Genomic DNA, 112,976 nt, shown 5'->3' on the forward strand with positions numbered 1-112,976 from the left:
ATCATCTGGTTAATTAATGACTTATGAATTGACTCGCCAATCAATCAATTGGATGACTTAAATCCAGTAAAACTTTGCCTGGGTTCATTAGTTGTTGCGGATCGAGTGCTTGTTTGATACTTCGCATCATTAAAAGTTCGGTTGTCGTTCGATATTGACTCAGAGATTGTTTCTTTAATTGCCCAATCCCATGCTCAGCACTAATGCTGCCATTATATTGAGCGACTAAAACGATAAACGATGGTGTTGATGGCTAGCTCAAATTGATAAATCAACGCGGTTTTTTCATTTAAAAACAAGTTGTAATGCAAATTGCCATCACCTAAATGACCAAAAGCCACGATATTGGCATCGGGATATTGCTGAATTAATTCATTTTGGCATTCAGTTAAAAAACGCGGGATGTCGCCAACAGGAATGCTGATATCGTGTTTAATACTCACGCCTTCAATGCGCTGCGCTTCGGGAATGCGTTCACGTAAACGCCAAAAATCTTGAGCTTGCCGCTGATTTTGTGCCACATAGGCATTGCTAAAGCCCGAAGCAAATAAAATCTCGGCTAATTGCGAAATTAATTGCTCGCTATTGCCGCCATCAGACAGCTCAAGTAAGACACACCAAGCTGGTGATGAACTAAAGGGTTGTTGCAGCTGTGGAAAATGCCGCTGTAGTAAATCTAGGCAGGGGCGCGAAATCAACTCAAATGAGGTGACTCGATCGCCGACTTTAGGGCTTGTAGATCGCGCAGTAATTCAACGGCAACCGCTGGTGAATCGACGTCGATTAAGGCGGTAGCGTGCGCCGTAGGTAGCGGATATAGCCGCAATACCGCACGGCTAATTAAACCTAAGGTGCCTTCCGCGCCAACAAATAATTGCTTGAGATCATAGCCCGTATTGTCTTTGCGTAAACCGCGTAAGCCATGCCAAATCGTGCCATCAGCTAGGACGACTTCTAGCCCGAGGGTGAGTTCGCGCATATTGCCGTAGCGCAGAACATTGACGCCACCGGCATTGGTGGCCAGCGCACCGCCAATTTGGCAACTGGCTGCGGCCCCCCAATTGGCTGGAAATAAGCGATTGGCGGCTAAAGCGGCGGTTTGTACTTGTTGTAGCGTGACGCCGGCATCCACGGTAATGGTGTTGTTGTCGGCGTCGACTTCGATGAATTGATTCATCCGTTCAAAAGCGATAATCAGGCTATGGCCGCTGCTGTCTGGCGTAGCGGCACCACATAAACTGGTATTGCCGCCTTGTGGCACCATCGCGATGTGGTGCTGTGCGCAAAGTTTGACCAGTTCCACCAGTTGTTCCGTTGATTTCGGGCGGGCGACGGCCAGTGCTTGGCCTTGGTAGCGACGGCGTTGATCGAGACAATAGGGCGCAGTGTTTTCGCCGAACAATAGGCCGTGAGATTCAGTCATTGACTGAAGTTGTGTCAAAAAATTACTGGGCATGAGTTATGTGCGATCGTCTTTTTGAGCTTGGCTCGCGAGGCGTATTACCTTGAGTTGGTGTGAAAAATGAGTGCATTTTTTACACATGAATAAATGCAGGCGCAGCTGGAGGCCTTCGCTTAAAGATAGAGATCGATCTTGCGATTCAGAGAGTAAAAAAGCAATATCGCGGCATTTCATCATGATGTGGTCCCCGATATTTTTGCGTCAAACCAGTTTTTGTTCTAAACACAGCCGTAAGCTCATACGAGCGCGATACAGCATCACCGAGCAATTAGTCGCGGTGATCTCCAATTGCTGACAGATTTCGCTAATTTCTAACTCCATTACCTCACGCAAGGTAAACACCATGGCGGTGCGTTTGGGCATTTTGGTCGCGCACAGATGATACGTTTGCCAAAAATGCTGATCACTTAAATTGGCTTCGGGCTGGCCCCAGTTGCGTGGCGCTTCGCTGCCCCAGTGGCCGTGCGAATCAAACAGTGAATCAAAATCGCTTCTATCGTTTTCTTCGTCGATCAGCGGAGAAATCAGTTGCGGATCGCGGTAGCGACGACGTTGTACGTCAATAATTTTGTACTTCAAAATGGCGGTTAACCAAGTTTTTTACGCTGGATTGCCCGGTAAAAGACTCGGGCTTTTCGAGCGCTGCCAGCAAAGTTTCTTGCACCACATCTTCGGCCAAAGGCATATCACCAAGCTGAAACAGCGCGTAGCGTAATAAGGCCGAATGATGAGATTGCAACTCGTTTGCCGATATAGTCATATTAAATCCAGAAATTGCGACGTTGCGCGTGTCGGCTGATGACGCGCTGGAAGTGGCTTGGATCTTTTGCAAATGTCATTTCACCGGCCGCTGGCTGGTAAAAATCCAGTAAGCGCGACACCCAAAAACGCAGTGCCGCAGCCCGCAATAGCGTTGGCCAAGCTTGAATCTCTGCAAAGTTGAGTGGCCGCACGCTTTGGTAGGCATTGAGCATGGCCAGTGCGCGCTCATCATCGATTTCGCCGTCTTCAAGCACGCACCAATCATTGAGCGTGATCGCCAAGTCGTATAGCAAAACGTCGGTGCAGGCATAATAAAAATCAATAAAACCGCCAACGTGCTCGCCATTCATTAAGGCATTATCACGGAATAAATCCGCATGAATTACTCCAGTTGGCAGCGTGTCGTGTTGGTGTTGTGTTTGTAATGCTACTTCGGCGGCGAGTAAATCGGCGTCGGCTTGATCCATAAATGAATACAGCGTTGGCGCAATGGCTGTCCACCAGTGTGGGCCGCGTGGATTGGGCATTTTGGCTGGATAGCTCGCTGCAGCCAAATGCATTTGGGCCAACATTTCACCCACTTGGGCGCATTGTTCTACGGTGGGCGATTCGGCGACCGAGCCGGGCAAACACGGTACCAGCAGCGTTGGTTTGCCGTTGAGTTCATCAATATATTGGTGTTGCAAATTGGCGATCGGCGCGGCGACAGCAATGCCGTGCTGCGCCAAATGCACCATTAAATTGACATAAAAAGGCAGTTCATCAGCGCGCAGTGTTTCAAACAAAGTCAGTACATATTTACCATGCGTCGTTGTGACAAAATAATTGGTATTGGTCACACCGGCAGAAATGCCTTTAAGCTCGACCAATTGGCCTAATGAATAGCGGTGCAAAAATGGCGTAATTTCGTCGATGGCGACGGTAGTAAAAACAGACATGGAGCGCTCTCAGAATTCCAATATAACCCAGCTTGGGACGGCGATATTATCAATCATATTGCCTTGCGTCACAAAATTACCTTGGCCGTTGGGGTCAATTAAGAAATACGGTTGGCCAACTTTCGGCACGACTTTGATTTGATATAACCGACCATTGATGCGGTATTCAGTGAGCGTAGCATCGCCTTTTTCAACAATGCGGATATCAGGTTGCGGCTGCGGTTTAGTCGATTTGGCCTCTGCGGGCATCGCCGGCGGGGTATCGGCAACACCGTCGCCGATTGTGGCGGCAAAAGTCGGTAGCGCCAAGCAAAAGCTAAGGCCCAAAATAAGGTGACGCATGAGGCACTCCTTGGGAGTAAAAATAAGGTCGAGCGATGTTGAGCTGTCACCAAGCTGATCAATCAGTGCGGCTTCAATCCATCGCCAAAGGCATTGCGCAAGGGCGCGCAACGCATTGGGAATCTTTGGCCTGAGTACGGCGTATAATGTGGGCTGCAATCCCCATTCTTACAACAGTATAGAGAATTCTCGCATGGCAACGCTGCTTTTAATCGATGGATCATCTTATTTGTATCGCGCTTTCCATGCGATTCGAGATTTAACCGCCCCCGATGGTACACCTAGCAATGCGCTGTATGGCTTTGTGAATATGTTGAAAAAACTGCGTCAGCAAACCCCAGCTGATTATATCGCGCGTGTGTGTTCGATGCTAAAGGACCGACGTTTCGCGATGCACTTTATGATCAATATAAAGCGCAGCGCCCATCGATGCCCGATGAGCTACGCGTGCAAATCGCGCCGATTCATCAAGCCGTGGCCGCGTTTGGGATTCCGATTTTGATGGTCAGTGGTGTTGAAGCCGACGATGTGATCGGTACCTTAGCGCGCGAAGCCAGCCGCCAAGGCATTACGACCATTATGTCGACTGGCGATAAAGACATGGCGCAATTGGTGGATGAATACGCGCGAATCGAAAACAGCATGACCAGCGAAGTGCTACGCCGCGATGAAGTGTTTGCCAAATTTAATGTGTGGCCCGAGCAAATCGTTGACTATTTGGCATTGATTGGCGACACCGTGGACAACGTGCCGGGCGTGCCCAAATGCGGCCCAAAAACCGCCGCCAAATGGTTGGCTGAATATCAAACCCTCGACAATATCATCGCTCACGCTGATGAAATCAAAGGTGTGGTGGGGCAAAATCTGCGTGATACCTTGCCGTGGTTGCCGATGGCCAAAGCCTTGGTGACGATTAAATGTGATGTGGATTTAAGCGCCGAAATCCCGCAAGGCATGGCCGATTTAGTGCCAACAAATGAAGACAGCGCTACCTTATTGGCGTTGTTTAAGCAGTTTGGTTTTCGTAGCTGGGTGCGCGAATTAGAAAGTCGCACGCCTGCAGTCAGTAGTGGCAGTGACGATTTATTCGCAGAAAAAACCGCAGGTATTGCGACCCAAGTAATAACAGAAGAGGCGCAGGTTGAAATACCTGCGGCACCAGCGATTGAACGGCATTATGTAACCATTCAAACCGCAGCGCAGCTCAGCGATTGGCTAGCCAAAATCAATGCCGCAGCAATCACTGCTTTTGATACCGAAACCACGAGCCTAGACGCCATGCAGGCGCGCTTGGTGGGGATGTCGTTTTCGGTGACTGAGGGCGAGGCGGCGTATTTGCCATTGGCGCATTGCGGGCCAGATCATGCCGAACAACTGCCGTTTGATGAAACCTTGGCCTTATTAAAACCGTGGTTAGAATCAAGCCAGCACGGCAAAGTCGGGCAAAACCTGAAATACGATCAGCATGTTTTGGCCAATTACGGCATTGAGCTGGCGGGCATTTGTGATGACACTTTATTGATGTCTTACGTATTGGCCAGCCATGAAAAGCACAATATGGATGATCAAGCAGAACGAGAGCTCGGTGAAACCACGATTAAATACGCTGATATTTGCGGCAAAGGCGCTAAGCAAATTGGCTTTGCCGAGGTCGACGTTGATACCGCCACCCGGTATGCGGCCGAAGACGCCGATATTACTTTGCGTCTGGCGCATACCCTTAAGCCGCGCTTAACTGGCCGGATGCTGGAAGTCTACCGCGACATTGAAATGCCATCGCGCGATGTGCTGTACATTATGGAGCGCAACGGCATTTTGCTCGATTCAGCTTTATTGCAAAAGCAAAGCCACGAGATTGGCTTGCGCTTAATTGAATTAGAAAACCACGCTTACGAGCTGGCAGGCCAGCCGTTTAATTTGGCGTCGCCCAAGCAATTGGGTGAAATATTTTTTGAAAAACTGCAATTGCCAGTGATTAAAAAAACCCCGAAAGGCGCGCCATCCACCGACGAAGAAGTGTTGAGCGAATTGGCCAAAGATTATCCCTTGCCCAAAGTGCTGCTCGAACATCGTAGTTTGTCGAAATTAAAATCCACCTATACCGATAAACTGCCGTTAATGGTGAACCCAAAAACCGGCCGGATTCATACCAGTTTTAATCAAACCGTTGCAGTTACTGGGCGTTTGAGCTCGTCCGAGCCGAATTTGCAAAATATCCCGGTGCGAACTGCTGAAGGCCGCAAAATCCGCGAAGCGTTTATCGCGCCAGCGGGTAGCAAAATTGTTTCGGCCGATTACTCGCAAATCGAGCTGCGGATTATGGCGCATTTATCTAACGATGCCGCGATGCTCAAAGCGTTTGAACAAGGGCAAGACATTCACAAAGCCACTGCCGCCGAAGTATTTGGCATTGCGCTGGACGAAGTGAGCAGCGAGCAGCGCCGTTATGCCAAATCGATTAACTTTGGTTTGATTTACGGCATGGGCGTGTTTGGTTTGGCGCAGCAATTGGAAATCACCCGCGAAGCGGCAAAAACCTTTATCGAGCGCTATTTCAATCGCTTTTACAGCGTGGCCGATTATATGGAGCAAACGCGGCAATCGGTGCGCGAAAACGGTTATGTCGAAACCGTGTTTGGTCGCCGGTTATGGCTGCCCGAAATTAAATCGAGCAATGGCGCTAAACGCGCCGGTGCCGAGCGCGCCGCGATTAACGGCCCAATGCAAAGGCACTGCCGCCGATTTAATCAAATTGGCAATGATTGCGGTGGCCAAGTGGTTGGATGCCGAACAATTGCAAAGTAAGTTATTACTGCAGGTGCACGATGAATTGATCTTGGAAGTGCCTGAAGCCGAGTTGGAATTGGTGACGCGCAAACTACCCGAAATCATGGCCAGCGTGGCGCAACTCAAAGTGCCGTTATTGGCCGAAGTCGGCGTGGGCAATAATTGGGAAGAAGCGCATTGATTTTACTCGGCGTATTGCTCGCGCAGCGGTAAGACGCCGGATGCAGCGACGATCAATCACGCGTGGCGTAATGCATGTGGCGATTACGCCTTACGGTTCTGGCTTATGTTGAAATCGTATTTGGTCGTCGTTTATGGCTACCCGGAATTAAATCTAGCAATGATGCCAAATGCCCCGAGATTAGCGGCCCAATACAAGACACCATCGCTGATTTAATCGAATTGGTAAGGATTGCTGTTGTAGGTACACGACGAATTAATATTAAAATTACCTGAGGCAGAGCTGATAAAAGTAACATCTGAATTAGCAGTTATTATGGCGTGTGTTGCTCAGCTTAAAGTGCCATTATTAGCTGAAGTGGGGGCTAGGGAAAATTGGGAAGAAGCACATTGAACTTCCTCTATGCACTGCAGCTCAGATTACTAATTAAAGTCCAGAAAAATATCTAATTGACTGAGATACACAATGAACAGAACTCTAAAAAAAATCATCAAAGGGCTGCTTTTAAGTATAATCATTTCCTTGTTTTGCAGTAATGCTATAGCTCAAAGTGAATTATGCGTCAATAAGGCTTGCCTTGGTATGACTCTTGAGGAAGCCTCAAAACTTCCTCTTTCAAATGCTAGTGCCCTAAAATTAGAAGTATCAGAAAATCGAAGAGGAGTAGGTGACTTCGGGGTAGATTTCGATGGAAAGAGAGTTTATTTTGTTGGTGATGTAATTGATAAAAGCATAATCAATTTACTAAAGAATAATGTAAAAACGATATGTTCCCCAAATACTAGCTTTCAAGCAAAATTATTAGCTAGTGATGGAGAACCTATAACCCTTTTCTTTGGACCAACTGCTATTGATGGGGCAATTAAATGGACTGTACAAAGAATAAATAGAAAACTACCTGCAAAAATTAGCAAAAGTGAACTAGAGAAATTTAAGGAAGAAGCAAAAAACAGATATGGAGAATATTGGATTGACCGAAATGGCAAAGATTGGAACAAACAGTTAAATGGTCCAAGCGTATCAATTGGAGTAAGTTTAGGTATTGGACAATTGTTAATTTTAGAAACTCCATACAAAAGAATTAATACGATGGAGCAGAAAGGTTGTTCCGACAAGTTATCAATAGATTAACTATTCTCTCGTTCAGCACCGTAGGTTGGGCTCGCTTGCGAAGCCCAACGTTTACCGCGAGAAACCGCCAACCATGGCGGTTTTTCTTTCTGCAATGATTCATTCAACTCGTAAGCCGCAATCGATCGAATTCGATGCAACCGTAGGGGGCAATGAGCTTTAGCCAATTGCACCGGCTTTGGCGTAAATTGAACCGATCTTGGTGCCGATTGCTCAATGTTTGAATCTCATTGGCTTGGGTTATCCACCCACGGTGATTTGGCGCAATTCGCTACGCTCATTGTCGCCCTACTTGATTTTTCCTTTTCGCCAGCATGAGTTGCCATCGTTGTTTTTAAGATGCAGCTGGCTTTATATTGAATCAAATCTTCAATCAAAGACATTTTTTGAGGGTATCGACTGCTGAGTTAATTTGAATATTACTCAGCGATGCATACCCCAACAGCCAGCCGCTTTTTTTTCTTTCCCCCAAATAAAATTGCGACAGTGGCCGTAGCGCGAGGCCTTGCGCTTGGCCGGCTGCGGTCCATTGCGGTTCACGGTGATGGTCGACTTCAACTGCAAATTGCAAGCCGCCGTTCACATTAACGGTTTGAATCAGCGCAGAGAGTGGTTGCAAGGCCGTGAGCAAATAAATCTCGGCGGCTACGATAGAGCACGCGCATTTGCCGGATATGGCTGGCGAAATGCCCTTGGTGCATAAAATCGGCGGTAACAGCTTGCGCCAGTTGCTGCGTATGGCCGTCAAACGCGGCGCGCGCATTGACAAAGGCCGGTATTAAATCGGGCGGTAAAACGAGATAAGCAATGCGTAGCGATGGAAACAGCACTTTGCTAAAGGTGCCGATATAAATCACGCGGCCTTGCTGATCTAGCCCTTGCAGGGCGGGGAGCGGGCGCTGCTCGTAGCTAAATTCGCTGTCGTAATCGTCTTCAATAATCCAGGCATTGTGCTGGGCAGCTTGCTCGAGTAAGGCCATGCGGCGGGACAAACTCATTGTTACCCCAAGCGGGTATTGATGTGAGGGCGTTGTGTAGATTAGCTTGGGTGGCGATAGGGTGCTGGAAAGCTCGGTGTTGAGACCATCGTGATCGACCGGTGCTGGAATGATTTTTGCGCCAGCCGAGAGCAGCGCGTTGCGTGCGCCCAAATAGCCCGGTTCTTCGAGCCACACGCTGTCATTTGGATCAATCAGTAATTGGGCAATGAGTTGCAGTGCTTGCTGCGAGCTGGTCAGCACTAAAATTTGCGCCGCATCACAAACCACGCCACGCGATTGCGCTAAATAGCCGGCAATGGCTTCGCGTAGTTCGGGCAGACCTTGCGAATCGCCATAACGCATCAAGCGCTCGCCGTCTTTTTTTCCAGCGCTGTTGGGTCATTTTGCCCCACAACTCACGGGGAAACGCGGCGGGGTCAGGTTGGCCCGCAGTAAAAGCGGTGAATGGCGAAGTGGCATCGCGGCAGGTGCCGGCCTCAACCATCATTTTCCCGCGTTGTGATAAGCCTGCGGCGGTTTTGCGCGGACGCGCTGGCTTGGGCTGTGCGGCAATGGCGACAAAACTGCCAACACCCACTTGGCGATGTAGATAGCCTTCGGCCTCTAATTGCGAAAAAGCCAGCTCAACCGTGCTGCGTGAAATCGCCAAATCGGCTGCCAGCACGCGGCTGGCCGGCACTTTGCTTCCTAATGGCAAATGCCCCGCCAAAATCGCCTTGCGTAAAGTTCGCGATAATTGTGCATACAGTGCTAAATCAGGCTGCGACTCGGCAGCAAATAAAGTGGGCAATGCGGACATTGGTCTGGCCTCTATCGCTAAATTGGTTTGCAACATTAGGCCATTATGCCGTTACAGTAAGGCTTGTGAAAAGCTTGGGGTTGAAGTGATGATTATTCGGAAAGCAACTATGCAAGATGCCACGGCCATTGCGGCATTACATGCGAAAAACTGGCAGCAGGCGTATCACGAATCATTAAGTGCCGCATATCTGCGTGATCAGGTTCCACAGGAGCGCTTGGCGCTTTGGCAAATGCGTTTACAGCAGCCAGCGAATAATCAAAGTATTTGGTTGGCCGAAAACGACGGTGAACTATGCGGATTTGCTTGTGCTTATGGCGGGCAAGATCCGCGATGGGGAACGTATATCGACAATCTACATGTTGCAGTCACCTCGCGGCGCAGTGGCGTCGGTCGTGCTTTATTGGCAGCAGTCGCACTCTGGCATGATGAAGTGTATCCATCGCAAGGCCTTTATTTATGGACAATAGAGATCAATACCTATGCGATTCGCTTTTATCAAGCATGTTCTGCCGTCGCACATGACGTCGATGTTTGGCGCGCACCAGATGGCTCGCTCGTGCCGGTTATTCGAATGGCATGGCCAGGTGTTCAGCGTTTAATGCTAGATCCTGAGCAGTAATAATCAGCACGTGGCCAATGCGGACATTGGTCTGGCCTAGTTGGAGAAATTGGTCTGTAGCAAAAGACCATTATGCCGTTATAGTAAATTGCCTAGGGTCTGTTGATGTTTAGTTTGCCAACCGCGTTTGCGCGGATTTTGGCCTGAGGCAAGGCACGAAGCGCGTAGCGTAGTCATTCTACGCCAGCGCTTGGTAACGCAGCATCAGGCTGACTTTATTTAAAAAAGCCGCCGCCAAACCCTGCGGGCTGGGCGCTTTTCGCGGCGACTCTGTGTTGTAGCAAGCTCACATAGAATGACTATGCATCGCTTACTACGTCTTGATTCGCCGCGAAAAGCACTCCAGCGCGGCGGGAAACCAAACGTCAACAGACCCTGGGTAATTTGGTCAGCAGCGGTGTGGGTTTCTTGACTTGAATCTGAATGTTGACTGCTTTGATCGCAGTGCGCCTTGGCGCTTGCGAATGATTTGATGAAAGGAAATCAGCGTGCGAGATGTTTTATTGTTGGTGCATTTTTTGGGTTTGGTCATTGGGGCAGGCTCTGGCTTTGCCTTGTTTTTTATTGGCCATTTGGCGCAGCGTTGGCCAGCAGAGGCTAGGCGAGAAACGATGGTGCGTTTGTTTGCGCTGCGCTATGCCTCGTATGTTGGTTTATTGCTATTAGTGCTGTCGGGCGGCGCTTTATTGCGGCCTTACAGCACACAGTTAGCGCAGATGCCGTGGTTGTGGGTCAAAGCGCTTGCGGTCACGGTGATTGTGATTTGCGCCGTGCTCGGGGTATGGCGGATGCGACAAGTACCGCAGCAGCCGGCGGCGTTATTACGCTTGCCGATATTGGGTAAAGTCAGTTTGGCCGCCAGTGTGTTGGCGATTTTGGCGGCGGTAATGGCGTTTTCTTAAGGGCAGCGCTGCTGAGTGATTGGGTGCTTAATGATCAATGGGGAGAAAAAAATGAGTGCAGTGTTAGCCAGTGGTTTAGCAACGGCGAGTGAGTCAGCGCAGTTTTTTGCCGCGCAATTGCAGTTTCGTACTGATGCCGCGGATTTGGCGGCGGATTTAATCGCGGCAGAAGCGCGGATTGTGGTGATTGATACGCGCTCAACGGCGGCGTATCAGGCGGGGCATATTCCCGGCGCTGTGAGTGTGCCCCATCGCACGATGACTGCTGAATCCACCGCCAATTGGGATCGCCAGCAGGTGTATGTGTGTTATTGCGACGGCATTGGTTGCAATGGCTCGACATGGGGCGCGTATAAATTGGCCAAGCTGGGTTTTCAGGTCAAGGAGCTCATCGGCGGTCTGCGTTATTGGCAGCAAGATGGTTATGCCGTAGCGACGGGCGATGCTGCTGGGGTATTGATGGCTAACACAATTGATTGCGAGTGTTGATATGTATACCCCACCACATTTTGCAGTAACAGATCGTTCGCGCTTATTACATTTAATTGCGGCACATCCGCTGGCGAGCTTGGTGCAATCGACCAAGGCTGGGCTGAGCGCCAATGTGATTCCGCTGTATTGGGTGGATGATGGTTCTGAATTGGGCGTATTGCGTGGCCATGTGGCGCGAAAAAACCCGCTATGGCAAGAGGCCGATTCAGCTATATTGGCGCTGTTTCAAGCGGGGAATGGTTATGTGTCGCCGTCATTTTATCCAAGCAAAGCGAGTGATCCGCGCGTGGTGCCAACGTGGAATTACGCGCTGGTGCAAATCAAAGGGGCTTTACGCGCCATGGACGATGCGGCTGAAGTTCGCGCCATTGTGTCGCACATGACGGCGCAGCATGAAGCTGGGCGCGAACGGCCTTGGCATCTGGACGAAGCACCGGCGGATTTTATGCAAAAAATGCTGGCGGCGATTGTGGGGATTGAAATCAAGATTGAACAAATTAGCGGTAAATTTAAGCTCAGCCAAAATCAAAGCGCAGAAAATCAAGCGGGGATTGCCGCGCAATTGGCGGCGCCTTGGGCCGTGGCTCGCTGACGTTGGCTCTCCATGCGGGATCAATTTTCTCGGCGAAGGCGTATGGCACAACGCACAGTCGCCGCGTCAACGTGGCGGCAAAACTAACATCAATAGATCCTAGGAATCATCGATGCCAATCAATGAATTTAACCAGCCGGTGGGTGACATCGTTGCCAATTGGCAGGGAGCGCCTTTTCCGCCGTGGCGGGTGTTGCAAGGTTGGGGTTGCCGCGTCGAGCCACTGAATGCGGTGCAACATGCCGCCAGTTTATGGCAGGCATTTAGTGCCGATAGTGGCGCCTTATGGACGTATTTTAGTGCCGGCCCGTATGTTGATTTGGCGGCGTTTGAGCATGAATTAAGCCAGCGCGAACAGCTACAAGACCCGCAGTATTATGCGATTGTCGACGCGCAATCGGGTGCGGCGTTGGGCTTGGCGGCGTATTTACGCATTGCGCCAGCGGCGGGCTCGATTGAAGTCGGCTGGCTGCATTTTTCGCCAGCGCTACAAGGCACGCGCTTGGCCACTGCGGCGATGGTATTGCTGATGCAAAACGCTTTTGCACTGGGCTATCGGCGCTATGAATGGAAGTGCAATGCGCTCAATGCGCCATCAAGGCGGGCCGCGCAGCGTTTAGGCTTTAGTTTTGAAGGGATTTTTCGGCAAGCCGCCGTGAATAAAGGCCGCAATCGAGACACCGCATGGTTTTCGGTGATTGACGTCGAATGGCCGGCTTTATCGGCGGTGTTAACGGCTTGGTTAAATGACGACAATTTTGCCGCCAATGGCCAGCAAAAACAGTCCTTATCCACGTTAACTTTGCCCTTAGTGGCTCAGCGCGATCCAAGCAGCGCTGCGTAATATCAAGTTATTCGGTGATGGGTATTGCTGGCACTAGCGCAATCAGCAATGCAGCCAGCAAGATACCCACGCCACCTAGCCACTGCACTATGGATAAATGTTCGCCCAGTATCAATGCGGCGAGTAACACGCTCACGACGGGCTCTAAGGTAGACAGCGTTGCCGCTTCGCTGGCGGATAAATAATCTAAACCAGCCAAAAAGGCAAAAATCGCCACCACCGTTGAAATTAGCGCAATCGCCACCGTCGCCGACCAGCTCGCCGTCGTGGTTGGCCAAGTGGGCTCGCTCCAAAGTGTGCTGAGCCATAAGCTGCCCGCTGCTGATAGCATCACCACAGTGGCTGCCGGTAAAGCTCCGACACTGCGACTTAATCGGCTACCAGCAATGATATAGGCGGAATACACCACGGCGGCAGACAGACCAAAGACGATGCCTAGCCATTGTCCATTGGCAGGGCCAATGGTGAGCATCAGGCTAAAGCAAGCTAAACCTAAGGCGATCATCGTATATATGGATAGTTTTTCTTTCCACCACCATGCGCAGGCCAGTGTGACCAATACGGGATACACATAGAGTAGCAAAGCCGCTAAAGCGGCCGAGCCGTGACGGAGCGCGGAAAAATAACAAAAAGCTTGCCCGACATAAGCAACCCCACCCATGCCTATCAGGCCGAGCAAAGTGCGCCCACGTGGCCATGGCGCTCGGCGTATCAGCATAATCATCAGCATGACTAAACCGGCGAGCGTAAAGCGAATCAGCAGTAAGCCTTGGGTATTGATGCCGCTATCGAAGGCCCAACGACCAAAAATCGGCATCCAGCCAAAAGCCACGGCGGATAAAACAATCAAGAAAATACCGTTACGGCGCTCAATAGTCATTGAATGTGCAGCAAAAGTGAACAATCAACGAGTATGTCAAACAAGCATGCTAAATGACTAATTTGACGATGGCAGTTGTTGTAACGGCGTACGGCGTAATAAAAAAAATCCCGCCATAGTTGGCGGGATAAGTTTGAAACTAGACCGAGGGTATTACTATGCAGACCAAAATATTAAACAGCTACATCTCAATACTTATCATTAATAGCTATGTTTTGACTTTGAGTTGTTGCCGTACCGCAGGTAATTAAACCCAGCAACACGGCAGCTGAATAATGGCCAATTAAGCCGTCCAGTTCACCAAACCAAAATACCACGTGCCCAATACCACTAAGCCAAAGGCGATGCGATACCAAGCGAAGACGATAAAGGTATGTGTTGAGATGAATTTGATTAAGGCGCGGATGGCAATAAAGGCGAAAACAAATGACGCCAAAAAGCCCACGGCAAACACGCCAAAGTCGTCCATGCTCAGCTCATTACGGTGTTTGAGTAGGCTATAAATCGACGCAGCGCCGAGCGTAGGAATTCCCAAAAAGAATGAGAATTCGGTCGCCGCTTTGCGCGATAGGCCTAAAAACATGCCGCCAATAATGGTGGCGCCCGAACGGCTGGTGCCGGGAATCAAGGCCAAGCATTGGCACAGACCGACTTTGATGGCGTCTTTCAGGCTGATGTCGTCCACCGTGGCAACGCTGATTTTATGCTGGCGCTTTTCGGCCCATAAAATAATCAAACCGCCAATGATAAACATGCTGGCAACGGGAATCGGTTGAAATAAATGCGCTTTAATCGTTTTGCTAAATAACAAACCCATAATGGCGGCAGGAATAAAGGCAATGACGATGCCTAAAAATAAATTGCGCTCATTGCCCGGGCGCTGAATGCCCGATAGCGTGGTGCAGAGTTTGGCGCGGTATTCCCACATCACGGCCATCATCGCGCCAAGTTGAATAAAGATTTCATAAACGTCACGTTTCTCTTTGCTCAAAAAATTGAGCATATCGCCAGTTAAAATTAAATGACCGGTCGATGAAATGGGCAGGAATTCAGTAATCCCTTCAACCAAACCCATGATGAGGGAATGAAATAATAAAATCGGATCCATGCTGGTGCTCAGTGGGTTGATAGATGGGGTGGGATTATAAGCGGCTGCGGGGGTGATATTGTAATTTGTCGGTAAAAATATCGCAGCATCGATTTTCTGTTGTGATGGCTTGCCATCTGGCGTGAATGCGGAGCTGGTTTAGCTCGACGGGATGGGGGTCAAGGCCTGAAGGTTTCATTATCCTTTGTGAATATTTACACCAGGCTTGTTAAAGTCTATCCCTGTCCCCAGTTTTGATAGGGAGTGTGCAAGGCGTAAATGCATTTTGTTCATCTCCTCCCTGATTTGACCGGGCACCTTGGGTGCCCGTTTTTTTTGCCTGTTATCTATAGCATCGGCCAATCATCCGACATGGCCGTACAGGGCTACAGACACTTAACAATGAGCCCAGCAGATTTTAGCGACGATGATGTTTGAGCAGGCTCGCTAGCGCGGCTTTGAGTGCGGAATCATCGACTTTTTGACTTAGCTCATCAATCGCTGTTTGCGCTGCCTCAGGGATTTGTAAGTTCTTGGTTTGAATCGGGTTTCCATGTTGTAATGCAACTTGCACCTTGGGCTTAATTGCGGTAGCGTGCCAACCGGCCGCGTCCAATGCGCGCAAAATATCCGGCGCAGCTTGTCGTAGGCGCGTTCCGGCAGCGCTAAAGGGCACGGCGATCATTAGCTCAGTACCCGCCCAAGCGACGCCTTGGCAGACATTGGCCACTTCGGGCGGCAGCGCGCCGCGAACAATGTCCAAAATTTGATTGAGTGTGTCGACCTGTTGCACCAAACGTTTGAGTTGAAAATCACGATGGAGCAAGCGGTCAAATGAGGGGTTTTTATGATACATAAGCAGCGCATCGTATGAATATCATTGTGGTTTCCAGTCGTCTTGATAAAGCGATTTCACTGGGGCAGCGAGAACTCTTGGCTCTAGGTTTAATTTTAACGCTATTAGTCGGTGCTGCGGCATTTGGTTTAGGCATGCTGTTTGCGCCCAATCGCGTGGAACCTTTATTGCGTTTAATGCCGGGCCAACATGCGCGGCAGGGTGAAATCGACGCTTTGGCGGTACAAGTCGGTGAATTACAGGCCAAGTTAACGCGTTTGGATGGTTTGGCGGCGCGAGTAGGGGACAAAACTGGTATTGATGTACAACCGTTTTTAAGCCGCAATGCCGTGCCGCAAGGCGGTTTGGCTGCGCCAGGCTCGTCGTTTACTGTGCCGAGCTTAGCGCAAATATTAGAGCAAACTTCGGGCAAAATGTCGGCGCTGATTGATCAGCTGACATTGGCTGAGGCGGTGTTATTAACACCAAATTCTGAGCATTTACCACGGCATTCTCCAATGCTAGCGCCACCGCAATCATCGAGTTTTGGCTGGCGAGTTGACCCATTTAATGGCTCGCAAGTATTTCACGAAGGGGTGGATTTTCAGGGCAGTACCGGAACGCCTGTGAGTGCCGCCGCGACAGGCAAGGTGGTGTATGCGGCTTACCATCCCCAGTATGGTAATATGGTCGAGCTCGATCATGGCAATGACTTAACCAGTCGTTATGCTCATGGTAGCCGCTTGATGGTGAAAGTAGGGGATGCGGTAAAGGCCGGAGACCCCGTGATTTTATTGGGTAGTACAGGTCGATCAACCGGGCCCCATTTGCATTTTGAAATTCGCTATCGTGGCGTTGCACAAAATCCGCTGCGTTTTATCGATTCTAATTCGTCAGCATTGGCGCAAAAATAAAGCGAAGTCGAGCAGGTGCTGGTCTACTTAATGGTCTAACCGATCGTCATCATGCTGATGGTGGCTTTGCGGGGCTGATTTTTTGCCCGTGTATTTAAGAAATTGATTGTGGCTTGAAATTTTGTAAGCATGTAACCATATAGCTTTAATAGCTTGATAAAACGCCGATGTATTTATTTATAACTAAAGTCTGCAAAAGACCAAACGCTGGTAGCACAAGATGATCTCAACTCTGCTTAAAAAAGTTTTCGGAAGCCGTAACGACCGTTTGCTCAAACAATACGGTGTCATCGTAAAGCAGATTAATGCGCTTGAGCCGCAGATGGTGGCTTTGTCGGATGAGGCGCTGCGCGCAAAAACCGATGAATTTAAGGCACGTCTGGCGAAAGGCGAAACCTTAGATCAAATTTTGCCCGAAGCTTTTGCGGTGTGCCGAGAAGGTGCAAAACGCAGTTTAGGTTTACGTCATTTTGATGTTCAGCTGATTGGTGGCCTGGTTCAGCATCAAGGCAAGATTTCCGAAATGCGTACCGGTGAAGGTAAAACGCTGGTCGCCACTTTGGCGGCGTATTTAAATGCTTTGTCTGGCAAAGGCGTTCACGTGATTACCGTGAATGATTACTTGGCCAAGCGTGACCGCGACACAATGGCGACATTGTTCGAATTTTTGGGTATGACGTGTGGCGTTAACTTGGGCCAAATGGCGCATGAAGACAAAAAAGCCGCTTACGAATCCGACATCACTTACGGCACCAATAACGAATTTGGCTTTGATTATCTACGCGACAATATGGTGTTTACTCCGGCTGAGCGCGTACAGCGCGGCTTGAACTTTGCCATTGTCGATGAAGTGGATTCGATTTTGATCGACGAAGCACGTACGCCGTTGATTATCTCTGGCCCAGCGGACGACAATACCGAGTTGTATTTGGCAATGAATGGCATTCCAGCCCAATTGGTCGCGCAAACCGTTGAAGACGGCGAAGGCGATTATTGGGTTGATGAAAAAGCCCATTCAGTGATGTTGTCTGAGGATGGCCATGAAAAAGTCGAAGCCATCTTGGGTGAAATGGGCTTGTTGCCCGTTGGCGAAAGCTTGTATGGCGCTGCCAATATCAATTTAATCCATCATTTGAATGCCGCATTGCGCGCTCACACCTTGTTTGTCAAAGACCAGCACTATGTAGTGATGGATGGCGATGTGATTATCGTTGACGAACATACTGGCCGTTTGATGTCTGGTCGTCGTTGGTCAGAAGGCTTGCATCAAGCAGTTGAAGCCAAAGAAGGCGTGGAAATCCAGCAAGAAAACCAAACGCTGGCCACCATTACCTTACAAAATTACTTCCGTATGTACGCTAAATTATCGGGTATGACTGGTACCGCCGATACTGAAGCGTATGAATTCCAGCAAATTTATGGTTTGGAAACTGTCATTATTCCAACCAATAAACCCATGCTGCGCGATGATCGACAAGATCAAGTGTTTAAAACCGCCAATGAAAAATACAAAGCCATTATCGCCGATATCAAAGGTTGCGTAGAGCGCGGTCAGCCGACATTGGTGGGGACCACATCGATTGAGCAATCGGAATTACTCTCGGGTATTTTGACGGCCGATGGCATTGCTCATAATGTGTTGAATGCCAAACACCATGCCAAAGAAGCGCAAATTGTGGCGCAAGCCGGTAGCGCAGGCCAAGTCACGATTGCCACTAATATGGCCGGTCGTGGTACCGATATTGTGCTCGGCGGTAGTATTGAGCGTGAAATTAAAGAAATCGAGCACGATGAGTCACTCGATGCCGCAGCCAAAGCCGCGCAAATTGCTGCTTTGAAAGCTGAATGGCAAATTAAACACGACGCAGTACTGGCCGCAGGTGGTTTGCACATCATTGGTACTGAACGCCATGATTCACGTCGTATCGATAATCAATTGCGCGGTCGTTCAGGTCGTCAAGGTGATCCTGGCTCAAGCCGTTTCTACTTGTCGCTGGAAGACACGCTATTGCGTATTTTTGCCGGTGATCGCGTTGCCTACGTGATGGATAAGCTCAAAATGCCAGAAGGCGAGCCGATTGAAGCGGGCATGGTGTCACGCGCCATTGAATCCGCGCAACGTAAAGTCGAAGGCCGTAACTTCGATATGCGTAAACAATTGCTGGAATACGATGATGTATCTAATGAACAGCGTAAAGCCATTTATGGCCAACGGAATGAAATTCTAGAAAGCGAAGAAGTCTCAGCAACGATTAACGCGATGCGTGATAGCGCGATTGCCGATATGTTTGATCAATATATTCCACCTAATTCGATGGATGAGTTGTGGGATGCTGCTGGTTTGCAAGCGGCCTTGGCTGAAATGCAAATTGAAGTGGATATCACTGGCTGGGTTGTCAATGAAACTACTCTGACCATTGATGACATGAAAGCGCGTGTTTTGGCCGCAGCCAAAGCCGCTTATGACGGCAAAGTTGAACAAGCGGGCGAAACCAACTTCCGTCACTTTGAACGCTCAGTGTTGTTGCAGCACGTTGATCAGCAATGGCGTGATCATTTGTCAGCGCTGGATCATTTGCGTCAAGGGATTCATTTGCGCGGTTATGCACAAAAAAATCCGAAGCAAGAATACAAACGTGAAGCGTTTGAATTGTTCTCTAGCTTGCTCGATTCAATTAAGCGCAATGTGTTGAAAGTGATTATGACGGTGCAAATTCGTGGCCCAGAAGATGTGCCAGAAGTGCAACAGCATGAAGTGCCAGAATCAGCGATGCAGTTTTCGCACGAAGCATTAGAAGAAATTCTAGCCAGCGGCGACGAAGAACAAATTCGTCAAGCTTTGATGGCGGCGATGCAAGAAGATAGCGGGGGTAAAAATCCAATTCTCAGGCGTTGGCCGTAATGATCCTTGCCCATGTGGATCTGGTAAGAAATACAAACATTGTCATGGCCAATTAGCTTAAGCCATCGATTTAAAAAATCCCGCGTTTATCGCGGGATTTTTTTTGCGCTAAAAATCTGTATTTAAATTGGATTAAATATTCGTGATTAAAAATAAAAATTGACCTTGCTAAAGTGGTCGTTTTTAATAGCAGTGGTATTTATATTGCATGTTTTAGTATGGGTCTGGGTTTAGTGCGGAATCTTGTTCAATTTATCCACCCAAACTCATCGAACGTCGCCACCGAGCTTACCAATTTAGCCACAGCCAAACTTGGATTGCAGCCCACTTTGATTGACGGGTTTAAACTATGCGACAGGCCGCAGTCGGCCAAGAGCGGAAACTCAAACGTCGGGTGAGAGTAACTAAAACCTCGCACGTTCCATGTGCTTATAGCAATAAACATACAAGTAGAATTTGAGTATGCATTTAGAAATATACCGTTCATTTTCAAAATTTATTCTATTGGCTAGTGTTTTTCATTTGCCAATATGGATATTATCGTCAGCATTATTGCTTAACTACAATAACAACGCAAAAAAGGAAGAGCCTTGTGTGTAACCGGTTGTTTGGTTTTAATCCCACATCTATATTTATTTTTTTGTGTTCCGTTTTTTTGTTCATCTTTGCGTTTATTGCTTATGCAGCAACGTACAATGAAGCCTCAATTTATTTGAAGTTAAGCAACATTATTTTTCTATTTTTGTTGATTGTCTTGGTTGATATGTATTTGATGCTAGTGTTGTATTCAATTATTACATACAAAACAGATGGCCAGAATCATTCTTTAAGTGCAAAAGAAGTGACAGACCGAGTATTAGAAAAAAAATTTGGACGGATTAATAGTAAAAATTTGACTCAGCGGATAATGATTTTAGTTTTTGCCATGCTTTTTTTTGACCATTTTGTACTTAATAAATTTGGCTGGTTTTAATTTCAATCAAATTACAGTCCGCTCTGGGTCGGGTGCTGCCGCTCAACTCACTGGATAAATTCGTGAGCGTGGGTGGCGAAATCCAATAAGAATGGGTGGACAAATTGATAAGAATCTGCATTTAGAAATTGACAAAGGTAAGTGAATGTTTGGGATTCATGATTTAGGCTTATTTATGATTTCGGGTTTATTGCTCAATATGGCACCGGGCCCGGATTCATTATTAATCGTCACGCGTAGTGCGGCGCAAGGCTGGCGCGCGGGATCGGCTGCCGCATTGGGAATCGGTAGCGGTACATTGATTCATATTATTGCGGCGGCTTTAGGTTTATCCGCGATTTTAGCGACTTCGGCCACTGCATTTTCAGTTGTGAAATATATCGGCGCGATTTATTTATTGTATATCGGCGTTGGTTTATTACTGAGTAAAACTGCGGCGGTTACACCGGTTGCTGATGAAAATTTAGCGCCGTTATCATTACGGCGTATTTATGTGCAGGGATTTTTGACTAATTTATTTAACCCTAAAGTAGCGATTTTCTTTTTGGCTTTTGTGCCACAATTTATTAGCCCGCAAGCGGAAAATAAAGCCCTCGCCTTTATTCTTTTGGGTTGTATTTTTAATTTAAATGGCATGCTGTGGTGCCATTTACTTGCAGTGACTTCCGCCATGGCTAGCCAGCGTTTGCAAGCGAGTCGCGCAGTGAGTCAATGGTTAAATCGACTCATCGGTGCGCTATTTATTTCATTTGGGATTAAATTGGCCTTGGTTGACCGTTGAAGGGTTTTTGTTGGCGGCATCACTTAATAAAAACTCGCCTCGCCTTCAGGCCGCGTTTTAAAGCGCCGGTGTAGCCAATAATATTGGCTAGGGTGTTCGCGGGCGATGTCTTCGATAAATTGATTCATGCGCGTGGTGTCGGCGAGCATATCGCCGCTCGGGAAGTTCTCCCAAGCTGGGTAGTAGCGCGAAACCACATGGCCTTTGGCGATGGTGGTAATGACGGGCACGACAGCGGCATCGGTCATTTCGGCGAGTTTACCGAGCATCGGCAAGGTGGCGGTAGGGATGCCAAAGAATGGCGCAAAAATCGATTGCTGCGGCCCCATATCTTGGTCGGGCAGATAATAAAATGGCAGTTTTGATTTTAAAGTGCGAACAATCGAGCGGATGCCGGCGCTGCGTTTAATCAGTTGTGGATTGTTGTAGCGTGAGCGGATTTTCAGGCTGATTTCATGAAAGACACCGCGCTGTTCGGCGTACATGCTACTGCCTTGATGATCCATGATAAAACCCATGCCGCCAAAATCGAGCCCTAAAAAATGTGGGACTAACATAATGATCGGTCGATCTTGAACTGCCGTGAAGTTTTCAAAGCCCTCGATATGTATCAGTCTGCGTAGCCTATTTTTACTACCGTGTAGCAAGATACTGTAGCCCAGCAATGTACTGGTCATTTGAATAAAATGCTGGCGCAGCACGCTACGGCGCTGGTTTTCTGTCCATTCTGGAAAGCATAAGCGCAAATTGGTGAGCCCGACTTTGCGGCGACCACTGACGACGAAAAAGAGTAGCGATCCCAATGGAATCGCAATCCATTGCATCACACGAAATGGCAATAAATGCAGTAACCAAAGTAGGGCGATGGTGAGTTTAAGTTTCATGATGACTCCGAGCAGCGCGTAGACAAAATCGCGCTGAAAAATACGCGCCATCTCAAGTCGTCATTGACTGTGAGCGGCGATCGCGGCGGTACTAATGCGTTATTTGGGATGGATTTAGACAATTGCAAGTTACGCAGCATCCGGCGGCAAGGGGGCGCCCGCAGGGTGTTTGTAACGACTGTAGCTCCAGAAATATTGCGCTGGCACTTGGCGAATGAGGTCTTCCAGATTTTGGTTGAGCACTGTGGCGTCGTGCTCATTATCACCATTGAGTTCGCCGACAAACGGTTGCACATGAAAACGATAGCCTTTGCCAATGCCAAGGCGCTCGACATAACATGGCAAAATAATGGCATTGCTCGATTTTACTAATTTAGACAACAAGGTCATGGTGTAAGCAGGGCGACCAAAAAACGGCGCCCAAACACCTTCACCGCCACCTGGGGCTTGATCGGGTAATAAGTACGCCACACCCCCTTGCTTAAGGGTTTTAAGTAACACCCGCACGCCAGAGGCATTGGCCGGCGCAGGTTCGGCACCACTACGCGAGCGTGAGTAAATCATCAATGGTTCAAGATAGGCTTGCTTAGGTGGGCGGTATAACGGTGCAAGCTTTTTAGGAATTAAGCCGGCAACACATACCCCAACCATTTCTAGGGCGCCTAAATGTGGTGAAACAAAAATAATCGGTCGCTCGGTTTTGAGCGCCGCTTCGACGTGTTCCCAGCCGGTTTTTTCGTGCACCAGTGCGAGCAGCTCAGGAATCGGTCGCATCCAATGCGCCAACAGTTCGGTGGCCGCGATCCCGTGCTCAGGAATACTTGAGCGAAGTAATCGGGTATAATCCATACTATTTTTCGCAATCGCACTTTGCGTGAGGTTGCTACGTAGGACTTTGCGATGGTGGGCACTGCCCCACCAGACAAGCCAGCCGAGCAACCAACCGAGCGCTTGCAGTAAGGGCAGCGGCAATTTAGCCAATAATTTGCAGAACGTAAGCAGCATAATTCGATGAAAACTGTGATTTAAGGCCTGATTGTAGCTGCGATTGGCTCATTTGGGGTCATGTAACCGAGGGTAATACACGAATGAAAGACTTTTTATTTACTTCTGAATCTGTTTCAGAAGGCCATCCTGATAAAGTTGCCGATCAAATTTCGGATGCAATCTTGGATGCCATTTTCACCCAAGACAAATATGCCCGCGTTGCGGCAGAGACTTTAGTCAATACCGGTTTAGTGGTTTTGGCGGGTGAAATCACCACGCATGCCAATGTCGATTACATCCAAATTGCGCGCGATACCATTAAGCGTATTGGCTATGATCATTCGGACATCGGTTTTGACTACAAAACATGTGCAGTTTTGGTGGCCTACGATAAGCAATCTCCGGACATTGCCCAAGGTGTGAATGAAGGCGAAGGCATTGATTTGGACATGGGCGCAGGTGACCAAGGCTTGATGTTTGGTTATGCCTGCGATGAAACTGCACAATTAATGCCAGCGCCAATTTATTACGCGCATCGTTTGATGCAGCGCCAAGCTGAACTGCGTAAAGATGGTCGTTTGCCGTGGTTGCGCGCCGGATGCGAAATCGCAAGTGACGCTGCGTTACGATGGCGAAACCGGCAAAGTGAAAGAAATCGACACCATCGTGTTGTCGACGCAACACCATCCCGATGTATCACACGCGCAATTGACCGAAGCGGTGATTGAAGAAATCATCAAGCCAGTGATGCCAAAAGAATGGCTGACGGCCAATACCAAATTCTTGGTCAACCCAACTGGGCGTTTTGTGATTGGCGGCCCAATGGGTGATTGTGGTTTGACCGGTCGTAAGATTATTGTCGACACCTACGGTGGCGCTGCGCCGCACGGTGGTGGTGCTTTCTCGGGTAAAGATCCAAGTAAAGTGGATCGCTCGGCCGCTTATGCGATGCGCTATGTGGCAAAAAAATATCGTCGCTGCTGGTATTGCGAAGCAATGCTTGGTGCAAGTGTCATACGCCATTGGTGTGGCGCAACCGGTGTCGATCATGGTTGATACTTGGGATACCGGTGTGATTCCAAACGATAAAATCGTCGACATTATCAAAGAAAACTTTGATTTGCGTCCAAAAGGCATTATCAAAATGCTCGATTTGCTGCGCCCAATCTATAGCCGCACTGCGGCGTATGGCCATTTTGGCCGTGACGAACCTGATTTTTCTTGGGAACGTACTGATAAGGTCGAACAGCTCAAAGCGGCAGCTGGCTTAAAGTGATACAAAGAGGAATTCGCACTCTACCCATTGGGGCGAGTGCGGCTTCCTCTTTTTTTTGCTTGGAGTTTAGCGATGACCGTTATTGCGCGTTTAGTTCGTCCTGCTGAGTTAGCTGCTGTTAAAGCGTATGCCGATACCGCCCGACTGGGTGAGCCTAGTTTGGCTGATTTATTGGTGGTGGCTGAAAATGATGCTCGTTTTGTCGGATTAGTTCGCTTAAGCCACGAGCGTGGCGAGTTAATATTACATGGCTTACAAGCCGATCATCCCGAAGCACCCGCATTGTTAATGCAAGATGCATCTCGCTGGATTGCCCATCAAGCTTGCTGGGCACTGGCGCAAGCGGTGGATACCGCCCTCTTGGCTGAGCATGGTTTTATCGAGCCCAGCATCACCTGCCCTGAATTTCTGCTAGAACTAAAAGCAAGTCGCGAAACTGGCGATTGTGCATTGCAAATCTTACATAGAGCTGCAAAATAGTCTGGTATTTCTATTGCCATCTCGCCTTCATACCTGCTGTCATTGAGGTGTACTTATTCGCCTAAGCAGGTCGGTCGTCGGTTTTTCGGCTACTGCAGCTTTACATACTGTAATGGTATAGCAATGTAGACCTTTATTCATAAAGGCTGCGTAGCTATACCTTGGATTTGCTTTTATTTTTAAAAGGAAAACCAATGACTCAGTTTACCGATTTTAAAGTGGCCGATTTATCGTTAGCAGCATGGGGGCGTAAAGAGCTCACCATTGCTGAAACCGAAATGCCGGGTTTAATGGCGGTGCGAGATGAATATCGGGCTCAGCAACCGCTCAAAGGGGCGCGAATTGCGGGCTCTTTGCATATGACAATCCAAACTGGCGTACTGATTGAAGCCTTGCAAGCATTGGGGGCCAAGGTACGCTGGGCCTCTTGTAATATTTTTTCCACCCAAGACCATGCTGCAGCCGCTATTGCGGCGACCGATACGCCGGTATTTGCTTTTAAAGGTGAATCGCTGAGTGAGTATTGGCAATTTACCCATGAAATTTTTAATTGGCCTAACGACGCTAATGGCCAGCCCCAATACGCCAATATGATTTTGGATGATGGTGGCGACGCCACTTTGTTATTGCATTTGGGGGCGCGTGCCGAAAGTGATCTGAGTGTTGTCAGCCAGCCGAGTAATGCTGAAGAAACTGTTCTCTACACCGCAATTAAAGAAAAAATTAAGCGAGACCCCAAATGGTATTCAACGCGTTTGGCGGCGATTCGCGGCGTTACTGAAGAAACCACCACCGGCGTGCATCGCTTGTATCAGATGCATGAACAAGGGAAGTTGGCTTTTCCTGCGATCAATGTCAACGACTCAGTGACCAAATCCAAATTTGATAATCTGTATGGCTGCCGAGAGTCCTTGGTCGATTCAATCAAGCGCGCGACGGATGTGATGGTGGCCGGTAAAGTGGCCTTGGTGCTGGGTTATGGCGATGTCGGCAAAGGTTGCGCGCAGTCGCTGCGCGGCCTTGGGGCAACGGTGATGATTACCGAGATTGACCCCATTTGTGCACTACAAGCCGCGATGGAAGGCTATCGCGTGGTGACTTTGGATGACGTAGCGGATCAAGCCGACATTTTCGTTACGACTACTGGTAACGTCAGCGTGATTGCTCACGAACATCTAGTTCGCATGCGGCATAACGCCATTGTTTGCAATATCGGCCACTTTGATTCTGAAATTCAAGTGGCGAGTTTGCGGCAATACGAATGGGACAATATCAAGCCACAAGTGGATCATGTGGTGTTTCCGGATGGCAAACGCATCATCTTATTGGCCGAAGGGCGCTTGGTGAATTTGGGCTGTGGCACTGGCCATCCTTCGTTTGTGTGATGAGTAATTCTTTTGCCAATCAAGTCTTGGCGCAAATCGAATTGTTCACCAAATTGGCGCAATATCCAGTTGGGGTGTACGTATTGCCCAAGCATTTGGATGAAATGGTCGCGCGTTTACACCTGAAGAAAATTGGTGCGAAACTGACTGTTTTAACCGATGAGCAGGCGGCATATATCAATGTGCCGAAAGAAGGGCCATATAAATCCGCGCATTATCGCTATTAAAGCGTGCTTAACCATCGGTGGCGCTGCTTGGCAGCGTTGCCTGATGAGGCTATTGCTATTGATGCGTGTTGTGATTGCCTGAGTTTGGGGCCGTTTCCAGTTGCTCGAGTTGCAGTAGCAAAGTCTTTAACTTATCGCTGCTGAGTTGCTGACGTAGGTTGATGCTTTTTATTTCTTCGTAAATGGCAAAGTGTTGTTGCCAATGCGTAAATTCCAAATCAGTTTGGCCACTGGCCGCGTAGCTTTTGGCTAAACCGGCATGCGCGAGTTGGACGAGATATTTTGCTGGGATTTCGGTCGCGGTATCGAGCGCTTGCTGCATAAAATATTGGCTGGCATGCGTTTGTTGTTGTTCTAAATACAGCTCACCAAGCGCAATCATATTGACGACTTTTCCCCAGTGATTGCAACTGCGTGCGCTGAGTGCGAGTGCTCGTTCTAACTGCCGTTTCGCCAAGTCTTGATGACCTGCTTTGCGTAATAAATGCGCACGATAGTAATGTAGTTCAGGTTCAAATTCACAAAATGGCAGTTCAATTAACAGCGCTTGGGCTCGATCTAGTGCGGATTGAGCCTCGGCATCATGGCCCAAATGCAATTGGGCTGCGGCGACATTGATGTGATGGCAAATATGTAGGTTTTTGTCGCTAATTTGCATCAGTAGCGGTGCTACTTTTAAGTGTGTGGCGAGGCTACTGGCTAAATCTTCACTAATAAAAAATAGTTTACCCAGCCCGATATAGGCTCGAGCCATGCCTTCTGGCCATTGTTGGGCTAATGAGCGTTTTAACAGCTGCAACCATAAATCCATGGCTTTGGCGTAGTTGGCGATGTCATAGGCGACATCAGCATGGCAATCAATGGCGGCGAGCCAGCTTTCATCATCGGCATTGTGGCGTGCCAGCTGAGTTGCAACCTCGGCCATATGCTCGCGTACACCTTCAGCGACGCTGGGTGTTGCACGAAAAGCTAAGGCAATAAGTAAAGCGGCTTGTGTTTCAGCGCGAGCATCGTTAATGCTTTGGGCGCGAAAAGTAATAAATTGAGCTAAACGAAGGGTTTCGGCGGGATCGGTATACACCAGAGCGCGTGCAATGAGTAGCATTTGCTCGATTTCGGCACGTAAATCATAAAAACCCATTCTGTTCTCCTGCTGCCTAAAACCGCTGCGGCATAAGTACAGGGTTGTGCATCGTTAAGCAAAAATTGTCTTACGTGATGATTTGCTGCGCGGTTGATCGACTGAAATTTTGCGCATCATATCGCAAAAAAAAAGCGGGCCTAAGCCCGCTGATCTGAAATTATGACTACTTAAGCTTGACCTGAAATAATCAAATATTTGGCTTGAAGTTCTTCTTTGCTTTCTTTGTGTTCTGGATCGAGTGGGATACAGTCAACTGGGCAAACTTGTTGGCATTGTGGCTCATCGTAATGGCCAACACACTCGGTACAGAGATTAGGGTCGATGACATAAATCTCTTCGCCTTGTGAAATGGCGCTATTTGGGCATTCCGGTTCACAAACATCACAGTTAATGCATTCGTCGGTAATAATAAGTGCCATGATTGACAATTCCTTAGTAAAATAGTCAAGTATTCGATATGTGGGGATTTTCCCACTTTCGGGCCTAAGTCACAACCCTAAGTATTTTGAGTGGGAAAAAGTATCTTATTGGCCTGATGCACGGCACAATAATGCATATTTGACCGTACCTGCTTTGCCTTCGCGCAAAATCTCCCAATCGCTGAGCTCTGGCCATTGGGCGCATTCGATATACACCCGTGCTGTAGGGCTGAGGTGTTTGGCAATTTGCGGCAAAATTTCATCGAGTAAAGTGCTGGCAAATGGAGGATCCAGTAAGACCAGATCAAACTGTTCTTGGCATCGGCTGAGGTATTGCTCGGCAGTACTGCAAATAATCTCAATTTGATTGGCGGCGAGTAAAGCTTGATTGCTTTTGAGTGCCGCAACCACCGGTCTTGCTGCTTCAATCATGACTACTTTTTTGGCCCAGCGTGAAGCCGCTTCAAAACCGAGCGCACCGCTGCCAGAGAAAAGATCCAGACAAACCATCCCGGTGCAATCTTGCCCTAACCAGTTAAAGAGCGTTTCACGAACCCGATCAGGTGTCGGGCGTAACGCCAATGAGTCCGGAAATTTTAAAATTCGGCTTTTATATTGTCCACCAATCACACGAACCTGATTTTTATGCTGTGCTGACATTGCCGCTCCGCGTTAAAATCTAAATAATCAACCATTTTCCTCGATTTGTAGGATAGCCGCCAACGTCATGTTTAGTTTTTTTAAGAAAAAGAAGCCGCCAGAGGCGCAAATTGTCGCAGAAATTGCGCCAGAAACCCCAGTTACGGTGATTGAAACTGAGCCGCTCGCTCCAATCGCTATACCTGAAACCCCCGTCATCGCTGAACCGATCGCAAAAATTGAAACGATTGAACCGATTGAGCCAGTTGCTGCTGCAATTGAGATTAAGCCCGCACCCGTTGCGGCGCTTGAGTCGGCGATTGAACCTTTGATTGCTCAAGAAGCTGAGCCTGTAGCGCATTCTGATGCGTTTGTACCGCCCGCTGATTTAGCTCAGCCACAAGAACGTCCTAAATTATCTTGGACTGAACGCTTAAAAATGGGTTTGGCAAAAACTCGCGATAAATTAGGCAAAAGCTTAGCCAGTATTTTTGGTGGTGGCCAGATTGATGACGAGCTTTACGAAGAGCTTGAAACCGTGTTGTTGACTGCCGATATGGGCGTTGATGCCACTCAGCATTTATTAAAAGATGTTCGAGAGCGGGTGTCACTGCGTGGTTAAAAAAGACTCGGGCGAACTTAAAGACGCGCTCAAACTCAGTTTGACTGATTTGATCCAACCGCTAGAAATCCCGCTGGATGTATCGGGCCACAAGCCATTTATTCTGATGGTGGCTGGCGTGAACGGCGCAGGTAAAACCACCAGCATCGGTAAGTTAGCTAAATATTTCCAATCGCAAAATTTATCGGTGTTGTTAGCGGCTGGGGATACATTCCGCGCTGCGGCCCGTGAGCAATTGGTGGTTTGGGGCGAGCGCAACGGCGTGCAAGTGATTGCGCAAGCGTCGGGCGATGCCGCCGCGGTGGCGTTTGATGCAGTCAACGCCGCCAAAGCGCGTGGTATTGATGTAGTGATTGTCGATACGGCAGGGCGTTTACCAACGCAGTTGCACCTGATGGAAGAAATCAAAAAAGTAAAACGCGTGGTGCAAAAAGCCGATCCAACTGGGCCACATGAAGTATTGCTGGTGCTGGACGCCAATACGGGGCAAAACGCTTTGGCGCAAGTCAAATCGTTTGATGACGCTTTGGGTTTGACCGGTTTAGTGCTGACTAAGCTTGATGGCACCGCCAAGGGTGGCGTGATTGCGGCGATTGCTAAAAACCGCCCCGTACCGCTGCGCTTTATCGGTGTGGGTGAATCGATTGATGATTTACGCCCATTTGTGGCAAAAGATTATATCGATGCCTTGTTTGAATAAGTGGGTATTTGTTTATAGGCTTTTTTAAATAAGTCTTATATTCATATACCCATGCTCTCTGTGATTTCGTTGATGCAGAGGCGCTCGCTTTGATTTCATCCCTGAATGCATTTAGACGATTGCTCGTTTTAGAACGGGCAATCGGCGGGCTATGAATCAGTGGCCACAAGTCGCTTGGGTGGCTCGTTTTGAGAATGAAGGATTCTAATGATTCAATTTCAACAAGTTAGTAAAAGCTATCCCGGTGGCTTTGATGCCATTCGTAATTTAAGTTTTGAAGTTCCCGATGGCGAGCTGGTGTTTTTGGCAGGACATTCGGGCGGGTAAATCGACCTTACTCAAATTAATGGCGGGGATCGAAAAACCCAGTAGCGGCGCGGTATTGCTCAATGGGCAAAATTTAGCGCGGATGAGTCGTGCTTCTTTGCCGTTTGTGCGGCGACATATTGGGCTGATTTTTCAAGATCATAAGATTTTGTATGATCGTAATGTGTTTGATAATGTGCGTCTCCCGTTGGATATTATTGGCTTTGACCATATGGAGGGTCGCCGCCGCGTATTGGCTGCGCTCGATAAAGTGGGTTTGGCGGGTAAAGAAAAGCTCAATCCAATTTCGCTATCGGGCGGTGAGCAGCAGCGTCTATGTATTGCGCGTGCGGTGGTGCATCGGCCGTCGATTTTGTTGGCCGACGAGCCAACGGCGAATCTGGATAGTGATTATGCGCATGATATTTTGGAGTTGTTTAAATCCTTCCATCAAGTCGGTGTAACGATTTTGATTTCGGCGCACGATGAATCGTTGATGGCCGATTATGGTCGACGTATTTTGCGTTTAAAACATGGGCAGTTTTGCGCTTAAACACAGCAAAGTTGAGCTAAGGAAAAATAATGAAAAATTGGTTTCGCCTGCATCTGTTGGCACTAACACGCACGATTGGTAGCTTGTTTCGCCACCCGCTAGGTAGCCTGCTGAATTTATTGGTGATCGGGATTACAACGGCACTGCCACTGGCGCTATGGACTTTGATTATGAGCGTTTCGCAAATTAGCGATCAAGTGTCTGTTGAACCGCAAATTTCTATTTTTTTGCGGCACAGTGCCACAGCTGAAGACGTAAAGGGCTTGCAAGCGACATTAAAAGCCGATGCGCGTTGGGCTAAAGTTGAATTTATTCCCAAAGCCACTGCATTGGCGTCCTTGCAAGCCAGTTTAGGAACAACGGATTTAACCGCTGGATTAGCAGAAAACCCGCTCCCCGACGCTTTTGTATTACAAGCAAAAGAGAATGATCCGGCAGGTTTAGAGGCTTTGAAGAAAGAACTTTCGTCGATTGTGATCGTCGAAGAAGTGCAGTTAGATTCTGATTGGGCCAAGCGTTTGGCGCGGATTACCGATTTAGGACGAGCTATTTTTGAAGTGTTGGCGAGCTTATTGGCCTTGGCCTTGGTGCTGATCACGGGCAATGCCATCCGGATGCAAATCCTAACGCGCCGTGATGAAATTGAAGTCGCCAAACTGATTGGTGCAACCGATTCATTTATTCGCCGCCCCTTTATGCATGCGGCCATGGTGCAAGGGCTGCTCGGTGGTGGGGTTGCCGTGTTGATTGTGTGGGGCTTGGTGGCGTATGTAAATCCAACCGTTATCGAGCTGGCGAGTGCCTATGGGCAATCTTTGAGCTTATTGGCGCCCGATTTTCTAACCACGGTGGTGGTTTGTTTAGCGAGTGCATTTTTGTGCTTGCTAGGGGCTAGTTTGGCGGTGTCGCGTTATTTATATCAATTTCGTTAAATGCCGCTAAGCAGATTGCTTTAGGCTATGACTTGAATAGTAATAATTACCGTGCACAATGCGATCTGCATGTGATTGAATAGAATTCTGATTGGAAGCGATTTAGCACTCTGAGTGTTTGAGTGCTAATATTTTATGCTACAGTCAGCTTTGTTGTTACGACAGGAGATTCAAGCGATGGGCAATGCGATGACACTTTCAACATTATCGATTGGCGATAGTATTGAACGTTATATTCAGCGCGTTAATGCGGTACCTATGCTGTCACCTCAAGAAGAGCACGATTTGGCGACACGCCACCAAGAAAGTGGTGATGTGGAGGCTGCGCGTCAGCTTGTGATGTCCCACTTGCGCGTCGTCGTTTCGATCGCGCGAGGTTATAGTGGCTATGGTTTACCACAAGCTGATTTGATTCAAGAAGGTAATATTGGTTTAATGAAAGCGGTGAAACGCTTTGAAGCCACACGCGGTGTGCGCTTGTATTCATTTGCAGTTCATTGGATTAAAGCTGAAATCCATGAGTATATTTTACGCAATTGGCGCTTAGTTCGGATTGCGACGACTAAAGCGCAACGTAAATTGTTTTTTAATCTGCGCTCAATGAAAACTAGCTTTGCTGCGTTAACGCATAAGCAAGCGCAAGAAATCGCGGATGATTTAGGCGTTAAGCCCGAAGAAGTCCTTGAGATGGAAACGCGCATGACCGGTCAAGATATTGCGCTGGTTGCTGATGATGCTGATGATGATGGCTATGCGCCGATTGATTGGCTAGCAGATAGCCATAATGAACCGACTGCTGCAATGGCCAGAATTGCGACTGATCGTTTGCAATCAAGCGGTATTTCAGAAGCTTTAGATGGCCTAGATGAGCGTAGTCGCCGCATTATTGAGGCGCGCTGGCTGACCGATGACGGTGAGTCTTTGACTTTGCATGATTTAGCCGCAGAGTTTAAAGTTTCGGCCGAGCGAATTCGGCAGATCGAGACCAAAGCATTGCAAAAAATGAAGCAAGCTTTGTTGCCAGCAACGGTTTAAATCAAATCAGCATAAAAAATGAGCGCCTAGGGCGCTCTTTTTTATTGCTGGTATATATGTTTTTTATTGCACGTTATGTGCGAAAAAAGTGCCAAGTGATGGCAATTATGCTGGCTGCAATCAGTGTTGCGGCGCTGATTTTACTGATTCGATGTAATTCTTTGCGGTGCGCAGGATGAATGGCACGCCAAGCAAAGTGAGCAATGATCAAAAGTAAGCATAGATAAAAGAGCTTGCTGCTCATGATTGAGAATACACGGGATGTCCGATGGTCGGGATGTTGCGATTGAGTTTTGTCTTGTATTCTTACAAGACTTAATGTATCACTTTAAATTTCGCTTGTTTCATGTTTATTTTTAAGACTTTTATGAATTAAAAACATTTTTAACTAAGTTATTGTATCAAAAGATAAAAAACTGGCGCAACTTGTGCCAGTTTTTTTTTTTGCTCTATAGTGGGTTTCAGTGGGGTAAAGTGGGTAAAAGTGTATTTTTATAGTCATTTTTTCGCTAAAATTGCACCGCGCGTAGATTGATCGGTTTTTTGATCTCGTTAGCGAACAAACAGGGGCGTCTGCATACATGTTGGGTGGTGTGTCATCTCTTTCATTGGACAGTAAAGGGCGCTTAGCGATGCCAGCTAAGTACCGTGCTTTATTGTGCGCTGAAGGGCGATTGGTGATTACCATTGACCCGGCTGGATGTGTGTTGATTTACCCTGAGGCGCAATGGATACCGGTGCGAGATCAGCTAAACACTTTATCTGGCTCAAAAATGTCTGTGCGTCGTTTAATCGTGGGTCACGCTGAAGAAATCGAAATGGATACAGCGGGCCGTATTTTAATCCCAGCGACTTTAAGGCAACGCGCGCAACTGAATAAGGCGGTTGCTTTGGTTGGCATGGGAAATAAATTCGAATTGTGGGATGAAGCTAAATGGAATGCCGTGACGGATTCTGTAATGGCGATGGATCCGCATGAATTAGAAAACAATATGGAAGGAATCGTGCTTTGAGTGAAGTGGTTGGAACAAACTTCGTGCATTGCACGGTATTGCTTAATGAGGCAGTGGATGCGTTAGCGATCCAGCCTGATGGCACTTATGTGGATTGCACGTTTGGCCGTGGTGGCCATTCTCGATTGATTTTGTCCAAATTAGGACCCAATGGTCGCTTAATCGCATTTGATAAAGATTTATATGCGATTGCCGAAGCCGCAACGATTACCGATCCTCGTTTCACGATTGTGCACGAGGGCTTTGTCACGTTGGCTGAATCTCTTGCCCGACTCGGGATCGAAAAAAAATAGATGGTTTATTGATGGATTTAGGCGTGTCCTCACCACAATTGGATGATGGCGCGCGCGGATTTAGCTTTAGATTTGATGCGCCCTTGGATATGCGTATGGATACGACCCGAGGGCAAACAGCGGCTGAATGGCTTAATTCTGCCGAAGAAAAAGAAATTGCAGAGGTGGTAAAAGATTATGGCGAAGAACGGTTTGCTCGGCAGGTTGCAGCAGCGATTGTTACGCGTAGGGCAAGCAAACCTTTTGCTACAACAGGAGAACTTTCCGAGGTCGTGGCAACGGCTGTCCGCACCCGTGAGCCGGGCCAGAACCCGGCGACGCGTACCTTCCAAGCTATTCGGATTTACATCAATCGTGAGCTTGAGGAACTGTCGCTAACACTTCCTCAGGCATTGCGCTTGCTGAAAACGGATGGGCGCTTATCGGTGATTGCATTTCACTCGCTGGAAGATCGCATCGTCAAACGGTTTATTCAAGATGCGGCTAAAGGAGATCATCTGCCTTCGCGTCTGCCGGTGCGTGCCAGTGAAATTGCTGCAGCGCCGTTGCAGGTCCTCGGTAAACCGATTCGCGCTTCAGAGATCGAAATTAAAGCCAACCCGCGTGCGCGCAGTGCGATTTTGCGGGTTGCGGCACGTACAGCGGGGCCTTTGTGACGCGTTTAAATATGTTTTTGTTGGCAGTTCTAGTGATTTGCGCTTTAGCGGTGATTACTAGTCGACATAAGTCGCGAAAACTATTTATTGAATTGCAGAAAGAAGATGTGCTGACTCGTAAGCTCGACGTTGAGTGGGGGCAGTTACAACTAGAGCAAAGTACTTGGGCGATGCACTCTCGGATCGAGCAAGAAGCTGGACACAATTTGGAAATGCAAGTGGCACCATCGAATCGCACTCAGGTTATTTTGGAACACGGTGAACTCGTGAAGCAACCTGAGGTTAAAGATCTGTAATGATAACAGCGGGAAAAACGGCGGCTAGCCGTCGTCGACCAAAGTATGCCGTAATCCCAAAGTTAGAGCGTTGGCGGGTTTGGACGGTATTGGGCGGCTTGATGGTGTTGTTTGCCGCCTTACTTGGCCGTGCTTTGTATTTGCAAGTATGGAATGAAGGTTTTTTACAAGACCAAGGCGATGCACGCTATCGCCGAGTGTTAAAACTAGAAGCCAATCGCGGCATGATCACCGACCGTAATGGTGAGCCATTGGCAATTTCCACACCGGTTCAGTCGATTTGGATGAGCCCACGCAGCATGTTGATTTTACCGGCAGGGCAGCAACGTGCCGAAGATTGGAAGCCTGCGAACGACGATGAGCTGATGCCGTTGTCGCTGGATGAAGTTAAAAAATTAGAAACGCATTTGCAATTGAAGTCGGGAGAGCTGTTAAACAAAATTGACCGCATCACGAAAAAACTCGCAAGGCAAAGAAATAAAATCAGATTTTCTGTGGGTGAAACGGCATATCTCACCTGCGGATGCAAAAAAACTGATGGCGATGAAAATCCCCGGAGTGTATTCGCAAACAGAATATCGCCGTTACTACCCGGCAGGCGAAGTGATGGCTCATATTGTCGGTTTTACCGATATTGATGGCAAAGGGCAGGAAGGCTTTGAGTTAACACGAGAAAAAATGCTGGCGGGTAAGCCAGGCTCTCGCACCGTGATTCGTGATCGACGTGGCTACATTGTTGAAGATGTTTCAACCATCGTACCGCCGCAAGAAGGGCAAACATTGCAGTTGTCGATTGATCGGCGAATTCAATATTTAGCCTACCGCGAGCTGAAAAATATGGTCGATAGCTCCGGTGCAGTGGGTGGGGCGATTGTGGTGCTCGATGCGCGAACGGGTGAGGTGTTGGCATTGGCCAATGCGCCGTCTTACAACCCCAATAGTCGCGCCAAAATCGACCCAGCGCATAAACGTAATCGTGCTTTAACCGACTTATACGAGCCGGGCTCGACCATGAAAGCGCTGACGGTCGCAATGGCACTGAATGCGGATAAAGTCACACCGCAGACCATTATTCAAACCGGTGGTGGCACGATGGCCATCGGCCCGAATACGGTCAAGGACGATCATGCGGTGGGTGCGGCCACGGTGGAAACCATTATGCAAAAGTCTTCCAACGTCGGCGTGGCGAAGATGGCTTTAATGATGGATCGTGAGTCGAAATGGAATTTTTATAAAGACGTTGGCTTTGGCGAAGCGCCGCATACCGGGTTTCCGGGTGAAGCTGCTGGCCGTATTCGGCCTTGGAAAAACTGGCGTCCGATTGAAGAAGCCACCATGGCGTTTGGTTATGGGATGTCGGTGAGCTTAATGCAAATGGCGCGCTCGTATCAGTTGTTTGCGGGCAATGGTGAAATTCATCCAGTGACATTTACTAAATTGGTCGCGCCAGCACCGGGCAAGCAAGTGGTTACTGCCAAGACGGCAGAACAAGTTCGCAAGATGCTGGAGATGGTGACGTTGCCAGGCGGAACGGCAACTCGGGCACAAGTGGTGGGCTATCGAGTCGGCGGTAAAACGGGTACGGCAAAAAAATTAGTGGATGGTAAGTACTCAGATACGGCGCGTGTGGGTTCTTTTTGTCGGTTTAGCCCCTATTTCAAATCCACGTTTGATTGTGGCAGTGATGGTGGACGAACCATCATTTGCAATGCGTTACGGTGGTTTAGTTGCGGCCCCGATTTTTAGTAATGTGGTTGCTGGGAGTTTGCGCTTGTTGGGTGTACCGCCTGATGCGCCAACGACCAATATTTTCTTACCCAATACCGAAGCCGAAGTAAAGGAAGAAACATGAAGCCTGCGAGTTGGGAATTACCTGCTTTTGATTTAGCTGCGCTGATTGAATTACAGTCGGCCCGCCCTTTGGTGGCCGATAGCCGCCAAGTACAAGCCGGCGATGTATTTATGGCTTTTCGTGGCGAATATGTCGATGGCCGAAAATTTATAGCCGATGCGCTAGCCAAAGGCGCTGCAGCGGTGATTTGGGAAGCTGATGATTTTGTGTGGAATCCAGCATGGGATGTGCCTAATTTAGCCGTGCCAGCACTACGCTATCAAGCAGGTATTGTCGCCAGTGCTTTGTTGGGTAACGATTCTGGGCTTATGCCTATAGTTGGTATCACAGGAACGAATGGCAAAACCTCGATTGCCAATTGGTTGGCACAAGCTTTTGATTTATTGGGCAATAAAACCGGCGTCTTAGGTACTTTGGGCAATGGTTTTGTGAGTGACTTAGTCGCTTCAACTCATACCACCTTAGATCCTTTGACCTTACAAGGCTGGTTAGCCAAGTTTAAAGCCAATGGCGCAACGCATGTGGCGATGGAAGTTTCCTCGCATGGTTTAGAGCAAGGCCGGGCGCATGGCGTACCGTTTAAGACCGCCGTTTTTACCAATCTAACTCGCGATCATTTGGACTATCACGGCACCATGGCCGCATACGCCACTGCTAAGGCCAAGTTGTTTCAGTGGGATGGTTTACAAGCTGCCGTTATCAATGCTGACGATGCCTTTGGCCGTGAGCTGATTGAATTTACCACTGCCCCCAAAGTGTATAGCTATGGATTTGAGCACGGTAATTTGCGTGTTAAGCATTTTGAAGTCTTCGCTGGACGGTCTCTCTTTGGTGGTCGATACGCCGCTTGGCGTTGGCGCGATTAATTCACCGCTATTAGGGCGCTTTAATGTTAGCAATTTACTGGCTTGCTTAGGGGTCTTGCTGGCTGATGGCGTGGCATTGAATGATGCCTGCCGCGTGCTCGGTCAAATTCGTTCGGCTCCCGGTCGTATGCAATGCTTGGGTGGATCGGGCAAGCCTTTGGTGGTGGTCGATTACGCGCATACGCCAGACGCATTAGAAAAAGCCTTACTCACTTTGCGTGAAGTGATGCCGCAAGGCGCGCGCTTATATTGTGTGTTTGGTTGCGGTGGCGATAGAGATAATGGCAAGCGCCCGTTAATGGGTGAGATTGCTTGCCGCTTGGCAGACTCGGTGGTGATTACCAGTGATAACCCGCGCAGCGAAAAACCGCAGGCAATTATTCAGCAAATTATTGCTGGCGTAGAAGGGGTGCCAGGCAATGGCGAAGCCAACTATGCGATTGAATCGGATCGTGGTTTTGCCATTACGGACACCATTGATATGGCCGGTCCTAACGATGTGATTTTAGTGGCCGGTAAGGGGCATGAAACCTACCAAGAAATCGATGGCGTGCGGCAACATTTTGATGATGTTGAAGTGGCTAGCCAAGCGCTCGCCAAAAAAGTAATAAGGAAGTCATGATGTTGAATTTGCAGGAAACCGCGCAAGCGCTTAATGGCCGTCTTTCGGGAGCCCCCGAATTGGTCTTTAGCCGTGTGACGACCGATAGTCGTGACATTCGCGCCGGTGATTTATTTGTCGCTTTAAAAGGCGAGCGTTTTGACGCGCATGATTTTGTTGAACAAGCTTTGGCGCAAGGCGCGGTAGCCGCCCTCGTTGAAAAAGACGGTAGCGGTAACCGGATTGTGGTGGCGGACACTTTACAAGCGCTGGGACAATTGGCAAGGTATTGGCGTGTAAAGCATGCCGACATTAAGCTAGCGGCCATTACTGGCAGTAATGGTAAAACTAGCCTCAAAGAAATGTTGGCGAGTATTTTGGCTGTGCACGTCGGAGATGCCAGCAAAGTGCACGCGACCAAAGGCAATTTAAACAACCATATTGGCTTGCCATTAACGGTGCTAGGGCTCAATGCCCAGCATCGTTTTGTCGTTGCTGAAATGGGCATGAATCACTTTGGTGAGATTGACTACTTAACGCACATTGCCAGTCCAAATGTGGCGGTGGTTAATAACGCCGGCGCCGCCCATTTAGAAGCCTTAGGCTCGGTGGCTGGTGTGGCTCAAGCCAAAGGTGAAATTTTTGCCGGTTTAGTCGCCGATGGCGTGGCCATTATTAATCACGACGATGAGTTTGCTGGTTTGTGGCGGCATTTAGCGGGCGAGCATCAATGTGTGTCGTTTGGATTGCAAGACGCAGAAATCTCCGCCGAGCAGATTGAATTGGGCGCATTGGGCAGTCAGTTTCAATTGCTCACCCCGTTAGGTTCGGCATTAGTGCAGCTGGCGGTTCCGGGCTTACACAATGTGCGTAATGCGCTGGCCGCAGCGGCAACGGCGCTGGCAATGCAAGTGCCTTTGGCCGATATTGCTGCCGGTCTATCGGCATGGCAAGGGGTAAAAGGGCGTTTACAAGCCAAAAAAGCCGCCAATGGTGCGCAAATTTTGGACGATAGCTATAACGCCAATCCAGATTCGATGCGGGCGGCGATTGATGTTTTGGCGGCGATGGGGGCAAAACATACCGTTTTGGTCTTGGGGGATATGGGTGAAGTGGGCGCTGATGCCGCCGAGCAGCATGCATTGATTGGCGCTTATGCTCAGCAACAAGGGATTGCCGCTTTATTCGCCGTGGGTGAACACATGGATCATGCCGTGGGCGCTTTTGGTGAACGCGGCCAGCATTTTGCCAGTAAAGCACAATTGTTGGCGAGTTTGCATGCCGTATTGACACCCGAATCGATGGTGTTGGTGAAAGGATCGCGCTTTATGCGCATGGAAGATGTTGTTAACGAATTAGAAGGAGCACAGCCATGTTGCTGATGTTGATGCAATGGCTCGGCGAATCAGTTCGTGCCTTTAATGTATTTAATTACCTCACTTTACGCGCCGTTTTGGCGACGATTACCGCCCTGACTATTTCATGGACTTTAGGCCCATGGGTGATTCGCAAATTGACCGAGATGAAAGTCGGCCAAGCCGTTCGTGATGATGGCCCGCAAACGCATTTAATCAAAGCCGGTACGCCGACGATGGGCGGTACCTTGATTTTGCTGTCGATTGGCTTGACCACCTTATTGTGGGGTGACTTAGGCAATAAATACATTTGGCTGGTGCTGGTGGTGACCTTGGCCACCGGCATTATTGGTTTTGTGGATGATTATAAAAAAAGTCGCACTGAAAAACCCGAAAGGTTTGTCAGCCAAAGCCAAGATGTTTTGGCAGTCAGCGATTGCCATTGGTGCCGGTTTATTTTTGGTGAATTTTGGTAATGACGCGGCAACGACGGGTTTTATTGTGCCGTTTTATAAAGAAATCTTGTATCCATTTGGTGCCATTGGTTTTTGTATTCTGACTTACTTTGTCATTGTTGGCACCAGTAATGCCGTCAATCTCACCGATGGTTTAGATGGCTTGGCGATTATGCCGACGGTATTGATTGCCGGGGCGTTTTGTATTTTTGCCTACGTGGCGGGGAATGCAAAATTTGCGCTGTATCTGGGTGTACCGCACGTACCCGGTGCTGGCGAATTGGTGGTGTTCTGTGCGGCAATGGCCGGTGCAGGCCTCGGCTTTTTTTGTGGTTTAACGCCTATCCCGCTGAAGTTTTTATGGGCGACGTTGGCGCTTTGGCACTCGGCGCGGGCTTGGGCATGGTCGCGGTGATTGTGCGGCAAGAAATTGTGTTGCTGATTATGGGCGGTGTGTTTGTGGTTGAAGCGCTGTCGGTGATGATTCAAGTTGCCAGCTTTAAAACCCGCGGAAAACGCGTGTTTCGGATGGCGCCATTGCACCATCATTACGAATTAAAAGGCTGGAAAGAAACTCAAGTGGTGGTCCGTTTCTGGATTATTACCATGCTCTTGGTCTTGGTGGGCTTGGCCACCTTGAAATTACGGTAAGCAAAGATGGAACTCAAAGCAAAGCATAGCATCGTCGTCGGTTTAGGTGAAACTGGCTTGGCGACCGCCCGTTGGTTGGTTGGACAAGGCGCCCAAGTCACCGTGGCCGATAGCCGCCCAACGCCGCCCAATTTGGCGCAACTTCAAGCTGAGTTGCCACAGGTCGCGTTGCGCTTGGGCTCATTTAATGTGGATACGTTTGCGGATGCCGATTTATTAATTACCAGCCCGGGTGTGCCATTGGCAACGCCCGAAGTGGCCGCAGCGATTGCGCGCGGTATTACGGTGATTGGTGATATTGAATTATTGGCATTGGCGCTGCAAGGCCAGCCCGGCAAAGTGATTGCGATTACTGGATCAAATGGCAAATCCACCGTGACCACGATGGTGGCGCAAATGTGTGAAGCCGCCGGAAAAACCACGGTGATGGCCGGCAATATTGGTGTTCCGGTGTTGGCCGCATTAGCCCAATGGCAGGCGCGCGGTGAGTGGCCCGATTTTTGGGTGCTGGAATTATCCAGTTTCCAACTTGAAACCACGCACTCTTTAGCGCCGACTGCGGCGACGGTTTTGAATGTCTCGGAAGACCATTTAGATCGCTACGCCGGAATGAAAGAATATGCGGCGACTAAAGCCAGTATTTTTAATGGCCAAGGGGTGCGAGTTCTTAATCGTGAAGATCAATGGTGTAAGGGTATGGCCGAGCCAGACCATAATATAGTGTGGTTTGGTGCAGATACCCCTGCTGATGGCGAGTATGGTTTACTTGAAATCGATCATGATTTTAGCCTTCGCTATGGCGCAACTGAATTACTCAAAGCATCGGAATTGCCTGTTGCGGGTTTGCATAATGCCGTAAACGCTCTGGCTTCGATTGCCTTGTGCCGCGCCGCCGATTTACCGTTAGCGCCATTGCTTGAAGCTCTGAAAAATTTTAAAGGCTTGCCGCACCGGGTGGAGTTTGTCGCCGACATCAATGGTGTCGCGTATTACGACGACTCGAAAGGCACCAATGTTGGCGCGACCGAAGCGGCTTTAAAAGGCATGACTCGGCCAGTGGTCTTGATCGCGGGCGGCGAGGGCAAGGGGCAAGATTTTTCGCCACTGCTTGAAGCGTGCGAGCGAATTTGCCGTGCGGTGTTACTCATTGGTAAAGATGCGCCCGCTTTGGCGGAAGTATTAAATGAAGCGCAATCGGCTTATTTGCCCGATGACGATGATAATTATTTGCCGGTGATGATGTTGCCGACGCTAGAAATGGCGGTTTCGGTAGCGAGTAATTTTGCCGAACCTGGTGATGTGGTCTTGCTGTCACCGGCGTGCGCTAGCTTAGATATGTTCCGTAATTATCATCATCGCGCCGAAGTATTTATTGCCGCAGTAAAAGAATTGGAGCAGTAATGCGGCAAATTCTTTATCAAGCGATGCAGCGAATGAAACCCAAAATGAGCGCTTATGATCGAGGCTTATTTTGGTGCATCACTTTATTGCTGACCATCGGCTTGGTAATGGTGTATTCCTCATCCATTGCAATGGCAGAGGTCGATAAAGATACTGGCTTTAATTCGAGTTATTTTTTGATGCGCCATTCGGCATATTTGGTCGTTGGCGTGCTGGCCGGATTCATTGCATTTAATATTCCAACCGAAATATGGCGTCGTTATGCTCCGGCGTTATTTATTTTGGGTATTGTGTTATTAATTTTAGTGTTGATTCCGGGTATCGGGCGTGAGGTGAATGGTAGTCGGCGCTGGTTAAGTTTGTTTGTGATTAATTTGCAGCCCTCCGAATTAGTGAAATATTTTGTTGTGCTGTACGCCGCTGATTATAGCGTGCGTAAAAATAGCAGTATGACTTCAACCTTTGTTGATAGCTTAACTAAGGTCTTATTACCGCTAGGCGTTGTAATGGCCATTGTGGGTGGCTTATTATTGGCCGAACCGGATATGGGCGCGTTAATTGTCGTAACGGCGATTGCGATGGGCATATTATTTTTGGCTGGATTTAGTTGGCGAATCTTTGCTGGCCTGATTATGTTTTTGGGCGGCTCTTTTTTTGCCTTAATTATTTCTAGTCCTTATCGCCGTGCGCGGGTTTTAGGTTTTTTAGATCCTTGGCAAGATCCGTATGGTAAAGGTTATCAATTAAGTCATTCCTTAATCGCTTTTGGCCGTGGTGAATTTACCGGTGTCGGTTTGGGTTTGAGTGTAGAGAAAAACTCTCCTATTTACCCGAAGCGCATACTGACTTTTTAATGGCGATTATTGCGGAAGAATTTGGCTTTATTGGCGTTGCCGTGGTGATTAGCTTATTTGCATTTTTAGTTTTTCGCGCTTTTTCGATTGGTGTACAGGCAAATAAATTAGAGCGGCATTGGCAATCATTAGCCGCGCAAGGCGTTGGCATTTGGATTGGTGTACAAACGGTGATTAATATTGGCGTAAATATGGGCGTGATGCCCACTAAAGGTTTAACCTTGCCCTTATTATCGTTTGGTGGCTCGGGGATTGTGGCCAATTTATTAGCGTTAGGTTTTTTATTGCGGATTGATTTTGAAAATCGTCAAATGATTCGAGGCTACAAGGTATGACGATTATTTTCTCGGTACTGTTTATTGTTGCCATGCTGGCTTTGATTGTTAGCGGATGGCGAATGCGCAAAGAAGATGCCGAATGGATTGAACCCGCAGCTAAAGGCGGACAACGTACGTTGTTGGTGATGGCCGGTGGTACAGGTGGACATATATTTCCTGCGCTAGCGGTGGCTAATGCCTTGCGTCTTGAGGGTTGGGATGTGGTGTGGTTAGGCGCAAACGGCGCGATGGAAACTCGCGTTGTACCGCAACACGGCATCGATTTGGTGACGCTTAAAATTACCGGTGTCCGTGGTAAAGGTTGGTTAAAAAAACTCAGCCAACCGTGGGTGCAAACCAAAGCTTTGTTGGCGGCTTTGAATCTGATTTTCCGTCGCCGTCCTGATGTAGCGATTGGTTTTGGTGGGTTTACCGGTTTTCCTGGCGGTTTGGCGATGCGTTTGTGCTGGTTGCCGTTGGTGATTCATGAGCAAAACTCAGTGGCGGGTTTAACCAACCGTGTGTTGTCGAAAATTGCCAATCGAGTGTTGTTTGCGTTTCCGTCGGCATTTCCTAATCAGGCCGATTGTGTGGGCAATCCAGTACGCAGTGAAATCGCCCAAGTGGCCGAACCTGCTGAGCGTTTTGCTGGCAGAACTGGGCCTTTAAAGATTTTGGTGGTGGGCGGCAGTTTAGGCGCGCAAGTATTTAATGAACAATTACCGAAAGCCTTGGCGCTGATTGCACCGGCTGATCGCCCGCTGGTGACGCATCAATCGGGTGAAAAGCATTTAGAGACATTGCGCGCGAATTATGCCGCTGCGAATGTAACGGCCGATTGTGTGGCGTTTATTGCCGATATGGCGCAAGCGTATGCCGATGCCGATTTGATTTTGTGCCGTTCTGGCGCGTTAACGGTGGCCGAGCTTGCGTGCGTGGGTGCGGCCAGTATTTTGGTGCCATTTCCGCATGCGGTGGATGACCATCAAACCGGCAATGCGCAATTTTTAAGTGAAGCTGGCGCCGGGATTTTATTAGCTCAATCACACAGCAGTCCAGAAAAACTGGCGCAATGGATTCAAGAAATGACGCGTGAACGCTGCCTAACGATGGCAACGGCCGCGCGTGCTTTAGCTCAACCTAATGCAACGGCGGCAGTCGTTGCAGTGATTAAAGAATTAGCGCAATGAAACATAAAGTAAAACGCATTCATTTTGTTGGGATTGGTGGGGTCGGCATGAGTGGGATTGCCGAAGTATTGCTCAATTTAGGTTTTGAAATTAGTGGTTCGGATTTAGGTGTCAGCGCCACAACGCAACGCTTAGTGAATGCGGGCGCCCAAGTATTTCAAGGGCATGCGGCTGAGTTTGTTGCCGATGCCGATGTAGTGGTGATTTCGAGTGCGGTGAAAGACGACAATCCCGAAGTGATTGCCGCGCGCCAGCGCAAGATTCCCGTGGTACCCCGCGCAATGATGTTGGCTGAATTGATGCGCTTAAAGCAAGGTATTGCCATTGCCGGTACGCACGGCAAAACCACCACCACCAGCTTGAGTGCCAGTGTGCTCGAGGCTGCGGGCTTGGACCCAACCTTTGTGATTGGCGGCAAGCTACACGCCGCAGGCTCGAATGCCCGCTTAGGGCAGGGCGACTTTTTGGTGGCCGAAGCCGATGAAAGCGATGCGTCGTTCTTGCTCCTCACGCCGGTAATTTCGGTGGTGACCAATATCGATGCCGATCATATGGACACGTATGGCCATGATTTTGAAAAACTAAAGCAAGCGTTTATCGATTTTCTGCATCATTTGCCGTTTTATGGTCGGGCGATTTTATGTATTGATGATCCGCATGTGCGCTCGATCTTGCCGAAAGTGACCAGCCCAGTGACCACGTATGGGGTGTCAGACGACGCAATGTTGCGTGCAGAAAACATTGTGGCGGATAACGGCATGATGCGCGTTTTGATGCGGTTTGGGAAAACGGCGAATCACGTCGCTTGGCCGTCACGCTCAATATGCCGGGTATGCACAATGTACTCAATGCACTTGCTGCGATTGCCATCGGGATTGAAGTCGGGGCGGATGAGGCGTCGATTGTATCGGCACTGGAGCGTTTCCAAGGCGTGGGTCGTCGTTTCCAGCGCTATGGCGAAGTCGCTTTACCTGCGGGTGGTTCGTTTACCTTGATCGATGATTATGGTCATCATCCGGTTGAGATGGCGGCAACGCTGGCTGCAACGCGTGGCGCGTTCCCGGGGCGTCGCTTGTTATTGGCGTTTCAACCGCACCGCTATACGCGAACGCGTGATTGTTTTGAAGATTTTGTCAAAGTACTCAATACCGTGGATGGCTTATTACTGGCTGAAGTGTATGCCGCCGGTGAAACGCCGATTGTTGCTGCCGATGGCCGATCTTTAGCTCGTGCTGTGCGAGTGGCCGGCAAAATTGAGCCGGTGTTTGTGGCGCAAATTACCGATATGCCAACGGCAATTTTTGCCGCAGTGCAAGCGGGTGACGTGGTGGTGACGATGGGCGCAGGCACCATTGGGAATACACCGAAATTATTATGTGAGATGGTGAAATGAGTGGTGTTGATGTGAAAGCAATGGGTAAAGTTGCAGTATTAATGGGGGGGGCTTCGAGCGAGCGAGAAATTTCTTTGCTTAGCGGCGCGGGTGTATTGGAGGCTTTAGTTCGCCAAGGCGTTGACGCGCATCGCTTTGATCCGGCTGAAAAACCATTGTCAGCGTTGCATGATGAAGGGTTTGAGCGCGCCTTTTTGATCTTACACGGCGGTTATGGTGAGGATGGCACGATCCAAGGTGCTTTGGAATTTATGTCAATTCCTTACACTGGCTGTGGCGTGATGGCTTCGGCGATTGGTATGGACAAATGGCGCACCAAGCTGATGTGGCAAGCGGCCGGTTTACCGATTCCTGATTATGTTTTGCTGGATGCCAATAGTGATTTTACTGCCGTTGCCAAACAGTTAGATTTGCCACTGTATGTAAAGCCCGCCAATGGTGGCTCAAGCGTGGGGGTTACGCGTTGTACCAGCGTTGCACAAATTGCTCAGGCTTACACTGTAGCAGCACAGTACGATGCTTTGGTTTTGGCTGAACGCTCGATTAACGCCGGTGAATATTCTTGCGCAGTGCTTGATGGCAAGGCTTTGGCCACAGTCAAGATTGAGCCTGCGACTGAGTTTTATGACTTTGAAGCCAAATATATCCGTGATGACACGGTGTATCACTGCCCCGGTTTATTGGGTGAGCAAGAGCAAAAAGCGCGTGATTTATGTGAGGCAAGCGTATCGGGTGCTCGGTGCTTCGGGTTGGGCGCGAATCGACTTTTTAATGGATGAGCAGGGCGAAATGTTTTTGCTTGAGCCCAATACGGCACCTGGCATGACGACACACAGTCTATTTCCAATGTGCGCGCGTGAAGCGGGCATTAGCTATGACGATTTGGTATTGACAATTTTGGGAACAATCTCATAGGTTTTACGCTTTGTAAGGGTATATCCTTGCAACTATTGTTATAATTTGGCTACGTTTGCATACCCATGATGGGTGGGTGTTTGAATCGCCCAATTAGGAATCAATGAATATGCCTGAGCGGGCTTTAAACCAACACTTAAAAGTGAGTTGTTATGTGGGATAAGCCACAGCTATTGATGTGGCTTGCTAACTTGCTGACAGCTTTAGCATTGATGTTATTGTTTTACTCCTTATTGTTTTTGGCGGTGCATTCGCCATTGTTTCCGGTTCGCCGGATTAAGGTCGATGGGGATTTAGCGCATGTGACGCGCGAGAGCAGTTACGCTATGTGATTAAAAACGAATTAAAAGGGACGTTCTTTACCCTTGATTTGAATAAAACGCGGCAGAATTTTGAAAAATTACCGTGGGTACGTCAGGTTGAAGTGCGCCGTCGCTGGCCCGATCGATTAGAAGTCAATATTGAAGAGCACAAAGCAGTGGCGCGTTGGGGAACGACAGGGTTACTTAATTCGCATGGCGAAAAGTTTGATGCTGCAACCAGTGATCCCTTGCCCATTTTGGAAGGACCTGAAGGCTCTGAAAAACTGATGGTGAGTGAGTTTAAGGCTTTGCAAGCGGCGTTATTGCCTTTACAGCGAACGCCAACGCGTTTGTGGTTATCGGATCGCCGGGCATGGCGCTTTGAATTAGATAAGCAATTGATCGTAGAAGTAGGGCGTGATCAAGCGGTGGATAGGGTGAAGCGTTTTGTGAGCGCTTACCCCAATTCATTGGCTTTATTGCAGCAGCCATTTGAGTATGTGGATTTGCGTTATCCGAACGGTTTTGCCGTGCATTTACCATCGTATACGCCGTTAGAGGCTGGCAAGCAGGGCGTTAAGCCACCGCCGGTCGTAAAACCTAAGGCAAATAAAGCTTCGGCATGATTTATGCTTTTGGTATTTTTAATACCTAAAAAGCAATAAGTTGGCTGGGGTATTTAAAGTTAAACATTAAGAATTGTAAAAGAGGCTGTCAGTGACTAGGGATGCAAAAAACCTCATCGTTGGGCTAGATATCGGGACTTCTAAAGTGGTCGCGGTAGTGGCTGATGTGAAGGAAGATGGCTCTTTGAATGTGGTGGGCTTAGGGTCCGCAGCATCGAAAGGCTTGAAGCGCGGTGTTGTCGTTGATATTGAAAAAACCGTTGCAGCGATTCAGTCGGCATTGGGTGAAGCTGAATTGATGGCCGATTGCAAAATCAGCGAAGTGTATACCGGGATTGCCGGTAGCCATATCAAGAGCCTCAATTCGCACGGCATGGTGGGCAATTAAAGATAAAGAAGTCACCTCAGCAGATATTGAACGAGTGATAGAAACGGCGAGCGCGGTCAATATTCCAACTGATCATCAAGTCCTACACATTTTGTCGCAAGAGTATGTGATTGATGGTCAAGAAGACGTTAAAGAGCCGCTCGGTATGTCGGGCGTGCGCTTAGAAGTTCGGGTGCATATTGTGTCTGGCGCAGTGTCGGCAGTCCAAAACATCACCAAGTGCGTGCGCCGTTGTGGGCTAGAGATTGCTGAAGTGGTATTGCAACCATTGGCTTCCAGCTACGCCGTTCTGACTGAAGATGAAAAAGATCTTGGCGTGTGTTTGGTTGACATCGGTGGTGGCACTACCGATATCGCGGTATTTATTGGCGGATCGATTCGCCATACCGCAGTGATTCCAATCGCTGGCGATCAAATTACCAATGACGTGGCAATGGCATTGCGTACGCCAACCGGCGAAGCCGAAAACATCAAAATCCAACACGGCGTGGCATTACGCCATATGACCGATCCGCAAACCATGATCGAAGTGCCTGGCGTGGGTGAGCGCGGTGCGCGGCAAATGAGTCGTCATACGCTGGCTGAAGTGATCGAGCCCCGTGTTGAAGAATTGTATAGCTTTGTGCAAGCCGAATTACGCCGTGTCGGTTTGGAAGATCGCTTGTCGAGCGGGATTGTGATTACTGGTGGCGCTGCATTGATGCCGGGTATGACTGATTTAGCTGAAGAGATTTTCCATATGCCGGTGCGCTTAGGTTTGCCGCGTTATGTGGGTGGATTGGCTGAAGTGGTTAAAAATCCACGTTATTCCACTGCGGTTGGCTTGCTGTTATTGGCGCGCCAACAAATGCAAAAAGCACCCGGTGCTAGAGGGAAAGAAGGCGGCATGGGTGATGTTTTTAGCAGAATGAAGGCATGGTTTCAAAATAACTTCTGAAATATTCGGGTAAGCAGTAAAATCGGGCAAGAGGAGAGTGAAAATGGCATTATTAATTGAAGTACCAGAGGTTTCACATCACGTGAATATCAAAGTGATTGGCGTTGGTGGCGCAGGCTGCAATGCAATCAACAATATGATCGAGCATGCGATGCAGTCGCACGGCGTTGATTTTATTTCCGCCAATACCGATGCTCAGGTTTTGAAGCAATCGCGGGCGGACAATGTGGTTCAGTTGGGCGCTGAACTCACCAAAGGCTTTGGCGCTGGTTGTGATCCTGATATTGGCCGACAAGCTGCTGAAGAAGATCGCGAACGCATTGCTGAATTGATTTCTGGCGCCGATTTATTATTTATCACTGCCGGTATGGGTGGTGGTACCGGCACTGGCGCCGCACCTGTGATCGCACAAGTGGCGCGTGAAAAAGGTATTTTGACGGTCGGCGTGGTGACTTCACCCGGGCAAGACGAAGGCCGTCGCCAAAAAGTGGCACAAGTCGGGATTGATGAATTGTCGCGTTATGTGGATTCATTGATTGTGGTTTCTAACCAAAAAAACTTGAAGAAGTTTTAGGCGATGATGTCACGGTGGATGAAGCTTTCCGTGCGGCTGATGACGTATTACGTAATGCAGTGGGTTCGATTGTTGAAATCATTCAATACCCAGGCTTGATTAACGTTGACTTCGCTGACGTTAAAACTGTGATGCGTGAAATGGGTATGGCGATGATGGGCTCGGCACATGCCACAGGTCCTGATCGTGCGATTCGTGCCACCGAAGAAGCCATTCGTTGCCCATTGCTCGACAATATTAGCTTTAAAGGCGCACGTGGCGTGTTGGTGAATTTCTCGACCGCCCCAGGCAAGTTGAAAAAATCAGAAACCCGCCAAGCGCTGGAAATTATCGAATCACACGTTGCTGAAGGCGCATTGGTGAAACACGGTGTGGTTTACGATGAAGCCCTGGGTGAAGACGAAATCCGCGTGACTTTAGTGGCAACCGGTTTGGGTGGCAAAGCGATTAGCACGCCATCACTGACGGTAGTGAATAACCCAATGCAAAAAACTGGCACCGATAATGCCGCCTACGATGAGGCCTATGATACGCCAGCAATATGGCGCAATAATCGCGGTAGCCGTGCGGCAGAAACGCCAGCTCGTCCAGCGGCAATGAGCAATATCGATATGGATATTCCGGCATTTTTACGTCGTCAAGCGGATTAATTGTTTCGCTGGATTGGCGTAATAAATGAAATCAATCAGTATGATTGGAATGATTTAACCAGTCTTTTGCCTAGGACTGGTAAAATCAAGCAATTGATTGTTTAGGCAGAATGGCCATGTTTTTACAAAGAACTTTGGATTCGACGATCCATGCGACAGGGGTTGGTTTGCATTCGGGTGAGAAAGTAAAACTCACTTTGCGACCGGCTGCTGCTGATACTGGCATCGTTTTTAAGCGCTCTGATTTACCCGAGTCGGCGCCTTTCAAAGTCGGCCCCGATTTAGTGAACGACACGCGACTCTCCTCAACGCTGGTGCAAGACGGCGTGCGTGTCGGCACGATTGAGCATTTAATGTCAGCATTTGCTGGGCTCGGTATCGACAATGTGATTGTCGAAGTCGATGCGCCAGAAATGCCGATTATGGATGGTTCTGCTGCGCCTTTTATTTATTTGATTCAAACGGCTGGGGTGCGCGAATTAGATGCCCCCAAGCAGTTTGTCAAAGTCATCAAACCGATCGAAGTGCATGATGGTGATAAATGGGTCAAGTTTGAGCCGCATAATGGCTACAAAGTGTCCCTCACGATCGATTTCAAGCATCCCGCGTTTAAAAAATCTGCGCAAACGATCACGTTGGATTTTGCTGATTCAAATTACATCAGTGAAATTGCCCGCGCGCGCACCTTTGGTTTTATTCATGAAGTTGAATATTTACGCATGAACGGTTTGGCTCGCGGCGGCAATATGGATAATGCCGTGGTCATCGATGAGTTTCGCGTGCTGAATGAAGGTGGCTTGCGATTTGAAGATGAATTTGTTCGCCATAAAGTCCTCGATGCAATTGGCGACTTATATATCTTAGGCCACCCTTTGATTGCGGCTTTTTCTGGCTATAAATCGGGGCACGCCATGAATAATAAATTGCTGCGTGAGCTACTTTCAGATCCAAGTAATTATGAAATGGTCAGTTTTGATCGGCTTAAAGATGTGCCTTCGTCGTTTCATGACCTTCCTCCGCTTGGCATTTAATGCCCCTTTGATTGACGCGTGTTTTATTGCAAGGACATGATGGTTTATGCCGCGCTTTTATATTGATTTGCCACTTTCAATTGGGCAAAGTTTTGACTTACCCGAGTCGGTGGCGCGGCATGTGCAAGTATTGCGTTTGCAGCAGCTAGTGAAGAAATTATTTTATTTAATGGCCAAGGTGGTGAATTTACTGCGCAAATTGCGGCCATGGGTAAAAAAAACGTTAGTGTCGATGTGTTGTCTTTTGCCGATGTAGATCGTGAATCGCCGTTGAGAATTACCTTGGTTCAGGCGATTTCTGCGGCTGATCGCATGGATTACACGGTGCAAAAAGCCGCCGAGCTCGGCGTTGCTGTTTTGCAGCCGGTGATTTCGCAATATTGCCAGCAGCGCTATTCAGGCGAGCGCGCCGAAAAACGACTGGCGCATTGGCAAGCGATTGCTGCCAGTGCCGCTGAGCAATGTGGCCGAACGCGCTTATTAGAAATTCGGCCCATCCTCACGTTGGCGCAATTTTTAGCTCAGCCAAATTCGTGCGAATTAAAATTATTGCTGTGCCCAACCGGTGCTGTGGCCTGGGCTAGCTTGCCAGAAAAAAGTGGTGAGCGTTTGTGTGTTGATCGGCCCTGAGGGCGGGTATTCGTCTGAAGAAGATGATTTAGCGATTGCTGCGGGCTATACCTCTGTATTGTTGGGGCCGAGGATTTTACGCACCGAAAGCGTGGCGCCGGTCATCGCCGGTTTATTGCAATCTCGTTATGGGGATTTTTAAAGCGCTTCGCGGTTTATGATCCAGTGCGATCCAGACCAGATGCTTCGCTTATATGTCAACAAAGCCTACGTCAGCGTAGGCTTTTTATTTGCGCTAAATAGTGTGAATGTTGCGCTGCTGTCCTGAGCGAGACGTGACTCCGTTATAATCTGACTTTATTGCTTTTTTTTTCTACTGAGCTCATGAATAGCAAACAGCTGTATTTCCGAATTCTTGCCTACTTTGGCCCGTACCGCGGCATCGCCGTGATGTCGATTTTGGCCATGGTGGTGGCTGGCGGTGTCGATGCCGCGATGGTCAAAATGCTCGGCGTGATTATTGATAGCTTTAAGCAAAATCAGGCGGCAGCACAGGCCGCATGGTTGATGCCATTGGCTTTGTTTGGCTTAGGCTTGGTGCGTTTGATTTCTAGCTTTGGCTACGAATATGGCAGTGCTTGGTTGTCGTCACGCGTGATGCATAATTTACGCCAGCAAGTGTTTGAGCGGATGATGGCCATGCCGATTCGCTTTTTTGATCAATCGTCAGTCGGCGTTTTATTGTCGCGAGTGACGTTTGATATTAACCAGATTATGGATGCGGGCTTGAATGTGCTCACCGTGCTGGTCAAAGACTCGGTGATGGCGATTGCTTTGCTTGGCATTATGCTGTGGACCGATTGGCAGCTGACTTTGTTTTGCTTGATTATGCTGCCCGGTGCGGCAGTATCGATTCGGATTGTGAGTAAACGCCAGCGTCGATTATCGCAACAAACGCAAGACACCATGGGCGAAATGAGCCAGATCTTGGATGAGAGCTTGGGTGGACAGCGAATTATTAAGATTTTTGGTGGAGCAAACTATGAAGCGAAACGTTTTGGTGCCGCCAATCAAAATGTGCGGCGTTTAACCGTAAAGCGCGCAGCCACCGCGAGTTTGAATTCTGGCTTTACGGTGTTTTTAATTGCGGTAACGATTGCGGCGATTATTTATTTTGCTGGTTTACGCGCAGCCGATGGCGCGATGACCGCAGGCTCATTTGTGACGTTTATGAGTTCCATGATGCTGTTACAGCAGCCAATTAAAAATCTATCTAAGCTCAGCGATTCATTGCATCGTGGTTTGGCCGCCGCAGACTCGGTGTTTGGTATTTTGGATCAGCCATTAGAGCCAGATCACGGCACATTGGCGCCGCAGCGCGTGAAAGGACACATCACGATTAGCCAGCTGGAGTTTGCCTATCAAGTGGATGGCGTGAAAGCGTTAGCAGGCATTGATTTAGACATTAAACCCGGTGAAAGCGTGGCTTTGGTCGGCCAGTCAGGCAGTGGCAAAACCACTTTGGCCAATTTGATTCCGCGATTTTATGAGCCGAGCGCCGGTGAAATTCGTCTGGATGGCGAGTTGCTGGCGGATTATCGTTTGGCCAATTTACGTTCACAAATCGCTTTAGTGTCGCAAGATATGGTGTTATTTAATGACAGCGTTGCCGCCAATATTGCGTATGGTGTGGATGAAATCGATATGGCGCGGGTGCGCGCAGCAGCAGATGCGGCATTTGCAACTGAATTTATTGAACAAATGCCACAAGGCTTTGCGGAAATGCTCGGTGAAAATGGTGTGCGTTTATCGGGCGGCCAGCGACAACGCTTAGCGATTGCAAGGGCGATTTATAAAGACGCACCGATCTTGATTTTGGATGAAGCAACCAGTGCGCTTGATACCGAGTCAGAACGCAAAGTGCAAGAAGCACTAGAAAACCTGATGGTGGGGCGTACTACCTTGGTAATTGCGCATCGCTTATCCACCATTGAAAAAGCTGACCGCATTGTGGTGATGCAGCAAGGCAAAATCATTGAAGGCGGTACGCATCAAGAGCTGATTCAGCGAGAAGGCGTATATACGCAGATGCATGCGGTGCAATTCTCTTTGGCTGAAAATACCGTGGCTACGAGCTAACAGCAATCAGCACGGCATTGCCGTGCTGATTGTTTATTGAGTCAGTGACTTTAAGCCAATTTTGGCTTCAATATGCGTGCTTTTGAGTGTTTCTTCGAGTTTTTTCCAGTTTTCTGCTTGTTTAGAGCGATCGTTTTCACGGTGCCAAAGATGCAGCACCGGCACCGCAAAACGGCCGTCTTTGATGCCGACGCCTAGGCGCAGCAAGCGGATTGCAAAATCCGAATCTTCATGCCCCCAGCCAGAAAAGCTTTCGTCAAAGCCATTGATGGCGATGAAATCGGCTCTCCAAACGCCTAAATTACAACTTTTCACCACTTCCCAACGAGTTCGCCGTTTTTTGCGTGCATCAGCGAGTTTTAAGCGTAGGCAAGGCCAAGCTCGATTGGTTTTGCCGGATAATTTGGCGGTAAACCATTGCCAGATTGACCAGTCCATGATGTTGATGGCGTCTGGTTGCTCGAGTAAGGTGGCGGTGAATGCTTCCGAGAGCAGGATTCGATTGCCCGCCACATACCAGGTGGTTTCCACCAACATGGCATGTTGTTGCAAAAAATCGGGCATCGGCACGCAATCACCATCGAGAAACACCAGATAATCCCCTTGGGATTGGGCTGCTGCTCGATTACGAATTGCGCCAGCGCGAAAGCCAAGATCTTCGTGCCATACATGGTGCAATGCACATGGAAAATGGCTTTGCCATGATTGGATTAATGCAAAAGTATCATTTTTAGAGCCATCATCGGCAATAAGCACTTCCCATTCGATAGGGCTGGTTGTTTTTTGTCGGGCTAATCCAGCGAGGACTAAATTGAGTGCTTTAGGCCGATTGTAAGTGGTGACAATGATAGAAATTTTCATTTTTTTTCTTGCAGATACATCAGTTTGAGTTGGCGATAGTACGCGCCTTCGGCATTAGATACCGCCAAAATAAAGCCTTCTCGCCCATCTAAAAAGCCGCGTTGTAAAACGTAAGTACGAATAAACGTCCACCAGCCTTTGTAAATCGCTTTACCTAAGCTCGAGCGTTCGCCGCGCTGCAAACGTTGCTCAGCGCCAGCACTGGAATAGCGATTCACTTTATCGAGTACGTCATCTAAGCGATCAAATGAGTAATGTAAAAGCTGGCCAGCTAATAGCGGCGCTTGGCCTGAAAAATTGAGTTTTTCATGCACTAAAGATTCGGAATAAGCCGCGTGCCCACGTTGGAATAAGCGTGGCAAATGATCGGGGTTCCAGCCGGAATGATTAATCCAGCGGCCGCAGTAATTGGATAGGCGACTGATTTGATACACGCTGGCCGTCGGCGCTTTGATCGCGGCTTGAATGCTTTGCATCAGCTCGGCATCGAGCACTTCATCGGCATCCAGCGCTAAAATCCAATCGGTATCGAGTAGGGCAATTGCGCGATTTTTTTGGATACCAAAGCCGGGCCAATCGGTGGTTTGCTCAATATGAGCGCCGTAAGCTTGTGCAATGCTTAAAGTTTGATCGGTACTACCCGAATCTAAAACAACGATTTTATCGCACCAAGTGACAGCATTAAGACAGTCTGCAAGATGTGCTTGGGCATTTTTAGTAATGATGGCAACGCCAATAGTCGGCATGGGTTTCGTTTTTACTTGAGTCAGGCTGCTATAATCGCTCTTCTCGCGGCGTCAGGCAAGTCGGCTTGGCGGTTGGGGCATAGTGTTGGCCGTAAGTTAGCGACTTGACCGATTGCTCCGAGTGATGGAATTTCGTGATTTTGGCTTTTTTTGCGCCGTTCTCGATTGCCAGCGGATTGAGAGTGGATGAATCTTTGCCGAGAGAACAAAATGAGCAAATCAATTGCGACTCTAGGGCCTGTTGACGTTTGGTTTCCCGCCGCGCGGGAGTACTTTTCACGGCGAATCAAGGCGTAGTAAGCGATGCATAGTCATTCTATGTGAACTTGCTACAACGTACGATGCGCCGAGAAAAGCGCCCAGTCCTTCGGGTTTGGCGGCTTTTAGCCTGATGCTGCGTTACGAAACGCTGGCGTAGAGTGACTACGCTGCACGCTTCGTGCCTTGCCTCAGGCTAAAATCCGCACAAACGCGGCTGGTAAACCAAGCGTCAACAGACCCTAGCATCTCGCGATCTAATCGTCGTGAATTCAAGTTCATCTTTGGCTTTGAGCTAACGAGAAAACATTTTATCAAGGTCATTTAGCAATGTTGTGGACGAATCAAAAAGCAGTATTGGTGGTGTTATTGTTCTCGGCTTTGCTCGGGTTTGCGCTGCCAAGCAGCACTGCGCTGACCAATATCATGGTGCCGTTGTGTGGTCTGTTGGGCTTATATTGGGCGCGTGGCCAAATTGTTGATTTCTTTCGCAGCAACCCATTCGCCTTATTGCCCTTGCTGTTGTGGTTGGCATTGGGGCTAGGTGCGTGTGTTTTCTCCGGCGCCAGAAGCGTGGGCTTATTTTGCTAAATATAAAAAACTGCTGTTTATTCCCTTGCTGGCGCTGTTTTTTCTAAAAGGGCCAGAGAAAACCATCCAGTATGCGATTGCTGGTTTTTTAGTCGGCAATTTAGGGATTTTATTGCTATCAAGCTTGGTTTGGTTTACAGGCCAGCCGACATGGTTTGGCACGACGTTTGTCGCCGCGTCGGCAATTTCTAAAAATGCCATCGCGCAAACCTTCTTAATGGCTTTTGCTGGCGTAGTGTGGTTCGCCATCGGGATTCGCTATCGGCAATGGGCGGGATTTTTGCTGGCCGTAGCTAGTTTTGCTGGCGTGTATTTAATGTCGCCGCAGCGCACTGGGCATTTGGCTGGTCTAGTGTTGCTGATGACTTTGGGCTGGATGTTTTTGCAGCATCGCTGGCGGTATGGGTTTGTGGCGTTATTGAGCCTTGGCGTGCTGGTGATTGCGCTTAGCAATAATCCTGTGCAACAACGGGCTAAATTGGGCGTAACCGAAGTCATCGCTTGCCAAGCGGCGCTCAATACACCACAGCAAGATCAGGCGTGTTTAACGTCAATGGGCATTCGTAGTGTTTTTTATCTTACGGCGCTCAAGCAAATCGCTGAATATCCTTTGTTGGGTAAGGGTACTGGGGCGATCAAGACGCAAATTGGCCCGCTGGAGATGAGTAATCCGCACAATGAATATTTGCTACAAGGCATGCAACTGGGATTGCTGGGCGTGGTTTTGTATCTGGCTTTACTGGCGAGTGCGCTCAAAATGGCGCTGGGTCTGCCTCGCGTTTGGGCTGCCGTCGCGGTGGGGGTGACGCTGTCGTACGCAGTGTGTAGTTTGTTTAATTCTTTACTGATGGATATTTCCGAAGGAAATACCTTTTCGGTGTTTTTTGCGCTATTGCTGGCCGCGTCAGCATTCATCGCCAAGTCAAAAAAGGAGTTGGATCGTGTCTGATTCAGTTGGCATCGTTACCCCGCAAAAATGGGTGTTTGAGGCGCCGATCACGCTGTCATCGGGCGCCGTATTACCGCGCTATGAGTTGATGGTGGAAACCTATGGTGAGCTTAATGCCGATAAATCGAATGCGATTTTGATTTGTCACGCTTTGTCGGGCCATCATCATGTGGCGGGTTACCACACGGCGGAGGATAAAGCCCCGGGTTGGTGGGACAGTATGATTGGGCCGGGCAAGCCGATTGATACCAATCGCTTTTTTGTCATTGGCGTGAATAATCTGGGGGGGTGTCACGGCTCAACTGGTCCTTCGAGTATTAATCCGGCGACGGGTGAGCCGTATGGCTCGGCTTTTCCGGTGGTTTTGGTGCGTGATTGGGTGGAGACACAAGCGCGCTTGGCCGATCGTTTAGGGATCCAACAATTTGCGGCAGTTATTGGCGGCAGCTTGGGGGGTATGCAGGCACTACGCTGGTCAATCACATATCCTGAGCGTATACGTCATGCTTTAGTCATTGCGTCTGCACCTAAGCTCACCACCCAAAACATTGCGTTTAATGATGTGGCACGCCAAGCGATAATTACTGATCCTGAATTTCATGGCGGCGACTTTTACCAGCATGGCGTCGTGCCTCGGCGCGGATTGCGCTTGGCGCGCATGCTCGGACATATTACTTATTTGTCTGATGATGGCATGGGCGAGAAATTTGGCCGTTTATTGCGCACCGGTGAATACCAATATGGCTTTGACGTTGAATTCGAAATCGAATCGTATTTACGTTATCAAGGCGATAAATTTGCCAATGTGTTTGATGCCAATACCTATTTATTAATGACCAAAGCCTTGGATTATTTTGATCCAGCACGGCATTACGGCGGCAGTTTGGCAGAGGCGATGCGGCAGGCGAAGGCTAAATTTTTGGTGGTGTCATTTACCACCGATTGGCGTTTTGCCCCAGCGCGCTCGCGTGAAATTGTCAAAGCTTTGCTCGACGCTGATCGAACCGTCTCATACGCCGAGATTGAATCGCAGCACGGGCACGATGCCTTTTTAATGCAAGATGCGCCGTATATGAATGTGATGCGCGCCTATTTAAACAATGTGGCGAAGGAGCAGGTGTAATGGCTGAACTCATAAATCTTCGTCCTGACTTAGAGCATATTGCGCAGTTGATTAAGCCAGCATCTCGGGTGTTGGATTTGGGCTGCGCTGATGGTGAGTTATTGGCTTGGCTGCAAGCGAATAAACAAGTGCGCGGCATTGGCGTTGATGTCGATGTGAATTCGATTGTGCATTGCGTTGAAAAAAAATCTGAACGTGATTCAAGCCGATATGGAAAGCGGATTGCAGCATTTTGAAGACGGCAGTTTTGACTTTGTGGTGTTGTCGCTGACGATTCAATCGATGCATAACGTTGAGCTAATTTTGCAAGAAATGCTGCGCGTTGGCCGTTGCGGGATTGTAACTTTTCCAAATTTTGGTTATTGGGAAAACCGCTGGCAAATCCTTAAGGGGCAAATGCCCGTCTCGGAAACTATTCCTTATGAATGGTATAACACGCCGAATATTCATTTTTGTACCGTGAATGACTTTAGCCAGTTGCTCGCAAAATTAGGCATGCAAGTCGATGGACAAGTGGTGTTGCATCAAGGTGAACCTGTCAATTTTCTGCCTAATTTATTGGGTAGTTTGGCACTGGTGCAGTTTAGCCAAACGAAAGTGGTCTAGGGGTAATACTCGATAGGTGTATTGCCCCGTGTCATTGATAATTATTTCTTCTTAGGGCTATACCTCAAAGGCAAAACATGAAAACGATACGCTTTGGCATGATTGGTACCGGCAGTATCGCGCAACGTTTTGTCTCGGGTTTAGCCCATGTCCCGCAAGCTGAAGCGCTGGCGGTATTTAACCGTACCACCAGCAAAGCCAAGCTGTTTGCTGCGGCCAATCAAATACCCCAAGTATATGCCACGCTGGATGAACTACTCGCGAGTGACATCGACGCGGTGTATATCGCCACGCCACATCCTAGCCATGCCGCGCTGAGTATCGCGGCGCTCAAAGCAGGTAAAGCGGTGTTGTGTGAAAAGCCCGCTGCGGTCACTTTGGCCGAGTTGGATGAGGTCATCGCCACTGCGCAAGCGGCGCAGCGCCTTTATATGGAGGCGATGAAGCCGGCATTTTTTCCTTTATACCAACAGATTCGCGAACGCATCACTGCTGGTGCTATCGGTGACGTGAAGTTCATTCGCGCAGGCTTTGCCAACCCCAATGTGCCAGCCGACCACGCAGTGCTCGATCCAGCGCAAGCGGGCGGTGGTTTGCTCGATATTGGCATTTATGCCGCGTTTTTGGCGGTGGATTGGCTGGGCACGGCGAGCGAAGTGCAAAGCTTAGGGCGAATTGGCGCCACTGGCGTGGATACTTTTGCCAGTTGGCAGAGCCAGCATCAACATGGGATTAGCCAGCTCTATTGTGGACTCGATGTGGCAGGCAGTGGCGAGGCGCTAATTTCTGGTACGCAAGGCTATGTGTTGCTGCACGACAAATGGTGGAATCCAGCCCGAGCAACCTTAGTCACGGCGACTGGCGAACATGAAGCATTGGCGATGCCCCCTGTCGGCTCTGGGCTAAATTACGAAACCGCACATTTTTGCGAGCTGCTGCGATCTGGGCAGCAAGAAAGCCCTATTTTACTGCACGCGAAAACCCGCGCAGCTTTACAGATGACGCTGCAAGCACATGATGAAATTGCTGATGCGCGGATTATAAGTTGATCGTTTTTAGTGCCTGCGGCACAGTGTTTTACAGTCGCAGTCCGCGACGGGGACCCCGTTTTCTTTGTCTCGCCAAAGAAAACGGGGGAAAAGAAAGGCGACCCGAGCGCGCCCAGCTCCGCTGTGCCCTCGATCGATCGTGAGCCAAACGACAAAGCTGTTTGTCTCCCTCCTCACTCGGTGCGCTTAGACGGGATTTTTAAGCCCCAGCTCAACGAGCGTGGCACAGCATCTGCCCCAAGCTAAATATTAGCTATGATTATATGGGTATTTGGCTGTAGGCCAAATTAATTAACGGATAGAGAGAGATACATGAGTAAAGACTATTTACTAGATGAAAGCCGTATGAAGAAAGTCGCTACTGGTCATGGCCTGTGTGTGGTCAGTGATGAAGTGACGATTGAAGGTTATCCGGTGGGCTTGATGTATCGAGAAAAGCCCAGCAAAGCGGGCGATAGTGGCTGGCGGTTTTTTTCTGGCTGTGAAGAAAATGCTTTTTTGAATAATCCAAAAAATCACAGCGAATTCGATGTGAACGTCATCGCCAATTACGATAGCAGGGTGATTGTCTTGCTCGATTCGCCGATTGGCAGCGTGTTTGAAAAAGGCCCAGATGCTGAGGCTTTTGTCGCGGTGACCGATTGGTCGCCGTTGGATTAAGCAATCTAAATTTTAAAAATAATTTTGAGTTTATTTATATATGCGTCTTGCCATAGTAACTGGCGGTTCACGTGGACTTGGGGCTGAGCTTTGTCAGCAATTGGCGGAGCAAGGCTATGAGTTAATAGAGTTTTCTCGTAGTGCTCCATATTCATTTTCTCAATATATTGATTTGGCTGATCCACTACTGAGTGCTGAGCGAGTGGCAAAAGCATTACTGCATTTTAAGGATGTAACGCTTGATGAAGTTCTGATGATCAATAATGCAGGTGTGCTCGATCCAATTGGTGTCGCTATGAATTATAGCCCGCACCAGCTGTTGGCGAATTTGAATGCTAATTTTTGCTCGGCGATTTTGATCATCAGTGAAGTAATTCGGACGTTTCAGGCGCATTCTTGTCAGAAACGGATCGCAAATATTTCATCAGGTGCAGCAAATAAAGGTTATGCAGGTTGGTCTTTATATTGTGCGAGCAAGGCGGGCATGGAGAATTTTGTGGCGAGTGTGGCAATGGAACAGAAACATCAAGCGCAGGCATTTGATGTCATCAATATCGATCCAGGTGTGATGGATACTGAAATGCAGGCCACGATTCGTACCGTGAACGAAGTCGATTTTCCTGATGTAGCGCGCTTTATTCAGCGCAAGGAAACTGGAGGCTTGATCGCCCCAGCACAAACGGCTAAGGCCGTAATTCAAATTGTGCAATTAGCTACGCTGGATGCGGGTAGCCGATATGTGGCTGCTGATTACTTTGCAAATTCAATTGAAGTTTAAGTGAGAAAAATGATGCTTCATATAAGTTGCCAGTTTGACTCAGGTTCTATCGATGTGATCGATGCCAGCGATGCCGCTAATATTCGCCTGCAATTGCGTCCCGATAATGCCTCTGACTTTTCGCAGTGGTTTCACTTTCGCTTAACCGGCGCGCGGGATCAGGATTGTACTTTGCGTATTGAAAACGCTGGGCAAAGCGCGTATCCCGATGGTTGGCCTGATTATCAGGCGGTGGCCAGTTACGATCGCGAGAATTGGTTTCGCGTTGATACCGAATACGATGGGCAAACTTTAAGCATTCAACATACGCCGATGACTGATGCGGTGTGGTTTGCTTATTTTGAGCCGTATTCTTGGGAGCGCCATCAAGCCTTGATCGGCAGTGCTTTAAGCTATGCGCTGTGGGTTGATCTAATACCCCTTGGGGTAACGCCTGACGGCCATGATTTAGACATGCTACGCGTTGGCATACCCCTCGGGCATAAGAAAAACATCTGGATTACTGCGCGTCAGCATCCGGGCGAGTCGATGGCCGAATGGTTTGTTGAGGGCTTGCTAGAAACCTTGCTCGATCCAGAAAATGCCGTCGCTCGCCGCTTGCTCGAACATTGCGTGTTTTATATCGTACCGAATATGAATCCCGATGGCAGCGTGCGTGGCAATTTGCGCACTAATGCTCAAGGCGCGAATTTGAATCGCGAATGGGGTACACCGAGCTTGGCGCGCAGCCCTGAAGTCTTTTGGGTGCGGGAGAAAATGCAAGAAATCGGCGTCGATGCGTTTTTAGATATTCATGGTGATGAAGCCATTCCACATAATTTTGTTGCCGGTTGCGAAGACAACCCGTCGTTTTCTAGCAAACAACGCGATTTGCAAGCCACGTTCAAAGCCGCATGGTTGGCGGCGAGCCCAGATTTTCAAACTGAATTTGGTTATACCGATAGCCATTTTGGTCCAGAAACCTTAACGCTGGGTACCAATTGGGTGGGGCACAGCTTTGATTGTTTGGCGTATACGGTGGAAATGCCGTTTAAAGATACCGCCAGCCATCCTCTGCCCGAAGTTGGCTGGAATGGCGAGCGATCCAAGCAGTTTGGCGCGAGCGTATTAACGGCGTTGTTGGCGGTGGCACACCAGTTGAAATAAGCTGTTTGCGGAGTTCGTCATGAATGACCCTAGAGTAACGCAGTTATTGCATGATCTGGCTTTGGCCGATGGCGACATACTGGCGATTGTTGAGGCCACTAGAGCGCTGATTTATTCGCAAGTGCCAACGGCCAGCGAGCGTGTGATGTATGGCGGTTTGATGTTTGGCGACGCCAGCGATTTTTGCGGGGTGTTTGCGTATAAAAATCACGTTTCGCTCGAGTTTGGCCGTGGTTGTGATTTGCAAGACGTCGCAGGCGTACTCGAAGGTGGAGGCAAATTTCGTCGGCATATCAAATTGATGCAGGTGGCTGATTTAGAGGCCAAATCGGTGGCGCAATATATTTTGCAGGCGCACGCGCTGTAACTGATTGGCAGGATGCCACAAGCACGACCCGCCCGAAGCCGTTATACTTGCCTCACTTTAATCAAGGAGAAGGCATGATGAATGCAAAAATCAAACGTCTGACTAAACGCCAACAAAAACGCTATTTATTGCGTGAAGCCGAAAAAGTATTGTGCAATTTGCTGATGAGCCCAACAGCGCCAAGCAATGTGCAAATTGAAGCTGCAGTTTCAGCGCGCTACAACGAGATTTTTAAATCAGCGTAAGCGCCATTGAATCGCCAAGCAACCCCGTAGCGTGCTGCGGGGTTTTTTTATGTGGCGGGAATGTGGATTTGTTGTCTTGGCAAAGCCTCACAACAGGCGTAAGTTTAAGACCGTTTCGTCACTTGGGATTTAAAGATGCTTAATCCATTCGCCACTGAAACAGTGACATTTGAAACCCCGATCGCCATGCTGATTGCTTGCCATGATCGCGTTCGCCAATATGCTGCGCTGACCGAAACCTTGGCGCTGCATCTGCAGCAGCAAGGTGCTGACGCGGCCGCTGTGGCTGGCGCTCAGTCGATTTTGCGTTACTTTGATATCGCCGCACCGCTGCATCATCAAGATGAAGATGAGGATTTATTTCCGGCATTGCTGGAGCACGCGTCACCCACATTGCGCGCAGACATTGAGCAAGTTATGGCTGAACATGCAGAACTCGCTCAGCTTTGGCATCAAGTTCGCCAAGCTTTATTGGCGGTGATTGCCGGGGATGCCAGCCGTTTGAGTTTGGCGCTGGCGCAGTCATTTGCCAAGCTGTATCCGGCGCATGCCGCTAAAGAGGAAATCGCCATTTACCCCGCGGCAGCGCAATTACTCGACGCCAATTGCTTGGCGCAATTGGGTAAAAATATGGCCGCACGGCGAACCGATGCAGCCCGTAGCGCGTGAATGGCACGTGGCGAGGTGCACTTCGCCACGCTGCAGTTTAGGCGCGCAAGCGGCGGCTAAATAAGTCGAGTGCTAGTTGATTACCTAAGCCGGCTAGTTGTGGGTCATAACGCTCGCCTTCGTCGCGCATAAAGGCGTGTGGGCCGTTAAATTCATGCCAAGTAAAGGTTTTGTCTGCCGCCACCAAACCTTGGTAAACGCGGGCGCGACCTGCCGCTGGAATATGTGGGTCTTGCTTGCCCCAAATCATTAATAATTCACCGCTGATTTCTGCCAGCCTGTCCATGCTGTGTTGGCCAGCTTGATTCGGAATCACATGCGTATGCAAATCAGTAGCGTAAAAACACGCGGTGGCTTTGATTTCCGGCTGTAGCGCGGCGCGAAATGCTAAATGGCCGCCAATACAAAATCCCATCGCGCCAAATAAGCCGTTATTCCATGGCTGGGTTTTCGCCCAAGCAATCAGTGCGGCATTGTCCGAATCATAGCCTTCGATCGACTTGGCCATTTTATCGGCATTGCCTTTATCGCGACCGGCATCGTCATACGCCAATACGGTGCCAATGGGATTGAGCTCGTGAAACACTTCGGGCACCAATACGTTGTAGCCATAGCCGGCAATCAAACGCGCCGCGCGTTCAATCGGGCCGGTTTGCTGGAAAATCTCGGAATAAAACAAAATCGTAGGGTATTGCCGGCCATCGCTTGGCTGGTGTAGGTAAGTGCGCATTACCCCTGTTGGCGTTGCTAGGTCGTGGCTGGTGCTTTGAATGATCATCGTGCTGGTCCTCAAATTGATTGGCGGTGGTTGTGCGTCATTACTTTAGCCCAGCCTGTGACAGTATGCTGGCTGTAAGTAGGCGTTGGCTTTAGCCTGCAAAAAACGCCCCGAAGGGCGTTAGTTTATTTAGTCAGTTTTTCCAGCGCTTCGCGGTATTTGGCGGCAGTTTTTTCGGCGACTGCTTGCGGTAGTGCTGGTGCTGGTGGGGTTTTGTCCCAACCGGTGGTTTCTAGCCAGTCGCGAACGAATTGCTTATCGTAGCTCGGCGGGTTGCTGCCCGGTTGGTATTGGTCTGCAGGCCAGAATCGGCTTGAGTCAGGGGTCAATGCCTCGTCCATTAGGCATAAGGTGCCGTTTTCATCGAGGCCAAATTCAAATTTGGTATCCCCAATGATAATGCCACGCGTAGCAGCGTATTCGCTGGCGGTTTTGTACAGCAAAATCGCGGTGGCGCTCACCTTAGCGGCGAGTTCTGCGCCCAAGATTTCTTCGCAACGGGCGTAGCTGATGTTTTCGTCGTGATCACCCAGCTCGGCCTTAGTCGATGGGGTGAAGATGGGGTCTGGCAATTTATCGGCTTCGCGTAAACCGGCAGGCAAAGGGATGCCACAGATGGTATTGCTCTGCTGGTATTCTTTCCAGCCGCTGCCAGCGATATACCCACGCACAATAGCTTCAACTGGGACGGGTTTGAGGCGTTTACACACCACGGCGCGGCCGACGACTTGCGGTAGATCTTCGGCAGAAACCACGTCTTCGGGCTGATCACCAGTGAAATGGCTAGGCACCACGTCTTTGAGTTTTTCAAACCAAAAATTAGAAATCGCAGTCAGAATTTTGCCTTTTTCTGGAATCGGTTCGGCCAAAATAACGTCGAATGCCGAGAGACGATCGGTTGCGATCATTAACATACGTTGGTCGTCGATTTCGTACAGGTCACGCACTTTGCCAGAATAGATTTTTTTCAGGCTAGTGAGGTTGGTCGTAGTAAGGCCGGACATACAGATCTCCAGAAGCAGCGGATACCTTGGTCGTTGGCTGACCAAGATTCAGAAATTGAGGCCGCTATTTTGCCTGAATTAGTGCTGCTCTGCATGACTGCGCAGCGTTCTTTCTGCGCTGGCTTCGATTTCGTCGAGGATTTTTTCTAGGCGGAAAACTTTTGCGCCTTCTGCGCGATGATCTAAGCGAGTTTCCCAACCGGCGATGGTAAAGCCTAGGCGCTGATAAAACGCCAGCCCAATTGGATTGCTTTCAAAGCAAATCGTGGCCAAGGTTTGCGATTGATAGCGCTCTTTGGCGATGGTTTGTAGGGCGCAGATCAAAAAATGCGCCACACCACTACGGCGGTGATCGGGATGTACGATGAAATGACCAATCCATGTTTTTTTGCGCGCGCGGATTATACAGATTGGCAAAGCCCACTACACGGTTTTGATCGCAAACGACAAAGCTTTCTTCGTGACTCGCTAAGTGTTCGACCAATTGCAGCGTTTCGGCAGGCCACGCCGCGCGTGGAAAAACGTAGCGTAATTCTTCGGCTGATCGAGCCCCATGAAACGACAAAAAGTAGATCGTCCAGTGCTGCGCGGCGAAATGTGTATTGAGTGGGTACGGGCATCATTTACACCATGGCAACGAAAGAATAGCTTGATGTTAACTGATGCTTGTCAGTCTAACGAAATTTTCTACTGAGATACTCTGAAGGTGTTGCTTGAGTGCTTCGCGGCGCGATAGCGGCGACAGCGCGGTTTGTGCGACAAATTGCTGCACTGCCAGCAAATCCGTGCGGGCGTATTGCCTTAGCGCCCAACCAATGGCTTTGCGAATAAAAAAATCAGTGTCAGCGGCATTCACCCGGCAGGCGTGAAATAAGCGAACCGTATCAGTATTGGTTTTCCAATTGAGCTGATAAAGAATCGCCGTGCGGCGTAGCCATAAATTCGGTGAGGTGGGCCATTGATCGAGCTGAGCAAGTAGCTCTGGCTGATGGCGAGCGAGTTGGCCAACGACTTTACTGGCGAGCGTATCCACGCTATCCCACCAGCTTTGGGTGCAAATCAATTGCTCGATGACCGGCAGTGCGGCAAGGCTGAGCTTGGCTTGGCCGCGGATCAGTAACTCGATGGCGCAATAGTGGTATTCACGTTCAGGCTGCTGCCACAGGGCTTGAGCGAGTTTGAGTAAGTCGCTTTCACCATATTGCTGTGCGGCAGAGATTTCGATGGCTTGAATCAGTTTGCGACGAACCGGTGTGGGTATGCCGATGAAGCTAAATTGATGCCGCATATAGGCGGACATACCCGCAGCTCGTATTGGATCTGCTGCGCGATTGAGCTGCTGCTGATAGGCCGCTAAATCGCACGCGAGGGTCTGTTGACGTTGGGGGTGCAAGCGCGGTGGCACACCCAAAGTCATCAGAGCCTCATTACAACGTTTCTTTAATCGCGTTGGCTTGCTCGAGTGCCGCATCTGCGCTGGCAGCCAGTACGTTAAAGTGGCCCATTTTACGCCCTGGTCGAGCGAGTTTTTTACCGTAAAGATGCAGCTTGGTATTGGGCGCCGTCATCAGGATTTCCCAATTGGGTTCGCTGCCATCGTCTTGCCATGCATCACCCAATAAATTGACCATTACCGCAGGGCTCAGGAGATCGGTTTTGCCTGGATATAAACCACACATCGCCCGAACTTGCTGCTCAAACTGCGTAGTCAGCGTGGCGTTAAGGGTGTAATGGCCTGAGTTATGTGGGCGTGGGGCCATTTCATTAATGACTAATTGCTCGTTGTCGAGCACGAAAAACTCCACCGCCATCACGCCAATGTAATCGAGTTTTTCAGCGAGTTGCATTGCCATTGTTCGAGCGCGTTCCGCTAAAGCCGGACTGACGCGAGCTGGAACGATAGAAACATCTAAAATGCCATTCACGTGTTCGTTTTCGGCGACCGGAAAGCAAGCAATTTCACCGGCCCGAGTGCGCGTCACAATCGCTGAAATTTCGCTGTGCAGCGACAGCATTTTTTCCAGCACGCACGGTTGGTGTTTCATTTCAGCATGGGCAAAGCGCACGTCATCCAAAGTTTTAACGCGAATTTGCCCTTTGCCGTCGTAGCCTAAGCGTGCGGTTTTTAAAATGCCGGGTAAGTAAGCGCTTAAATCAGTATCTAAACAGCCGGCATTTTTCACTGCTAAAAACGGTGCAACGTCTAAGCCGGCATCACGAATAAAGGTTTTTTCGGCAATTCGATCTTGAGCAATCGCCAAGCAATCGCCGCTAGGTGATACTGGAATCCCTTGGCTTGCCAGCCAACGCATAGAATCGGCGTTGACGTTTTCAAATTCGGTGGTAATGGCAGCGCAATGGCTGGCCATATATTGCAAAGCGGCCGGATCGGTAAAGGATTGGCACAAATGAACATCGGCAAAGTCGGCCGCTGGCGCATGCGAATCGGGATCAAGCACAGTTACGCCATAGCCCATGTTTTTTGCTGCGCTGGCAAACATCCGCCCGAGTTGACCGCCGCCTAAAATACCGAGCATTGCTGGGGAAGAATTACTTTACTGGCCATCTTTATTATTCCTTGTATTCATTCGGTGCTTTGCTGCTTGATGCGATTTATAACCGTAGGCACCCATACCGTATATGACGCCACCTATTAAGCTGAAAGGCATGTCATTCAATACCCCGCCATAAAACTAGTTTGGCCGCTCGCATAGCGCAGAGCAGCCAAAATTAAACAGCAAGGGCCGCCCCAGAGTAGGCAGCCTCTGAATAACACCCAATACCAAAATGATCGCATTGGGCCTATGTTTGCACTGGATTTCATTCTACCTCAGAGCGAAAGCGCTGATTTATATTGTAGCTCGATTGAATGGGGGTGGTACGGTGAACAGCGTATTTTACATCAAGCTGCCGTATTGCGAGTACGTTTGAATGTGGCGGGTGTAGATTTTGGCGCCAAGAGGCCGCGTTGACCTTTTGGCGCTCAGTCATCGTGCTTACTCGATGGCGGGTAATTGCATATCAAGGACGGTTTGCTTTTGTGCTTCGCGGAAAGCGTTGAGCTTGGCGCTTAATTCAGCGTTGCCATTGGCGAGCATTGCAATCGCAAATAGGGCGGCATTGGCTGCGCCAGCTTCACCAATGGCAAACGTCGCCACTGGAATGCCTTTAGGCATTTGCACGATGGAGAGTAAAGAATCTTCGCCACGTAGATATTTGGAAGGCACTGGAACGCCAAGCACAGGCACCGCCGTTTTAGCCGCCAACATCCCAGGTAAATGCGCAGCGCCACCGGCACCGGCAATAATGCAGCTTAAGCCACGTTCCGCTGCAGTTTCGGCATAAGAAAATAGCAGGTCAGGTGTGCGATGTGCAGAGACTACGCGGCATTCAAATTGGATGCCAAATGCTTGCAGCTGTTTGGCCGCGTGCTGCATAACATCCCAATCGCTATTGCTACCCATTACTACACCGACTCGTATCATTGCGGCTTACCCTTTGAGCAAAGCACGCGATTTTACCGAAAAAACCTACGGCTTTGATAGTTATCTTATCTCGCTGGGCGATTTTTAGGCAAAAGCAAGACACCTTTAGTATTAGTGTTGACTAATATTGCGCTGGATTGCATGCTAACAAGCAATGCAATTGCATTGTTTCCATCCTATGTTTTTTTTGCGCGCCAAATCGCCCGATTTGGCGTTTTTTTTGCTGAGGCTCTTTTGAATTTACTTTGCCTGTCGTGGTAAACCAAACGTCAACAGACCCTAGGGATTGATGCTAATAGCGACGTAATCAATGTACTCGCCACCGTCGACCATTTGTTTACCAAAAACATGTGTCCAGAAATAAATGCCTTGCTGATAGCCAGCAGCGTTCGCGGTGAGTGGCGTGCCAACTTGGCCATCGCCAAAAATGCGTGAACAAGTGCCTGCACCCGGGTAGTCGTGGCAGAGTTGATAGTTGAGTAAGGTGCCCGTGAGGCTGCCGCGCATTTGACGATTTTGAATACTGCCTGAGGTTTGTGAGGGTCCTGCGGTAATCACCAAGGGTGTTCCTGCGGGGCAGGTGACCCAAAATGCCTGTTGAATCGATACGCCTGCTTCGTTAACTGACGGTTCATAGCCGCCCAAATCGCCTGTAGGTAGTGAAATGCTACAGCTGCTGCCCCAACTGGCAGCGTTAATCGCCGTGAAAATTAAGCCGCAAATCCAGTGCTTCATAGCGATTCCTTGCAAATACTCGGTGAAATTTCATTCACGATGGCTTGGCTTGCTGGGACTTCGAGCGTGCCGGTACAGTTGTTGGTCTGAAATGTATATTTTCCTGCCGGCAAATCTTCAGTATAAAAATAGCCATCTAAAGCAGTTTGCACCTCAATTTGGTGCTTGGCATTGCTAATGGTAACGCGCCGATTGGCGAGCGCTTGACCATCTTGTTGTTGCAATTGGCCAGTCACCGCCGCAATTTCTCGCGCCGAAAAGACGATTTTTTGCCCATTATAATTACCGGTTAAAACGTCTTTTCTCAGTTGCGGTAGGCTGTAATGCAATGGAATTTGGGATTGATCAACGCTAATTTGCTGCCAGCTATTGTTAGCCAAATCCGGTAAGAAGGCGATGCCCTCGCTATTGGTGGTGGCAATGGCGTTGCCATTTTGTAATACCGATACATCGGGAATGTCAGCCAATTGCGCCACGGCAAAACTTTGGTTGATAGGGCGAGTGATCGCGTAATGCCCTCCGCTATACGCTAGGGCGCTCGACCAAGTGATTTGGCCGTTATTGACGCTTTGGTTGAATTGATTGTTTTGTAGGAAGGACAACTCGATTTGACCTAAAGACTGCTTATTTTGCAGCCAAGCGCTGTAGTCTGTGCCTTGTTTTTGTTGTTGGACGCCGATGTTATAGCCCCAGCCTTGGCCTTGCGGCGTGCTTTGGCTTAAGTTGCCACTTGTGAAATACTGGCCATCTTGCATGCGGCTGCTCAGATAGAGGCTACGGCCTTGATCAAAATACCACGATAAATTGATAAAGCCACTGAATTGGCGCTGCTGGGCAAATTGCTGCAATTGTAGTTGCGTACTAATGGCGACTGAGCGAATCGGCGAAATCGAGTAGCCGATTTGGTAGCGAGTGAACGTTTGCTCATCGTTAGCGCCCATTTGTCGGCCAATATTCAAGCTCAAATTACCTAGCGCCGGCGCTCCCCAGCTGACGCCGAAATCGGCCGACCAGTCGGGCGCGGTCAGATCGGCAAAGATCTCTTTTTGTGAGAGAAAATCACGACTTTGTCGCCGTGCATTGGCCGTGATGCTGAGTGCTTGATCGACAAAGCGATACTGTAAAACTTGGGCCGAGCCACTGCTTTGCCCGTCATGCTTGGCCCATGATGCGGCACTACCCAGTGTGCCATAGGTGCCTAGACCGATATTGGCCAGCACCCCTACGCGGCGCTGATCGCTTTGGCCGCTAGCCTGCGCGCCGAGCGTGAGCCAATCACTGAGCCCAAAGCGTTGGTAGCCAGAATACGTGAGCCCTTGGTAAGCATTAAAGCTGCCATTTTGTCGCGCCACGCCGACATTGTAATTAAATTCGCTCAGCCCAGCTTTGAGTAAAGAGTCATCAAAATAATACGGCGTGCGATAGCGCTGCGTATGGCCGCTGCTATCGCGAATGACAATCTCTACATCCTGTAAACCGGTGTAGTAGCTAAGGTCATTAAAGTTGTAGACGCCCGGTTGTAAGTTTTGGCTCGAAATCTGTTGGCCGTTGAGGTAAATATCGGCCGTTGATGGTTGGGTAACTGGCGCCTGTAACTGAGCGCTAGGGCTGGCATTAAAATTGGGCTGCATGGCAAACACTCGCGCAACGCCAATCCCGGCCATGGCTTGGCTATGTCCTAATGGCCCAGTTGTCGGCATGATGTCGCCGACGCTAAAGCGCAACATGGATTGCGGCACGTCGTAAGTCAGCAAAGTATTGATACGCCGCCATTCTGATTGATCTGGCTGGTGGTTATAGCTTTGTTCGCTACGAAAGTTTAAATAGCCATGATTGATGTTGAGGGTTGGATTAAATTGAAAATCCACCCCTTGCGTTTGGCTTTGTTTGCGCAGCGAAAGTTGGTAATTCAGATACCACGATAAAGCCGTTGGGGCGGCATATAGCTGGCTAGGATCGTGGCTGAGCGTGATTTCATTTTCGCCAAAATGGCGGGCATCGGCAGTGAGCTCTAGGCTTAATTGTGCCGGATCAAATCGGCTGTGTAGGCCTTTTAGCGAATTAATTGCGTAGTAATTCTCACCTTCAAACCAGATTGCATTCTGGGTATCGTCCTCTAGGCCCTTTAATGCACTGCCTGCAATCCAATACTCATTATTATCATACAGCGCAGGTACATCACCTTGTGCGACGCCATTGAGTGTTAACGCCACAATCAATGGATCGGCAGCAAGGGCAGGGCTGATCAGCGCAATAAAAAATAAAGTGTTTAAGACTTGCACGCGCGCAGAGGGATGTTGAGTGATTGTTCAATATTGGAATGATCGGTTTCAATTTTAACAACTTGCGCTTGATCGCTGCAGGCATTGGGCGGCAAAGGCAGTTGATATTGCCGAGTTGCGCCGGGCAATAGATACCAATGATCAAATTGTTGAATGGTGGCGCCTTGCGTACCGATTTGGATTTGGCGCATTTTTTGCGTCACATTTCCGGTGTTACTAAGGGTGAAATTGAGTGTCTGTTGCTCGACGTGCATCGGGCTAGCTTCGAGGCCGATTTTTTGTGGGTTAGCTTTCAATAAAAATTGGCACGCCAAAACTCACCACCATCGCCACATTGCCACTTTGCGCTGAGTCGGCAGCGCTACTGGGCTGCTCATTAAAATACAAGCGGTAGGCGGATTCTTGTTCTTGGCTGGCGGATTTACGCGCAATACGCACCACTTGTTTTTGCTGGGGTTGCAATTCAAATTGGCGCGGGAAATAAATTAAATCTTGCTGGGCTTCTAAATAGACGTCATTGGCCGCGGTATCTTGCGTCCAGCGTTTCAGTACCAATGCAATGCGCAACGGTGAATTGCCATTATTGCTGACGGTAATCGCTTGGCTTTTGGTTTGGCTGGTGAAATCGAGTCGAATCGGGCTAATGGCAAATTCACCTGCCAGTAAGAATGTGCTGGCCAAGGTCATTATGAGAGTAAGTATCCATTGCATGATTGGCGCTTTATTGGAAGTGATTGTTTACAAGTGTAGATTGTAATTGATTAGAGTTAAGTCCTCTTTTAATTCATTGTAAAAGAGGACGCCTTGATTTTACGGCAACAGCGTTAGCACGACGGTATCGGTATAGTCGCCTGCGGGTTTGTTATTCGCTGCAGTAGCTTCCATCGTTGCGTTGACGGTTAATTCGATTGGATTGCTTTTTCCGGCGCCAATGTCTGATGCCTTGCTGAGTGTTAAAGCATAAGGAATCAGTGCTGTCTCATCGGTGGTTAATTTTAAATTCATTTGCGAACTGACGGCATTCGCGCCTTCGCTTGCGGTGAGATTCACAGGCGTACCTTTAGTGCACCAGAATTGAGCTTTAGCTTCTTGTGCTGATGGCGCACTGCCTTCGGTTAAGGGGCCAAAATCTAGTGTGATTGCATTCGAATCAACAAAGGCACAAGTGGCAACGATATTGGCTTAAACATCGATATTTTTTGTGGCAGCGAATCCGCTGTTGCTCAATAGTGCGAGTGCAATAGCAAGGCTTTGAGTTAGTTTTTTATTCATGGTAATTCCTGATGAAATAAATAAATCGGTTTAAGACGAATTTGATTGATTTATGTATTTTAAATGGAATGTCATGTTGAAGACTTTGTAAAAATACCAGTAGTTACAAAGACTTATTTTCTTGCATGGTAACTAAAGTGTATTTAATTAGTTGAAGTGAATCATTCGGGAAAGCTTGCTGTAATTTAATTTAATTAATTTAATATTTTTTATTTCAATTTAATCAAAGTTTTATGGCGTAATTGTAAGTATTACGACGTCATTGTAGCGACCAACAATTTGATTTTGATAGTCGCTTTCTTGTACTGTGGCAGTCAAGGTAACGTTGATATTTTGCCCATTTCCCGTTCCCGCACTCGGGCTGACGCTGAGTCCATAAGGCAGCCATGCGGCTTGGGTCGCATGCTTCATTCGTCGCTGTGTACCTGCTGCGTATAAACCATTGTTTAATTGCAATTTAAATGGCGTGCCACTCACGCAATTAATTTGTGTACTGGCATTGATGCTTTTATTGCCGTTGGCTAAATCGCCAAAATCCATATTGATGGCATCGGCATTGGTGAACTTACATGCCGACTCAACAAAAATCCGCACTCGCATACTACCGCCCGATGAGGCGAAACTGGGCATGCATAGTGTGAGCGCCATGCCGAGTGCGGCTAAAAATCGTAAGTGGTATTTGGCCATGACGCAGTTTTGTCCTGATGGATTCGGGTTGCCATAACTTGCCTTGAGCGGCAACTGACTTTGATCTTGGGCGGCATCTGCTCACTGGCGCTTTGCCATTGAGTTTGGCATTGCTCAACAACCTTGGCGTGTAAAATCAGCTCTTTGGCCATGCTCGGGCTCAGGTAGCAAAGTAAGCTTAAGCAATACAATGGCGCATGGCGAGGCATGGTTATTTGCCGATACAAAAACGGCTAAAAATCACCCCGAGTAGATCGTCAGAGGTAAATTCGCCGGTGATTTCGTTGAGGCTTTGTTGAAGCTAGGCGCAGTTCTTCGGCCAAGATCTCAATTTGCAAATAGCAGGCGTCCGCAGTATTGAGGTGCTCACGGGCGACGCGAATCGCGGCGAGGTGACGCTCGCGAGCGATAAACACGCCGTCGTTCATACCCTGCCAGCCTATCTTCTTCAACAGCTTATGTTTTAAGTCTTGCAGCCCAATACCCTGTTTGGCAGAGACGTGGATTTCATCGTCAGCGATTTCGCCGGCTTGATCGCCAGTGAGATCGATTTTATTAAACACCCGCAATACCGCTAATGAATCGGGCAGTTTGGCTAAAATTTGTTGATCGTGCTCAGTGATGCCTTCCCGGCTATCGAGCAGTAAGAGTGCGAGGTCGGCTTTTTCTACGGCGGCCCAAGTGCGCTCGATACCGATTTTTTCCACGGTGTCATCGGTGTCGCGTAGGCCCGCAGTGTCGATAATGTGTAGCGGAATACCATCGAGCTGAATCAGCTCACGGACGGTGTCGCGGGTGGTGCCAGCAATGTCGGTGACAATGGCCACGTCTTCGCCAGCCAGCGCGTTCATCAGGCTAGATTTGCCGACGTTGGGTTGGCCAATCAGCACCACGTGCATGCCTTCACGCAGTAATTTACCTTGCGTGGCGGTGTCCATGACGCGCGCGAGTTGGGCGCTAATGGTGTGTAATTTACCGCGCGCATCGGCCGCTTCCAGAAAGTCGATGTCTTCTTCGGGAAAATCTAGCGTGGCTTCAACCAGCATGCGTAGATTAATCAATGCGTCGACTAGCGTATGCACTTCCCGTGAGAATGCGCCATCCAGTGATTTGATGGCGGATTTGGCCGCGGCTTCTGATTGCGCGTCGATAATGTCGGCAACGGCTTCGGCTTGGGCTAAATCGAGTTTGCCATTTAAAAAGGCGCGCTTGGTAAATTCACCCGGTTCGGCGTGGCGGGCACCGAGTTCAATACAGCGTTTGAGTAACATATTCATCACCACTGGCCCGCCGTGGCCTTGTAGCTCTAATACGTCTTCACCGGTGAATGAGGCCGGATTAGGGAAGAACAGGGCAATGCCTTCGTCAATGGTGCTGCCATCAAGAGCTTGGAAGTGGGCAAAGTGGGCAAAGCGCGGTTTGAGTGGGCGGGCAATCAGGCCGCTAATGACGCTTTGGATGTCTTTGCCAGAAATACGAATCACACCAACGCCACCTCGACCCGGTGCGGTAGCAATGGCGGCAATGGTATCGGGGGTATAAAGCATGGTGAATTCTCTTAGGGTATTGGCTGCTAATTATTGTAAAACAAGCGCTGTCGCTCGATACATCGTTTTGAATTGGCTTTCAGTAAAGATAGCAAAACGCCGCCCGAAGGCGGCGTTTTTTATTTTAAGCCTTGCTAACTATTTTTGGCTTTTTGTGCGGCATTTTCAATTTGCTTGGTAATCACATATTGCTGAATGATCGACAAGATATTGTTCACTACCCAGTACAGTACCAAACCGGCTGGGAAGAAGAAGAAGAACACCGAGAAAATCAATGGCATAAACTTCATCATCTTCGCTTGCATCGGATCCGGCGGTGGTGGCGACAAGGTCGTTTGCACGTACATCGATACCGCCATAATCAGTGGCAAGATGTAGAGTGGATCTTTCACCGATAAGTCATGGATCCAGAATTCCCACGGCGCTTGGCGCAATTCAACTGCGGCCAACAACATCCAGTAAAAGCCAATGAACACCGGAATTTGCACCAGCATCGGTAAACAACCCCCGAGCGGATTAACTTTTTCCGTTTTGTACATTTCCATTACAGATTGCTGGAATTTCACGCGGTCTTCGCCGTGACGTTTTTTCAGCTCTTCCATGCGTGGTGCTAACAAGCGCATCTTCGCCATTGAGCGGTAGCTGGCGCTAGCTAATGGATAGAACGCGGCTTTGAGCAAGATGGTCACGATGATAATCGACCAGCCCCAGTTGCCAACAAGACCATGGATAAATTGCAATACGGCGAATAAAGGTTTCGAGAAGATGGTGAACATCCCGTAATCTTTAACCAGATCAAAGCCTTTTGCTACGGTGTCTAAACGTTTGCTTTCTTGTGGACCAAGAAAGATGGGTACTGATTTTTCAAACGTTTGGCCAGCCGCAATGCTTGGCAATTGAACAATGGCGCCGACGGAGAATAAATTGTCCGGCAACGCTTTCATTTCAATTTGGCAGGCATTGGGTGTGCAAGCATCACCACCGGCTTCTGGCGTGAAAATCCAAGCCGAAACAAAGTAGTGCTGAATCATCGCAATCCAGCCGTCTTTGGCCCAAGGAACGTATTTCGCTTCACCTTTACGGATCTTATCGAAATCCACTTTCTGGAATTTGGCTTCTTCGGTGTAGACCGCAGGACCGGTGAAGGTGTGCGTACCAAACATGCCTGGGTTTTCTACTTTGCCGTCACGAACCAAGCGATAGTAAGCACTGGTCGTTAGCGGCGCAGTGCCCGCATTGACGATTTGGTACTTCACATCGACTAAGTATTTGTCGCGTTGGAAGGTGTAGATTTTGGCAATTTTGACGCCGTTCGGGCCGGGCGCTTCTAAGCGAACGACAACTTCATTTTGGCCTTCAGCCAAGGTGTAGTTGCTTTGTGCCGCAGTGAAAACGCTTTTGTGCGTTGGCATCCCTTCGCCAAGTAAACCGGTTTGCGCGATGTAAACATGCTCGCCTTCATCTTGTAATAAGACAAAAGGTTTGCTTGGATCATCGGTGGCACCGACTTTAAGCAGCTCAACATGGCGTAAATCGCCACCGTTGGCGTCGATTTCAGCGCGGAATAAGTCGGTAACGACGGTAATCCGCTGTCCTTTGGCGACATTGCTTTCTGGCGTAGTGTTGGTGGTGGTGTTGCTGGTCGTTGTTGCGCTAGCCGAAGCGGCACTGGCTGTGGCACTGGCCGTTACTTTGGGCTGCGGATAACGCTGCTCCATGTATTTTTGCCAGAAAAACAGAATGCTGAAAGACAGCGCAATAAAGAGGATTAGTCTCTTAGTATCCATTTGAACGGAAGAGCTCCCAACTCGGTGGGTTATTTACGGAACAGGATCATGTCCACAGCCGCCCCAGGGGTGGCATCGACACAGACGTTTTGTCGTGAGCCAACTGCCTTTTATTGGCCCGTATCGGCTCACCGCTTCAATACCGTATTGTGAACAAGTCGGCGTGAAGCGGCAACGAGGACCTAGCAGTGGACTGATCATCAACTGATAAAGTTTCAGCAGCGTGATGATAAGGCGCGACATTGCTTGATTCGTTTAAATAAACTCAATAACGCGGCACGCGCAGCGGCCCCGTCCTGACGTGCAAACGGTTTTCGCGATCTAACGACCACATCCAGACCGAGTAGCAATTCAGTATTTTGACGAAACAGCTCGCGGACAGTGCGCTTAATATAATTACGACCTACGGCACGTTTATCGGTTTTTTTGCCGACCACCAACCCCAAGCGAGCATGCTGGCTTAGATTGGGTTTACCTAAAACTTGGAAGTAATCATTGCTCACTGAAGCACGCAAACTAAAAACGGATGAAAAATCATCCGTTTTTAGTAAGCGTGCATCACGCGCAAAGCGGTAGCGTTTTTCGCTCTGCATGCCGAGTACTCCGCAAGCAGGGGCGTTGGTGCGCAACAGCTTAAGCCGATAAAACTTTGCGGCCTTTGGCACGGCGAGCGTTTAAAACGCGAACGCCACCAACAGTTGCCATGCGAGCACGGAAACCGTGAGTACGTTTACGTTTGATTACAGAAGGTTGGAAAGTACGTTTCATGACTAAATCCTAAGTGCTAATTGGGCAGTAAACACGCGATTTAATCAGTACTGCTAGTAGCTTGTCAAGTGAGAGTCGTAATTAACCGTGGATCGATTGCCTACTGTGCTTGTGGATAAGTATTGCACTTGCGAGTACAATGCCCTACTTCTCGGTAACTCTCAGTGGCCAAAATGGCCGTGCGAAACTTGGCTTAATATTCAAGGCTTTGCGCGGTGTGCCTCAAATTCCATGCCAATAAATAAAATAACATCGCCGAGTTTGGCCTTGATCTGGTGCCCGCTGACCCTAAGCCGTGGTAATTTATTCCTATGCAAATAGAAACACTTTGGCCGCATTGCCTTAATGAATTGCAACAAAATTTAGGTGCCAGTCAATTTAATATCTGGATTAAGCCCTTGTCGGCGCAGATGATTGACGACACTTTAGTCATTGCAGTGCCCAATCAGATTTTTCTGCAATTTATCCGTGATCGCTATCTGGGCATGATCGAAATGGCCGCCGCGAAGTTGTGTGCCGGCGTTCCGCCGCCGATTGAGCTGAAAGTCGGCCAGATGAGCGCGCCTGCGCCACGCGTTGCCGCGCGCTCCGCCAATGCCGCCAGTGATGAGGCGGCACCTGCGGCAGCGGTTGCGCCAGTTAAAACCGGCAAACGCTTTGACGCCGGTGGCGCTAGCCATGAAACCACACGGCTTTAATCCCTCGCATAGTTTTGAGACGCTGGTAACGGGTAAAGCCAATCAGGTGGCGCGCGCTGCAGCAATGCAAGTGGCCGAAAACCCCGGTGTGAGCTACAACCCGCTATTTGTATACGGCGGCGTGGGCTTGGGTAAAACGCATTTGATTCAAGCCATTGGTAATTTTGTTCACCAGCATAATCCGCAGGCCAAAATTCGCTATATTCATGCCGAAAAATACGTGCAAGACGTGGTGAAGGCGTATCAACATAAATCGTTTGATGAATTTAAGCGCTATTACCATTCGCTGGATTTGCTGCTGGTCGATGATATTCAGTTTTTTGTGGGTAAAAGACCGCACGCAAGAAGAGTTCTTCTATCTATTTAATGCGCTACTTGAAAGTGGCAAACAAATTATCCTCACCTCAGACAAAATCCCGCGTGAGATTGATGGTTTGCAAGAGCGTTTGACCAGCCGTTTTTCTTGGGGTTTGATCGTACCGATCGAGCCGCCAGAAACCCGAAATGCGCGTGGCGATTTTGCTGAAAAAAGCCGAAGCCGAGCATTTCAAGCTCGATGCCAATGTGGCCTTTTTTATGGCGAAAAACATCCGCTCCAACGTGCGCGAGCTCGAAGGCGCACTCAAACGTGTGCTGGCGTATGTGCGCTTTACCAATCAACCGATCACCGTTGAATCGGCCAAAGAAGCGCTGCGTGATATTTTAGCCTCGGGTAACCGCCAAGTTTCGGTGGAAAATATTCAAAAAACGGTCGCTGATTTTTACAAAATCAAAGTCGCCGATATGCACAGCAAAAAGCGCACGCGAGATATTGCGCGGCCACGACAAATGGCGATGACGCTGACTAAAGAATTAACCCAAATGAGTTTGCCAGCGATTGGTGATGCATTTGGTGGTCGCGACCATACGACGGTGCTGCATGCTTGCCGCACGATTGAAGAGTTCCGCAAAAATGACAGCGAGATGGCACATCAATACAGCGTGCTGCTGCAAATGTTGCGTTCTCTTGATGCTGGCGGCATATTTATAGCAAATATATCTATTTGATGGGGTATGTGAATGTGAGCCTTTAGCAAAATTGCTAACAGCCACATACCCTCTTTATATGACCGACGCTATTTTGCTTTGAGTGTATTTATACCTTGAAGCGGCATCGCCAATGCTGCAAAGCTTTCGCATTCCTGATTTTGGCCTCGATTTGAGGTAGAATCGCGGATGCTACCGATAAACTAATACACAACTTGGGTGAGAGTAAATGCAACTGCTGCAGGCTGAACGCGATTCGCTCCTAAAACCACTGGCCACTGTAACGGGTATTGTCGAACGTCGACACACCTTGCCTATTTTGTCGAATGTACTGATTAAAAAAGACGGCGATGCCTTGTCTTTTACCGGTACCGATCTTGAAATCCAAATCAGTAGCCAACAAACCGAAGGCTTTTCTGGTAGCGATTTTGCGATTACTGTTGCGGCAAAAAAAATGTCGGATATTTTGCGAGCGATCCCCGATAAAACGGTGGTGACGCTCGAAGAGGCCGAAGGCCGCTTAACCATTAAAGCGGGCAAAAGCCGCTTTGCGCTGCAAACTTTGCCGGCGGCTGATTTTCCTGAATTAGCCGTTGATACCAATCTGCGCGCTACCATTCGCTTGCCACAAGGCCAGCTAAAAGCCTTGCTCGGCCGCGTGCAATTTGCGATGGCGCACCAAGATATTCGTTATTACCTCAATGGCCTGTTTATGGTTACGGATGGTAATTTACTTAAACTGGTGGCAACGGACGGCCATCGTTTAGGTTTTGTTTCTACCGAATTGAGCACCTCGTTTGAAAAAAACGAAGTCATCTTGCCGCGCAAAACGATTTTGGAATTATTTAAATTGCTGTCAGATGTGGATGACGAAGTCACCATTGATATCGCCAGCAATCAAGTGAAGTTCAGCTTTGGCAAAATTGTGATTCACAGCAAAGTGGTTGACGGGAAATTCCCCGATTACAACCGCGTGATCCCACAAAATAACGACAAACTATTAACGGTTGATCGCCAAGCGCTATTGTCGTCAATGCAACGTGCGGCCATTTTGTCGAATGAAAAATTCCGTGGCGTTCGTTTGGTGCTCACTGATAGTACCTTAAAGATTTTGTGCAATAACAATGAGCAAGAAGAAGCTCAAGAAGAAGTTGAAGTGGGTTATAGCGGCGAAACGCTGGATATTGGCTTTAACATTCAGTACTTGCTCGACGTATTGACCAATCTGTCGGTTGAAAACTTGCATTGCTATTTTGGCGACGTCAATTCGAGTGTGCTGGTGACGATTCCAGATAACGAACACTTTAAATACATTGTGATGCCAATGCGTATCTAGGCTGCGGTGAGTAGGGAGTAGGGAATGGGGCATTCGCCCCGGTTTTCTGCGCCTCACTCCCTAATCCCCACTTCCTAATCCCCATACTCAAAAAAGCCATGAACGAAGAAAAAAACCTCCCGCAAGCCCCAGAGAGCGCCCAGTCAGCCGACTACGGTGCAGATAGTATTCGTATCCTAAAAGGTCTCGAAGCCGTTCGTAAACGTCCCGGTATGTATATCGGTGACACCCAAGATGGCACCGGTCTGCATCATATGGTCTTTGAGGTGCTCGACAATGCGATTGACGAAGCATTGGCTGGGCATTGCGACACCATTCGCGTCATCATTCACGCCGATAGCTCGGTGAGTGTTGAAGACAATGGTCGCGGTATTCCAACGCAAATTAAAGAAGACGACGAATTTAAGCGCTCTGCCGCTGAAATCGTGATGACTGAATTGCACGCTGGCGGTAAGTTTGACCAGAATAGTTATAAAGTCTCCGGCGGTTTGCATGGGGTGGGGGTATCGGTTGTTAACGCGCTGTCAGACTGGTTGCGCCTAACGATACGTCGTGATGGTAAGAAAAACACTATGGAATTTCGCCATGGTGAAGCCGTTTCGCCGCTAAAAGAAGTCGGCGACACCGAGCGCCGTGGTACTGAAGTGCATTTTATGGCTTCGGTCGAAACCTTTGGCGTGGTGGAATATCATTTTGAAATTCTCGCCAAGCGAATTCGCGAACTGTCGTTCTTGAACAATGGCGTCAACATTCAGCTATTGGATCGTCGTAGTGGCAAAGAAGAAATCTTTAACTACACCGGTGGTGTGAGTGGTTTTGTTGAATACGTTAACCGCACCAAATCGGTATTGCACCCACATATTTTTTACGCCATCGGCGAAAAAGACGGCATGAGTGTGGAAGTGGCGATGCAATGGAATGATTCTTACCAAGAATCAGTGCAATGCTTTACCAATAATATTCCGCAGCGCGATGGCGGTAGCCATATGACGGCACTGCGCCAAGTCATGACGCGTACGCTCAATCAATATATCGACAGCCATGACTTTGCCAAAAAAGCCAAAGTAGAAACCGGCGGCGACGATATGCGCGAAGGTTTGACCTGCGTACTGTCTGTCAAAATGCCAGATCCAAAATTCTCTAGCCAAACCAAAGATAAATTGGTATCGAGCGAAATCGGCCCTGTGGTCAGTGAAGTCTTAAGCGGTGCTTTGGCCGACTTTTTGATGGAAAATCCCGTCGACGCCAAAATCATTTGCGGCAAAATCGTTGATGCAGCCCGTGCGCGTGAAGCCGCGCGTAAAGCGCGTGAAATCACCCGTCGTAAAGGCGTGTTGGATGGCTTGGGCTTGCCGGGTAAATTGGCCGATTGCCAAGAAAAAGACCCAGCAATGTCCGAAATCTACCTCGTCGAGGGTGATTCCGCGGGTGGCTCAGCCAAGCAAGGGCGTGATCGTAAATTCCAAGCGATTTTGCCACTCAAAGGTAAAATTCTGAACGTTGAACGCGCTCGTTTTGATCGTATGCTTGCCAGCCAAGAGATTAGCACTTTGATCATGGCGCTCGGTTGCGGCATTGGTAAAGACGATTTTAATATCGAAAAACTGCGCTACCACCGCATCATTATCATGACCGACGCGGACGTGGATGGCTCGCATATCCGTACCTTGCTGTTGACCTTCTTCTATCGTCAACTGCCAGAACTGGTTGAGCGTGGCTATATCTACATCGCACAACCGCCGCTATTTAAAGTCAAACAAGGTAAAAACGAAACTTACCTCAAAGACGAACAAGAGCTCAAACAGCACTTGCTGCGTGCGGCAATGAATGGCGCGCAATTATCGACTGGCGTTGATCAAGCAACGATTAGCGGTGAAGCACTGGAAACCCTCGCTAAACAGTTCTTTTTGACTGAAGCCGTGATTGAGCGTGAAAGCCGTTTCCTCGATCCAATGATTTTGAACGCCTTGCTCAAAATTAAAGCCCTGGTGTTGGATGACGAAGCCAGCGCCAACGACAGCATTGCGCGCCTCAGCGCCGCAGTGAATCATCCGGCATTTCAGTTTGCCGCTGAACTGGTCGATGCCGGTTGGCAAATTCGCATCGAGCGCCGCTTGCATGGCGTGGTAACGATGCAATACATCGACAGCGACTTCTTATTGTCTGGCGATTATGCGCAAATTACCCGCATGGCCGATGCCTTAATGGGCCTCATCCACGCCGATGCAGTGATTCGCCGTGGTGCCGCCGAGCAGCCAGTGAAAAGCTTTAAAGAAGCCCTCGATTGGTTACTCGCCGAAGTGCGCCGCAATATGAGCATTCAGCGCTATAAAGGTCTGGGTGAAATGAATCCAGAACAATTATGGGAAACCACGATGGACGTCACCGTTCGCCGCTTGCTGCGCGTGAACATCGAAGACGCCATTACTGCGGATGAAGTATTCACCACATTAATGGGCGATCAAGTCGAACCCCGCCGTCAATTCATCGAACAAAACGCCCTCGTAGCGCGCAATCTCGACGTTTAAAAAAAATTTTTGTCAGTACCAAAAAGCTACCGCATGCGGTGGCTTTTTGTTTTCTTGGGTATTGTCATGCAAAGCTTATTTGTTGATGGCTACAAAGTAATACCCGTCAAAAGTAGGGCAAGTAGGGTGTGAAAATCCCAGTGGGATTTGCGCAGCAAAAAACGAGCATGATCATTTGCTGGCGCCCGAGCCGCGTGCGCAAATCAAGATTTGCACACCCTACAAAACTAGCTTGCCTGTGTTTGTTCCCATGCTGATTTGAAGCAAATCAGTTTATGGCTCTCTTCGGCAGTTAAGTCTGATGGTGTTTGTGCAAGGAATTTATTGACGGCATCAATAAATTCATCGGGGAGTAGTTCCTGATTCTCTATCACTAACGTATCTCCACCCACATAACAGGTCGTTGCTAATCTGAGCAGTACGTCTTTTTTGGTGAGTTGAGTTTTGAGCCACGTTTGCATGTCTTTTGGACCTTTCTCTTTTTCCCAAGCAGAGAGTGCTGTAATTGGCTGATGCCATGTCCAGAGAGTGTCATTTTTTGTTGCAGCATGTATTCGGTTCATGGCTTCATTTATAATTTCCTGCCAATGATCTTGTTTAAATGGCAGAAAACTAGCATTTTTGGTTTGCTGTAATTGGGTTGCAATAATTAGCCATTCATTAGATGCATTTGTAAGGTTTTTTTGGACAATGGGCCACGCGTTATCAATCGTAAGTGAATGTAGTATCGCTGCTAATGCATAGCCAAATGGGCTAAATAATATTTTGTCATGTTGCAGCAGATTACTGTTTGTGATGAAAACTTCCAGTAAAGTTTTACATGAATTTTCTGAGATTTGATTCAGGGTAGCCGCGCAATCGATTTCGGTTAGTAGTAATTGCGTTCTTGCACTATCGCATAATGCTTTTTTTACGCCCGTATGATCGCCGCTTTCGGCTAAGGCGATTAAATTAAGCCACTGTTCTTGTGGAATAGCATCATGTGAGATCTCAAATTTGAAATAACTTGGGAAATGCTTACCGCTGCAGACCCTGCGGTTAAGATGCCAGTGTATGTAGTGGCTTTGATCAAATTCAGTGTTTTTCCAAATTTTATCGAGTTTGGGAAAATAAAGTAGCAAGAAGTATTCGTAATCCCACCAGTTCAGGCTCGCTCAGCTCGCTGTTTAGGCCGAGTTCTTGATCAAGCCATTCTTCTGTACTGTTTTCTTTATCTAATGAGTAACAAAGCAGTTCTTTTCTCTGTGAAAGTAAATGATGAATACGTGGATAAAATAGTCTTAGGAGTTCTAATACAACAAAATCTACGGGATGAACTTCTTTTTCTAGTGCTGGCCATGTCACTTCCAATGAATTCAGCAAACGGATGGCATCACGGGGCTGGCGTAATGCATAAGGAAAATTTTTCAGTTTTCCAGACAATTCACGAGTTTGTATTTCATCTAAGGCGATCCGTTCGCTTAGTTTTTGCCGCGTCCATTTTTGCAACTCCTCGGCTTGAATTGCGGGTAAGGCAAACGAGGCTTGTAATATTTTTTCGAGATAATGTGCATCTTCAGCAGGAAAAGCATCAGCGACGACTTTTTCGGTTCTTGCCAAGTCAAATACCAACAAATACATCACATTAGGCAATCTGCCGACGGATTTGACTAGCTTGAAAATCTGGAGCATTTCTGCGGGTTCAAGGCGGTCGATGTCATCGATGATGACCAAATAGCGCTTTGATCCTTGGTCGAGGATTTGGCTTAATTCTTGGTGCTGCTCTTGGATTGTTTGCTCATGATCTAGTTCAGTTCCAATGCCTTTGGCGATTTTCTCTGCGATTGGCCCCGCGGCCCCTAGCGTGGCAGCACCAACAACGGCGCCAATGAGTGCCGAGTGATTTGAAAGGCGCTTGCCCAAGCTTCGCATTATTTTTTTCGTGTGCCGGGCATTTCATGCTCGAATTTAGCCCCGATCTCACTGAGAAACGATTGAGCTAGAGACTCAATGCCTGTAAACCACCACGGATTAAACTCAATGATTTCTAAATTGTGGTTGGTAAACTCGCCAGCTTGTAGATGATGCTTAATTAGATTGATTGCACTGCTTTTACCTGCGCCCCAAGCGCCATGAATACCAATAGCTGTACCAACTGGTTTGTGCATGCCACTAATTGCACGCGCGATTTCGCGGGAAAATGGATTAAAACCAAATGCATCTTCGACGGGGGTGGTGATTGGCGCATCGGCGCTGAATTGGGATTGTTTTTTCAGTACCGTTGTTGGGGGTCTGATTGCCTATCTGTGTCATTCTTGATGCTCCATATGCAATCATGTAAGTCTATGAAAGATCTGAATCATACTTGATGGTTATGAAATAGGCATATTTGTATGGGTGGGTAAGTTACCAAGCCTTAGTATCGTAGGTTGGGCTAAGCCTGCACAGCCCAACGTTTACCGAGCATTGTTTTTCTTCTTCACCAAGTTCAATAGGTATATTGGTATAGATGCTGATATATATGGCTTTAATCTCTATACCTGCAAATAATCTGGCGCGAACTGTTTGCTTCGCCTCTCGATTGTTGGGCTGCGCAGGCTTAGCCCAACTTACATTGCTGACTGAGTTTGGTGATATCAGAATCAAATTGGCGGGTTAGGAAATCAATGGGGTCAGACTCGATTGATTTCTAGTTTTCCGTGGAATCAATCGAGTCTGACTCCTTTGATTTTCAAATAACAGGTATGACTGCCAAATCCAAACGAACGTGGCAATCTATTGTGCTAGCATCATTCTCTATTCAATCTGGCAAGTGATGTCATGACCCGTATTGCCCTACTCAATACCGCCAACGATCTCAGCCCCGCACAATGGGCGCAGTTGGCACGCGGCAATGATCCATTTTTGAGTCGAGAATTCTTGGGGCTTGCCGAAAGCACTGGCGCGGCCAGCGCTGATTTAGCGTGGCAGCCTGTGCATGTCGTGCTGCAAGCGGCAGACGAATCACCGCGCGCTTTTTTGCCACTGTATTTGCGCCAGCATTCCTTTGGTGATTTTTCGCGCGATTGGCAATGGGATCAAGCTTGGCAATCCGCAGGGCTGGCCTACTATCCCAAATTGGTGTCGGCAATTCCATTTACACCATCGCCGGGGCCGCGCTGTGTCTTGGCGCAAGGCGCGCCTGAATCCACGAGAGATGAGCTAATTGCAGCAGCGATTCATGTCGCGCAAGAGCTCAAAGCCTCGTCATGGCAATGCTTGTTTGTGCAAGAGAGCGATCGCGCCGCGCTGGAAAATGCGGGGATGTTGCTGCGTGGCGGCGTGCAATTTCATTGGAAAAATCGAAATTACGCCGATTTTGACGATTTTTTGGCGACGTTCACCGCGATGAAGCGCAAAAAACTCAACCGCGAACGCCGTTATGTCAGCGATGCGGGTTTACGTTTAGCGACTTTGCATGGTGACGAAATCGACGCGGCGAGCTGGCAAGCCATTTATCGGCAATACGCCGACACCTTCCGCCGCTATGGCAATCATCCGGCATTTTCACTCGAATTTTTCCAGCAACTCGCCGCGCAAATTGGCCGTGCAATGGTGGTGTTTGTCGCCTACCAAGGCGATGATCTGGTCGCGTCGGCGATTTGCTATCGCAGCGACACGACACTGTTTGGCCGCCATTGGGGGGCGGATATTGAATGCCCCGGCCTGCATTTTGAGCTGTGCTATTACCGAGGCATCGCCTACGCGATTGAACATGGACTGCGAACTTTTGAGCCTGGTGCACAAGGCGAACACAAGCTAGCGCGCGGCTTTGAGCCGGTGATGACTTGGGGCAGCTATTGGATCGCCAACCCCCGCATGCGCCACAGTGTCGCCCAATTCATCGCCCGCGAAGCCGCCGCCACCGAGCAATACCAATTGGAAATGAGCACGCATCTGCCGTTTCGGCTAGAAAGCTGAAATCAGCCTTAGGTATTTGCTCAAGAAAAATCAATGGGGTCAGTATCGTAGGTTGGGCTAAGCCCGCTCAGCCCAACGTTTACCGAGTATTGATTTTATTCCTCTCGAAGTTCAATAGGTATATTGGTGTAGATGCTGATATGTCTGGCTTTCATCTCTATACCTGCAAATAATTTGGCACAAACTGTTTGCTTAGCTTCTCGATTGTTGGGCTGCGCAGGCTTAGCCCAACTTACATTGCTGATTGAGTTTGCTGCTATCAGCATCAAATTGGCGGCTTACGCCTAAAGGCTAAGCCGCCCTACGATATTGATGTGCCCAATAAACAAAAAGGCCGCAAACAATAATTTGCGGCCTTTTTAATGGTGATCGAATGAGATTAATGCATATCGTGTCGATAATTAAATGCTGGGAGTCGCCAGCCGCGTTTGAGGGCGGTGAGTCGCAGTAGTAGGCCAAGGGCGAAGCAGGCGGCGACGTTGAGGTCGTGGTCGATCTTGAGTGTGAATAGGCCGATATACAGTAAGCCAACCAGCATCGAGACGCTGGCGTAGAGTTCGCGCAAAAAAAACAATGGGTACTCGATTGCAGAGCATATCGCGCAAGATGCCGCCGGCAATACCCGTGATCATGCCGGATAATAAAACGATGAGCGGGTGGTAGTTCATCTCCAAAGCCACGTCGCAGCCGATGATGGTAAAAGCGATCAGGCCAAGGGCGTCGAGAAACATAAATAGCCGATTGAGGCGCTTCATATGGCGGCTAATTAAGACGGCGGCGATGCCGCTGGCGATGACTAAAGCCACGTATTCAGGATGCTGCGTCCACGCGATGGGGTAGCGGCCGAGTAAAATATCGCGCACCGTGCCGCCGCCTAAAGCAGTTAAAAAGGCGATCACCGATACGCCAAAAATATCCATATTGCGCCGGCCAGCGGCGAGGGCGCCCGTCATGGCTTCGGCCGAAATGGCCAATAAATAGATTAATGTGAGCATGGGCGGGCTCGCTGTGTGGTGCTGAGGGTAGTTTGCTGCGGATTAATTGCGGACAAGGCGGGCTCCTAACGTAGATTCCAAGTGTTGGAATAGCCTCTCCCTTTGTCCTTTTACCTGAGAGTTGCGTGGCTGGCGCCACTTGCCCCTTCGGTGGGTTGCGCTAAGCAACCGCTCTCCAATTGGCTGAATCAAAATTCCTGCGGTACATGGGCCTGAGCGATTCTGGGAGTTTGCGTCTTCGGCGAAGGCTGTTGCCTTTCTCTCCCGCGAGGAGGGGCGATGCTAACGCTAAAGCGCAGACGCGTCAATTTAAGCGTCGCCAGCACCGCCGGTATTTAAATGCGGATTTCATCGCAATGAATAGTGAATTACTGGATTTAAAAATAAGCGAATCAAGTGCATTTAGATCATTGTGGCATTGTCATATTGCAGCGGTATGCTGGCTGTAGTTCGTCTAATTCGGTTTGTTGTGGGAATTTCGCTGCGTGTTTCGGGTAATTGTTAGTTTGGCTTTAGAAATCGGCTAAGCTAAGTCTCTATGGTGATTTGGCAAAGGTAGATCATGAATAATGTATTGATTGTTTCTGTGATTGGTCCAGATCGTTCGGGTTTGGTTGAGCAATTGGCGGCAACGATTGCGGCTAAAAATGGCAATTGGCTTGAATCGTCTTTTTCTCGTTTAGCCGGGCAGTTTTCGGGAATTGTTAAAGTTGCGGTTATTGGTGCGGGTGAAGAGGTGTTATTGGCTTTGCAGCAAATCGCCGGTTTAGATATTCGTGGCGTATTAGATGTTGAGCGCGAAGAAACGGCGCTGGTCTCGCAAAGCGTGGCATTAAGTTTAATTGGCCATGATCGGGTGGGGATTGTCAAAGATGTGGCAACGATTTTGGCGCGCTTTGCGGTGAATATTGAAAAACTCGAAACGTGGCTATCGAGCGGCGCGATGTCGGGTGAAATGATGTTTCATGCGCAATTAATCTTATCTGCGCCGTTGGATGTCGATTTAGACCAAGTGCATCGCCAATTGGAATGTATTGCCGATGATTTAATGGTGGAGTGGGCTGATTAATGTCCCGTTTACGTTACGTTGCGCTGCTACTGTTTTTTATTGCCTCTGCCGTAATGGCTTATCCCTTAGTGATTGTGGTGGAGAGTTATCATCCAGAAAATGATTGGGATAAAGCATATTTAAATGGTTTACGCAGTAAATTGGATGGTGTTGCTGAGCTGGATTTTATTGCTTTAGATACCAAACGTTTGCCCACTAGCGCGCATTTGGAACAAGCTGATTTGGCCTTTTATGAAATTCAGCAAAGAAAGCCCGATTTAGTGGTATTGGGTGATGATGCCGCCTTGGCTTTATTGGGGCCAAGATTGGCCAGAATGAAAATGCCGGTGGTATTTTTAGGCATTAATGCCGATCCGGCGCAGTATTTTGGCGGTAAAATTACCTGAACATATCACCGGGGTGATTGAGCGACCGTTGTACCAGCAAAACTTTAATTTGATTCGCGAATTATTGCCGCATGCTAAACGCATTTTGGTGTTATTGGATCAAGATCGATCGGCGTATTTTTTACAGGCAGATATTCAACGTTTAAAACGCAATGATATTGATGTGGTGCTGGTGAATAATTATTCGCTTTGGCAAAACAAAGTGATGAATGCCAATTTGCAATACGATGCCATTGTATTAGGTACTTATCAGGCCTTAATTGGCGCCGATGCCAAACATGTGGATGCTGATGAAGTGATGGCGTGGACGCGTGCGCATAGTCCGGTGCCCATTTTTGGCTTTTGGGATTTTGCCATTAGTCGGCAGGCGGCAGCGGGCGGCATGGTGTTATCGGGCTTTGAGCATGGCGCAATGGCTGGCAGCATGGCGCGTTCGATTTTAAAAAATCCCCAACAATCGTTACCGGTACGCCAAAGTAACCACGGGCATTTGATGTTTAGCCGAACACAGGCGAGCTACTGGAAAATTCAAATCCCCAACAAATTGAGTAAACGAGTGAGTTGGTTGCCTTAGATTGGCTCTTTTTCAGTGGCGATGTTTAGATGACGAATTGAGGGTTTTAAGTGCCTGCGGCACGACTATTTACAGTCGCAGTCCGCGACGTGGACCCTCTTTTCTTTGTCTCGCCAAAGAAAAGAGGGGAAAAGAAAGGCGCCCCGGGCGCGCATCGGTCCCCGATGCCCTCGATCCTCGTGAGCCAAACGATAAAGCTGTTTGTCTCCCTCCTCACTTGGTGCGCTTGAACGGGGTTTTAAGCCCCAGCTCGACGAGCGCGGCATAGCATCAACACGAATAAAGAATAGTTATCTTCTCTTGTAGGTATATGAATATAGGCTTTGTTATTAATGGTTTATGTTGATATACCCATAGGTGTTAGAGGTTTTAATGGCGGGCAGTCAGCGCTGCGCCTGAGGCGACGGTGGCTCTGAGTTGCAGTGGTTTGACACCAAATTGCTGGCTAAAACGGCTGCTAAAACGAGATGCCGAGGCATAACCACATTGCTGCGCGATATCGCCAATGCTGTGCGAGGTGGTTTGTATCATGCCTAGCGCAGTATTTAAGCGCACTTGTTCAAGCAAACGCCGAAATGAATGGCCTTCTTGCATCAATTGTCGGCGCAATGTCGACGCGCCTAAATGCAATTGTTGCGCCATTTGTTCAACCGTCCATGGCTTACTGGTGTGTAGCAATAATAATTGCTGCACGCGCTGGCTAATTGAATCGCCTTTATCGATAAAAATCGCTTGTCCTTGTCCGGCCATGGCCAGCGCCAGCAGTAAGCCGATGGCGCGATGGTGTAATAACGGTGTTGGTTCCGCGTCACTGGCTTGAAATAACTGATCCCATTGCAGCGCAAACCACGGGTCAAGTTTGACGCAAAGCTGCGCCGGCTGCTGCAGTGCCGCCCGCAAAACTTCAGGGTATTGCTGCCGACAGCGCGCAATCAGTTGCGGATCGAGCAATACCACATCACAGGCATAGCCAGAATGATCGGCTTGATTGCGCAAGGTTAGCTCTAGCCCGGCGGGCGCAATCACCAAATCCCCCACACGGGCAATGAAATGCTGCTCGCCAATAAAGAGATGTTTTTCACCTTGGCGAACGCGCATCAGCATCGGCTGCAAGCAGCAAATTTGGCGCAAAGATTGCGTTGATTTGGCTTGGATTTGGCTAAATTTGATTTGTTTGGTTTGGAATGCTGGCATTGCCGCTGGCTCTTGTGTGCTGGCGGCAAGGCTGCCGCGTGGATTATTTGCTGCGCTGATAGGTCGCAGTGAGTTGCGCTTTTGCCAGTTGATGTTGGTTAAGCATAAAGCCCACTAAAGCACCGCTGGCATTGGCGTCGACTGGGAGTTTTTCAGTATCTAACGCCCAGACGGTATAGATATAGCGATGGGCTTTATCACCAACCGGAGGGCAAGCGCCGCCGTAGCCGCTTTGACCAAAGTCGGTACGCGTTTCTAGTGCGCCAGCAGGTACTGCACCGCTGGCAATCGATTGCACTTTGGCAGGAATATTGACCACATTCCAATGCCACCAGCCACTACCCGTTGGTGCATCTGGGTCAAACACGGTGATGGCGAAGCTTTTGGTGCCGGCTGGGGCATTTTTCCAGCTTAATTGCGGTGAAATATTGGCACCGCTGCAACCAAAACTATTGAATTCTTGCTTTTGAGTCATCGGCGTATTGGCTTGGATGTCTTGGCTAGTGAGTTGGAACTCAGCGGCAAAGGCGGTGTGAAGACTAAAGGCCATAAATAAAGCGCTGCTAACGAGTTTCATGATTGCTCTCCGTGTCGTTGAGAAGCCATCATACCCAGCATCTTAAAGCGCGAGGGTTCAGCAAAGCTCAGATTTTATCCTTAAACGCTCTATTTTGTGTGTTAGCTATTGTTTTTGAGCGTTTAGGTGTTTTTTCGGCTGCTAAATGCCGAGTTGGTCGCGTAAAGCGTAATACCAAGCACCGAGTGCGGTGAGCGGTACGCGCAATAAGCGCCCGCCGGGAAAAGGGTGGTGCGGCAGTTTGGCAAAAGCATCAAATTGGCTGTTATGGCCTTGTATGGCTTGCGCCAATAAGCGCCCAGCCAAATGCGTATAAGTCACGCCGTGGCCGCTACAGCCTTGTGAGTAATATATATTACTGCCCAATCGCCCCATTTGCGGTAAGCGCGATAGCGTTAATGAGAAATTCCCGGTCCACGCATAATCGATTTGAATATGGCTCAGCTGCGGAAAAGTCTGGCGTAAATTCGGCACAATCACCGCCTCAATATGCGCTAAATCGCGTGCGCCATAAGTAACGCCACCGCCGTAAATCAAGCGTCGATCAGCACTTAAGCGATAATAATCCAGCAAAAAATTACAATCTTCGACGCAATAATTGCTGGGAATCAGTTGCTCTGCCAGTGCGCCCAGCGGCTCAGTGGCAACCACTTGGCTGCCACAAGGCATGGTTTTGGCGGCCAGCTCCGGGACTAAATCACCCAAATAGGCATTGCAAGCCACAATCACAAATTGGCACCGCACCGAGCCCTGCGCCGTTTGTACGCTAAGGCGGGGCCCGCGTTGTATCTGCGTGACCGCCGATTGCTCAAAAATCTGTCCGCCCAAGGATTCAAAAGCTGCGGCTTCACCGAGCGCCAGATTGAGCGGATGCAGAATGCCCCGCACTATGGTCGACTAAGCCCCCGACATAGCGCTCACTGGCAACGGCTTGGCCAATGGCGGCTTTATCTAGCATTTCTAGCTGGGTATGGCCGTAGCGCTCCCAGAGCACCTTTTGTGCAGCCAAATGCCCCAGTTGCTTGTTGCTGAGCGCGGCAAACAGGCCGCCATTTTTAAGGTCGCAATCGATTTGATAATGCGCGATTCTTTGGCGAATAATTTGATTGCCAGTAAACGCCATTGCGCCTAAAAAGCGTCGGCAGTGGCTTTGCCATATTGCCGTTCAATCACATCCATATCGCGCGAATACGAATTCACGATTTGCCCGCCATTGCGCCCCGAAGCGCCCCAAGCGATTTGTGCTTGCTCCAAAATCACCACGTTATAACCCGCCTCAGCCAAAAATAGACCGGCCGATAGCCCAGTAAATCCGGCGCCAATAATGCAAATATCCACGTCTAAATCACGATTGAGCTCAGGTCTTGCTGGCTGTGGATGGGCACTGGCAGCGTAATATGATGCGGCGTGACTGATTTTTTGCATTTTTTTCATTCAATAAGTTGGGGCGGTGAAAAAGACGACATGGTGAGATAGGCAAATGAATTTGGATTTTTAACGTTGACTGATAAAAAAACCGGCTTTATTGCGGTTCTCGAACATGAAAAAATCGAATCAATTCTTGTAACTGTACGGCTTGAGTATTCATTTCATCCGCCGTTGCCGCCAGTTCTTCCGATGCTGCCGCGTTGACTTGCGTTGCGGCGGATAGTTGATCCACCGTAAGGCTAATTTCATTTAAGCTCAGGGTTTGCATATTCGTGGCACTACTGATGGCTTGTATTAGCTCTGCAGTGTCTATCGTTGCGGGTTTGATTTTACTGAGCAATTTACCGGCCTGTGTGGATTGCAGCACACTACTATCAGTAATATCGCTGATTTCTTTGGCGGCGATTTGGCTTCGTTCGGCTAGTTTGCGGACTTCAGAGGCAACGACGGCAAAGCCTTTGCCATGATTGCCGGCTCTGGCCGCTTCAATGGCCGCATTGAGTGCCAATATATTGGTTTGATAGGCGATATCGTCAATGATGTGGATTTTGGTTGCAACTTGCTCCATGGCGATCGCTGTTTTTCTGACTGCCTCTTCGCCAGTTGTTGCATCGTTTGATGATTGTTGGGCGATGCCGGTGCAGGTGACCGCATTTGTAGCGCAAAGGGTGAGTGAGTGATTAATTTCGTTGATTGCCAATCTTGTTTCTTCAACACTAGTGGCTTCGGAAATCGTATTTTGACTTAATGCTTCAGCTGCAGCTGCGATTTGCTCGGCTGAATTAACCAGCGTGGCCGAATTATTGCGAATGTTGTGTAAGACATGATTGAGCTTATCGGTCATTTGTTCCAAGTGATACAAAATACTCGAGTGATCATTCTTTTTTAAATGAATTGATACGGCCAAATTGCCAGCAGCAATCTCTCGGACAATCATTGAGGCCACTCTTGGTTCACTGCCAAGTAAATGAAATAAAGAATTCATAACATACAGTGCAATAATGGTGATCACAATCAGCAAACCAAAGCTGATGATTAATAGCCCAAGCAATGATTGCTGGACCAATGTTTTGGCTTGATCTTCTAATTGTTGTTGTTGCTGTTTGAGAATCGGTACCAGCTCATCTACGGCTAAACGATGTTGCTTATAGAGTTGATTTAATCGCGTTTTTGCTGCAGCAATTTTGACCTGATTTTTGCTTTCTAGTGCTGGAATTAAGACTTGTTCGGCTTCTTTATAAAAGGCATCCGCAGGCTGGAAAATAGACTGAGTTAGGCTGTTGAGTATATTGGGTGGTAGATTACTTTCCTTCCAGTATGCTTGTCCTTGATAGAATTCGTTTTTAATTGTTTTAAATCGATTGAGTAGTTCGGTGGAAGGGGGTGAAGTTTCACTTAATTGGTATGATATTAAATAGGCTTCAATGATGTATTGGGGCGGGGGCAAAATGTCGGCAATTAAATTGCTGCTATCGTCAATTTTATGGTAAAGATCCCCATTAATCATTACTGTACGCATGGTTTGATAGGACCAAATTGAAAGTAGTAATAGACTGGCTAGTACAGCAGCAAGCAATATGTAAAATTGCTGCTTAAAGGAAAGGTTTTTCATTGGTTTATCCTTGCTCGTTATTCAGTGGATAGTCCTAAAACGGTTTTAATTTTTAGCTCAAACCATTATTAAATTAATTTAGCTGCTGTGTTTTTAATTAATGCCAAGTCAATTTGTATGCGCTCTGTGTAATTGGTATTAATCATCTATTTTTAATGAATTTAAATATTCAAACATGTAGTAGCAAATGTTTACGTTCCCACGGGCTGATTACTTTGGCGTATTCGATATATTCAGATTGTTTGACCGCGCAATACGCGGTAATAAATTTCTCACCGAGCACCTCGGCAATCGGTGCGCACTCCGCTAATTGGCTGATCGCGCCTTCTAGCTCTCTGGCAAATGCAAACGGCAGGCTGTACGCGTCGCCCATGAGCGGTTCGGTCGGCTCGAGTTGTTCGACAATACCCAAATAAGCGCAGGCCAAAGTAGCGGCTAACGCTAAGTAGGGATTGCAATCGACCCCGGGAACGCGGTTTTCAATTCGCCGTGCAGCAGGGGTGGAATAGGGAATGCGAATGCCACAAGTGCGGTTATCAAAACCCCATTGCACATTAATCGGGGCGGCATAGTAGCGTGTGAGTCGACGATAGCTATTCACAAACGGCGCAAATAGCGAAATCACCGCCGGAAAGTATTTTTTGCATGCCAGCGATGGATTGATAAAAACACCGTGCTCGGCTGGCCGTCGTCATTGGAGTAAATATTCTTCCCGCTGGTTTTATCCACCACACTCATATGAATATGCATGGCCGAGCCGGGCTCATGCTCCATTGGTTTGGCCATAAAGGTGGCATACATTTGATGGCGAATCGCCGCTTCGCGTACGGTGCGTTTAAATAAGAAAATCTGATCGGCTAATTCTAAGGCGTTGCCATGCAAGAAATTGATCTCCATTTGGCAAGCGCCGACTTCATGAATCAAGGTGTCGATTTGCAAGCCTTGTGCATCGCAATAGTCATACACGTCTTCGAATAAATCATCATATTCATTCACCGCATCAATCGAATACGCTTTGCGTCCGGTTTCGGGCCGGCCTGTTCGCCCTAGCGGTGGTTGCAAGGGCAGGTCGGGGTCGCGATTAATATCAACCAGATAAAACTCCATTTCGGGCGCCACCACCGGCTCCCAGCCGCGCTCTTCATAAAGCTTTAATACTCGCCGCAATACATAGCGTGGCGATAGCTCAACGGGGGTGCCGTCAAAATGAAAACAGTCATGAATCACTTGCGCCACTGGGTCTTTGGCCCAAGGCACTAGGCGTATCGTGTTGGGGTCGGGAATGAGCACCATATCAGGATCGGTACTGGGGGTGATGCCTTCGGCGTATTCACCGGTTACGGTTTGCACCAGCACCACTTGCGGCAAGCGCATGCCGTCGTCTTCGTTAAATTTTTCGCGCGGAACGATTTTGCCACGAGCAATGCCAGTAAAATCTGGGGTCACGCATTCCACTTCGGTGATTCGCCGCTCGCGCAGCCATTCGCTAATTAAGCTCATCATCATTCCTTCAAACAAAAGTGCTGCGCTTGGGTGAGCGCGGATGGTCTTGCCCGCTTAAGCGAAATGTTTATGTTGGTAATGCGCCTGGCTGGCGGCAGCAAAAGCGTTAAAGATCGCCATCGACAGTGGGTTATCGGCGTATTGCCATTCCGGATGCCACTGCACGGCCAGATTAAAGCTTGGCGCGTCGGCCAAGCGAAACGCTTCGATTAAACCGTCTGGCGCAATCGCCTCGGCGACTAAACCGTGCCCTAATTGTTTGACGCCTTGTTGATGCAGCGAGTTGACCATCGCCTGTTGCTGTCCATATAGGCGGTGGAGTAAGCCGTTAGGCACCAGCTCTCGATGGGGTGAGCAACGCCATACATGGTGTCGATATCACCTTCGGGTTCGCGGTGATCGAGCATTTGATCCAGTGTTTGTATTTGTTGATGCAGGCTGCCACCGAAAGCAACATTCATTTCTTGCGCGCCACGGCATAAGCCCAAAATCGGGATGTGGGCCGCAATGGCGGCGCGAATAAAGGGCAGGGTGGTGGCGTCGCGCGCTGCGTCATTAAAATCATCGGCTAAGGGTGTGCCGCCATAATGCTCGGGTTCAATATTGCTATTGCTACCGGTAAACAGCAGCCCGTCGACTAGCGCCAAAATTTGCGCGTGATCGCGAGCGCCTAAGGCGGGAATCAACAGCGGCAGCCCGCCGGTTCCGGCAATGGCGGCGAGATATTTTTCACCGACTAGATGATAAAAATGGCCACTTTCTAAGCGCCAACGACAGCAAACAATACCAATGATGGGCAGACCCATAACGATCTCTTTATATTTAAATCAATGTGGCTAACAGTTGTTCGCTCGGGGTGTAATCCAGCTCCAAATCACGCGCCACCGCAGCATAAGTGAGCTTGCCACGGCAGATATTGAGGCCATTGCGTAAATGCGAATCATCTTGCAAGGCGCGCTGCCAACCTTTATTGGCCAAAGCCAGCGCAAACGGTAAGGTGGCATTGGTCAGCGCCAAGGTGGCGGTTCGCGCTACGCCGCCGGGCATATTGGCGACGCAGTAATGAATCACATTGTCGACCACATACGTTGGCGACTCATGCGTGGTGGCGTGTGAGGTTTCAAAGCAGCCGCCTTGATCGATCGCCACGTCGACTAGCACCGAGCCCGGTTTCATCAACTTGAGCATTTGCCGTGAGATTAATTTTGGTGCCGCAGCGCCAGGGATGAGCACTGCACCAATGACTAAATCGGCACTGGCCAGTGCGACTTCGATGGCGTCGGTGGTAGAAAACAGCGTGGTCAGTTGAGGACCAAATTGAGTGTCTAGCTCTTTAAGACGCGCTAAAGACACATCAAACAGCGAAACGTTGGCACCTAAACCCAGCGCCATTCTGGCGGCATTGATACCGACCACGCCACCACCTAGCACGATTACATTCGCGGGCGCTACGCCGGGTACGCCGCTGAGTAAAATCCCTGAGCCGCCTTGGGTTTTTTCTAGGCAGTGCGCGCCAGCTTGAATCGACATGCGCCCCGCGACTTCGGACATCGGTGCCAACAATGGCAAACCACCGCGTGCATCGGTGACCGTTTCATAGGCAATGGCAATGCATTCGCTGGCCAGCAAGCCTTGGGTTTGTTCTGGATCGGCCGCGAGGTGCAGATAAGTAAAGAGGATTTGTCCGGGCCGCAGTTGGGCAATTTCACTGGCTTGCGGCTCTTTGACTTTGATAATCATCTCGGCGCGTTGAAAGATTTCTTGCGCCGAATCGACAATCTGCGCGCCTGCGCCGATGTAGTGGTGGGCAGTAAAACCAACAGCATCGCCAGCATATTGCTGAACTAACACTTGGTGGCCGTGTTTAACCAGTTCTTTCACGCCACTGGGAGTAAGCCCGACACGATATTCATGGTTTTTAATTTCTTTCGGTATGCCGATCAACATCTGATTCACCTTGGCGCGCAATGGCGTTGAGTATTTTTAATGAACTTACTTAGAGTGTAGCTAGGTAATTGCCTTTTCCAAGGTGGTTTTTATGCCTAAGCTGACAATTTATTGACAAATATTCTTTTGTGTTTAACGTCTGGCGGGGCGCTTTTTGTGGTTACAAGCGCCTAGGCAGCGGCAGGATGCCTGCCGTCAATAGTTCCCAGTCGTGGTGTATGCTAAAAGTCAGCAGATTTACCCAGCCGATCAATTGGGTATTTGATCGACATAAACCGCATCAATGAAAGTAAGTCGAGTTCACTTGGCCATGTTGCTAGATTCAATTGTGCAACGTGCAACGTATCGATAAAGCCACTTTAAAGAGATTAAATCATGGCAAAAACTCAACAAGATTGGTTGGCGCTCGCCGCGCAGTTGCAGTTTGAAGGGCGCGCTTTTATTGATGGTGCGTATTGCCAAACCGCGAATACTTTTCCTTGTATTAATCCAGCCACGCAGCAGGTTTTGGCCGCCGTGAGTCTTTGTACGGACATTGAAGTGAATACGGCGGTGCATGCGGCACGCGCAGCGTTTAATGATCAGCGTTGGGCGGGTTTGGCGCCTGCCGCGCGTAAAAGTATTTTGCTGCGCTTGGCCGCTTTGATTCGTGAGCACGCCGATACGTTGGCGCTGCTGGAAACCCTCGACACCGGCAAGCCGATTTCGGACGCTTTAGCGGTCGATATTGCTGGCAGTGCCTATTGCATGCAGTGGTTTGCCGAGGCGATTGATAAAGTCGCGGGTGAGGTGGTGCCTGTGGCGGGAAATATGCTGGGTATGGTGACGCGAGAGCCAGTGGGCGTGGTCGCTGCGGTGGTACCTTGGAATTTTCCATTATTAATGAGCAGCTGGAAAATCGCCCCGGCTTTGGCTATGGGCAATTCGGTGATTTTAAAACCATCCGAAAAATCGCCGTTAACGGCGATTTATATTGCGGCTTTAGCCAAAACAGCAGGACTGCCCGATGGCGTGTTGCAAGTGCTACCGGGCGCGGCTGAAACGGGGCGCTTATTGGCTGAGCATCTTGACGTGGATTGCATCACTTTTACCGGCTCAACGGCGGTGGGTAAAGCCATTATGCAGGCGGCAGCACAGAGTAATTTAAAGCGCGTTTGGCTCGAGTTGGGCGGTAAGTCAGCGAATATTATTTTGGCCGATTGCGCCGATGTGGGCGCTGCCGCCGCAGCCGCAGCGGGTGGGATTTTTTTATAACCAAGGCGAAATGTGCTCTGCAGGCTCGCGGGTGTTGGTGCAAAAGGCGATTTATTCCGAATTTATGGCGGCCTTGCAAGCCGCCGCTAAGGACTACGCCCCAGCCAATCCGCTCGACCCAGCCAGCAAAATGGGCGCCATCGTGGATCAGATCCAGTACCCAAAAAAGTGTTGGCTTGGATTGATATTGGTAAGCAAGAGGCCGAGTGGTTGGGCGGTGGCGAAGCGGCACATGTGGCAACGGGTTGGTTTATTACTCCCGCCATTTTTAAAGCCAGCGCATCAGCGCGCATTGCGCGTGAAGAAATCTTTGGCCCGGTGTGTACGGTGATTGTGTTTGATACGCCAGATGAAGCGATTGCCATTGCCAATGACAGTGAATACGGTTTGGCCGCCGCAGTATGGACCCGCGACTTGAATACCGCACACAGCATGGCTAAACAATTACGCGCCGGCACGGTCTGGATTAATTGCTACGACGAAGGCGGGGATATGAATCTGCCGTTTGGTGGCTATAAGCAATCGGGCAATGGCCGCGATAAATCGCTACACGCATTAGAAAAATACACCGAGTTGAAATCGACGTTGATTAAATTGTCTTAAAACAAAGAATTTGGAATTTGACTCACCGTATTGCAATCGCTTTGTATATACAATAATTGGCGATGTTGAGATTACGTGTTGATGGCTTTAAGTGCCTGCGGCACGGCTGTTTTACAGTCGCAGTCCGCGACGGGGACCCTCTTTCTTTGACTCGCCAAAGAAAGAGGGGGAAAGAAAGGCGCCCCGAGCGCGCATCGGTCCCCGATGCCCTCGATTGTCGTGAGCCAAACGATAAAGCTGTTTGTCTCACTTCGCACTCGGTGCGCTTGAACGGGATATTAAGCCCCAGCTCGACGAGCGCGGCACAGCATCAACACCAAATCTGAACATTGCCCAATAATTCAGGGTATTTAACGTTAGACCTTATTTTAATAGGCCTAACTTTAAATACCCATTTGTTTTTTGGGGAATGCTGGCATTGAATACAGCGGCTTTTCAAATTGCGGCTTTTTTTAGTATAAAATCGTGGCCGATGAATCCCCATCGAGTGCACATCTTATTATGACCCAATCATCGGCCTTGTTTTCAGCGGCGCTCGCCTTGTTACGGCAAACCCAGCATGGGGTATTGGCGACACAATCGCTGGTGCTGCCGGGCTATCCGCATGCTTCGTGGCTACCGTTTGTATTGGATGAGGCGGGACGTATTGTGCTAGGGTCTGTTGACGTTTGGTTTGCCAACCGCGTTTGCGCGGATTTTGACCTGAGGCAAGGCACGAAGCGCGCAGCGTAGTCATTCTACGCCAGTGCTTTGTAACGCAGCATCAGGTCAAAATCCGCCAAACCCTGCGGGCTGGGCGCTTTTCGCGGCGACTCTGTGTTGTAGCAAGCTCACATAGATTGACTAGGCATCGCTTACTACGCCTTGATTCGCCGCGAAAATCGATCCAGCGCGGCGGAAAACCAAATGTCAACAGACCCTAGTAATGAGCCGTTTGGCTGAGCATACGCAAAATGTGTTATTGGATGAAAAAGTCAGCTTTTTAGTCCATGAGCCAAGCGCCACATTATCGGGTGCTCGGTTGACGATTTTGGGTGATTTACAGCCGGTGCCGGATGATCCATTGCTGGTGGCGCGCTTGGCGCGACAAAATCCGCAATTAGCGAGCTATTTAGCAATGGCTGATTTTTCGGTGTGGCGTTTATGGCCGCGCCGAGCGCGTTATATCGCTGGATTTGGCAAAATGGGTTGGATCGAAGGGGATGAGTGGGAGACTGCAGTACAACTGAATTTGGCCGATGAGGCTGCACTGATTCAAAGTGCCCAGCTACCCGCCGGTTGTGAATTGATTGATGTTGATTGGGCTGGCTGTGATTTGCGCCGCAATGGACAGCTGGAGCGGCATATTTTGCATTGCGATGGTTTCGATCTGGCTGCGCTACGTGTGGCGATTGAGATGCTGATTCGAGATGTTGTGATTCGGGCATAACTGCCCAAGGTAAGACAAAGGATAAACCATGAGTACCCGAGTATTATTTGTTGAAGACGACGCTGAATTGGCTGAATTGATTGGCGGTTTTTTGCGCTCGTTTGAGTTTACCGTCGAAGTACTCGGCGATGGTTTAGGGGTGAATGACAATGTGAAAGCCAATCCCCCAGATTTAATTTTGCTCGATATTATGTTGCCCGGCAAAGATGGTTTGACCATTTGCCGCGAATTGCGTGAGTTTTATACTGGGCCGATTGTGCTGCTCACCTCGCTCAATAGCGATATGAATCAGATTTTGGGCTTTGAAATCGGCGCGACTGATTACGTAGTCAAAACCACGCCGCCTTCGGTGCTATTGGCGCGGATTCGTTCCCATTTACGCCACGCCGGTAGCGGCAGTTTGTTGGCAGCGGTGCCGGTGCAAGATCAGTCACGGCTTAACTTTGGTCGTTTACAAATTGATGCCCGCAATCGCAGCGCGGTGTATCGCGGCGAGCAAATGGGTTTGTCCAGTAGCGATTTTGATTTGCTGTGGGAATTGGCCAGCCACGCCGGCGAGATTTTAAGCCGTGATCATTTGCTGAAAAAACTGCGCGGTATTGAATACGATGGCCTGGATCGCAGTATGGATGTGGCGATTTCGCGCTTACGTAAAAAACTCGACGATGATCCGATTGATCCCCGCAAAATCAAAACCATTCGTAACAAAGGGTATTTGTTTGCGAGTGACATCTGGCAAGACGAGTAGACATATACCTTTGTTATAAAAGAGGTCGTAAAAAAAAACGATTCACCACAGAGGCACAGAGACACAGAGGAAAAACAAAAGACATCTTTGAACAAAATCAGTTTTGGTGTCTCTACTGCCCCCAATCTAATGGTTTTCTCTGTGCCTTTGTGCCTCTGTGGTAAGGCTTTTGCTGCCCTATTTATTACTCCGCTCCATGGATTTTCATGCGCCAAGTTTTTTTGCGATTTTATTTGACCGTCGTCGTGTGTTTTTTGGCCACGTCTTTACTCATTGGCGGCATTTATAAGCAACTCATTGAGCGCACTAATCAGCGCTACCTCACTGATATTTTTAAATCGACGGTGTCGATTATTGAAGAAGAACTCGGCGATTTGCCGCCGTCGTTATGGCATGACGAAGCATCGCGTTTGCGCGGTAAATTGCCGGTGCCGGTGCAAATTGAAAAACTCGGCGAATACAGCTTAAGCGCCGAGAATCAAAAGTCCTTAGAAAAGGGCGATATTATTTTATTGCTCGATAAAGGTCTTTATATCCACCGGATTCACAAAACCGATCAAATGGTGTGTTGGGGCCGATTCCATTTTTGACCGATTTGGATAATATTTCTTGGCTCGATTTTCTGGCCTTATTGATGATGGGGGCGGCGCTGGGTTTGCCAACTTGGCTCTGGTTGCGGCCATTTTGGCGTGATTTATTGCAAATCATTCAACAAAGCCGCCGCGTAGGGCAGGGCGATTTTGCCGCCCGCGTCAAACTCGACGAAAGCTCGGCCTTGGCATCTTTGGGGGTGACCTTTAATAGTATGGCGCAAGACGTTGAGCAGCTAACGACTTCACGGCGCGCCATGATTGATGCGGTCTCGCATGATTTACGCACGCCGTTAGCACGAATGCGTTATCGCTTAGAGGCGATTAAATCGGGTGCCGACAGTGGCCCGCAAGTGGCGGCGTTAGAGCGTGATTTAGGGCAGATTGATGCCTTGATCGAAGAATGGTTAACGATGTCGAGCTTAGATAGCCCGCAAATGCAGATGAATATCCAGCCGCAAGCGATGTTGCCTTGGTTGGGTAAAATCGCCGCAGAGTTTAGCTTGAGTGGCAAAGCGCCGGTGGTTGTCAATCAAATCGACCTGATTGATCCACATTTGGAAATTGATAGTTATTACTTTGGCCGTGCGGTGAGTAATGTGTTAAGTAATGCTCGCCGCTATGGTGGCGAGACCATTGTAATGACGCTGAAGTGGCATGAAGGCATGGCGCAATTATTGATTGATGATAATGGCGAGGGGATTCCAGAGGAACAACGCAGTCGTTTATTGCAACCCTTTACGCGTATGGAAGGTAGTCGTAATAAAGCTACCGGTGGTTTTGGCTTGGGGCTGGCGATTGTGGCAATGATTTTGCGTGGTCATGGTGGGCAAGTGAGTATTGAGAGTGCGCCAGCGGGTGGGGCCCGGATTATTTTGGCGTGGCCAAGTCCTTTGCGTGTGTAAATGTAAGCATTGTAATTTAACTACGTACTTTCAGTTACAAGACGCAACCAAGGTCCACTTCTCTCTTTAGTACGCCCAACGCATAATCCGTTCCGTCAAAGCTGCGATACAAATCCAGCTAACCCCAATTTTAAGAGATGATCAAAATGAACAAATTCCTCGCTATCGTTGCTGCTGCTGTTTTGTCTTCTACTGTTGCTATCGCTGCTGCACCAGCTTCTTCTGCTTCTGCAGTAAAAGAAGTGAAAGTTGAGAAACACGCTAAGAAAGCATCGACTGCACAAAAAGCACAAGCTAAAAAAGCTTCTAGCGCTTCTGTAGCTTCTGCTGCACAAAAAGCACAAGCTAAAAAAGCTTCTGGCGCTTCTGTAGCTTCTGCTGCACAAAAAGCTCAAGCTAAAAAAGCTTCTGGCGCTTCTGTAGCTTCTGCTGCACAAAAAGCTCAAGCTAAAAAAGCTTCTGGCGCTTCTGTAGCTTCTGCTGCACAAAAAGCCCAAGCTAAAAAAGCTTCTGGCGCTTCTGTAGCTTCTGCTGCTCAAAAAGCACAAGCTAAAAAAGCTTCTGGCGCTTCTGTAGCTTCTGCTGCTCAAAAAGCACAATCTAAAAAAGCTTCTGCTGTAGCTTCTAAAGCTTCTGCAGCTCAAAAAGCACAATCTAAAAAAGCTTCTGCTGTAGCTTCTAAAGCATCTGCTGCTCAAAAAGCACAATCTAAAAAAGCTTCTGCCGTAGCTTCTAAAGCTTCTGCAGCTCAAAAAGCACAAGCTAAAAAAGCCTCTGCTGTAGCTTCTAAAGCTTCAACTGTTGCTGCTAAATAATTAGCCGCATCGTTGTAAACAAAGGGGACGCGCTAGCGTCCCTTTTTGCATTGTGGATTGGACTGATATGATCATTGAAGAAAAAATCGCCGTTGCATTGGGCTTAACTTTAAGCGCCTTCACGCTCATCGGCGCCGTGGCGCTGGCATTTAATCCACCACGATTGAACACCGCCAAGCCGATAGCGAGCGTGCCGGTTGCCGAATTTGCTCGTGCTGCGAGCATGCCAGACAAACAAAATCCCGAACTCTCTCGGCAGCAGCAAATGCTATTTTTTGGTACGGATGATCGTTTGGTGATTCCAGCGCCGTATCCTGCGCCGTTTGCTGCCATTGGCCAGCTCACCACCAAAAATGATTACAACTGCACTGCTACGTTGGTCGCACCCGATTTAGCGGTGACCGCGGCGCATTGTTTTATGATGGAAGCACGGAAACCAGATGCCGGTTTATGGTTTTAAAGCCGGTTTTCATCAGGGCGAATATCAAGCCAAATACCAAGTGCTCGATCAAGTGTTTCACCCGGCGTTTAAACGCGGTTTGCAATACAAAGGCAATGATGTGTATATCTTGCCGCAAGCCGCTGAATACGATATTGCTTGGTTAAAAGTAAAGCTGGTTGAAGGTGTGGCACCCGCGCCGATGCCCTTGTTTAAAGGCGAACGGGCGGCTTTAGAGCTGGCGTTTAAAACGGCGAACATGCAGCTTAATCAAGGCGGTTTTGCTGAAGATCACGATCAATTACTGACTGCGCATCTGGCTTGCAGCTTAACTCAATTTCGTCCAAATAATACCTTGTTTCATCGTTGCGACACCTTATCGGGTGATTCAGGGTCACCAATTTGGCTAACGACCGACCACGGCCCGCTCTTGATCGGCGTACAAAGCTCGGCCCCCGATTGGTTTAATCGCCAACAAGCAGACAATGTTGGCGTGAGCGTTTTGCAATTGCCAGCGCTGTAAGTGCTTTCAGGTCATTTAGCACTGCGGGTGGGTCAAGATAGAGTGTAGGTATATAGCAGCAAGGATTATTCAATATAGTTTACGACTATATACCCATTGCTTTAACTAAACTTCATCGCTTTGTTTGGTCAGCAACGCCTCAGCCAGCTGTCTGCAAACCGATCGCCTTGACCACAATTGGCGCACTTGCTAGCGGGTGTGGTGTGAGATTTCCTGTGGCTAAGGGCTTTCCGCTACAATTGAATTAAATTTTTAGGGAGTGATCGATGGATATCCAACAATATATGCAAGACGTTGGCCGCGCCGCGCGTGCTGCCAGCCGCTTAATGGCCAAAGCCAATACCGGCTCCAAAAATGCCGCATTGAATGCGATTGCTGATGCCATCGAGCGTGATGCCGCGCTTTTACTCGCCGCCAACCAACAAGATATGGATCAAGCGCGGGTCGATGGTTTAGATGCGGCGATGCTCGATCGCTTGCAACTCACGCCAAAAACCATCGCCACAATGGCGCAAGGCTTGCGTGAAATGGTGGCCTTGCCAGATCCAATCGGCAATATGGGTGATTTTAAATACCGTCCGAGCGGGATTCAGGTCGGCAAAATGCGCGTACCACTGGGTGTGATCGGCATTATTTATGAGGCTCGTCCGAATGTGACTGCGGATGCGGCGGGCCTGTGTATCAAATCGGGTAACGCGACGATTTTGCGCGGTGGCCGTGAGGCATTTAACTGTAATCAAGCCATTGCGGCCTGTGTTAAAGAAGGTTTATCTGCTGCAGGTTTGCCAGCCAGCGCGGTGCAAATTATCGAAACGCCAGATCGCGCTGCGGTTGGCGAGCTGATTACAATGAATGAATTTGTCGATGTGATTATCCCGCGCGGCGGCAAAGGCTTAATTGAGCGCATTAGCCGTGATGCCCGTGTGCCAGTAATTAAGCATTTAGACGGTATTTGCCATGTGTATATCGACAATGAAGCCGATCCAGTAAAAGCAGTTCGTATCGCTGACAATGCCAAAACGCATCGTTATGCACCATGCAATACCATGGAAACGCTGCTGGTGAATGCAGCCATTGCGGCACGATTTTGCCGCAAATTGCCGCGATTTATCGCGAAAAAGGCGTAGAAATGCGCGGTTGCTTAGCAACACAGGCGATCTTGCCAGATGCTTTGGCAGCGACAGAAGCCGATTGGCGTACTGAATATTTAGCGCCGATTATTGCCATTCGGATTGTTGACGATCTGGATCAGGCGATGGATCACATCAATACCTATGGCAGCCATCATACCGACGCCATCGTGACCGAAAATTACACTAAATCACGCCAATTTTTGCGTGAAGTGGATTCGGCTTCGGTGATGATTAACGCGTCAACGCGCTTTGCCGATGGTTTTGAATATGGTTTAGGCGCTGAAATTGGCATCTCAACCGACAAAATCCACGCCCGTGGTCCAGTCGGTTTAGAAGGGCTGACCAGCGAAAAATGGATTGTGTTTGGCGATGGCGAGATTCGAGTTTAAAGGATGAGCGTGCCCGCTGAGCTAATCGCACTGCGCGAGCAAATCGACGCGCTCGACCAGCAATTGTTTGTGCTGCTGGCCGAGCGTTTTCAAGTTACCGCACAGGTCGGGGAATTAAAAAAAACAATTCCAACTTCCGGCGCAAGACTTGGCACGCGAATCGGCGCAATTGCAAAAAATACAGCGTTTGGCGAGCGAAACTTGCCTTGATCCCGACTGGGCGCTGCGATTGCAGCGTTTGATTTTGGATGAAGTCGTTATCCAGCATCAGCAGTGCTGATTGAATTTAAGTATGCAAAAAATCGGGCATTTTTGGTGGTACGTTTGATCCCATTCATTATGGGCACTTGGCTTTGGCGCGCTGTATGCGCGATCAATTGCAGCTCAATGAAGTACGTTTAATCCCCACAGGTTTACCGCCGCATCGCCCGATGTCACCCGCGTCACCCGCGCAGCGTTTGGCGTGGGTGCGGGCGGCGATTGCTGGTGAAGCCGGTTTGCTGGCCGATGATCGAGAAGTTCGCCGAGTAGGCTATTGTTACACTTTTGATACGTTGCGCGAAATTCAAGCAGAAAACCCGCAAGCCTTGCTGGTTTGGTTGATTGGGGCTGATTCTTGGCAGCATTTACCAACGTGGCATGCTTGGCGTGAATTATTGGATTTGGGGCATTTACTGATCGCAGCGCGGCCAGAGTTTGATATTGACGTGGAAAATTCACGCTTAAGCCCTGATTTAGCAGAAGAATTTGCCAGTCGGCACGTAATAGCCAACACCAATACACTGTCTCGGGGTAAAATCAGTTTATTATCCAGCCCGCTTATGCCTATCTCGTCGACGCAAGTGCGTGATTTATTATCACGTGGGGAAGATGTTTCAGCGCTCACCCCCGTGTTCGACCTGTTAGATCAAAGTGGGCTTTATCGTTAAATTATAATGCTGCGCCGTAAGTGGCTGATTGGGTTAAAAATCAGCTTCGGCGGTGGCGATGAAGCTTTTACAAGGAAATACAATGACAGAATACGTCGACGCAATGCGTGATATCGCCGTTTTGGCGCTTGAAGATATTAAAGGTAAAGAAATCCAAGTTTTGGATACCACTACACTGACTGATTTATTCGATTGCATGATCGTTGCTACCGGTGAATCAAACCGTCAAGTTCGCGCTTTGGCTAATAATGTGGCCGTTGAATTGAAAGCCAAAGGCTATGAAATCCTCAGCACCGAAGGTGAAGAGACTGGCGATTGGGTATTGGTTGATGCCGGTAGTTTGATTGTGCATGTGATGTTGCCTGCAGTTCGTGATTATTATGACCTTGAGCAATTATGGGGCGGTCAAAAACCAACCTTTAACCCAATGGGTAAAGCTTGGTCAGCAGTTTAATCACTGCATAAGGTGAGTTTCAGCTTTGCTGGACTCGCCTTTTTTTTTCGCCTGCGTGGTTCAGACGCAGGCCGACTCTGCGCAAAAGTTTGATCAGAAAGTGTCGCCGCTGTAGGCCGTACATTCAGTACGACTTAGCGAACGACGCTGCGCGAAATTGAGTTATGCCATTGATGCGGATCCGGCATTATATCTATATAAGCAAATGATCTTTTTTATTCGCTTAATATTCCGTACAGTTCATCCATTCCCAGATCATCTTGATTGTAGGCGCTATGAATACTTTGTCCGAAGCAAGGCTGACGCACTTAAAGCAGCTTGAAGCCGAATCGATCCACATCATTCGTGAGGTGGCCGCTGAATTTGAAAATCCCGTCATGCTGTATTCCATTGGCAAAGATTCTGCCGTGATGCTGCATTTAGCTAAAAAAGCCTTTGCGCCGGGCAAACCTCCGTTTCCGTTGATGCATGTGGACACCACGTGGAAATTCCAAGAAATGTATAAGCTGCGCGATAAACAAATCGCTGATGGCTGGAATTTGATTCGCCATGTGAATGAAGCAGGTGTGGCTGCTGGCATCAATCCATTTACTGCCGGCTCGGCCAAGCATACCGATGTGATGAAAACCGAAGGTTTAAAACAAGCTTTAAACAAATACGGTTTTGACGCAGCATTTGGTGGCGCGCGCGTCGTGATGAAGAAAAATCTCGCGCTAAAGAGCGTGTGTATTCATTCCGCGATAAAAACCATCGTTGGGATCCAAAAAATCAACGTCCAGAGTTGTGGAATATCTACAACTCGAAGGTCGACAAAGGCGAATCGATTCGCGTATTCCCGATTTCGAATTGGACTGAGCTCGACATCTGGCAATACATCTACATGGAAAACATCGAGATCGTGCCGCTGTATTTGTCAGAAGAGCGCGAAGTCGTTGAATACAACGGCTCGCTAATCATGATTGACGATGAGCGTATTTTGCAATATCTAACGCCAGAGCAAAAAGCGACAGTCACCAAGAAATGGGTGCGTTTCCGTACCTTGGGCTGTTATCCATTGACCGGTGCCGTGGAATCTACAGCGACGACTTTGCCTGAAGTGATTCAGGAAATGCTGCTGGCGACGACTTCTGAGCGCCAAGGCCGCGCCATTGACCATGATTCGAGTGGCTCGATGGAAAAGAAAAAAATGGAAGGCTACTTTTAAAATCGTCACCACAGAGGCACAGAGACACAGAGTTTTAAGTCAAGTGCTTCAGGTGGTTGGAAAGTGATTAAAGAGGTTTTCTCTGTGCCTCTGCGTCTCTGTGGTTCAAAAGATTTAAGGTTTTAAAATGTCAAATCAATCAGAACTGATCGCCAGCGATATCTTGGCGTATTTGAAGCAACACGAAAACAAAGACATGCTGCGTTTTATTACTTGCGGCAATGTGGATGACGGTAAATCGACTTTGATCGGTCGCTTGCTGCACGACTCAAAACTGATTTTTGAAGATCACCTCGCGGCGATTCAAAAAGACAGTCAAAAATTTAACACGACAGACCAAGAAATCGACTTGGCGTTGCTGGTCGACGGCTTACAAGCCGAGCGCGAGCAGGGCATTACCATTGATGTGGCTTACCGTTATTTCAGTACTGAAAAACGCAAATTCATCATCGCCGATTGCCCAGGTCACGAGCAATACACGCGCAATATGGCGACCGGCGCGTCAACGTCTGACCTCGCGATTATCTTGATCGATGCGCGTTATGGCGTGCAAACGCAAACGCGTCGCCATAGCTTTATTGTGTCCTTACTTGGTATCAAGCAAGTCATCGTTGCCGTCAACAAGATGGACTTGGTGGAGTTCAGTGAAGCGCGTTACAACGAAATCCGTGCGCAATATCTGGATTTTGCCAAAGATTTGGCGATTGAAGACATCGAATTCGTGCCATTGTCGGCGCTGCGCGGCGATAACGTTGTGAATGAATCGGATAAAACGCCATGGTACGAAGGCCAAACTTTGATGGGCTTGCTCGAATCCGTGCAAATCAATAAACACGCCAAGCTCGACGCGTTCCGTTTGCCAGTGCAATACGTGAATCGCCCGAACCTCGATTTCCGTGGCTTCTGCGGCACGATTGCCGCTGGTCACGTGTTGCCCGGCGATGAAATCATTGCGCTGCCATCAGGCAAAAAATCGAAAGTTAAAGCGATTGTCACGTATGAAGGCGAGCAGCCGGCTGCATATTCAGGTCAAGCGATTACCTTGACGCTGGAAGACGAAATCGACATTTCTCGCGGCGATATGATTGTTCGCGCCCAAGACGCGCAGCCGCATGTTGGCAGTGCATTTGACGCGCATTTGGTGTGGATGAACGAGGCGCCGTTGGTGGTTGGCAAGGAGTATATGGTCAAGCTCGGCGGTAAACAATGCTTCGGGCGCGTTACCTCCATCCAGTATCGTATCGACGTGAATAGCCTTGATCATCTGAACGTGCAAGAACTGAAACTCAATGAGATTGGTTTGGTGCGTATTGATTTGACTGCGCCGATTGCGTTTGATACCTACCGCGAATGCCGTGGCACCGGCAATTTGATCATCATCGACCGCTTAAGCAACGCGACGTCGGCCGCCGGCATGATCCACGCGCCAGCAACGGCAGCGGTAGGTGAAGAAGTCGATGAATTGACGCGCTTACGTGCCTTTGAAGCTGATTTGAATGTGCTGGTTCGCAAACATTTCCCGCATTGGGGCGCAAAAGATATTTTGGACTTGCTGAAGTAAGGGCATTAAAGCCGCAAAACTAAACCCGCGAAGTTGCGGGGTTTTTTTATGGGCGCTGATTTAAAGCACCGATGTGTTAATGATGATTTAATTGCGAGCGAAAGCTTACCGAATTTTGATTCTGCATCTAAACTAAGGCCATGAGTTTACCCGCTGACGCGCCAATAATAGGAATACTAAAGATGTCGCTGGCCATTGATTTTTATTTTGATTTTTCTTCGCCATACGGTTATATCGCTTCGCAATTGATCGATCCCCTCGCTGAAAAATACGGCCGCTCTAGTCATTGGCATGCGATTGTCTTAAATGATAATTTTCAATCGCTTGAGCGAATGAAAATGGCCGGCAATATGACGCGAACCGATTATATTAAGCGCGATGCCCAGCGTTTGGCGGCTTATTATGGCATTGCTTATCACACTCCTTCTTTAGTCGGCGTGAATACTGAGCAAGCAGCACGGCTGTTTCATACCATACACGATCGAGATCCGCAGCAAGGAACCGCTTTTGCTAGCTTGGTGCTCAAGGCTTATTTTGTCGAAAACAAAAACATCGCCATCTTAGAAGAGTTGCAAGCGCTGGCAAGCCAAGTGGATATTTCAACAGAAGAATTCCACGAGGCTTGCAGTAATCCAAGCAGCCGTGCTCGGGTGA

At 48.8% G+C, this 112,976-nt stretch carries 116 protein-coding genes, 22 pseudogenes and 2 riboswitches (1 of these 140 cut by a window edge); of the genes and pseudogenes, 83 read left to right on the forward strand and 55 right to left on the reverse strand.

Features of this window, described 5'->3' with window-relative positions:
- Nucleotides 1-40: 40 nt before the first annotated feature.
- The 9 genes and pseudogenes from GKO28_RS21450 to GKO28_RS10095 form a co-directional block, all read right to left on the reverse strand.
- Nucleotides 41-130 carry an FAD-linked oxidase C-terminal domain-containing protein gene (locus GKO28_RS21450; RefSeq protein ID WP_282099270.1) on the reverse strand — a complete coding sequence of 30 codons (90 nt, stop codon included), beginning with the start codon at nt 128-130 and terminating at the stop codon, nt 41-43.
- A pseudogene (locus GKO28_RS22235) lies at nt 131-235 on the reverse strand (FAD-linked oxidase C-terminal domain-containing protein); the annotation flags it as partial.
- On the reverse strand, nt 213-698 hold the full coding sequence (locus GKO28_RS19785) for an FAD-binding oxidoreductase (protein ID WP_282099271.1): 486 nt from the start codon (nt 696-698) through the stop codon (nt 213-215). The pseudogene GKO28_RS22235 and the gene GKO28_RS19785, both read right to left, overlap by 23 nt.
- The gene (locus GKO28_RS19790; RefSeq protein WP_247646473.1) at nt 695-1,423 is read right to left on the reverse strand and encodes an FAD-binding oxidoreductase; all 729 of its coding nucleotides are present in this window, start codon (nt 1,421-1,423) and stop codon (nt 695-697) included. Before GKO28_RS19790 ends, GKO28_RS19785 begins: the two co-directional genes overlap by 4 nt.
- A gap of 36 nt (nt 1,424-1,459) precedes the next feature.
- Nucleotides 1,460-1,639, reverse strand: coding sequence for a zf-HC2 domain-containing protein (locus tag GKO28_RS22800; RefSeq protein ID WP_182076172.1), 180 nt, complete (start codon nt 1,637-1,639; stop codon nt 1,460-1,462).
- A 24-nt stretch (nt 1,640-1,663) separates the two neighbouring features.
- Nucleotides 1,664-2,041, reverse strand: a complete 378-nt coding sequence (locus GKO28_RS10085) for a sigma factor-like helix-turn-helix DNA-binding protein (protein WP_247646474.1) — start codon at nt 2,039-2,041, stop codon at nt 1,664-1,666.
- On the reverse strand, nt 2,022-2,222 hold the full coding sequence (locus tag GKO28_RS19795; protein WP_247646475.1) for a sigma factor: 201 nt from the start codon (nt 2,220-2,222) through the stop codon (nt 2,022-2,024). Before GKO28_RS19795 ends, GKO28_RS10085 begins: the two co-directional genes overlap by 20 nt.
- A 1-nt stretch (nt 2,223) precedes the next feature.
- Entirely contained in the window at nt 2,224-3,162 is a 939-nt protein-coding gene (locus GKO28_RS10090) for a homoserine kinase (protein ID WP_182076173.1), read from the reverse strand.
- A 9-nt stretch (nt 3,163-3,171) separates the two neighbouring features.
- Nucleotides 3,172-3,504, reverse strand: a complete 333-nt coding sequence (locus GKO28_RS10095) for a DUF2782 domain-containing protein (RefSeq protein WP_182076174.1) — start codon at nt 3,502-3,504, stop codon at nt 3,172-3,174.
- Between the two features lie 193 nt (nt 3,505-3,697).
- Here GKO28_RS10095 and polA point away from each other — a divergent pair.
- From polA to GKO28_RS10110, 3 genes and pseudogenes are all read left to right on the forward strand, one after another.
- Nucleotides 3,698-6,472: pseudogene (gene polA / locus GKO28_RS10100) on the forward strand (DNA polymerase I).
- Nucleotides 6,473-6,546: 74 nt separating this feature from the next.
- Entirely contained in the window at nt 6,547-6,747 is a 201-nt protein-coding gene (locus GKO28_RS10105) for a hypothetical protein (RefSeq protein ID WP_182076175.1), read from the forward strand.
- Between the two features lie 190 nt (nt 6,748-6,937).
- A complete protein-coding gene (locus tag GKO28_RS10110; RefSeq protein WP_182076176.1) occupies nt 6,938-7,603 on the forward strand; it encodes a hypothetical protein in 666 nt (221 codons plus the stop codon).
- Between the two features lie 373 nt (nt 7,604-7,976).
- Here the strand turns inward: GKO28_RS10110 and GKO28_RS10115 are convergent, their stop codons facing one another.
- From GKO28_RS10115 to GKO28_RS10125, 3 genes are read right to left on the reverse strand one after another with little or no spacing between them, the layout of a single operon-like run.
- Nucleotides 7,977-8,222 carry a hypothetical protein gene (locus GKO28_RS10115; protein ID WP_203564086.1) on the reverse strand — a complete coding sequence of 82 codons (246 nt, stop codon included), beginning with the start codon at nt 8,220-8,222 and terminating at the stop codon, nt 7,977-7,979.
- Nucleotides 8,188-8,946 (reverse strand): PLP-dependent aminotransferase family protein, encoded by a 759-nt coding sequence (locus GKO28_RS10120; protein ID WP_203564087.1) that lies wholly within the window; start codon nt 8,944-8,946, stop codon nt 8,188-8,190. The genes GKO28_RS10115 and GKO28_RS10120 overlap by 35 nt, the downstream gene beginning before the upstream one ends.
- A complete protein-coding gene (locus tag GKO28_RS10125) occupies nt 8,861-9,403 on the reverse strand; it encodes a GntR family transcriptional regulator (RefSeq protein ID WP_203564088.1) in 543 nt (180 codons plus the stop codon). Before GKO28_RS10125 ends, GKO28_RS10120 begins: the two co-directional genes overlap by 86 nt.
- Before the next feature lie 88 nt (nt 9,404-9,491).
- Between GKO28_RS10125 and GKO28_RS10130 the strand changes: the two genes are divergently transcribed.
- The 5 genes from GKO28_RS10130 (at nt 9,492) to GKO28_RS10150 (ending at nt 12,855) form a co-directional block, all read left to right on the forward strand.
- Entirely contained in the window at nt 9,492-10,025 is a 534-nt protein-coding gene (locus GKO28_RS10130) for a GNAT family N-acetyltransferase (RefSeq protein WP_182076177.1), read from the forward strand.
- Between the two features lie 488 nt (nt 10,026-10,513).
- Nucleotides 10,514-10,927 carry a hypothetical protein gene (locus GKO28_RS10135; protein ID WP_182076178.1) on the forward strand — a complete coding sequence of 138 codons (414 nt, stop codon included), beginning with the start codon at nt 10,514-10,516 and terminating at the stop codon, nt 10,925-10,927.
- Nucleotides 10,928-10,978: 51 nt separating this feature from the next.
- Nucleotides 10,979-11,416: a rhodanese-like domain-containing protein gene (locus GKO28_RS10140; RefSeq protein WP_182076179.1), complete on the forward strand. Its 438-nt coding sequence runs from the start codon at nt 10,979-10,981 to the stop codon at nt 11,414-11,416.
- The gene (locus tag GKO28_RS10145; RefSeq protein ID WP_203564089.1) at nt 11,400-12,011 is read left to right on the forward strand and encodes an FMN-binding negative transcriptional regulator; all 612 of its coding nucleotides are present in this window, start codon (nt 11,400-11,402) and stop codon (nt 12,009-12,011) included. The genes GKO28_RS10140 and GKO28_RS10145 overlap by 17 nt, the downstream gene beginning before the upstream one ends.
- Before the next feature lie 112 nt (nt 12,012-12,123).
- Nucleotides 12,124-12,855 carry a GNAT family N-acetyltransferase gene (locus GKO28_RS10150; protein ID WP_182076181.1) on the forward strand — a complete coding sequence of 244 codons (732 nt, stop codon included), beginning with the start codon at nt 12,124-12,126 and terminating at the stop codon, nt 12,853-12,855.
- A 7-nt stretch (nt 12,856-12,862) separates the two neighbouring features.
- Here GKO28_RS10150 and GKO28_RS10155 read toward each other — a convergent pair whose 3' ends face one another.
- The 3 genes from GKO28_RS10155 to GKO28_RS10165 all read right to left on the reverse strand — a co-directional run bounded on the left by GKO28_RS10155 (nt 12,863) and on the right by GKO28_RS10165 (nt 15,678).
- Nucleotides 12,863-13,735 carry a DMT family transporter gene (locus GKO28_RS10155; RefSeq protein ID WP_182076182.1) on the reverse strand — a complete coding sequence of 291 codons (873 nt, stop codon included), beginning with the start codon at nt 13,733-13,735 and terminating at the stop codon, nt 12,863-12,865.
- Between the two features lie 283 nt (nt 13,736-14,018).
- Complete coding sequence (locus GKO28_RS10160) at nt 14,019-14,843, reverse strand: undecaprenyl-diphosphate phosphatase (RefSeq protein ID WP_182076183.1); 825 nt, start codon at nt 14,841-14,843, stop codon at nt 14,019-14,021.
- A gap of 397 nt (nt 14,844-15,240) precedes the next feature.
- Entirely contained in the window at nt 15,241-15,678 is a 438-nt protein-coding gene (locus GKO28_RS10165; RefSeq protein ID WP_203564090.1) for a DciA family protein, read from the reverse strand.
- Nucleotides 15,679-15,692: 14 nt separating this feature from the next.
- On the opposite strand from GKO28_RS10165, the gene GKO28_RS10170 reads away from it, so the two are divergent.
- The 4 genes and pseudogenes from GKO28_RS10170 to GKO28_RS10185 all read left to right on the forward strand — a co-directional run bounded on the left by GKO28_RS10170 (nt 15,693) and on the right by GKO28_RS10185 (nt 21,227).
- Nucleotides 15,693-16,571, forward strand: a complete 879-nt coding sequence (locus GKO28_RS10170) for a M23 family metallopeptidase (protein ID WP_173532972.1) — start codon at nt 15,693-15,695, stop codon at nt 16,569-16,571.
- A gap of 220 nt (nt 16,572-16,791) precedes the next feature.
- Nucleotides 16,792-19,534, forward strand: a pseudogene (gene secA / locus GKO28_RS10175) (preprotein translocase subunit SecA).
- 651 nt (nt 19,535-20,185) lie between these two features.
- Nucleotides 20,186-20,446, forward strand: coding sequence for a hypothetical protein (locus GKO28_RS10180; RefSeq protein WP_203564091.1), 261 nt, complete (start codon nt 20,186-20,188; stop codon nt 20,444-20,446).
- 145 nt (nt 20,447-20,591) lie between these two features.
- Nucleotides 20,592-21,227, forward strand: a complete 636-nt coding sequence (locus GKO28_RS10185; RefSeq protein WP_182076186.1) for a LysE family translocator — start codon at nt 20,592-20,594, stop codon at nt 21,225-21,227.
- Between the two features lie 23 nt (nt 21,228-21,250).
- Here GKO28_RS10185 and GKO28_RS10190 read toward each other — a convergent pair whose 3' ends face one another.
- Nucleotides 21,251-22,162 (reverse strand): lipid A biosynthesis acyltransferase, encoded by a 912-nt coding sequence (locus tag GKO28_RS10190; RefSeq protein ID WP_182076187.1) that lies wholly within the window; start codon nt 22,160-22,162, stop codon nt 21,251-21,253.
- Between the two features lie 78 nt (nt 22,163-22,240).
- A complete protein-coding gene (locus tag GKO28_RS10195; protein ID WP_182076188.1) occupies nt 22,241-23,116 on the reverse strand; it encodes a lysophospholipid acyltransferase family protein in 876 nt (291 codons plus the stop codon).
- A gap of 83 nt (nt 23,117-23,199) precedes the next feature.
- On the opposite strand from GKO28_RS10195, the pseudogene metK reads away from it, so the two are divergent.
- The 3 genes and pseudogenes from metK to ahcY all read left to right on the forward strand — a co-directional run bounded on the left by metK (nt 23,200) and on the right by ahcY (nt 26,466).
- Nucleotides 23,200-24,374: pseudogene (gene metK / locus GKO28_RS10200) on the forward strand (methionine adenosyltransferase).
- A gap of 72 nt (nt 24,375-24,446) precedes the next feature.
- Nucleotides 24,447-24,854 (forward strand): hypothetical protein, encoded by a 408-nt coding sequence (locus tag GKO28_RS10205; RefSeq protein ID WP_182076189.1) that lies wholly within the window; start codon nt 24,447-24,449, stop codon nt 24,852-24,854.
- A 194-nt stretch (nt 24,855-25,048) separates the two neighbouring features.
- Nucleotides 25,049-26,466: pseudogene (ahcY, locus tag GKO28_RS10210) on the forward strand (adenosylhomocysteinase).
- Nucleotides 26,467-26,521: 55 nt separating this feature from the next.
- Here ahcY and GKO28_RS10215 read toward each other — a convergent pair.
- The 3 genes from GKO28_RS10215 to rsmD all read right to left on the reverse strand — a co-directional run bounded on the left by GKO28_RS10215 (nt 26,522) and on the right by rsmD (nt 28,689).
- Nucleotides 26,522-27,607 carry a hypothetical protein gene (locus tag GKO28_RS10215; RefSeq protein WP_182076190.1) on the reverse strand — a complete coding sequence of 362 codons (1,086 nt, stop codon included), beginning with the start codon at nt 27,605-27,607 and terminating at the stop codon, nt 26,522-26,524.
- A 170-nt stretch (nt 27,608-27,777) separates the two neighbouring features.
- Complete coding sequence (locus GKO28_RS10220; RefSeq protein ID WP_173532981.1) at nt 27,778-28,029, reverse strand: YfhL family 4Fe-4S dicluster ferredoxin; 252 nt, start codon at nt 28,027-28,029, stop codon at nt 27,778-27,780.
- Nucleotides 28,030-28,134: 105 nt separating this feature from the next.
- Nucleotides 28,135-28,689, reverse strand: coding sequence for a 16S rRNA (guanine(966)-N(2))-methyltransferase RsmD (rsmD, locus tag GKO28_RS10225; protein ID WP_182076191.1), 555 nt, complete (start codon nt 28,687-28,689; stop codon nt 28,135-28,137).
- A gap of 67 nt (nt 28,690-28,756) precedes the next feature.
- Between rsmD and ftsY the strand changes: the two are divergent.
- The 29 genes and pseudogenes from ftsY (at nt 28,757) to msbA (ending at nt 54,141) form a co-directional block, all read left to right on the forward strand.
- Nucleotides 28,757-29,990: pseudogene (gene ftsY, locus GKO28_RS10230) on the forward strand (signal recognition particle-docking protein FtsY).
- A gap of 207 nt (nt 29,991-30,197) precedes the next feature.
- A pseudogene (gene ftsE / locus GKO28_RS10235) lies at nt 30,198-30,849 on the forward strand (cell division ATP-binding protein FtsE).
- Between the two features lie 29 nt (nt 30,850-30,878).
- Nucleotides 30,879-31,781: a permease-like cell division protein FtsX gene (ftsX, locus tag GKO28_RS10240; RefSeq protein ID WP_182076192.1), complete on the forward strand. Its 903-nt coding sequence runs from the start codon at nt 30,879-30,881 to the stop codon at nt 31,779-31,781.
- Nucleotides 31,782-31,970: 189 nt separating this feature from the next.
- The gene (rpoH, locus tag GKO28_RS10245; RefSeq protein WP_247646477.1) at nt 31,971-32,816 is read left to right on the forward strand and encodes an RNA polymerase sigma factor RpoH; all 846 of its coding nucleotides are present in this window, start codon (nt 31,971-31,973) and stop codon (nt 32,814-32,816) included.
- A gap of 581 nt (nt 32,817-33,397) precedes the next feature.
- Nucleotides 33,398-33,829, forward strand: coding sequence for a division/cell wall cluster transcriptional repressor MraZ (gene mraZ, locus GKO28_RS10250; RefSeq protein ID WP_173532986.1), 432 nt, complete (start codon nt 33,398-33,400; stop codon nt 33,827-33,829).
- A gap of 5 nt (nt 33,830-33,834) precedes the next feature.
- Nucleotides 33,835-34,778: pseudogene (rsmH, locus tag GKO28_RS10255) on the forward strand (16S rRNA (cytosine(1402)-N(4))-methyltransferase RsmH).
- Complete coding sequence (ftsL, locus tag GKO28_RS10260; protein WP_173532988.1) at nt 34,775-35,074, forward strand: cell division protein FtsL; 300 nt, start codon at nt 34,775-34,777, stop codon at nt 35,072-35,074. The pseudogene rsmH and the gene ftsL overlap by 4 nt, the downstream one beginning before the upstream one ends.
- On the forward strand, nt 35,074-35,712 hold the full coding sequence (locus tag GKO28_RS19805; RefSeq protein WP_247646479.1) for a hypothetical protein: 639 nt from the start codon (nt 35,074-35,076) through the stop codon (nt 35,710-35,712). The genes ftsL and GKO28_RS19805 overlap by 1 nt, the downstream gene beginning before the upstream one ends.
- Nucleotides 35,618-36,637 (forward strand): annotated as a pseudogene (locus GKO28_RS10265) (peptidoglycan D,D-transpeptidase FtsI family protein); the annotation flags it as partial. The gene GKO28_RS19805 and the pseudogene GKO28_RS10265, both read left to right, overlap by 95 nt.
- Nucleotides 36,638-36,782: 145 nt before the next feature.
- Nucleotides 36,783-36,926: a hypothetical protein gene (locus GKO28_RS10270; protein WP_182076194.1), complete on the forward strand. Its 144-nt coding sequence runs from the start codon at nt 36,783-36,785 to the stop codon at nt 36,924-36,926.
- Nucleotides 36,923-38,414, forward strand: a pseudogene (locus tag GKO28_RS10275) (UDP-N-acetylmuramoyl-L-alanyl-D-glutamate--2,6-diaminopimelate ligase). The gene GKO28_RS10270 and the pseudogene GKO28_RS10275 overlap by 4 nt, the downstream one beginning before the upstream one ends.
- The gene (murF, locus tag GKO28_RS10280) at nt 38,411-39,775 is read left to right on the forward strand and encodes a UDP-N-acetylmuramoyl-tripeptide--D-alanyl-D-alanine ligase (protein ID WP_307838981.1); all 1,365 of its coding nucleotides are present in this window, start codon (nt 38,411-38,413) and stop codon (nt 39,773-39,775) included. Before GKO28_RS10275 ends, murF begins: the two are co-directional and overlap by 4 nt.
- Nucleotides 39,766-40,224 carry a hypothetical protein gene (locus tag GKO28_RS22805; protein ID WP_374220722.1) on the forward strand — a complete coding sequence of 153 codons (459 nt, stop codon included), beginning with the start codon at nt 39,766-39,768 and terminating at the stop codon, nt 40,222-40,224. Before murF ends, GKO28_RS22805 begins: the two co-directional genes overlap by 10 nt.
- Nucleotides 40,166-40,548 (forward strand): annotated as a pseudogene (locus GKO28_RS22810) (phospho-N-acetylmuramoyl-pentapeptide-transferase); the annotation flags it as partial. The gene GKO28_RS22805 and the pseudogene GKO28_RS22810, both read left to right, overlap by 59 nt.
- 15 nt (nt 40,549-40,563) lie before the next feature.
- Nucleotides 40,564-40,854, forward strand: coding sequence for a hypothetical protein (locus GKO28_RS22815; protein WP_374220778.1), 291 nt, complete (start codon nt 40,564-40,566; stop codon nt 40,852-40,854).
- A 6-nt stretch (nt 40,855-40,860) separates the two neighbouring features.
- Nucleotides 40,861-42,255: a UDP-N-acetylmuramoyl-L-alanine--D-glutamate ligase gene (murD, locus tag GKO28_RS10290; protein ID WP_182076196.1), complete on the forward strand. Its 1,395-nt coding sequence runs from the start codon at nt 40,861-40,863 to the stop codon at nt 42,253-42,255.
- Nucleotides 42,255-43,109 carry an FtsW/RodA/SpoVE family cell cycle protein gene (locus GKO28_RS21455; RefSeq protein WP_282099272.1) on the forward strand — a complete coding sequence of 285 codons (855 nt, stop codon included), beginning with the start codon at nt 42,255-42,257 and terminating at the stop codon, nt 43,107-43,109. The genes murD and GKO28_RS21455 overlap by 1 nt, the downstream gene beginning before the upstream one ends.
- Complete coding sequence (locus GKO28_RS21460) at nt 43,109-43,444, forward strand: FtsW/RodA/SpoVE family cell cycle protein (RefSeq protein ID WP_282099273.1); 336 nt, start codon at nt 43,109-43,111, stop codon at nt 43,442-43,444. Before GKO28_RS21455 ends, GKO28_RS21460 begins: the two co-directional genes overlap by 1 nt.
- Nucleotides 43,445-43,506: 62 nt before the next feature.
- On the forward strand, nt 43,507-44,616 hold the full coding sequence (murG, locus tag GKO28_RS10300) for an undecaprenyldiphospho-muramoylpentapeptide beta-N-acetylglucosaminyltransferase (protein WP_182077457.1): 1,110 nt from the start codon (nt 43,507-43,509) through the stop codon (nt 44,614-44,616).
- Nucleotides 44,613-46,009 (forward strand): annotated as a pseudogene (murC, locus tag GKO28_RS10305) (UDP-N-acetylmuramate--L-alanine ligase). Before murG ends, murC begins: the two are co-directional and overlap by 4 nt.
- Nucleotides 46,010-46,020: 11 nt before the next feature.
- Nucleotides 46,021-46,924 (forward strand): annotated as a pseudogene (locus tag GKO28_RS10310) (D-alanine--D-alanine ligase).
- 191 nt (nt 46,925-47,115) lie between these two features.
- The gene (locus GKO28_RS19810) at nt 47,116-47,256 is read left to right on the forward strand and encodes a hypothetical protein (RefSeq protein ID WP_247646480.1); all 141 of its coding nucleotides are present in this window, start codon (nt 47,116-47,118) and stop codon (nt 47,254-47,256) included.
- Nucleotides 47,253-47,852: a cell division protein FtsQ/DivIB gene (locus tag GKO28_RS10315; protein ID WP_307838982.1), complete on the forward strand. Its 600-nt coding sequence runs from the start codon at nt 47,253-47,255 to the stop codon at nt 47,850-47,852. The genes GKO28_RS19810 and GKO28_RS10315 overlap by 4 nt, the downstream gene beginning before the upstream one ends.
- A 91-nt stretch (nt 47,853-47,943) precedes the next feature.
- A pseudogene (gene ftsA, locus GKO28_RS10320) lies at nt 47,944-49,177 on the forward strand (cell division protein FtsA).
- Nucleotides 49,178-49,220: 43 nt separating this feature from the next.
- Nucleotides 49,221-50,401, forward strand: a pseudogene (gene ftsZ, locus GKO28_RS10325) (cell division protein FtsZ).
- Between the two features lie 116 nt (nt 50,402-50,517).
- Nucleotides 50,518-51,432: a UDP-3-O-acyl-N-acetylglucosamine deacetylase gene (lpxC, locus tag GKO28_RS10330; protein ID WP_173532998.1), complete on the forward strand. Its 915-nt coding sequence runs from the start codon at nt 50,518-50,520 to the stop codon at nt 51,430-51,432.
- A 46-nt stretch (nt 51,433-51,478) separates the two neighbouring features.
- Nucleotides 51,479-51,688 carry a hypothetical protein gene (locus GKO28_RS19815; RefSeq protein ID WP_247646481.1) on the forward strand — a complete coding sequence of 70 codons (210 nt, stop codon included), beginning with the start codon at nt 51,479-51,481 and terminating at the stop codon, nt 51,686-51,688.
- Nucleotides 51,592-52,132 (forward strand): annotated as a pseudogene (locus tag GKO28_RS10335) (16S rRNA (uracil(1498)-N(3))-methyltransferase); the annotation flags it as partial. The gene GKO28_RS19815 and the pseudogene GKO28_RS10335, both read left to right, overlap by 97 nt.
- A 254-nt stretch (nt 52,133-52,386) precedes the next feature.
- A complete protein-coding gene (msbA, locus tag GKO28_RS10345) occupies nt 52,387-54,141 on the forward strand; it encodes a lipid A export permease/ATP-binding protein MsbA (protein ID WP_182076197.1) in 1,755 nt (584 codons plus the stop codon).
- 33 nt (nt 54,142-54,174) lie between these two features.
- On the opposite strand, the gene GKO28_RS10350 is transcribed toward msbA, so the two are convergent.
- Together GKO28_RS10350 and GKO28_RS10355 are read right to left on the reverse strand one after the other, a co-directional pair.
- Entirely contained in the window at nt 54,175-55,002 is an 828-nt protein-coding gene (locus GKO28_RS10350) for a glycosyltransferase family 2 protein (RefSeq protein WP_182076198.1), read from the reverse strand.
- Nucleotides 54,999-55,748 carry a glycosyltransferase family 2 protein gene (locus GKO28_RS10355; protein ID WP_182076199.1) on the reverse strand — a complete coding sequence of 250 codons (750 nt, stop codon included), beginning with the start codon at nt 55,746-55,748 and terminating at the stop codon, nt 54,999-55,001. The genes GKO28_RS10350 and GKO28_RS10355 overlap by 4 nt, the downstream gene beginning before the upstream one ends.
- A 588-nt stretch (nt 55,749-56,336) precedes the next feature.
- On the opposite strand from GKO28_RS10355, the gene GKO28_RS10360 reads away from it, so the two are divergent.
- The 11 genes and pseudogenes from GKO28_RS10360 to GKO28_RS10410 all read left to right on the forward strand — a co-directional run bounded on the left by GKO28_RS10360 (nt 56,337) and on the right by GKO28_RS10410 (nt 64,189).
- Nucleotides 56,337-56,597 carry a hypothetical protein gene (locus tag GKO28_RS10360; RefSeq protein WP_182076200.1) on the forward strand — a complete coding sequence of 87 codons (261 nt, stop codon included), beginning with the start codon at nt 56,337-56,339 and terminating at the stop codon, nt 56,595-56,597.
- Nucleotides 56,557-57,546, forward strand: a complete 990-nt coding sequence (locus GKO28_RS10365) for an O-antigen ligase family protein (RefSeq protein ID WP_203564093.1) — start codon at nt 56,557-56,559, stop codon at nt 57,544-57,546. Before GKO28_RS10360 ends, GKO28_RS10365 begins: the two co-directional genes overlap by 41 nt.
- Entirely contained in the window at nt 57,539-58,669 is a 1,131-nt protein-coding gene (locus GKO28_RS10370) for a homoserine O-acetyltransferase (protein ID WP_182076202.1), read from the forward strand. The genes GKO28_RS10365 and GKO28_RS10370 overlap by 8 nt, the downstream gene beginning before the upstream one ends.
- 11 nt (nt 58,670-58,680) lie before the next feature.
- Nucleotides 58,681-59,275 (forward strand): annotated as a pseudogene (metW, locus tag GKO28_RS10375) (methionine biosynthesis protein MetW).
- Nucleotides 59,276-59,352: 77 nt separating this feature from the next.
- The gene (locus GKO28_RS10380) at nt 59,353-60,324 is read left to right on the forward strand and encodes a Gfo/Idh/MocA family protein (protein ID WP_182076203.1); all 972 of its coding nucleotides are present in this window, start codon (nt 59,353-59,355) and stop codon (nt 60,322-60,324) included.
- A 312-nt stretch (nt 60,325-60,636) separates the two neighbouring features.
- Nucleotides 60,637-60,984, forward strand: a complete 348-nt coding sequence (locus GKO28_RS10385; RefSeq protein WP_182076204.1) for a DUF2185 domain-containing protein — start codon at nt 60,637-60,639, stop codon at nt 60,982-60,984.
- 40 nt (nt 60,985-61,024) lie between these two features.
- Nucleotides 61,025-61,762 carry an SDR family NAD(P)-dependent oxidoreductase gene (locus GKO28_RS10390; RefSeq protein ID WP_182076205.1) on the forward strand — a complete coding sequence of 246 codons (738 nt, stop codon included), beginning with the start codon at nt 61,025-61,027 and terminating at the stop codon, nt 61,760-61,762.
- A gap of 12 nt (nt 61,763-61,774) precedes the next feature.
- The gene (locus GKO28_RS10395) at nt 61,775-62,908 is read left to right on the forward strand and encodes a carboxypeptidase family protein (RefSeq protein ID WP_182076206.1); all 1,134 of its coding nucleotides are present in this window, start codon (nt 61,775-61,777) and stop codon (nt 62,906-62,908) included.
- 19 nt (nt 62,909-62,927) lie between these two features.
- Nucleotides 62,928-63,275 carry a DUF1801 domain-containing protein gene (locus tag GKO28_RS10400; RefSeq protein ID WP_182076207.1) on the forward strand — a complete coding sequence of 116 codons (348 nt, stop codon included), beginning with the start codon at nt 62,928-62,930 and terminating at the stop codon, nt 63,273-63,275.
- Nucleotides 63,276-63,349: 74 nt separating this feature from the next.
- Nucleotides 63,350-63,520 carry a hypothetical protein gene (locus tag GKO28_RS10405; protein WP_173533010.1) on the forward strand — a complete coding sequence of 57 codons (171 nt, stop codon included), beginning with the start codon at nt 63,350-63,352 and terminating at the stop codon, nt 63,518-63,520.
- 135 nt (nt 63,521-63,655) lie between these two features.
- Entirely contained in the window at nt 63,656-64,189 is a 534-nt protein-coding gene (locus GKO28_RS10410) for a hemerythrin domain-containing protein (RefSeq protein WP_182076209.1), read from the forward strand.
- 37 nt (nt 64,190-64,226) lie between these two features.
- Here the strand turns inward: GKO28_RS10410 and GKO28_RS10415 are convergent, their stop codons facing one another.
- From GKO28_RS10415 to rpmH, 18 genes and pseudogenes are all read right to left on the reverse strand, one after another.
- Nucleotides 64,227-64,967 carry a dienelactone hydrolase family protein gene (locus tag GKO28_RS10415; protein WP_182076210.1) on the reverse strand — a complete coding sequence of 247 codons (741 nt, stop codon included), beginning with the start codon at nt 64,965-64,967 and terminating at the stop codon, nt 64,227-64,229.
- A gap of 125 nt (nt 64,968-65,092) precedes the next feature.
- Nucleotides 65,093-65,971, reverse strand: coding sequence for a phosphoribosylaminoimidazolesuccinocarboxamide synthase (locus tag GKO28_RS10420; RefSeq protein ID WP_182076211.1), 879 nt, complete (start codon nt 65,969-65,971; stop codon nt 65,093-65,095).
- Between the two features lie 78 nt (nt 65,972-66,049).
- The gene (locus GKO28_RS10425) at nt 66,050-66,388 is read right to left on the reverse strand and encodes an N-acetyltransferase (RefSeq protein WP_182076212.1); all 339 of its coding nucleotides are present in this window, start codon (nt 66,386-66,388) and stop codon (nt 66,050-66,052) included.
- Complete coding sequence (locus tag GKO28_RS10430; RefSeq protein WP_182077540.1) at nt 66,312-66,536, reverse strand: hypothetical protein; 225 nt, start codon at nt 66,534-66,536, stop codon at nt 66,312-66,314. The genes GKO28_RS10425 and GKO28_RS10430 overlap by 77 nt, the downstream gene beginning before the upstream one ends.
- Before the next feature lie 90 nt (nt 66,537-66,626).
- Entirely contained in the window at nt 66,627-67,388 is a 762-nt protein-coding gene (locus tag GKO28_RS10435; RefSeq protein ID WP_182076213.1) for a DNA alkylation repair protein, read from the reverse strand.
- 10 nt (nt 67,389-67,398) lie between these two features.
- On the reverse strand, nt 67,399-68,508 hold the full coding sequence (locus GKO28_RS10440; RefSeq protein WP_182076214.1) for a 5-(carboxyamino)imidazole ribonucleotide synthase: 1,110 nt from the start codon (nt 68,506-68,508) through the stop codon (nt 67,399-67,401).
- 459 nt (nt 68,509-68,967) lie between these two features.
- Nucleotides 68,968-69,456 (reverse strand): 5-(carboxyamino)imidazole ribonucleotide mutase, encoded by a 489-nt coding sequence (gene purE / locus GKO28_RS10445; protein WP_182076215.1) that lies wholly within the window; start codon nt 69,454-69,456, stop codon nt 68,968-68,970.
- Nucleotides 69,457-69,735: 279 nt separating this feature from the next.
- A complete protein-coding gene (locus GKO28_RS10450) occupies nt 69,736-70,191 on the reverse strand; it encodes a spore coat protein U domain-containing protein (protein WP_182076216.1) in 456 nt (151 codons plus the stop codon).
- Nucleotides 70,188-72,473, reverse strand: a complete 2,286-nt coding sequence (locus GKO28_RS10455; RefSeq protein ID WP_182076217.1) for a fimbria/pilus outer membrane usher protein — start codon at nt 72,471-72,473, stop codon at nt 70,188-70,190. Before GKO28_RS10455 ends, GKO28_RS10450 begins: the two co-directional genes overlap by 4 nt.
- Entirely contained in the window at nt 72,461-72,787 is a 327-nt protein-coding gene (locus GKO28_RS10460) for a hypothetical protein (RefSeq protein ID WP_203564094.1), read from the reverse strand. The genes GKO28_RS10455 and GKO28_RS10460 overlap by 13 nt, the downstream gene beginning before the upstream one ends.
- Nucleotides 72,759-73,160, reverse strand: coding sequence for a molecular chaperone (locus GKO28_RS10465; RefSeq protein ID WP_182076219.1), 402 nt, complete (start codon nt 73,158-73,160; stop codon nt 72,759-72,761). The genes GKO28_RS10460 and GKO28_RS10465 overlap by 29 nt, the downstream gene beginning before the upstream one ends.
- 123 nt (nt 73,161-73,283) lie before the next feature.
- The gene (locus GKO28_RS10470) at nt 73,284-73,649 is read right to left on the reverse strand and encodes a spore coat protein U domain-containing protein (RefSeq protein ID WP_182077458.1); all 366 of its coding nucleotides are present in this window, start codon (nt 73,647-73,649) and stop codon (nt 73,284-73,286) included.
- A gap of 327 nt (nt 73,650-73,976) precedes the next feature.
- Nucleotides 73,977-74,432, reverse strand: coding sequence for a spore coat protein U domain-containing protein (locus tag GKO28_RS10475; protein WP_182076220.1), 456 nt, complete (start codon nt 74,430-74,432; stop codon nt 73,977-73,979).
- Between the two features lie 211 nt (nt 74,433-74,643).
- A pseudogene (mnmE, locus tag GKO28_RS10480) lies at nt 74,644-75,979 on the reverse strand (tRNA uridine-5-carboxymethylaminomethyl(34) synthesis GTPase MnmE).
- 134 nt (nt 75,980-76,113) lie between these two features.
- Nucleotides 76,114-77,766, reverse strand: a complete 1,653-nt coding sequence (gene yidC / locus GKO28_RS10485) for a membrane protein insertase YidC (protein ID WP_182076221.1) — start codon at nt 77,764-77,766, stop codon at nt 76,114-76,116.
- 33 nt (nt 77,767-77,799) lie between these two features.
- Nucleotides 77,800-78,009 (reverse strand): membrane protein insertion efficiency factor YidD, encoded by a 210-nt coding sequence (yidD, locus tag GKO28_RS10490; RefSeq protein ID WP_182076222.1) that lies wholly within the window; start codon nt 78,007-78,009, stop codon nt 77,800-77,802.
- The gene (rnpA, locus tag GKO28_RS10495) at nt 77,982-78,359 is read right to left on the reverse strand and encodes a ribonuclease P protein component (protein ID WP_173533026.1); all 378 of its coding nucleotides are present in this window, start codon (nt 78,357-78,359) and stop codon (nt 77,982-77,984) included. Before rnpA ends, yidD begins: the two co-directional genes overlap by 28 nt.
- Before the next feature lie 40 nt (nt 78,360-78,399).
- On the reverse strand, nt 78,400-78,534 hold the full coding sequence (gene rpmH / locus GKO28_RS10500) for a 50S ribosomal protein L34 (RefSeq protein ID WP_173533027.1): 135 nt from the start codon (nt 78,532-78,534) through the stop codon (nt 78,400-78,402).
- Nucleotides 78,535-78,845: 311 nt separating this feature from the next.
- On the opposite strand from rpmH, the gene GKO28_RS22240 reads away from it, so the two are divergent.
- The 6 genes and pseudogenes from GKO28_RS22240 (at nt 78,846) to gyrB (ending at nt 84,122) form a co-directional block, all read left to right on the forward strand.
- Entirely contained in the window at nt 78,846-79,232 is a 387-nt protein-coding gene (locus GKO28_RS22240; RefSeq protein ID WP_182076223.1) for a DnaA N-terminal domain-containing protein, read from the forward strand.
- A complete protein-coding gene (locus GKO28_RS22245; protein WP_307838983.1) occupies nt 79,213-79,599 on the forward strand; it encodes a DnaA ATPase domain-containing protein in 387 nt (128 codons plus the stop codon). The genes GKO28_RS22240 and GKO28_RS22245 overlap by 20 nt, the downstream gene beginning before the upstream one ends.
- Nucleotides 79,538-79,675, forward strand: a pseudogene (locus GKO28_RS22250) (DnaA ATPase domain-containing protein); the annotation flags it as partial. The gene GKO28_RS22245 and the pseudogene GKO28_RS22250, both read left to right, overlap by 62 nt.
- Nucleotides 79,676-79,736: 61 nt before the next feature.
- Nucleotides 79,737-80,279 carry a helix-turn-helix domain-containing protein gene (locus GKO28_RS22255; protein ID WP_307838984.1) on the forward strand — a complete coding sequence of 181 codons (543 nt, stop codon included), beginning with the start codon at nt 79,737-79,739 and terminating at the stop codon, nt 80,277-80,279.
- A 208-nt stretch (nt 80,280-80,487) separates the two neighbouring features.
- Complete coding sequence (gene dnaN / locus GKO28_RS10510) at nt 80,488-81,594, forward strand: DNA polymerase III subunit beta (protein ID WP_173533029.1); 1,107 nt, start codon at nt 80,488-80,490, stop codon at nt 81,592-81,594.
- A 98-nt stretch (nt 81,595-81,692) separates the two neighbouring features.
- Nucleotides 81,693-84,122, forward strand: coding sequence for a DNA topoisomerase (ATP-hydrolyzing) subunit B (gene gyrB / locus GKO28_RS10515; RefSeq protein ID WP_182076224.1), 2,430 nt, complete (start codon nt 81,693-81,695; stop codon nt 84,120-84,122).
- A gap of 227 nt (nt 84,123-84,349) precedes the next feature.
- On the opposite strand, the gene GKO28_RS10520 is transcribed toward gyrB, so the two are convergent.
- The 3 genes from GKO28_RS10520 to GKO28_RS10530 are packed head-to-tail and all read right to left on the reverse strand — an operon-like array spanning nt 84,350 to nt 86,398.
- A complete protein-coding gene (locus GKO28_RS10520) occupies nt 84,350-85,243 on the reverse strand; it encodes a hypothetical protein (RefSeq protein ID WP_182076225.1) in 894 nt (297 codons plus the stop codon).
- Complete coding sequence (locus GKO28_RS10525) at nt 85,215-86,024, reverse strand: P-loop NTPase fold protein (RefSeq protein ID WP_203564095.1); 810 nt, start codon at nt 86,022-86,024, stop codon at nt 85,215-85,217. Before GKO28_RS10525 ends, GKO28_RS10520 begins: the two co-directional genes overlap by 29 nt.
- Nucleotides 86,025-86,032: 8 nt before the next feature.
- Nucleotides 86,033-86,398: a P-loop NTPase fold protein gene (locus tag GKO28_RS10530; protein ID WP_307839098.1), complete on the reverse strand. Its 366-nt coding sequence runs from the start codon at nt 86,396-86,398 to the stop codon at nt 86,033-86,035.
- A gap of 523 nt (nt 86,399-86,921) precedes the next feature.
- On the opposite strand from GKO28_RS10530, the gene GKO28_RS10535 reads away from it, so the two are divergent.
- Nucleotides 86,922-88,061 carry a GNAT family N-acetyltransferase gene (locus GKO28_RS10535; RefSeq protein ID WP_182076227.1) on the forward strand — a complete coding sequence of 380 codons (1,140 nt, stop codon included), beginning with the start codon at nt 86,922-86,924 and terminating at the stop codon, nt 88,059-88,061.
- Between the two features lie 401 nt (nt 88,062-88,462).
- Here the strand turns inward: GKO28_RS10535 and GKO28_RS10540 are convergent, their stop codons facing one another.
- The gene (locus GKO28_RS10540) at nt 88,463-89,056 is read right to left on the reverse strand and encodes a trimeric intracellular cation channel family protein (protein WP_210768898.1); all 594 of its coding nucleotides are present in this window, start codon (nt 89,054-89,056) and stop codon (nt 88,463-88,465) included.
- Between the two features lie 92 nt (nt 89,057-89,148).
- Nucleotides 89,149-89,245: riboswitch (glycine riboswitch) on the reverse strand.
- 1 nt (nt 89,246) lies between these two features.
- Nucleotides 89,247-89,333: riboswitch (glycine riboswitch) on the reverse strand.
- Between the two features lie 285 nt (nt 89,334-89,618).
- Between GKO28_RS10540 and GKO28_RS10545 the strand changes: the two genes are divergently transcribed.
- From GKO28_RS10545 to GKO28_RS10555, 3 genes are read left to right on the forward strand one after another with little or no spacing between them, the layout of a single operon-like run.
- Nucleotides 89,619-90,125: a glycine cleavage system protein R gene (locus GKO28_RS10545; protein WP_173533036.1), complete on the forward strand. Its 507-nt coding sequence runs from the start codon at nt 89,619-89,621 to the stop codon at nt 90,123-90,125.
- Nucleotides 90,125-90,511, forward strand: coding sequence for a hypothetical protein (locus tag GKO28_RS10550; RefSeq protein ID WP_182076228.1), 387 nt, complete (start codon nt 90,125-90,127; stop codon nt 90,509-90,511). The genes GKO28_RS10545 and GKO28_RS10550 overlap by 1 nt, the downstream gene beginning before the upstream one ends.
- Nucleotides 90,471-91,085 carry an ABC transporter substrate-binding protein gene (locus GKO28_RS10555; protein ID WP_182076229.1) on the forward strand — a complete coding sequence of 205 codons (615 nt, stop codon included), beginning with the start codon at nt 90,471-90,473 and terminating at the stop codon, nt 91,083-91,085. The genes GKO28_RS10550 and GKO28_RS10555 overlap by 41 nt, the downstream gene beginning before the upstream one ends.
- Nucleotides 91,086-91,454: 369 nt before the next feature.
- Here GKO28_RS10555 and GKO28_RS10560 read toward each other — a convergent pair whose 3' ends face one another.
- From GKO28_RS10560 to ald, 11 genes are all read right to left on the reverse strand, one after another.
- Nucleotides 91,455-92,279, reverse strand: coding sequence for an AraC family transcriptional regulator (locus GKO28_RS10560; protein ID WP_182076230.1), 825 nt, complete (start codon nt 92,277-92,279; stop codon nt 91,455-91,457).
- A 43-nt stretch (nt 92,280-92,322) separates the two neighbouring features.
- Nucleotides 92,323-92,856 (reverse strand): YbhB/YbcL family Raf kinase inhibitor-like protein, encoded by a 534-nt coding sequence (locus GKO28_RS10565; RefSeq protein WP_182076231.1) that lies wholly within the window; start codon nt 92,854-92,856, stop codon nt 92,323-92,325.
- A 141-nt stretch (nt 92,857-92,997) separates the two neighbouring features.
- On the reverse strand, nt 92,998-93,744 hold the full coding sequence (locus GKO28_RS21470; RefSeq protein ID WP_307838985.1) for an FAD-binding oxidoreductase: 747 nt from the start codon (nt 93,742-93,744) through the stop codon (nt 92,998-93,000).
- Nucleotides 93,704-93,979: an FAD-dependent oxidoreductase gene (locus GKO28_RS21475; RefSeq protein ID WP_282099274.1), complete on the reverse strand. Its 276-nt coding sequence runs from the start codon at nt 93,977-93,979 to the stop codon at nt 93,704-93,706. Before GKO28_RS21475 ends, GKO28_RS21470 begins: the two co-directional genes overlap by 41 nt.
- Before the next feature lie 5 nt (nt 93,980-93,984).
- Entirely contained in the window at nt 93,985-94,281 is a 297-nt protein-coding gene (locus tag GKO28_RS21480) for an FAD-binding oxidoreductase (protein WP_282099275.1), read from the reverse strand.
- A gap of 97 nt (nt 94,282-94,378) precedes the next feature.
- Nucleotides 94,379-95,896 (reverse strand): methyl-accepting chemotaxis protein, encoded by a 1,518-nt coding sequence (locus tag GKO28_RS10575; RefSeq protein ID WP_182076232.1) that lies wholly within the window; start codon nt 95,894-95,896, stop codon nt 94,379-94,381.
- 169 nt (nt 95,897-96,065) lie between these two features.
- Nucleotides 96,066-96,497, reverse strand: a complete 432-nt coding sequence (locus GKO28_RS22820) for a hypothetical protein (protein ID WP_374220723.1) — start codon at nt 96,495-96,497, stop codon at nt 96,066-96,068.
- Nucleotides 96,498-96,517: 20 nt separating this feature from the next.
- Nucleotides 96,518-97,396, reverse strand: a complete 879-nt coding sequence (locus GKO28_RS10580; protein ID WP_374220724.1) for a glutamine synthetase family protein — start codon at nt 97,394-97,396, stop codon at nt 96,518-96,520.
- 57 nt (nt 97,397-97,453) lie between these two features.
- Nucleotides 97,454-97,690, reverse strand: coding sequence for a gamma-glutamyl-gamma-aminobutyrate hydrolase family protein (locus tag GKO28_RS22260; protein ID WP_307838986.1), 237 nt, complete (start codon nt 97,688-97,690; stop codon nt 97,454-97,456).
- Entirely contained in the window at nt 97,651-98,205 is a 555-nt protein-coding gene (locus tag GKO28_RS10585) for a gamma-glutamyl-gamma-aminobutyrate hydrolase family protein (protein WP_307838987.1), read from the reverse strand. The genes GKO28_RS22260 and GKO28_RS10585 overlap by 40 nt, the downstream gene beginning before the upstream one ends.
- Nucleotides 98,206-98,221: 16 nt before the next feature.
- Nucleotides 98,222-99,346, reverse strand: coding sequence for an alanine dehydrogenase (gene ald / locus GKO28_RS10590; protein ID WP_182076233.1), 1,125 nt, complete (start codon nt 99,344-99,346; stop codon nt 98,222-98,224).
- Between the two features lie 375 nt (nt 99,347-99,721).
- Between ald and GKO28_RS22265 the strand changes: the two genes are divergently transcribed.
- The 18 genes and pseudogenes from GKO28_RS22265 to GKO28_RS10670 all read left to right on the forward strand — a co-directional run.
- Nucleotides 99,722-100,600 (forward strand): aldehyde dehydrogenase family protein, encoded by an 879-nt coding sequence (locus tag GKO28_RS22265; RefSeq protein WP_307838988.1) that lies wholly within the window; start codon nt 99,722-99,724, stop codon nt 100,598-100,600.
- Nucleotides 100,601-100,610: 10 nt separating this feature from the next.
- Nucleotides 100,611-100,700: pseudogene (locus GKO28_RS22270) on the forward strand (hypothetical protein); the annotation flags it as partial.
- A gap of 68 nt (nt 100,701-100,768) precedes the next feature.
- Nucleotides 100,769-101,203 (forward strand): aldehyde dehydrogenase family protein, encoded by a 435-nt coding sequence (locus GKO28_RS22275; RefSeq protein WP_307838989.1) that lies wholly within the window; start codon nt 100,769-100,771, stop codon nt 101,201-101,203.
- A gap of 501 nt (nt 101,204-101,704) precedes the next feature.
- Nucleotides 101,705-101,935 carry a hypothetical protein gene (locus GKO28_RS10600; RefSeq protein WP_203564096.1) on the forward strand — a complete coding sequence of 77 codons (231 nt, stop codon included), beginning with the start codon at nt 101,705-101,707 and terminating at the stop codon, nt 101,933-101,935.
- Nucleotides 101,936-102,128: 193 nt separating this feature from the next.
- Nucleotides 102,129-102,632: a pyridoxamine 5'-phosphate oxidase gene (locus tag GKO28_RS10605; protein WP_182076235.1), complete on the forward strand. Its 504-nt coding sequence runs from the start codon at nt 102,129-102,131 to the stop codon at nt 102,630-102,632.
- A 28-nt stretch (nt 102,633-102,660) separates the two neighbouring features.
- A complete protein-coding gene (gene rstA, locus GKO28_RS10610) occupies nt 102,661-103,380 on the forward strand; it encodes a two-component system response regulator RstA (protein WP_173533046.1) in 720 nt (239 codons plus the stop codon).
- Nucleotides 103,381-103,586: 206 nt separating this feature from the next.
- On the forward strand, nt 103,587-103,970 hold the full coding sequence (locus GKO28_RS10615) for a hypothetical protein (RefSeq protein ID WP_182076236.1): 384 nt from the start codon (nt 103,587-103,589) through the stop codon (nt 103,968-103,970).
- Nucleotides 103,946-104,875, forward strand: a complete 930-nt coding sequence (locus GKO28_RS10620) for an ATP-binding protein (protein WP_203564097.1) — start codon at nt 103,946-103,948, stop codon at nt 104,873-104,875. Before GKO28_RS10615 ends, GKO28_RS10620 begins: the two co-directional genes overlap by 25 nt.
- Before the next feature lie 146 nt (nt 104,876-105,021).
- On the forward strand, nt 105,022-105,690 hold the full coding sequence (locus GKO28_RS10625) for a hypothetical protein (RefSeq protein ID WP_182076238.1): 669 nt from the start codon (nt 105,022-105,024) through the stop codon (nt 105,688-105,690).
- A 67-nt stretch (nt 105,691-105,757) separates the two neighbouring features.
- Nucleotides 105,758-106,150, forward strand: a complete 393-nt coding sequence (locus GKO28_RS10630) for a hypothetical protein (protein WP_203564098.1) — start codon at nt 105,758-105,760, stop codon at nt 106,148-106,150.
- Nucleotides 106,131-106,652: a serine protease gene (locus GKO28_RS10635; protein WP_182076240.1), complete on the forward strand. Its 522-nt coding sequence runs from the start codon at nt 106,131-106,133 to the stop codon at nt 106,650-106,652. Before GKO28_RS10630 ends, GKO28_RS10635 begins: the two co-directional genes overlap by 20 nt.
- Nucleotides 106,653-106,918: 266 nt before the next feature.
- Nucleotides 106,919-108,174: pseudogene (locus GKO28_RS10640) on the forward strand (glutamate-5-semialdehyde dehydrogenase).
- Between the two features lie 9 nt (nt 108,175-108,183).
- Nucleotides 108,184-108,384, forward strand: a complete 201-nt coding sequence (locus tag GKO28_RS10645) for a chorismate mutase (protein ID WP_203564099.1) — start codon at nt 108,184-108,186, stop codon at nt 108,382-108,384.
- A 98-nt stretch (nt 108,385-108,482) separates the two neighbouring features.
- On the forward strand, nt 108,483-109,103 hold the full coding sequence (gene nadD, locus GKO28_RS10650) for a nicotinate-nucleotide adenylyltransferase (RefSeq protein ID WP_182077460.1): 621 nt from the start codon (nt 108,483-108,485) through the stop codon (nt 109,101-109,103).
- A gap of 82 nt (nt 109,104-109,185) precedes the next feature.
- Complete coding sequence (gene rsfS / locus GKO28_RS10655) at nt 109,186-109,557, forward strand: ribosome silencing factor (protein WP_173533053.1); 372 nt, start codon at nt 109,186-109,188, stop codon at nt 109,555-109,557.
- 275 nt (nt 109,558-109,832) lie between these two features.
- Nucleotides 109,833-110,761 (forward strand): annotated as a pseudogene (cysD, locus tag GKO28_RS10660) (sulfate adenylyltransferase subunit CysD).
- A gap of 127 nt (nt 110,762-110,888) precedes the next feature.
- Nucleotides 110,889-112,322, forward strand: a complete 1,434-nt coding sequence (gene cysN, locus GKO28_RS10665) for a sulfate adenylyltransferase subunit CysN (protein WP_182076241.1) — start codon at nt 110,889-110,891, stop codon at nt 112,320-112,322.
- Between the two features lie 182 nt (nt 112,323-112,504).
- Nucleotides 112,505-112,976, forward strand: partial view of a 2-hydroxychromene-2-carboxylate isomerase gene (locus GKO28_RS10670; protein WP_182076242.1) — the 5' portion only. The gene runs 131 nt beyond the window's last position; only the first 472 of its 603 coding nucleotides appear in the window; its start codon is at nt 112,505-112,507; the stop codon falls past the right edge of the window.

The sequence above is a fragment of the Deefgea sp. CFH1-16 genome, assembly GCF_016881365.1.
In the GTDB taxonomy this organism is placed as follows: domain Bacteria; phylum Pseudomonadota; class Gammaproteobacteria; order Burkholderiales; family Chitinibacteraceae; genus Deefgea.

Bases quoted from the DNA above. Each gene is read 5' to 3' on its own strand.
- GKO28_RS21475 (WP_282099274.1), bottom strand. From the start codon at position 93,979: ATGGCGTTTACTGGCAATCAAATTATTCGCCAAAGAATCGCGCATTAT.
- GKO28_RS10415 (WP_182076210.1), bottom strand. From the start codon at position 64,967: ATGATCATTCAAAGCACCAGCCACGACCTAGCAACGCCAACAGGGGTA.
- GKO28_RS22260 (WP_307838986.1), bottom strand. From the start codon at position 97,690: ATGGTCAACTCGCTGCATCAACAAGGCGTCAAACAATTAGGGCACGGT.
- GKO28_RS19790 (WP_247646473.1), bottom strand. From the start codon at position 1,423: ATGACTGAATCTCACGGCCTATTGTTCGGCGAAAACACTGCGCCCTAT.
- GKO28_RS10635 (WP_182076240.1), top strand. From the start codon at position 106,131: ATGCCGGTTTATGGTTTTAAAGCCGGTTTTCATCAGGGCGAATATCAA.
- lpxC (WP_173532998.1), top strand. From the start codon at position 50,518: ATGTTTTTACAAAGAACTTTGGATTCGACGATCCATGCGACAGGGGTT.
- GKO28_RS10185 (WP_182076186.1), top strand. From the start codon at position 20,592: ATGTTTGGGATTCATGATTTAGGCTTATTTATGATTTCGGGTTTATTG.
- GKO28_RS21460 (WP_282099273.1), top strand. From the start codon at position 43,109: ATGGCGATTATTGCGGAAGAATTTGGCTTTATTGGCGTTGCCGTGGTG.
- GKO28_RS10545 (WP_173533036.1), top strand. From the start codon at position 89,619: ATGAATAATGTATTGATTGTTTCTGTGATTGGTCCAGATCGTTCGGGT.
- GKO28_RS22255 (WP_307838984.1), top strand. From the start codon at position 79,737: ATGCGCGTGGCGATTTTGCTGAAAAAAGCCGAAGCCGAGCATTTCAAG.
- GKO28_RS22815 (WP_374220778.1), top strand. From the start codon at position 40,564: ATGGGCGACGTTGGCGCTTTGGCACTCGGCGCGGGCTTGGGCATGGTC.
- GKO28_RS10190 (WP_182076187.1), bottom strand. From the start codon at position 22,162: ATGGCGCGTATTTTTCAGCGCGATTTTGTCTACGCGCTGCTCGGAGTC.
- GKO28_RS10475 (WP_182076220.1), bottom strand. From the start codon at position 74,432: ATGGCCAAATACCACTTACGATTTTTAGCCGCACTCGGCATGGCGCTC.
- GKO28_RS10380 (WP_182076203.1), top strand. From the start codon at position 59,353: ATGAAAACGATACGCTTTGGCATGATTGGTACCGGCAGTATCGCGCAA.
- murG (WP_182077457.1), top strand. From the start codon at position 43,507: ATGCGCAAAGAAGATGCCGAATGGATTGAACCCGCAGCTAAAGGCGGA.
- GKO28_RS10400 (WP_182076207.1), top strand. From the start codon at position 62,928: ATGAATGACCCTAGAGTAACGCAGTTATTGCATGATCTGGCTTTGGCC.
- GKO28_RS10615 (WP_182076236.1), top strand. From the start codon at position 103,587: ATGCGCCAAGTTTTTTTGCGATTTTATTTGACCGTCGTCGTGTGTTTT.
- GKO28_RS10140 (WP_182076179.1), top strand. From the start codon at position 10,979: ATGAGTGCAGTGTTAGCCAGTGGTTTAGCAACGGCGAGTGAGTCAGCG.
- GKO28_RS10270 (WP_182076194.1), top strand. From the start codon at position 36,783: ATGCGTTACGGTGGTTTAGTTGCGGCCCCGATTTTTAGTAATGTGGTT.
- ftsX (WP_182076192.1), top strand. From the start codon at position 30,879: ATGAAAAATTGGTTTCGCCTGCATCTGTTGGCACTAACACGCACGATT.
- GKO28_RS10435 (WP_182076213.1), bottom strand. From the start codon at position 67,388: ATGACTTTGGGTGTGCCACCGCGCTTGCACCCCCAACGTCAACAGACC.
- GKO28_RS10205 (WP_182076189.1), top strand. From the start codon at position 24,447: ATGACCGTTATTGCGCGTTTAGTTCGTCCTGCTGAGTTAGCTGCTGTT.
- GKO28_RS22240 (WP_182076223.1), top strand. From the start codon at position 78,846: ATGCAAATAGAAACACTTTGGCCGCATTGCCTTAATGAATTGCAACAA.
- GKO28_RS10560 (WP_182076230.1), bottom strand. From the start codon at position 92,279: ATGCCAGCATTCCAAACCAAACAAATCAAATTTAGCCAAATCCAAGCC.
- GKO28_RS10565 (WP_182076231.1), bottom strand. From the start codon at position 92,856: ATGAAACTCGTTAGCAGCGCTTTATTTATGGCCTTTAGTCTTCACACC.
- rnpA (WP_173533026.1), bottom strand. From the start codon at position 78,359: ATGCAGAGCGAAAAACGCTACCGCTTTGCGCGTGATGCACGCTTACTA.
- GKO28_RS10550 (WP_182076228.1), top strand. From the start codon at position 90,125: ATGTCCCGTTTACGTTACGTTGCGCTGCTACTGTTTTTTATTGCCTCT.
- GKO28_RS10215 (WP_182076190.1), bottom strand. From the start codon at position 27,607: ATGGGTTTTTATGATTTACGTGCCGAAATCGAGCAAATGCTACTCATT.
- ald (WP_182076233.1), bottom strand. From the start codon at position 99,346: ATGTTGATCGGCATACCGAAAGAAATTAAAAACCATGAATATCGTGTC.
- rpoH (WP_247646477.1), top strand. From the start codon at position 31,971: ATGACACTTTCAACATTATCGATTGGCGATAGTATTGAACGTTATATT.
- GKO28_RS10575 (WP_182076232.1), bottom strand. From the start codon at position 95,896: ATGAAAAACCTTTCCTTTAAGCAGCAATTTTACATATTGCTTGCTGCT.
- GKO28_RS10540 (WP_210768898.1), bottom strand. From the start codon at position 89,056: ATGCTCACATTAATCTATTTATTGGCCATTTCGGCCGAAGCCATGACG.
- GKO28_RS22265 (WP_307838988.1), top strand. From the start codon at position 99,722: ATGGCAAAAACTCAACAAGATTGGTTGGCGCTCGCCGCGCAGTTGCAG.
- cysN (WP_182076241.1), top strand. From the start codon at position 110,889: ATGTCAAATCAATCAGAACTGATCGCCAGCGATATCTTGGCGTATTTG.
- GKO28_RS10450 (WP_182076216.1), bottom strand. From the start codon at position 70,191: ATGAAGCACTGGATTTGCGGCTTAATTTTCACGGCGATTAACGCTGCC.
- GKO28_RS22800 (WP_182076172.1), bottom strand. From the start codon at position 1,639: ATGATGAAATGCCGCGATATTGCTTTTTTACTCTCTGAATCGCAAGAT.
- murF (WP_307838981.1), top strand. From the start codon at position 38,411: ATGATGTTGAATTTGCAGGAAACCGCGCAAGCGCTTAATGGCCGTCTT.
- GKO28_RS10110 (WP_182076176.1), top strand. From the start codon at position 6,938: ATGAACAGAACTCTAAAAAAAATCATCAAAGGGCTGCTTTTAAGTATA.
- GKO28_RS10605 (WP_182076235.1), top strand. From the start codon at position 102,129: ATGAGCCGTTTGGCTGAGCATACGCAAAATGTGTTATTGGATGAAAAA.
- GKO28_RS19805 (WP_247646479.1), top strand. From the start codon at position 35,074: ATGATAACAGCGGGAAAAACGGCGGCTAGCCGTCGTCGACCAAAGTAT.
- GKO28_RS10150 (WP_182076181.1), top strand. From the start codon at position 12,124: ATGCCAATCAATGAATTTAACCAGCCGGTGGGTGACATCGTTGCCAAT.
- GKO28_RS10360 (WP_182076200.1), top strand. From the start codon at position 56,337: ATGTTGTGGACGAATCAAAAAGCAGTATTGGTGGTGTTATTGTTCTCG.
- purE (WP_182076215.1), bottom strand. From the start codon at position 69,456: ATGATACGAGTCGGTGTAGTAATGGGTAGCAATAGCGATTGGGATGTT.
- GKO28_RS10440 (WP_182076214.1), bottom strand. From the start codon at position 68,508: ATGCTCGGTATTTTAGGCGGCGGTCAACTCGGGCGGATGTTTGCCAGC.
- GKO28_RS10465 (WP_182076219.1), bottom strand. From the start codon at position 73,160: ATGACCTTGGCCAGCACATTCTTACTGGCAGGTGAATTTGCCATTAGC.
- GKO28_RS10555 (WP_182076229.1), top strand. From the start codon at position 90,471: ATGCCGATCCGGCGCAGTATTTTGGCGGTAAAATTACCTGAACATATC.
- murD (WP_182076196.1), top strand. From the start codon at position 40,861: ATGGAACTCAAAGCAAAGCATAGCATCGTCGTCGGTTTAGGTGAAACT.
- GKO28_RS10160 (WP_182076183.1), bottom strand. From the start codon at position 14,843: ATGGATCCGATTTTATTATTTCATTCCCTCATCATGGGTTTGGTTGAA.
- rpmH (WP_173533027.1), bottom strand. From the start codon at position 78,534: ATGAAACGTACTTTCCAACCTTCTGTAATCAAACGTAAACGTACTCAC.
- GKO28_RS19795 (WP_247646475.1), bottom strand. From the start codon at position 2,222: ATGACTATATCGGCAAACGAGTTGCAATCTCATCATTCGGCCTTATTA.
- GKO28_RS10535 (WP_182076227.1), top strand. From the start codon at position 86,922: ATGACCCGTATTGCCCTACTCAATACCGCCAACGATCTCAGCCCCGCA.
- GKO28_RS10405 (WP_173533010.1), top strand. From the start codon at position 63,350: ATGATGAATGCAAAAATCAAACGTCTGACTAAACGCCAACAAAAACGC.
- dnaN (WP_173533029.1), top strand. From the start codon at position 80,488: ATGCAACTGCTGCAGGCTGAACGCGATTCGCTCCTAAAACCACTGGCC.
- GKO28_RS10120 (WP_203564087.1), bottom strand. From the start codon at position 8,946: ATGCGTTATGGCGATTCGCAAGGTCTGCCCGAACTACGCGAAGCCATT.
- GKO28_RS10350 (WP_182076198.1), bottom strand. From the start codon at position 55,002: ATGAAAATTTCTATCATTGTCACCACTTACAATCGGCCTAAAGCACTC.
- GKO28_RS21480 (WP_282099275.1), bottom strand. From the start codon at position 94,281: ATGCAAAAAATCAGTCACGCCGCATCATATTACGCTGCCAGTGCCCAT.
- msbA (WP_182076197.1), top strand. From the start codon at position 52,387: ATGAATAGCAAACAGCTGTATTTCCGAATTCTTGCCTACTTTGGCCCG.
- rstA (WP_173533046.1), top strand. From the start codon at position 102,661: ATGAGTACCCGAGTATTATTTGTTGAAGACGACGCTGAATTGGCTGAA.
- GKO28_RS19815 (WP_247646481.1), top strand. From the start codon at position 51,479: ATGCCGCGCTTTTATATTGATTTGCCACTTTCAATTGGGCAAAGTTTT.
- rsmD (WP_182076191.1), bottom strand. From the start codon at position 28,689: ATGTCAGCACAGCATAAAAATCAGGTTCGTGTGATTGGTGGACAATAT.
- GKO28_RS10580 (WP_374220724.1), bottom strand. From the start codon at position 97,396: ATGAGCTTAATTAGCGAATGGCTGCGCGAGCGGCGAATCACCGAAGTG.
- GKO28_RS10125 (WP_203564088.1), bottom strand. From the start codon at position 9,403: ATGTCCGCATTGCCCACTTTATTTGCTGCCGAGTCGCAGCCTGATTTA.
- GKO28_RS10585 (WP_307838987.1), bottom strand. From the start codon at position 98,205: ATGGGTCTGCCCATCATTGGTATTGTTTGCTGTCGTTGGCGCTTAGAA.
- GKO28_RS10395 (WP_182076206.1), top strand. From the start codon at position 61,775: ATGCTTCATATAAGTTGCCAGTTTGACTCAGGTTCTATCGATGTGATC.
- GKO28_RS22805 (WP_374220722.1), top strand. From the start codon at position 39,766: ATGTTGCTGATGTTGATGCAATGGCTCGGCGAATCAGTTCGTGCCTTT.
- mraZ (WP_173532986.1), top strand. From the start codon at position 33,398: ATGTTGGGTGGTGTGTCATCTCTTTCATTGGACAGTAAAGGGCGCTTA.
- yidD (WP_182076222.1), bottom strand. From the start codon at position 78,009: ATGTCGCGCCTTATCATCACGCTGCTGAAACTTTATCAGTTGATGATC.
- GKO28_RS10170 (WP_173532972.1), top strand. From the start codon at position 15,693: ATGAATATCATTGTGGTTTCCAGTCGTCTTGATAAAGCGATTTCACTG.
- GKO28_RS10090 (WP_182076173.1), bottom strand. From the start codon at position 3,162: ATGTCTGTTTTTACTACCGTCGCCATCGACGAAATTACGCCATTTTTG.
- GKO28_RS10390 (WP_182076205.1), top strand. From the start codon at position 61,025: ATGCGTCTTGCCATAGTAACTGGCGGTTCACGTGGACTTGGGGCTGAG.
- GKO28_RS22245 (WP_307838983.1), top strand. From the start codon at position 79,213: ATGAAACCACACGGCTTTAATCCCTCGCATAGTTTTGAGACGCTGGTA.
- GKO28_RS10105 (WP_182076175.1), top strand. From the start codon at position 6,547: ATGTGGCGATTACGCCTTACGGTTCTGGCTTATGTTGAAATCGTATTT.
- GKO28_RS10355 (WP_182076199.1), bottom strand. From the start codon at position 55,748: ATGCCGACTATTGGCGTTGCCATCATTACTAAAAATGCCCAAGCACAT.
- GKO28_RS10630 (WP_203564098.1), top strand. From the start codon at position 105,758: ATGATCATTGAAGAAAAAATCGCCGTTGCATTGGGCTTAACTTTAAGC.
- GKO28_RS10165 (WP_203564090.1), bottom strand. From the start codon at position 15,678: ATGTATCATAAAAACCCCTCATTTGACCGCTTGCTCCATCGTGATTTT.
- GKO28_RS10130 (WP_182076177.1), top strand. From the start codon at position 9,492: ATGATTATTCGGAAAGCAACTATGCAAGATGCCACGGCCATTGCGGCA.
- gyrB (WP_182076224.1), top strand. From the start codon at position 81,693: ATGAACGAAGAAAAAAACCTCCCGCAAGCCCCAGAGAGCGCCCAGTCA.
- GKO28_RS21450 (WP_282099270.1), bottom strand. From the start codon at position 130: ATGATGCGAAGTATCAAACAAGCACTCGATCCGCAACAACTAATGAAC.
- rsfS (WP_173533053.1), top strand. From the start codon at position 109,186: ATGACAGAATACGTCGACGCAATGCGTGATATCGCCGTTTTGGCGCTT.
- GKO28_RS10600 (WP_203564096.1), top strand. From the start codon at position 101,705: ATGACCCAATCATCGGCCTTGTTTTCAGCGGCGCTCGCCTTGTTACGG.
- GKO28_RS10220 (WP_173532981.1), bottom strand. From the start codon at position 28,029: ATGGCACTTATTATTACCGACGAATGCATTAACTGTGATGTTTGTGAA.
- GKO28_RS21455 (WP_282099272.1), top strand. From the start codon at position 42,255: ATGCGGCAAATTCTTTATCAAGCGATGCAGCGAATGAAACCCAAAATG.
- GKO28_RS10385 (WP_182076204.1), top strand. From the start codon at position 60,637: ATGAGTAAAGACTATTTACTAGATGAAAGCCGTATGAAGAAAGTCGCT.
- GKO28_RS10420 (WP_182076211.1), bottom strand. From the start codon at position 65,971: ATGTCCGGCCTTACTACGACCAACCTCACTAGCCTGAAAAAAATCTAT.
- GKO28_RS10155 (WP_182076182.1), bottom strand. From the start codon at position 13,735: ATGACTATTGAGCGCCGTAACGGTATTTTCTTGATTGTTTTATCCGCC.
- GKO28_RS10095 (WP_182076174.1), bottom strand. From the start codon at position 3,504: ATGCGTCACCTTATTTTGGGCCTTAGCTTTTGCTTGGCGCTACCGACT.
- GKO28_RS10410 (WP_182076209.1), top strand. From the start codon at position 63,656: ATGCTTAATCCATTCGCCACTGAAACAGTGACATTTGAAACCCCGATC.
- GKO28_RS10195 (WP_182076188.1), bottom strand. From the start codon at position 23,116: ATGCTGCTTACGTTCTGCAAATTATTGGCTAAATTGCCGCTGCCCTTA.
- GKO28_RS10625 (WP_182076238.1), top strand. From the start codon at position 105,022: ATGAACAAATTCCTCGCTATCGTTGCTGCTGCTGTTTTGTCTTCTACT.
- yidC (WP_182076221.1), bottom strand. From the start codon at position 77,766: ATGGATACTAAGAGACTAATCCTCTTTATTGCGCTGTCTTTCAGCATT.